Origin of the sequence: Streptomyces sp. Alt3 (assembly GCF_030719215.1) — a bacterium.
In the GTDB taxonomy this organism is placed as follows: Bacteria; Actinomycetota; Actinomycetes; order Streptomycetales; family Streptomycetaceae; genus Streptomyces; species Streptomyces glycanivorans.
The window spans coordinates 7,606,134-7,721,476 of the sequence record NZ_CP120983.1 but is presented as its reverse complement, the minus strand read 5'-3'; the positions used below and the strand labels follow the sequence as shown (position 1 = coordinate 7,721,476).

Here is a 115,343-nt window from a genome sequence, read left to right as displayed (position 1 = left end):
GGGGTCGGTGAAGTACGAGAAGGTGTTGTTGCCGGGTCCGTGCCGGCCGGGGCCCCACTGCGGGGTGATGCCGTGGTGGCGCAGGCGCCCGAGGCCCCGCATGAAGTGGTCGACCGAGGTCATCTCGTACGCCACGTGGTTCAGCGAGGTCCACTCCGCCTGGTTGAAGGCGATGCAGTGGTGGTCGCTGTTGCACCGGAGAAACGCCATCTGATGCTCGGACCAGTCGGAGACACGGAGGCCGAGCACGTCGCAGTAGAAGGCGACCGCCGCGTCGATGTCGGTGGTGTTGAGCACGGCGTGCGTCACCCCGACAGGCACGGCGCCGCCCCTGCCCCGCGGTACGACCGCGTCGACCTGGGCGCTGATCTCGATGAGGCGGCCCTCGGGGTCGGTGAACCTCAGTCCGTAGCCGCCGCCCGCCTGGTCCAGCGGGCCGGGCCCGGTGACGGGCACGAGGGAGCGCGCTTCGAGGCGCCGCGCCGCCTGGTCGACCTCGGCGGGCGTGGCGACGGCGAAGGCGATCCTGCCGAGGCCGACCCGGTCCCGCTCCGTCAGGCGCAGGACGTGGTGCTCGTCGCTCGTGCCCCGGAGCCAGCGGGATCCGGTGTCGGACTCGACGGTCTCCAGGCCCCAGACGTCCTCGTAGAAGTCGGCGGCCTCGGTGAAGGCGGGGGTGTGCAGTTCGACGTAGCGCAGCGAGCGGAGCCGGGCGATCGGACCGGGCGGCGGTTGGTGCATGGGATTCCCTCCAGGACGGGCAGGTGTGCCGGGTCAGTTGGCCCACGGGAGCGGGTGGTCCGAGACGCCCCAGTACAGGGACTTCTGGCGCTGGTAGGCGCGGATCGCGTCGCGGCCCTTCTCCGTGCCGAGGCCGCTGTCCTTCCACCCGCTGAACGGGGTGGAGGCGCTGAACTGCTTGTAGGTGTTGATCCAGACGGTTCCGGCCTCGATCCGGCGCGCCAGGGCGCCGGCGGCTCGCAGGTCGCGGGTCCAGATCCCGCAGGCCAGGCCGTAGACGGAGTCGTTGGCCTGGCGGACCAGATCGTCCTCGTCGTCGTAGGGCAGGGCGACCAGGACCGGGCCGAAGATCTCCTCCTGGCAGGTGCGCGAGGTGTTCGGGAGCCCGTCGAGAACGGTGGGCAGGTAGTACGCCCCGTCCTCGTACGGTTCGCCCTCGGGCGCCGATCCGCCGCAGAGCACCCGCGCACCTTCGGCCCTGGCGAGGTCGACGTAGGCGGCGACGGAGTCCCGGTGGCGGTGGTGCACCAGAGGGCCGACCTGGGTGGCCGGGTCGGTGCCGGGGCCGACCCGCAGCTCGCGTACCCGCTCGACGAGTTCGCCGAGGAAGGAGTCGTAGATCTCGCGGGCCACGAAGAGCCGTGAGCCCGCGATGCAGGACTGGCCGCTGGACGAGAAGATCCCGAACAGCACTCCGGAGAGGGCCTGTTCGATGTCCGCGTCGGCACGCACGATCGTCGGCGACTTGCCGCCCAGCTCCAGTGAGGCGGGTATCAGCTTCCGGGCGGCGATCCCGGCGATGGAGCGCCCTGTCGAGGTGCCTCCGGTGAAGCCGATGCGGCCGACGAGCGGGTGGCGCACGATGGCGTCACCCACGACCCGCCCGCTGCCGGGGAGTACGGAGAGCAGGGCGGCAGGCAGCCGGAACTCGTCCAGCGCCCGGGAGATCAGTCGCCCGAGTGCCAGGGACACCAGCGGGGTCCAGGCGGCGGGCTTGAGGATCACCGCGTTCCCCGCGGCGAGCGCGGGTGCGATCTTCTGCGCGTCGCTGGCGACCGGGGAGTTCCACGGGTTGATCGCGCCGACGACACCGATCGGCTCGTGCGTGCTCACGGTGACGTACGGGCCGCGGGACGGGGTCACCGCGTCCTCGGCCGTCTCCAGGACGGCCGCCATGTAGCGGAAGGTGCCCGCGGCGCTGAGCGCGAGCGCCCTGGTCTCGGTGAGGGTCTTGCCGGTGTCGGCGGTCTGGAGGGCGGAGAGCTCGTCGGCCGCCTGCTCGGTGAGCTCACCGATCCGGTGCAGCAGCCGGGCCCGCTCGTGAGCGGGCAGGTCCCGCCAGGCCGGGTCGGCCACGGCCTGCGCGGCGGCCTCGGCCGCCTCGGCGACCTCGCCGGGCGTTGCCGAGTGGACGGTGGCGAGGACACGGCCGTTCGCGGGATCGATCGTGTCGACGGGCTCTCCCGCGCCACGCCGCCACTGGCCCGCGATCAGGATTTCGGTGGGGAACTGCAGCACGGGTGGACCTCCGGGCGGGGCGTGAAAGGGGTGGACTCCGGGTGCGGACAGGCTCGTTGGGCTACCGCCACCGGACTGCCGAAGTGCTAGAAATCTAAGTGCTTAAGCATCTAGACACAAGACCCCAGGGGAAATCGTTGCTCGGAAGTCCTTGAGCACTGCTTCCGTGGCACCGATGATGGCGTTCGGTTCACGCGGGACAAGCTTCCTAAGCTCTTAACTATTGACCGCTTAGGTATGGCCCCCTACTGTCTCCGCAACTCATCTGCCCGCGGAAGGACACCCTCCATGACGACTGTGGCCGGCAAGCCCGCTCTCGGCTCCATCGCCGCGAGACTCGAACGACTGCCGCACTCCCGCTGGCACGTCAAGGTCCGGTTCCTGATCGGCGCCGTCACCTTCTTCGAGGCGTTCGACCAGCTACTTGCCGCATCCGCGCTGCCCGTACTGATGAAGGAATGGCACCTGTCCACCGGGCAGGCCACCTTCGCCGTCACCTCCGCCTCCGTCGGCATGCTGCTCGGCGCTCTCGCCGCCGGCTGGCTGGGGGACCGGATCGGGCGGGTGCGCACCGTCGCACTGGGTGTCGTCGTCACCGGCCTCGCCAGCCTCGCGGTCGCCCTGTCCGGCAGCATCGAGACCTTCTCGCTCTTCCGGTTCCTCCAGGGACTCGGGATCGGCGGGGTCGTTCCGGTGGCGGCCACGTACATCAACGAGATCGCACGGTCCGACAAGCGCGGTCGCTTCGTCCTGCTGTACGAGATGATCTTCCCGGCCGGGCTGGCGGCCGCCACGCTGCTCGCGGTCTGGGTGGTCCCCGCCTTCGGCTGGCGCGCGATGTTCCTCGTGGGGGCCCTGCCGGTGGTGATCGGCGCGATGCTGCCGCGTCACGTCCAGGAGTCCCCACGCTGGCTGCTGTCCCGTGGGCGTACGGCCGAGGCCGAGGCCGCCATCGCCCGCATCGAGGCGGAGGTCGCCCGCGCGACGTCCGAGGAGCTACCCGCCCCGGCACCGTCCGCCGATGCGCCGAACGAACCCAAGGGCTCCCTGGGGGACCTGTTCCGGGGGCGCTACCTGCGGCGCACGGCCGTCCTGTCGGGGCTGTGGTTCGTGGCGTACTACGTGAACCACGGCATCTCCACCTGGCTGCCTTCGCTCTACACGAAGGAGTTCGGCCTGGATCTGACCACAGCGCTCGTCTACACCCTGCTGAGCAATGTCACCGGCCTGCTGGGCACCTTCGTCGTGGCCATGCTGATCGACCGGATCGGCCGCAGGCCTGCCCTGATCGGCGCGTTCGTCGGCACCGTGCTCTCGCTCGCCGTCCTGGCTCTCGCGGGTGCGACATCGGGCGGCCAGGTCGCCCTGTTCGCCTCCTGTACGACCTTCTTCCTGTACGCCATCAACGCGGGCCTCTACCTCTACTCCCCCGAGCTCTACCCCACGTCCAACCGGGCCAGGGGTGCGGCGTTCGGCGGCCTGTGGAACCGGTGCGGGGTCATCCTGGGCCCGGTGGCCGTGGGCGCCGTCATCGGGGCGGGCGGCGGGCTGGCCCTGGTCTTCGCGCAGCTCGCGGTGGTGGGCGCGGTGGGAGCCGTGATCGCCTGGTTCGCCGTGGAGACCAAGGGCCGGACGCTGGAGGAACTCAACGCCTGACCAAACCCGTACGGGGCCGGGGGCCTGCTGGTGCGGCAGCCCACCGGCCGCCTCGCAGCGCTGTCGCGGGCCCTGTCCCGGTGAGGGCGGCGGTCCCACAGCCGACCACCCCATCGCCTCAGCGGTAAGATTCTCAGTGCCGTGAGAAGCCGGGGGGACGCCGGCCGAAGCCGTACAAGGGGATGAGATGGCAGCATCGAGGCGCGGGGACCAGGACGCCGTGGCGAAGGTGGTCGAGGACTGGGCACGTGAACGTCCGGAACTGGACACGAGCCCGCTCGAGGTCCTCGCCCGCCTCCACCGCTCCTTCCTCCGCTACAGCACCGGACTCACCGAATCCATCGAGCGGCACGGCCTGTCCGTGGCCGGCTTCGACGTCCTGACCGCGCTGCGCAGGTCCGGCGCGCCCTACCGGCTCACGGCCGGACAGCTCGCCGACTCCGGGCTGGTGTCGTCGGCGGGGGTGACACTGCGGATCGACCGCCTGGAGAAGGACGGCCTCATCGTCCGCGAACGGGACACCCAGGACCGCCGGGTCGTCTACTCCCGCCTGACCGAGAAGGGCCTCGCGACGGTGGACACGGCCTTCGCCGAGCACCTGGACAACGAGAACCGGATGCTCGGAGGCCTGTCCCCCTCCGAGCGCCGGCAGCTGGCGAGGCTGCTCCGCAAGCTGGAGATCTCGATCCTCGACGCCGACGAGGATCGGGGTGTCGCCGGGCGGTAGGCGGCCCGCACGGGACCTCCGGGGCCGTCCGCCTTCCGGACCCTTCCGCCCCTCAGGCGTTCGCCGGGCCCGTCGACACCGGTGCCGGCACCGAGCCGTGCCCCCTCCCCGGCTTCGCACGCGGACGAAGTCGCGTGGCGCGGGACCGTGCTCCGATGCGAGGGAGACGCCGCCGAGCATCGCCGGTGCCAGCTCGTACACCCCCTCCTCTGCCTCCTCCTCAGGGCACAATCAGGCGACTTTCTATCCACAAAGTGACAATTCGACCTGGTCGAAACCGCCAAGGACACCGATCACTTGATCAAAAGTCGGGTGCGGTTAACATATGAGCACCGCCTAGCTCGAAAGATGGACTTGTGACTGCCACCGAGGACTCGTTCACCAATTGGAAGACCCGCGAGGAGATCGCGGAGTCGATGATCCCGGTCATCGGAAAACTGCACCGGGAGCGGGACGTCACGATCCTGCTCCACAGCCGCTCGCTGGTGAACAAGTCGGTGGTCAGCATCCTCAAGACCCACCGGTTCGCACGGCAGATAGCCGGCGCGGAGCTCTCGGTCACCGAGACGCTGCCGTTCCTGCACGCGCTCACCGCGCTCGACCTCGGCCCCTCTCAGATCGATCTCGGCATCCTCGCCGCGGCGTACCGGAGCGACGACCGCGGCCTGTCGGTGGACGACTTCACCGCCGAGGCCGTGGCCGGCGCGACGGGCGAGAACAAGACGGAGCGCCGCGAGGCGCGAGACGTGGTCCTCTACGGCTTCGGCCGCATCGGCCGCCTCCTGGCCCGACTGCTCATCGAGAAGACCGGCTCCGGCAACGGCCTGCGCCTGCGCGCCATCGTGGTGCGCCAGGGCGCCGGGCAGGACATCGTGAAGCGTGCCTCCCTGCTGCGCCGCGACTCCATCCACGGCCAGTTCCAGGGCACCATCACCGTCGACGAGGCGAACAGCAGGATCATCGCCAACGGCAACGAGATCCAGGTGATCTACTCAGACGACCCGACGACCGTGGACTACACGGCGCACGGGATCAAGAACGCCATCCTCATCGACAACACGGGGCGCTGGCGCGACCGCGAGGGCCTGTCCAGGCACCTCCGCCCCGGCATCTCGAAGGTCGTCCTGACCGCCCCGGGCAAGGGCGACGTCCCCAACATCGTGCACGGCGTCAACCAGGACATGATCAAGCCGGACGAGCAGATCATCTCCTGCGCCTCGTGCACCACCAATGCGATCGTCCCGCCGCTCAAGGCGATGGCGGACGAGTACGGCGTGCTGCGCGGCCACGTGGAGACCGTCCACTCGTTCACCAACGACCAGAACCTGCTGGACAATTACCACAACTCCGACCGTCGCGGCCGGTCGGCGCCGCTCAACATGGTCATCACCGAGACGGGTGCCGCGTCCGCCGTCACCAAGGCGCTGCCCGACCTCGACGCGAAGATCACGGGCAGCTCGATCCGCGTCCCCGTTCCGGACGTCTCGATCGCGATCCTGAACCTGCAGCTGGCACGAGGCACCAGCCGGGAGGAGGTCCTGGAATACCTCCGCAACGTGTCGCTGACCTCGCCCCTCAGGCGCCAGATCGACTTCATCACCGCGCCCGACGCGGTGTCGAGCGACTTCATCGGCTCCCGTCACGCGTCGATCGTCGACGCGGGCGCCACCAAGGTCGAGGGCGACAACGCGATCCTCTACCTCTGGTACGACAACGAGTTCGGCTACTCCTCGCAGGTCATCCGGGTGGTGCAGCACGTCTCGGGAGTCGAGTACCCGACCTACCCGGCCCCGGCGGCCTGACCGCTCCGGCAGGCGGCTCCCCCACGCGGGTAGCCGCCTGCCCCACGGCCGGCCTGTCACCTGCGCAGGGCGGCCGTCAGCACAGGCAGCGCGCGTCGCAACTCCCTGTACCCGTACGTACCGCTGTGTCCGCCCGGATAGAAGTGGGTGGTGACGGGTGCGCCGAGAGACCTGAGCCGGTCCGCGAGCATCCGCGTCTCCTCCCCGCAGACGGCCTCGGTGACGGACACGACACCTTCGTCGGCGAGCGCCACCCACTTCTCGGTGCCGGGGATGTGGGGGTCGGGCTCGTCCCCGTCGAGCGGGCCGGGCCTACCGTCGCCCGAGGCCAGGTGGACCGGCGTGCGACGCAGCCCCGCGGCGTGGTGGTACGGATCCCAGTCGAGCCAGGTCTGCCACCGGGTCCACGGGTCACCGAAGACGGCGTAGCCGTCCACACCGACGTACTCCGCCCCGGAGAGCCACATCTCCGGGTGCCGCACCGGGTGTACCGGTGCCCCGAACGCGGCTACGGCACCGAACAGTCCAGGCACCCGGGCCGCCATGCCCAGAGCTCCGAATCCTCCCTGGGACTCCCCCGCGACGGCTCGGTTCGGCCCCGCCCCGTAGTCCCGCTCCACCAGGGGCATCACCTCACGCAGGAAGTACGTGCGCACCCGTGGCGTGCCCTCCTCGCCGTGGTTCCACCAGTCGGTCCAGAACCCGAAGAGCGGCATGCCCGGCATCACCACCAGTACGTCGCGCAGTTCGGGGAGCTCCTGCACCTTGAAGAGGTTCGTCCACGTCGTGTGGTCCCCGTCACCTCCGGCCAGGAGATAGAGGGTCGGCCACCGGTCACCGGGCTTTCGCCGGTCCCAGCCGCGCGGGGTCAGCAGGGCGACGGTGCTCCGGCCACCGAGAGCGGGGGAGTCGATGGTGAGCTCGACCAGCCGTTCGTCCCGACGCCGTTCGGCGAGGACCTTCCCCTCGGCTCCGGCGGGGGCGGCGGCGCCGAGCAGCGTGCCGGCGCCCAGCAGGGCCCCGGTCGCCAGGACGGTGCGGCGAGTGTGAGTGTGCGACATGTCTGAGTCTTCGGCCGACCGGCCCTTCCCCTTGAACCCTCCCGCTCGACGCCGGACTCAGGCCGGGTCCGGCTCCTCGACGACCGGAAGCGGCTGTTCGGCCCAGATGGTCTTGCCCGTACCGGTGTAGCGGGTGCCCCAGCGCTCGGTGAGGCTCGCCACGAGCAGGAGACCGCGTCCGCCTTCGTCGAGCATCCGGGCGCGGCGCAGATGCGGGGCGGTGCTGCTGCCGTCGAACACCTCGCAGATGAGCGCGGTGTCCCGGATGAGGCGGAGCCGGATGGGATCGCCGCCGTAGCGGATGGCGTTGGTGACCAGCTCGCTGACGACGAGTTCAGTGGTGAACACCGCGTCGTCCAGGCCCCAGGCCGCGAGTTGGGCGGCAGCACGCCTACGGGCGTCCGAGACGACGGCCGGGTCGGAGGGAAGGTCCCACGAGGCGTAGTGGTCGGCGTCGAGACGCCGGGTACGGGCCAGCAGCAACGCGACGTCGTCGTTCGGGTGCTCGGTGACCAGTGACTCCATGACGGTGTCACAAGCCTCTTCGATGGATCGGGCGGGACGGCCGAGCAGATCGCGCAGCTCGGCGAGCGCCTGGGCGGTGTCCCTGCCGGCCGTCTCGATCAGGCCGTCCGTGTACAGGGCGATCCGACTGTTCTCGGGAAGCTCGAACTCGGCCGACTCGAAGGGGAGTCCGCCCACTCCGAGGGGTGGCCCGGGAGGAAGCCGCAGCAGTTCGGCGGAGCCGCCGGGACGGGTGACTACCGGCTCGGGGTGGCCGGCCCGCGCCATCGTGCAGTGTCCGGTGGCCGGGTCGTACACGGCGTACAGGCAGGTCGCGCCCGCGACCTGGCCGCCCTCGGGTCCGTCCGCGGGCTGTTCGCGGTCGAGGGCGAGCGCCAGGTCGTCCAGCTGGGTGAGCAACTCGTCGGGTGCCAGGTCGACATCGGCGAGCGTCCGTACGGCGGTGCGGAGCCGGCCCATGGTGGCCGCGGCGTGCAGGCCGTGGCCGACGACGTCACCGACCACCAGCGCGACCCGCGCGCCGGACAGCGGGATGACGTCGAACCAGTCCCCGCCGATCCCCGCGCCGTCGGCGTTCGGGAGGTAGCGTGCGGTGACCTCGACGGCCCGCTGGCGGGCGGCCCTGCGCGGCAGCAGGCTGCGTTGCAGTGCGAGTGCCGTGGCCCTCTCGCGTGTGTAGCGCCGGGCGTTGTCCACGCAGACGGCTGCGCGTGACACGAGCTCGGCCGCGAGCTGCAGATCCGCCGCACTGAACGCCCCCGGTGTGCGGTGCCGGCAGAACAGTGTGGTGCCGAGGATGATGCCGCGCGCCTTGAGCGGGACCACCATCACCGAATGGATCCTGTGGTCACGCATGCTCTGCGACCGTGCGGGTTCGATCGTGGTCCAGCGGCGCAGCGCCGCGTCGTCGAGAACCATGCGCGTAGGCTCCCCCTTGATCAGTGTGCGGCCCACCACGGAGTCGGGCTCGTAGGCGTGGGTGTCACCGACCGCGACGACCGACTCGGGGCACCCTTCGAGGACGGAGCACTGGGCGGCCCGGTGGAAATTGATCGAGTCGCGGTGCAGCACCGAACGCGCCTCGTCGCCCGCCACCACCTCGGACAACAGGTCGACGGTGACGAAGTCCGCGAAGTCCTCGACGGCGAGCTCGGCCAGTTCCTCGGCGGTACGGCCCACGTCGAGGGTGCTGCCGATCCGCATGCCGGCCTTGTTCAGCAAGGCCAGACGACGGCGTGCCCGGACCTGCTCGGTGGTGTCGAGTATCACGACGGACACCCCCTGGACCTCACCGGCGGCATCACGTACGGGCGACATGGCCGCCTGCCAGATGTGCTCGCTCCCCTTCATCGTGAGCTGCGTCTCGTACGGCTCCGCCTGGCCCGTCCTCAGCACCCGTTCGATGGCTTCGACGAGCCCCTTCCCGCCCTCCAGGTACAGTCCGGGCTCGATCTCACCTGGCAGCAGCCCCAGCAGCGACGCCACGGGTCTGTCCACCGACTCCCCCGCCGCCCGGTTGGCCAGGGCGAGGACCATGTCCCGGCCGAAGTAGGCCACCGGCACCGGCAGCTGGTCGAGAATCCTGGAGCGTTCCTCGTCCGAGGGCACGGAGACGAGCGGCCGGTCACCCGCAGTCACCGGCGTGGGCTCGCCGCTGTCCGGAGGCGGGCCCGCTCGGCCCGTCCCGTCCCTGCTCATGGGCCCATCACCGGTCCTCCCCGCCTTAGCAGGTCACCCTGGACACATATGCGACCTTGGCTCAAGAATGCCCTTGTACGTCCAGCCTCTCAACCGAGCCCCCTCCCACTCACAGCCGATCGGCTCGGTCATCGGCGACGGCGAGCGGGCCGCCCGGGCGAAAGGCCAGCCGCGCGAACCGCTCGCCCATGCGGCGGTGTGTGGCCGCGTCGGGGTGCAGGGCGTCGGGGAGCGGCAGCTCGACGGAGTCCGCCTCGCCGTAGAGCTCGCGGCCGTCGAGGTAGTGCAGGTTCGGGTCGTCCGCGGCCCTCTGCGCGACGATGCGGGCGAGTTCGTCCCGGATGGTGCTCAGGGTGAGCTTTCCGGCAGCGGTCTCGGCAGGGTCCCCCGCGGCGCTGAAGCTCAGCCTTCCCTCGCTCAGGGCGCGGTGGTCCGGAGCACTGGGGCCGGGCGTGGTCTCGTGGATGGGACACAGGATGGGCGAGACGACCAGCAGCGGTGTGGTCGGGTGGCCCTCGCGAACGGTGTCGAGGAAGCCGTGGACGGCCGGGGTGAAGGCGCGTAGGCGCATCACGTCGGTGTTGACCAGGTTGATGCCTGCCTTGACGCTGATCAGGTCGGCGGGCGCGTCGCGCAGGGTGCGGGCGGTGAACGGGTCGAGCAGGGCACTGCCCGCGAAGCCCAGGTTGACCAGCTCCACCCCGCCGAGCGCGGCGGCGAGCGCGGGCCAGGTGGCGGTGGGGCCGGCGGCGTCGGAGCCGTGACTGATCGAACTGCCGTGGTGCAGCCACACCGCACGGTCCGGGGCGGTGACCGGCTCCACCGGAGCGTCGGTGCGCAGGGCGACCAGCTCGGTGGTCTCGTTGTGCGGCAGCCAGATCTCGACGTCCTTCACCTCGGCGGACAGACCGCTGAAGCGGACGGTGCCCACCGGGCCCGGTCGGGATTCGGCGGTTCCGGCGGCCATGTCGATCATGAGGGTGTTGCCCCCGCTCACGCCGGTCCGGCCCGCGAGGCGGCCGTCCACCAGCAGGTCGTAGACCCCGTCCGGCCTGGGCGGTGCTCCCACGTACACCCGCTTGGTGGGCAGGGTGTCCAGCTCCACGAGGGTGGCGCGGGTGCGCAGGACGATCCGTACGCCGGAGGGCTGGGCCTCCGCCATGGCCAACTGGCCGTCGGTGTTCTGGGCGCGGGCACGGGCCGGCAGCCGGTGCGGCAGCAGCCCGTGTGCGGTGCGCTCCAGTTCGAGCGCACCACGCAGAAGCTCCTCGGTTATGGGGGTACTTGTCAGCTGGGGTCGGGTGCTCATGGTCAGCCGCCTGTCCGGGTGAACGTATCGGATTCGATGGTGAGGGGCCGCGCCCCGGGTCAGGGAGCGGGCCAGTTCCGCAGCAGGGCGTCGAGGGCGTCCAGGACCCGGGCCCAGGTCTCCTGCGTGCCGGGGGAACTGTGGTCGAAGCTTCCGCCGGACTCGAGGCTGATGTAGCCGTGGAAGACGCTGCCCAGCAGGCGGACCGCGTGTGTCCGGTCCGGCTCCGTCAAGTCGTAGCCCCGCAGGATCGCCCGTGTCATCTGCGCGTGTCTGGGGCCCGCGCCGGCGGCGGCCGCGTCCGCGTCCAGCCTGAGCTGGGCCGCCGCGTAACGCCCCGGGTGTTCCCTGGCGTAGTCGCGGTAGGCGTTGGCGAACGCCTCCAGCGCGTCCTTGCCCGCCCGCCCGGCCAGGGCCGACGCGACACGGTCGGCCATCTCCTCCAGGGCCAGCAACGCGATCCTCGTCCTGAGGTCCTGGGAGTTCTTCAGATGCGAGTAGAGGCTCGCGTCCTTGACGCCGAACTGCCGGGCCAGCGCCGCGACGGTCACCTTGTCGAAGCCGACCTCGTCGGCCAGCTCCGCCCCTGCCCGCGTCAGGCGTTCCGCCGTGAGACCTGCCCTTGCCATGACCACCCCTTTCGACAGAGTCGATTATGCATTTACCTAGGAGCATTAGGCAAATTATTGATCCACCTAAGTTTCACGTCCTCCGCCAGGGACGTGAGGGACCTGTATGGACACGGCCCGTCGCCGTCAGGAGCCGGGTCGGGGGTCCGGCCGGCCGGGGGCGGCCGCCAACCTCTCCATGGCGTCCGGACACAACCTGGCCGGCCCCCCGCTCGTGGCGGGCGGCAGCGGATCGTCCCGGCCGCCGGTGCGCCGGGAAGCCCTCGCCGACTTCCGCAGCCGGGACGTCGGGGAGGAGGGCAGGACCGAAAGCCCTGAATCAGCCGTCCCTCTCCGCAGAAGCGGCCTGCCGCACCAGGCGGAAAGGGGAAGGGACGGCACCGTCCCACCCCTTTTCCGCAGCCTGGCGTACGAACCGCGTCAAGAAAATCGACGCACCCGTATGGAGCCCGTCAACGGCGCGCATCGCACGGCCGGACCTGCGGTTCACTTCTGTTCGGCCGCCCCGGCCGATTCCACTCCATTCACTTCACACAGGAGCTCACGATGGCCGACCTGGCCTTCGTCGCCACCACGGTCGCGGTATTCGCACTGGTGGCTCTCATCGCGAGGGGGGTGACGAAGCTGTGACCGCCGAGAACATATCCGGCCTGGTCGTGGCCGTCTCCCTCCTGGTCTACCTCGTCCTCGCGCTTGTGTACCCGGAGAGGTTCTGAAGCTAGACATGAGCCCCGTAACAGCTGGTGCGCTCCAATTGCTCGCACTGATATCCGCGCTCGCCCTGGCGTACCGCCCGCTCGGCGAACACATGGCCCGGGTCTACTCCTCGGAAAAGCATTACAGGCCGGAGAAATGGATTTACCGCGCCATCGGAGCCAATCCCTCGGCATCGATGCGCTGGCCCGCCTATCTGCGCGCCGTACTCGCGTTCTCCGGAGTGAGTGTCCTTTTCCTCTACGCCCTCCAGCGCCTCCAGGGAATCCTTCCGGGTTCGCTCGGCTTCGTGTCGATCGATCCGGACCAGGCGTTCAACACCGCGGCATCCTTCGTCGCGAACACCAACTGGCAGTCGTACTACGGCGAACAGGCCATGGGACACGTCGTCCAGACGGGCGGCCTGGCGGTGCAGAACTTCGTCTCGGCCGCGGTCGGCATGGCCGTGGCGGTGGCCCTCGTACGCGGGTTCTCACGCTCCCGCACCGGGGAACTCGGCAATTTCTGGGCGGATCTGGTGCGCGGCACCGTGCGCATCCTGCTGCCGATCTCCGTGGTCGGCGCGGTCGTGCTGGTGGCGTGCGGTGTGATCCAGAACTTCTCCGGCATCCACGAGGTAGGGCAGTTCACGGGTGGCGCCCAGCAGTGGAACGGCGGAGCGGTCGCCTCGCAGGAGGTCATCAAGGAACTGGGGACGAACGGCGGGGGCTACTTCAACGCCAACTCCGCCCATCCCTTCGAGAATCCGACCCCCTTCTCCAACCTCTTCGAGATCTTCCTGATACTCCTGATCCCGTTCGCCCTGACCCGCACCTTCGGCCGCATGACCGGGAACCTCCGCCAGGGCTACGCGCTCCTCGCCACGATGGCCACCATCTGGATCGGTTTCACCGCTCTGATGATGTGGACCGAGTTCGCCCACCACGGCCCGGCCCTGGAACTGGCCGGCGGGGCGATGGAGGGCAAGGAGACCCGCTTCGGCATAGGCGGGTCCTCGATCTTCGCCGTGGCCACCACCCTCACGTCGACCGGTGCGGTCAACTCCTTCCACTCCTCGTACACGGGCTTCGGCGGTGGCATCACCATGCTGGGCATGCAGCTGGGCGAGATCGCGCCCGGCGGTGTCGGTTCCGGCCTCTACGGCATGCTGATCATGGCGGTCATCGCGGTGTTCATCGCCGGTCTCATGGTCGGCCGCACACCCGAGTACCTCGGCAGGAAGATCGGCACCCGCCAGATCAAGCTCGCCGCGTGCTACATCCTGGTCACCCCGGCACTGGTCCTCTGCTTCACCGCGGTGGCGCTGGCACTGCCGACCCCGGCCGATTCCATGACCAACAGCGGTGCGCACGGTTTCTCCGAGATCCTCTACGCCTACACCTCCGGGGCGAACAACAACGGCTCCGCCTTCGCCGGGCTCAACGCCGACACCCAGTGGTTCAACACCACCATCGGCATCGCGATGCTGCTCGGCCGGTTCCTGCCGATCGTGTTCGTCCTGGCACTGGCCGGCTCGCTCGCGGAGCAACGGCCCGTCCCCGACACGGCGGGCACCCTGCGGACCGACAAGCCCCTCTTCGCCGGCCTGCTGGCCGGCACGATCCTCATCATCACCGGTCTGACCTACTTCCCGGCCCTGGCACTGGGTCCGCTCGCCGAAGGGCTCGCCTCATGAGCACCCCAACCCCCACCCGTGCCCCGCACGAGGACCTGTCCGGCGCCGGGACCGCCACCTCCGGCCGCGTCGGCGGGGGCCTCTTCGACCCGAAGCAGTTGCTCAGGTCCTTCCCGGACGCGGTGCGGAAGCTCGATCCGCGCGTGATGGTCAAGTCCCCGGTCATGTTCGTGGTGCTGGTCGGCTCGGTGGTCACCACCCTGCTGGCCCTCCAGGACCCCGGTGACTGGTTCGGCTGGGCCATCACGGCCTGGCTGTGGCTGACCACCGTGTTCGCCAATCTCGCCGAGGCGGTCGCAGAGGGCCGCGGCAAGGCCCAGGCCGACACCCTGCGCAAGGCGAAGACGGACACCGTCGCCCGCCGTCTGGAGGGCCGCGACGAGAGAGAGGTGGCCGGCACGGAACTGCGCGTCGGTGACCTGGTCGTCTGCGAGGCGGGCGACGTCATCCCCGGCGACGGTGACGTCGTCGAGGGCGTCGCGTCCGTCGACGAATCGGCCATCACCGGCGAATCCGCCCCGGTGATAAGGGAGTCCGGCGGCGACCGCAGTGCGGTGACGGGCGGCACGAAGGTGCTCTCCGACCGGATCGTCGTCAGGATCACCACCGAACCGGGCAAGACCTTCATCGACCGGATGATCGCCCTGGTCGAGGGCGCCGCCAGGCAGAAGACCCCCAACGAGATCGCGCTCAACATCCTTCTCGCCTCGCTGACCATCGTGTTCCTCCTCGCCGTCGTGACGCTCCAGCCGTTCGCGGTCCACGCCGGTGCCAGGCAGTCCCTGATCGTGCTCACCGCGCTGCTGGTGTGCCTGATCCCGACGACCATCGGCGCCCTCCTCTCCGCGATCGGGATCGCGGGCATGGACCGGCTCGTCCAGCGCAACGTCCTCGCCATGTCGGGACGCGCGGTGGAGGCGGCGGGTGACGTCTCGACGCTGCTGCTCGACAAGACCGGCACGATCACGCTGGGGAACCGGCAGGCCGCGGTGTTCGTGCCGGTGGAGGGTGTGACGGAGGAGGAACTGGCGGACGCGGCGCAGTTGTCGTCGCTGGCCGACGAGACCCCGGAGGGCCGCTCGGTCATGGTGCTCGCGAAGGAGCGGTACGGCCTTCGTGAACGCCACCGGGGCGAGCTCGCCCGGGCCACCTGGGTCGCCTTCACGGCTCAGACCCGCATGTCGGGTGTGGACGTGGACGGCCTCAAGGCCCGCAAGGGCGCGGCCGGTTCGGTCGTCGCCTGGGTGCGGGAGCGGGGCGGCCGAGTCGGCGACGAGGCCGGCCTCCTCGCCGACCGGATCTCGGAGGCAGGCGGCACACCACTCCTGGTCGCCGTGGAGGACGCGGAGGGTGCCCGGGTCCTGGGCGTGATCCACCTCAAGGACGTCGTCAAGGGCGGCATGCGGGAGCGGTTCGACGAACTGCGCCGCATGGGCATCAGGACCGTCATGATCACGGGCGACAACCCCCTGACCGCCAAGGCGATCGCCGAGGAGGCGGGCGTCGACGACTTCCTGGCCGAGGCCACCCCCGAGGACAAGATGGCCCTCATCAAGCGGGAGCAGGCGGGCGGCAAGCTCGTCGCGATGACGGGCGACGGCACCAACGACGCCCCCGCGCTCGCGCAGGCGGACGTCGGCGTGGCGATGAACACCGGCACCTCGGCCGCCAAGGAGGCCGGGAACATGGTGGACCTGGACTCCGACCCGACCAAGCTCATCGAGATCGTCGAGATCGGCAAGCAGCTGCTCATCACCCGGGGAGCCCTGACCACCTTCTCCATCGCCAACGACGTCGCGAAGTACTTCGCGATCATCCCGGCCATGTTCGCCGTGGTGTACCCGGGCCTGGACAAGCTGAACGTGATGGGTCTCGCGTCGCCGGAATCCGCGATCCTGTCCGCCGTCGTCTTCAACGCCCTGATCATCGTCGCTCTGGTGCCGCTCGCCCTCAAGGGGGTCCGGTACCGGCCGACCAGCGCGGACACGATGCTCCGCCGGAATCTCGGGATCTACGGACTCGGCGGCCTGGTCGCCCCGTTCATCGGGATCAAGGCCATCGATCTTCTCATCTCCCTCATTCCCGGGCTCTCCTGAACCAGAAACGGCTGATCAGCCATGAACACCTCTCTCAAGAACACCGCCCGGCTGCTCGGGGCGGGGCTGCGTGCCCTGCTCGTCCTGAGTGTCGTCTGCGGAGTCCTCTACCCGCTCGCGGTCACGGGTGTCGCCCAGGCGTTCTTCAGCGGCGGCGCCAACGGCTCCGAGGTCGGTGACGGAAACGGGCACACCGTCGGGTCGTCCCTGATCGGGCAGAGGTACGACCTGCCGAAGCGGGACCCCGACGACCCGGACGAGACGGCGAAGCCGGACCTCAGGTGGTTCCAGCCCCGCCCCTCGAACGGCCTGGGCGGCAACAGCGTCAACACCGGGTACTCACTGATCCTCTCCGGCGCCACCAACCGCGCGGCTGACAACGCCGACCTGGTCACATGGGTGACGGAGGCGAAGGCAGCAGTCGTGGCCGACAACTCCACCCCGGCGCACCGGGTGCTGGCCGAGGACGTGCCGGCCGACGCGGTGACTTCCTCCGGCTCGGGTCTCGACCCGGACATCTCCCCGGAGTACGCGAAGCTCCAGATCCACCGGGTCGCCGAGCGGAACGGCCTCCCCGTCCCGCAGGTCGCGAGACTCGTGGCCGAGCACACCGAGGGACGCACCCTCGGCTTCATGGGCGAGCCCCGGGTCAACGTCCTTGAGCTCAACATCGCGCTCAAGGAGGTGAGCGGCGGCTGACGCGGCGCCATCCGCGCCGGGCGGGCTGCGGCGGTTCCCTGCGGAACCGCCGCAGCCCGCCGCCGTCGTGGCGGTCGGCGCCTCTCCGACCGACCGCGCCACACCCTCCGAAAAAGTTTCGAAACTTTCGAAGAGAATGAGCGGAGAAGCTGAACCAACCCTCACCGAAAAGCGCGTTCGCGATTCTCATAACCTGAGCACAACGGTCGCGAACAGCGACTATGACGCGATCCTGCACCCTCATCAAGAAGCGACCGTTTCGTACTTCCTGCCGAAACCATTGACACCCAACGGGGTCGGTTCAACACTGTTGGCCGTCGACAGACCTCGGTCAATGTCGATCCGGGTCCACCCCGACCCGGCACCCCGACCGGTCGCCGAGCACGACGACCGGCCACGTCCGGCCGGGAGAGCGACACCGACGCACGGTCGTCTTCACCGGTTCACGCACCACCTGTCACGCAGGGCGTCCCGCGCTGCCCGGATCCCCCACCCGGCCTGATGAGGACGAGGAGGAGAACACGCACATGAACGACGCACCCGCACGACCGACGAGCCGCACACACGGCCGGTTCGGACGGTCCGTCCGCAATTTCCTGGCCATGGCGATGGCCGCTGTGGCCGTGCTGGCCCTGCCCGGCACGGCCACAGCCGACACCGTCGTCAACTCCAACCGCACCGGCACCGACAACGGCTACTACTACTCCTTCTGGACGGACAGCCCCGGCACCGTCTCGATGAACCTGAAGTCCGGTGGCGCCTACAGCACTTCGTGGAGCAACACCGGCAACTTCGTCGCAGGCAAGGGCTGGAGCACCGGCGGGCGCAGGAGCGTCACGTACTCGGGCACCTTCAACCCCTCCGGCAACGCGTACCTGACCCTCTACGGGTGGTCGACGAACCCGCTGGTCGAGTACTACATCGTCGACAACTGGGGCACCTACCGCCCGACGGGAACGTTCAAGGGCACCGTCACCAGCGACGGTGGTACGTACGACATCTACGAGACGACCCGGGTCGACGCACCGTCCATCGAGGGCACGCGCACGTTCAAGCAGTTCTGGAGCGTCCGCCAGTCGAAGAGGACCGGTGGGACCATCACCACCGGCAACCACTTCGACGCATGGGCCCGGCAGGGAATGAACCTGGGCACCTTCAACTACATGATCATGGCCACCGAGGGCTACCGGAGCAGTGGAAGCTCCGACATCACCGTGGGCGGCACGTCCGGCGGTGGTGGAGGCGGAGGCGGAGGCTGCACCGCCACGGTGACCGCCGGCCAGAAGTGGAGCGACCGCTACAACCTCGACGTCACCGTCGCAGGCTCAGCCAACTGGACCGTCACCATGAACATCCCCACCCCCGCCAAGGTCCTCTCCACCTGGAACACCACCGCCGCCTACCCCAACGCACAGACGCTCACCGCCAAACCCAACGGCAACGGCAACACCTGGGGCACCACCATCCAGGCCAACGGCAACTGGACCTGGCCCACCGTCACCTGCACCACCGGCTGACCACCGGACGAGCACTGGGCAGGCTGCGGCACATCTCGCCGGTGCGGCGGCGACAGAGCACCCGTCGCCGCCGCACGCCCGGAGCACCCGTCACCGCCTCGCACCCAGGGCACACGTCACCACGCACGCCCAGATCTCCCCACCCCATCGGCCCGGGACGACAAGGACTCACCCCCATGCGCATGCGAACACGCCTCTCCTTACGGCACGTGGTCACGGCACTGGCCGTCACCGCGACGGCCGCGACCGCCGCGGTCGCCGTCGACACCGCGCCCTCCCACGCCGCGACGGCCGCCGCCTGCACCGGATACGTCGGGCTGACCTTCGACGACGGCCCGTCGAGCAGCACCCCCGCACTGCTCAACGTGCTGAAGCAGAACGGACTGCGGGCCACTATGTTCAACCAGGGCCAGTACGCCGCCTCCAACCCGGCCCAGGTCCGGGCACAGGTCGACGCCGGCATGTGGGTCGCCAACCACAGCTACACCCACCCGCATCTGACCCAGCAGACCCAGGCACAGGTCGAGTCGGAGATCTCCCGCACCCAGCAGGCCATCGCCGCCGGCGGCGGAGGCACGCCGACCCTGTTCCGGCCACCGTACGGTGAGTCCAACGCGACGGTGCAGGCTGCCGCGGCCAAGTACGGCCTGACGCAGATCATCTGGGACGTCGACTCGCAGGACTGGAACAACGCGAGCACGGACGCGATCGTGCAGGCCAACGCCCGGCTCACCGACGGTCAGATCATCCTCATGCACGACTGGCCGGCCAACACGCTCGCAGCCGTCCCGCGCATCGCGCAGGGCCTGGCGAGCCGAGGGCTGTGCGCCGGCATGATCTCCCCGCGGACCGGCCGCGCCGTGGCTCCCGACGGGGGTGGCAACGGCGGTGGGGGCAACGGCTGCACCGCCACGGTGACCGCCGGCCAGAAGTGGAGCGACCGCTACAACCTCGACGTCACCGTCGCAGGCTCAGCCAACTGGACCGTCACCATGAACATCCCCACCCCCGCCAAGGTCCTCTCCACCTGGAACACCACCGCCGCCTACCCCAACGCACAGACGCTCACCGCCAAACCCAACGGCAACGGTGGCAACACCTGGGGCACCACCATCCAGGCCAACGGCAACTGGACCTGGCCCACCGTCACCTGCACCACCGGCTGACCACCGGACGAGCGGACGGTCCGTGGGGGCGGTGGCCCTGCCTGTCGCCCCCGCGGACCGGTATCGCGAGATCCCGGCGCGCCACAACCCGGCACGTAGGTGACATCCGCGGGCGAAGTCCCCCACCTGGTCGGCGGAGTCGACCACCACCCGCCGCCTCCGCCACCCGCGTTCCCTATTCTGTTGGCAAGCCGATCAACCGCTGTCGCACACCCAGGAGTTCGCCATGTCCCGACCGGAGAACGATGCCTCCGACCTGCGCATCGACACCAGCAGACCCCATCCCGCCCGGATGTACGACTGGTTCCTCGGCGGCAAGGACAACTATCCGGTCGACGAGGCCATGGGCCGGCAGATGCTCGCCGTGGAGCCCGGGGTCCCGGTCATGGCCAAGGTGAACCGCGCCTTCATGCACCGAGCCACCCGATGGCTGACCGGCCAGGGGATCCGGCAGTTCCTCGACATCGGCACGGGAATCCCCACCGAACCGAACCTCCACCAGGTGGCCCAGCAGGCTGCTCCCACGACGCGGGTCGTGTACTGCGACAACGACCCCATCGTCCTGGCACACGCGGAGGCCCTGCTGAAGGGCACCGAGGAGGGTGCCATCGACTACGTACAGGCGGACGCCCGCAACGTGGACGCCATCCTCCAGCACGCGGGCAAGACGCTGGACTTCGCTCAGCCCGTCGCGCTCTCGTTGATCTCGCTGCTGCACTTCGTGAGCGACGAGGACGGTGCCTACGAGCTGGTGGACCGGCTGACCGAGGTGCTCGCGCCGGGCAGTCACGTGGTGATCTCCCATCTCACCGCGGACTTCCACCCGGCGGCGGCTCGCAAGGTGGACGAGATGTACAAGGCGAACACCCTCACCCTGGCACCCCGCACCCGCGACCAGTTCGCCCGGTTCTTCGACGGACTCGACATCGCGGAACCCGGCATCGTGGCGGCCGAGGCATGGCATCCCGAGCTCGGCGAGCCGGTGGCGGGGCAGGACGACATCATCAGCGCCGGCTACGTGGCGGTCGGCCGGAAGCCGTAGTCCGCCCCTGGAGTGTGCCGACGGCGCTCGGGCCGTCCCGGGGTGACTGCCCGGGACGGCCGTCGGGACGCTGTCGAGTACGTCGGCGCCGCCGCCTGACCACGGTCGGGTTCGGCCCCTGCGTCACCTGGTGGCGAGCCCCGCGGGCGGATCTCAGGTCTTGACGGCCCCCGCGATCCGCTCGGCAGCCTGCGCGGGCGTGAGGTGGGTGGTGTCGACGACCTCGGCCTCGCTGTGCAGCCATGTGCGAGCCGCCTCGGCATAGGGCTCGAGGTAGGTGAGACGGAAGGTGGAGGGACCGAGAACCGTGTCCCCCTCGATGCGCCCACGGAGAGTGTCCTGATCGGCGTGGAGGACGAAGTGCCGTACCGGGATCGAGTGCCGGGCAAGGCCCGAGCTGATCTCGCGCCAGTACTCCTCGACCAGGACGGTCATGGGCATCACCAGAGTGCCACCGGTGTATTCGAGCACGTGGCGGGCGGTCTCGACCACCAGCGGCCGCCAGGGTGCCCAGTCCTGGAAGTTGCCCGTCCAGGGCAGCCCCGGCTTGATGTCCATGAGTGTCTCGCCAACCTTTTCGGCGTCGAACACCCGGGAATCCGGAATCAGTCGCTGCACGAGTGCGCTGGTGGTGGTCTTGCCTGCGCCGTGGGTACCGTTGAGCCATACGATCATAGGACTCGACGCTAGCGCCGCACTGGGCCGGAGGTACCTCAACCGCCAAGATCGACGGTCACGGTGCTCGACGAATCGCACCGGTCGCGCCGATGGCAACAAGCATGGAACGAGGCTTGTGATGGAGCGCTGGGCAGGCCTTGCACCTGCATTTCCCCGCAGGAAGCGGGGCGTCTTTCCTTGGACGACCAACGCACAGGCAACCGCACCGCCGAAACGATCCGTGCCCTCAAGATCGACTATAGCGCAGGCTCGCCGGATCCCACACCCGCCACGGGCTTTCGCGTGTCGGCCGCACCGCAGCACCTGCCGTGGTGGCTGCCGTTGAACTCACCGCGACAGGTCGTCACCGTCCTGACCGGATGCCCAGGAAATCAGCTCGGCAGTACGCAGCGGCACGAGGCACAGTGACCCCATGGATGAACGAGGCCTGGACCGCGACGGAACGATCGCACGCGAAGGCGCGCTGGAGCGGGTGCCGGCAGCATTCGACCCCGTTGTCGATGCGGCCCGCCACCATGTCACCGCGACGTTCGGCAGTACGCGCCTGCACAGCGCCTACCTGTACGGCAGCATCCCCCGTGGCACCGCCACCCCTGGAGTCTCCGACCTCGACCTCCAGCTCGCCCTCCACGACGAACCCACCGAAGCCGATCGCGCCGACGCCGAGGCGGTCGAGGCCGAACTGGACCGTGTGTTCCCGCAGATCGACGGCGTCGGAATCCTCCTGACCAGCGCACGGCGCCTGCTCAGCCACGCCGAACGGCACGACGGCGGATTCTTCATCGCTTGCCTCTGCACACCGTTGCTGGGCCCGGACCTCGCCGCACAGTTGCCCCGTTACCGTCCCACGAGCCTGCTCGCACGGGAGACCAACGGTGACCTCACCCGTGTACTGCCGCGCTGGCGCGCCGGAGCGGCCGGAGTCACCACGGACGCTGATCGCCGGATCCTCAGCCGTGTCGTCGGCCGGCGCACGGTCCGCACAGGATTCACCCTGATCATGCCCCGGTGGGGCGGCTGGACCAGTGACCTCGGCAAGTCCACCGAACTCTTCGGCGGCTACTACCCCGAGCGCGCCGAGCAGATGCGTGTCGCCTCAGCTGTCGGTCGTGCGCCCTCTCCCGATCGGGCGGCGCTCAGGATGCTCATCGACGACCTGGGCCCCTGGCTCGCGGCAGAGTACACAGCCGTGCACGGTGAGAAGGCGCGCCTCACGGCCGCGCTCACTTCGACAACGTGAGGATCTCGGCTCCGTCGTCGGTGATGGCGATCGTGTGCTCGCTGTGGGCCGTCCGGCAGCCTGTCGCACTCCGGAGCGTCCACCCGTCGGCGTCGGTGACGAGTTGAGCGGTGTCCGCCATGACCCACGGCTCCAGCGCCAGCAGCAGTCCAGGACGCAGTTTGTATCCGCGGCCAGGACGTCCGGTGTTCGCGACGTGCGGGTCCTGGTGCATCGTCGACCCGATGCCATGACCTCCGAACTCGGTGTTGATCGGGTACCCCGCCTCGCCGAGAACCGTGCCGATGGCATGGGAGATGTCGCCGATTCGGGCCCCGGGCCCAGCGACTGCGATTCCCGCGGCCAGCGCGCGTTCGGTCGCGTCGATCATCGCGACGTCCTCCGGGGGCCCTGCGTTGCCCACGACGAAGCTGATGGCGGCGTCGGCGGCGACGCCGCCTTTGGAGACGGCGAGGTCGAGAGTCAGCAGATCGCCGTCGGCGAGCGTGTAGTCGTGCGGCAGTCCGTGGAGCACGGCGTCGTTGACGGCCGTGCAGATGTAGTGGCCGAACGGACCACGCCCGAATGACGGCGCGTAGTCCACGTAGCAGGAGGACGCTCCCGCGTCGAGGATCATCTTCTCGGCCCAGCGGTCGATGTCCAGGAGGTTCGTACCGACCACACTCCGGGTCCTCAGCGTCCGCAGGATGTCACCGACCAGGGCGCCAGTGGTTTTCGCCCGCGCCAGCATGGTGGGGTTGAGGATCTCGATCACGTGGTGCCCTTCTCATGCAACCAATAACTATACCGTGATTACTATACCGGTATTTTAATTGAAGGCATGCGCAGGGTGCCGCTCGCTCGGCAGAGACCCTTGCCGGCTCAGGCGCGGGCCGGGAGCATCACCGACAGCCCCACACCCCGGCCGGACACCTCGGGCGAAGCGGACCCTCCACCACTCAAGGGCCTCTGCCCAGGAGTGGCCCGACAGCAAAGGCGCCCCCGCTCCCCCGGCGGGGCACCTTCGCCACCGCCACGACGGTCGGCCGGCCGCCGTCTCCTCCGCCCGCGCCCCGCTTGTGAGCCTGCGCGGCTGCCCACATGCGAGGCTCCGGAGATCCCCATGGACAGCCGACGCGCGGGAACCTCCCGGTCCGCCATGATCACCACGGACCGAGCGATCCCCCGCACCGGAGATTCGAGCTCAGCCCCTGTCACGCACCAGCTCTCGAGGAGCGTCCACCAGAGTCCGCCCGGCGGCGGGTGCGCGCGAGGCGAGGCCGTTGGCGTAACTGGAATTGACGCGGCTTCGTTCAGTCGCGTTCGGAACCGCGTTCTTGCATGTGATGCCCGCGCTCGACCCTGACATCAGCTGACTGCACGGACCGGGCTTGGTGTCGGGCAGACCCAGGCTGTGCCCGATCTCGTGGGCGGCGATGCGGGTCTTGTCATGCCCCTCGGACACCGCCTGGCTGCCGAGCTCCACCCGTACCTGGCCGCCCGGGCGCACCGGGCCCAATGTCGCCTGGGGCCAGCCGCTGGTGGCGACGATCTGGATCTCGGCCCGGGTGCCAGGTGCGGCTTCGACCAGCTTGACGTTGCCGACGTTCTGGTTCCACGAGGCGACCCCGGCGGCGATCGCCGCCTCCCATCCGACCGCTCGACTGTCGTCGTAGCGGAGCGTCACGACCGCTGCGGCGCTCACCGCCGTGGTGGGCTCCGGTACGGGCGCGGCGTGCGCCGCCGTTGCTGTGGCCAGGGCGATCGCGGCGGCGGTGCCGGCTGCCTTCAGCCATAAGGAGTGCGGCATCGGTGTCCCTTCGCTGATGGGGAACTCGGTTCCGCTCGGAGCCGAGAGTCGGAAGAAATCGCATCGGCCTGCCGGCCGGTCGCGGATACTCCCCGGACCTCAGCACTATGCCCAGATCCCCGCACTTACCATGCCCCTGTCATAACGAAGGGCCGGAAAGAGGCGCTGGACAGGCATGTCCGCGCTTCCGTGGAGCTTCAGCGCCTTCCGGTCTCGCTCACAGCCACGGCTGAAGCAAATACCGCGCCTCCCGGTAGCACCGTCCGGAGCTCGGCACCGGACGGCGCCCTCCACGGACAGGACAGCCTCCTCGCCGTTCGCTGCGTCGCGACGTTCCCGCGGCACAGCGGTGTACGGCAAGGATGGCGCGACCTCCCGCCCGGAACGCAACTCGGCGTCACCTGGTCGGGATTCGCGGAGCGCAGATCCCATCCGCAAAGCAACAGTCCCGGTCGCGGAGCGACGGCCCGCACCATGGGTGGCCGCCGCAACCGGGTTCGAAGCTCGGCTGAAAGGCACGCCTTCGAGACGTCGGAGTACTCGTTGAACCGGATGAGGCCGCCACGACAGCCACGAAGGAGCACGGTGACACGCACCGCCCCCCACCGCGCTGCCCCGTGGGGGCGAAGAGCACGGCAGCGAAGGACACCGTCTCGCACGCGGAGCGCGAACTGTGCGGAGGACCGCCGCGACACGACGAGTCCTACGTCCGTCACACAGGCCCGTCGGCCAGGGCACGGAAGGGACCGAGTCCGTCCGGAGAGCCGGCTGTGCGCCGGGCGTCACCTCACGCGGCCGTACAACTCACGACAGAAGAGGATCCGTGAACCGAGACGTACTGCCCGCTCCCCGAGCGGGAACGCCGACAGCAGCCGCGCGGCCGAGGGCCCGCGTGGCCTGTCCCGCAGATGCCGAAGGCATCATCGCCCTGAGGGCCGAACTCACTTCTTCCGAGCCCCTCGACGCGGAGTGGACCGCCTTGTGCAGCAGTCAACTCGCCCGTCGGCTGGCCCCGGGAGGAGATGCCCGTGCCTATGTCGCAGAGACTCCGGACGGCTCGCTCGTCTCGTGCGCACTCGGTCTGATCCACCCTCTGCTGCCCGCACCGGCCTACCCGAAGGGTCTGGCAGCCCGGGTGCACGCTGTCGCCACACATCCGAGGTACCGGCACCGCGGGCTGGCCAGGGAACTGCTGTCCGCCCTTCTGGACCACCTTCAGGCGGACGGAGCGACGTTGTTCGAACTGCGTGCAGCCGCGGACGCAATGCCGCTGTACCGGGAGCTCGGGTTCGCCGCCGACCCGGCATCGATGCGGATGACGCGGCTGCACAGGGCTGGTCGACGTATCGAGGAGCCGGCCGGGCCCGTGCTGCTCCCGGTCGAGGAGTACGCGTCGACCGTGCCCAAGTCGACGGGGTCCGCATTCATCTTCTTCACCGACCGGCACGACAGGCCGTTGCAGTTGCGGGCCACCTACTCCCAGGTGCATCCCTGGCAGTTCCCGGGCGGCACGACGGATCACGGCGAACGGCCGTGGCAGACGGCGCAGCGCGAATGCCACGAGGAGACCGGCCTCGTGGTGGAGGGCCCGCCCCGCCTGCTCGCGTCGGTCTTCGGGCTTCCAGGGGGCGAATGGCCGTTCAGCACGACGGGATGCGTCTTCGACGGCGGCAGGCTCACCGACGAGCAGATCCGGTCCATCGTTCTGGACCCGGACGAGCATGACGCGGTGCGGGTTCTCCCGTTGGAGGAGTGGGAGCCATTGCTGCCGCCACAGGACTTCGCTCGTCTGGACGCAGTCATGACGGCCCGGCTGACCGGCACGGCGGCGTACTTCGATTCCTGGGGCTGGGGGAAGTGATCGCCCGTATGCGGGCGGACTTCACCGGACGGGCCTCGGACAGCCGGGTCGCGGTGGCCTCGCCCACCGCTCGGGTACCCACAAGTCCTCCACGGCCGACGCGACTCGCACCCTCGGACGTGGAAGACGCCGTGCGGGCGTCGACAGACCGGGCCCACCGGCAGCGAGCCCGAGGGCCGTCCCCGATCAGGTGTGGGGCCGGAGCCGGTGATCGAGTGCGGCACCGACGTCGGGGCAGTTCTCACGGATGGTGTCGAGGAAGGCGCGCAGCACCGGGGAGTTGTCGCGGGCCCCGAAGGAGAGGACGAGATCGGGCAGGGGCGTGCGGGGGGTCACTTCGCAGAACCACGTCCCCGGACGTGGGACCCCTCTCATGCGGGACGGCCCCAGGCCGACGCCCACGCCGGAGGCGGCGAGACCGATGATCGTGTGTACGTCCCTCGCGACGGCCGCGCCGCCGAGAGCGGATGAGTCCGCGCCCAGCAACGTGCGCAGTCCGGCGACGACGGCGGGCTCGTCCTCGCCGGCCGATACGATCAGCAGCTGTCGCCGCAACTGACCGACGCTCACCGACGGTCGGCCCGCGTACGGGTGCACCGTGCTCATCACGGCGATCACGTGGTCGCGCCCGATCGGGACGGACACGAGATGCTCGGCCCCGGCACCCCGTGGCGGGCCGAGGGTGATGGCCACGTCCAGCTCCCCCGCGACGAGGGCCGTGCTGCTGCGACCGGTCGCCATCTCGTGCAGTTCCAGCCTCACGTCGGGCCGGTCACGGCCGAACCGGCTCAGGACGCCGGGCAGCGGGTCGAGCAGCGCCGAGGCGACGAAGCCGAGGCGGAGCCGCCCCGTCTCTCCGCGCGCGGCCCTCCCCGCGTCGACCGCGGCCGCCGCGATCTCGTCGAGGGCCCGGCGTGCCCGCGCGAGAAACGCCTCGCCGGCGGCGGTCGGGAACACCCCCTGCCGTGTGCGGTCGAACAGCCGGGCCCCGACCTCACGCTCCAGGTCGGCGATCTGTTTGGACAGCGGGGGCTGCGCGATACCCAGCTCGCCGGCCGCCCGGCCGAAGTGTCCGTGCTCGGCGAGAGCAACCGCGTACCGCAGGTGTCGCGCTTCCATGACCCGCCTTCCAGCCCATCGCCTCACGGGCTTCCGGTAATACCTCAAAGATATCGCCATGCCACTTGCCAGATCTATGAATGGATGGCGCTGCGGTTCATGTCTGGAATGGAGCCATGAAGAATGATTTTCCGACCGACACCGTCCTCGTTTTCGTGCACGGCGCCTGGCACGGCTCCGGACAGTGGGCTGCCACGCAGCGCGCGCTGGCCGGACCGGGTGTCGCGAGTGTGGCTGTCGACCTGCCGGGGCACGGTTTCGACGCGCCCCTGCCCACCGGCTACCTGCTGCCCGGCCAGCCCGGACTGCTGACCGAGAAGTCACGGCTCGCCGCCGTGACGATGGACGACTGCGCCGAGGCGGTACTGAGCGTCCTGCGCCGGGTGCGCCACCATCGAACTGTCGTGCTCGTCGCGCACAGCGCGGGCGGCGGTCCCGCGTCCCTGGCCGCGGAGCGGGCGCCCGAACTGGTGGACCGGATCGTCTACCTGTCCGCGTTCGTCCCGGGCGGGCGGCCGAGGTTCCTCGACTACCTGGGCTCGCCCGAGAACGCCACCGCTCTGGGCCGGAACCTGAACCTCGGCGACCCCGAGGCCCTGGGCGCCGTACGGATCAATCCGCTCTCGGCGGATCCCGCCTACCTCGAGGAACTGCGGGAAACGCACTACCACGACACACCCCTGGACCGCTTCGACCGGTGGCGGTCCGCGCTGAGCCCCGATCTGCCCCTGTCGATCCCGACGACTCCGGTCACCCTGACCGCGGGACGGTGGGGCCGGATTCCGCGAACCTTCCTGCGCTGCGCCGAGGACCGGGCGCTGGCACCGGCCGCACAGGACCTGATGATCGCGGAGGCCGACCGCGCCTTCCCCCGTGACCCGTTCACCGTACGTACCCTGCCCGGCAGCCACAGCCCGTTCGCCGCCCGGCCGGGCGAGCTCGCCGCGGCCCTCGCCTCATGAGGCGACGCCACGCGCCGGACCGCACGGTCCGGTGACCGGTTCCCCGTCCCCCGGCGGGGGCAGCTCGCGGCCGGGGGCGGGGGACGGCTCGCGGCCTGAAGCAGGGGACGGCTGGTGCTGCCCGTCGTGCTGAGCGTGACATTCGTGCGGTTGCTCGACGTCACCGCCGCGCAGATCGCCGCCCAGGGGATCCGGGCCGACCCGGGTGCCGGCTCCGCTACCGTGCGGCTGATCATGGCCAGGTTCACCCTGGCCCACGCCTGCCTGCTCATCACGACTGCGCGCCTCGGCGACCGGTGCCGCGGGCCGGTCCCGGTCGCTGCTGATCCGTCGCCGGACGATCGTGCGGACGGACCCCGAACGCATTGTCACTGGGTACCCCTAGAGTCTCTCTCACTCGTCACGGTGTGTCGCCGTCGACGGGTCTCATCAACGTGCCGCCGGACGGGCGGCGTCCGGGACTACGGGGAGAACAGCGCATGGGGTGGGTACCGGCGGGCGACTACGAAGTCGCCCTGGAGGCGGGCAAAGTGGTGTGCCGCAACGGGAAGGGCCGGCGGCTGAAGTCCGTCCCGGCCAAACTGAAGGATGATCCGGCGGTCGTCGGCCTCCGGCAGTTGACCGAATGGCTGGAACGACACGAACGCCGGTGCATGACCGATGTCGAGCAGTGGATGGTGCGTTCGCTGCCCGTGCCCACCGCTGTTCTCGCCCGGGTCTGGCCCGATCCGGCGTGGCAGGCGGCCCTGCGGGACGTGGTGGTCACCGGCGCGGACGGCGGAGTCGCCGGGTTCCTGCGCGATGTCGACCCCTCGCGCGGTCTCGGCCTCGTCGACCTGGACGGCGACACGGTCCGCATCACCCCGGACGTCGTCAGAGTGCCTCACCCCGTCCTCCTCGACGACCTCGACGAGCTGAGGGAGTTCGCGGTCGAACTGGGGGTGCGCCAGAACGTGGAGCAGCTGTTCCGCGAGGTGTGGCGCCGGCCGCAGGGCCTCGCCCCGGACGCCACCTCCGTCGACACCTATGCCGGCGGAGTGTTCAAGGAACTGCGTTTCCTGCACGGCCGCGTCACCCAGCTCGGCTACCGGTCGCGCGGCGGGTACGCGGTCTGCCCGGTGGTCGAGGACGGTGCCACCGCCGAAGCCCGCATCTGGATAGGCGAGCACGACGGATACGACGAGTACGGCACGGAGACCGGCCCCCTGGGCTGGACCGACCCCGCGGGGCGCGCTTTGACGGCCGCCGAGGTAGGACCTGTCACCTGGTCCGAAGGCATGCGCATGGCAGCGGCGCTCTACGCCGGTCGCGACGTGGAGGACGAGGAGCAAGCAGCATGAACACCACGACGAAGACAACCGCGGTCCGAACAGCCACGAAAACGGCAACAACGACAAAGACGGACACCGACGTGAACACGACTGAAGCGGGCACGGTGCCCCTCCCCTCCCAGGCCCGTGGCGAAAGCACCTCCACCCCCGCCGCCGCCGAGGCACGCGTGGCAGCCCTGCTGGACGCGGGCGCGGTCCTTCCCGCCGGTACCACCGTCCGGGAGGACGCCGACGCGCTGACCGCCCGCACCTACACGCACACCGCCCTCGGCGACCGCCCCGTGGTCCGGCTCGTGCCCGGCACGCTCGGCGAAGCCGAGGACCTGGCCCTGGAGTTCCTCGGGCTGGCGCGGACCGACGAGACGCCCGTCGTGGGCCAGGTGCGCCGCGAAACGCTGGGCTTCCCGGCCTGGGCCCTGGTCAACGACCCGGCCAACGGGCACCACGCCCTGGCCCTGGTCAAGGACATCGAGCGGCTGGGGCGGCAGGCCCGGAGCCGCGCCGGAGCGGCCAAGGAGGGCTTCGACGCGCTCGGCACCCGGCTCGGCCGGGCCGTCCCCCACTTCCTCCCCACGTACTACGAGCAGGTGGCACGCCTCTTCCTCCAGGCGGAGAACACCAGCTACGCCGCCTCCTTCTTCGGCAAGGCCCGCGAGGCCGAACGGGTGCACGGGCTGGTCGTGGACGAGGACCGGCAGCGGGCCGTCTTCCTGGAGTTCGCCTTCGCCGGCGCGCTGACCGTCAAGGCGCTGCGGCAGTATGTGCGCGACCTGGTGGCCAGGCTCGCGCCGGCGGACGCCTGGGCACAGTTCCGTCGTCTGCTGGTCGAGCGCTGCGCCGCCGGTATGCCACCGTACGCGGCGCTGCCGCAGGACGTCCGCGCGCTGGTCAAGGCAGCCGGGCTGAAGCGCGAGACCGCCGAACGCGAGCTGGTGGCCGATCTGATCGTTTCCCCGGGAATCGTTCGCGCCCCCGCCTCGTTCTGGACGGCCTACCGCTCCGCGCTCGTCGCCCTGGCCCGGCGGGAGGCTGGTGTACGCGCCCGGCTCCTCGGCTTCTTCCCGGAGACCTTCGGCGAGAGCGGCCGGGTCACCGACGCCGAACACGACTGGCTCGTACTGCTGGCCGATTCCGGTGCCGAAGAACTGCTGACCGCGCTCCCGGAAGCCTCCGGTTCCGCAGCCCTCAGCGACCTGTCGGTCTCCCCGGCGGACTGGCTCGGTCGTTGGGAGGCGCACCGCCGACGCAACCGGGCCACCTCCGGCCGCAGCCTGCAGACCCTTGCCCTGGCCGCCCGGATGGCGAACCGGCTGCGCGCCGACGGCCGTCCCGTCGAGCTGTTCCAGGGCCGCTGGCAGCGCACCGCCGATCTGGACCTCCTCGACCTCTGCCTGGCCTACGGCGTCCCCGTCGCCGAGCCGGACGACCAGGCCACGGGCACCGCGCACGCTCCCGGCGTCCCGCTCGGCTCCTGGCTGACCGACACCGCGCCCGGAGCGCGGGATCTCGTCGCGGTCGCCGAACGGCCGGTGTTCCGCGCCCTGCTGAGCCGGACCGTCGGAGGCCTCGGTGGCGGACGGGGCCAGCATCCGGGCGACACCGTCATGGCGAAACTGGCGGCGCATCCGGTGCTGTCCGGAATCGTGCGGGAGTGGCTCACCGCATGCGCCGAGGAGTACACGGCCGCGCGGGGGCTTCCCGGGCTGAGGGTCGCCCTCAACAAGCTCTCGGCGTTCCGTTCCGTGGCCGCGGAGGTCGCCCCGGAGGCGGTGCGGCTCCTCGACGCCCACGACGTCGTCCCGCTGCTCGCCTCGACCCTGCGCACGGGCGTCCTCGACGAACTGGGCTGGCCCGCGCTGGACGAGACGTACGCCGAGCTGGCCACGGAGGCGCCCACCACGCGTCAGCGGAGCCACCGGGCGGAGGGCGTCGGTGTCACCGGGGCCTGGCCCGCACTGATCCTGAACACCTGGGAACGCGCCGTCGTCGTCGGTCCCGAAGGCGTTCTGCTGCGGCACACCCTGCGGCTGCCCTCCACCGCCGACCGCTGGCGGCATCCCGCCTTCCGTTACACCGACGGCGAGTTGCTCGTCATCTGGTGGGAGGACGGCAAGCAGCGCGGCTACTGGTCGCACCGACCCGCCGAGGTGATCACCGTCGCCGGCGAGCAGATCCCCCGCTGGGGTTCCTCCGGCCCCTCGGACGACGTCTGCGTGCCACTGCCCGGCGGCGGCCGAGCCACCGGTGGCAAGGCCCTGCACGCGGGTGACACCTCCATCCCGCCGCAGCGCGCCGTCCTCTCCGACGGCACCGGTCACTGGCGGGACGGCCACCAGGGCACCCGGCGGGTCTGGCTGGAGTACGACCCCGTCAGCGGCACGCACGGCCGCGCCTCGCTGCCGGCCTTCCTCCAGTCCGGGGTGCGGGACGGCACCCGGCTGCTCACCGAACACTGCCAGGTGCTGCCGCTCCAGCCCGGCCTGGAGAACACACCGTTCGGCACGGACGGCACGGTCCTCGGCCGCTGGGTCCGCCGCACGGTGGCCGAACCGGGTATGCCCGCCCCCGCGGACGGGCACCGGATCGTCGCGGGCACCCCCGACGGTCACACGGTCACCCTGTCGGCCCCGCTGCCCGGCGGATCCCCCGTGCCGCTCGGCGCCCTCACCCTTCCCGGCGGATCACGCCCCGTCATGGCCCTTGCCGGGCGGTCGGTCCAGGCACACCCCGTCGATTCCGAGGGCACCGGCGGAAGCCTCTGGTCCGTCATCACCGGCTCGACGGGGAGCAACCTCGCCGCGGGCACCCCCTACGTCCCTCCGGTCGCCTACTGGCATGCCATGCGCCCCAGGGACGAGCAGGGCTCCGCCGCCCTGCGGAACCTGGCGGACTCCCGGGCGGAAGAACTGTTCAAGGAGGTCGCCACCGCGGTCGTCCGGCAGCTGGAAGCCTCCCGTGCCGTGCAGGACTACACCGGGCCCACGTCGCGTGAGGTGAGCCTGGAAGCCGTCGCCCGGGTGCTGCCCGAGGTGTCCGACGCGCGGCTCCTCGCGGGCGTCACCGCGCTCGTCCGGGACGCGGTGGACAAGGCCGCCTCGGCCGCCCGTTACCTGGAACCGCCTAAGCCCGCCGCGCCCCGGAGCACCACGCGAGTCCAGGACATGTTCTCCGACCGCTCGCCCGATCACGGCGACGACACGACTCTTCTGCAGGCCACCGGCTGGGGTTCCGAGCGCATGTCCGGCGGCTGGTGGGGAGCGGCAGGCCGGTGGACCGCGATCCGGCAGGTCCTCGCCGTCAATCACGTCCTCGGCGGGGAGCCGGCTTTCGGCCCGCCCGTGCCGTCCAAGGTCCCCTTCACTCCCGTGGACGGCTGGCAGCGTGACGAGTGCGCCGTCCCCGGCCAGTCCCTGGACTGGACCTCCCTGCTCGACAAACTCCCCGAACTGGCCTACCGGGCAGCCTCGGCGACGACCTCGCCCGAGCACCGCGCAGGTCTCGTGGTCCTGCTCGACACGCTCGCCGAGGGCCCGCTGGCGGATCCGGCGGGCACGGTCCGGCAGGTGGAACTCGTCGAGCCGTACGCCGGAACGCCCGGGCAGGGGCGCCCCGAGGCCGTGCACCGGCTCGGCCAGGTGCTGCGCAAGGGCGCCCGCACCGTCGTGGTCCTCGCCGAGCGCGGCCGTAACGGCCGGAACGACGCGGCACGCTGGCTGGCCCTGGACCACGACCCCACCGGCGTCTTCGGTCCCGTGGCCGGCTTCACACTGGACCACGAGCACGTCCACCGGCAGGGCATCGACCGCACCCGGCTCACCCGGCTCACCGCCCTCGTACGGGAGCGGGGCGCGGCACCCTGGCGTCCCGAGGCAGCCGAGGCCTTCCACACGGCCACCGGGATCGGTCCCCTCCAGTCCGCGGCCCTGGTGTCGGCCGCCGTCGACGAGCCGGGCACCGAGGCGCTCGGGCTGCTCGGAGCGAAGACCCGTGCCTTCGAGGCGGCCCAGGCCAGGCTGAACGCCCTGCCCCGTGCCGACCGCCACGCCCTGGTCCGGGCGCTGCTGCCCGGCGACCCGGCCGAGCTGTGGGTCACGGGCCCGGACGTCCCGGCCGCCGCCGAGGTCTGGCAGTCACGTCTCGCCTCCCTCGTCCGCGTCCCCGAGGAACTGGACCTCGACCTGTCGGACACCACCCCCGGCGCCGTCGACCTGGTCCTCAACGCGTGCTCCCGGACGTGGCTGGGCCAGGGTTCCCCGGTCGAGGACGGTTCCGGCCGGCCCGGCCTGCGCCGGGTGAGTGCGCACGGCTCGCTCTCCTCCGCCCTGACCGCCCTGCGGACCCTCGCCTACACGTTGCCGTACGGACACCCCCTGCGTGCGCACCTGCCCGTCGGGCTCGCGGCCCTGCGCCGCACCCTCGCCGATCCGGACCTGGTGCTGGACCTCGGGCTGGACTGGACCGAGGCGGGCGGATCGATCGGTTCCGTGGTCCGGGCCGCCCACCAGCTTCCCGAGTCCGGCGGGGCGGGGCCCGACGGCCTGGTCCGGGCCGGTGCGGCGCTGCTCCTCGCAGCCGGCCACGGCAGCCACGAGAAGCTCCTGATCCGGCCTGCCCGTCTGGAAGGTCCCCAGGACCCGGCGTTCGGCCTGGTCGAGGGCACCGTCGCGCAGTACCGGGTGGGTGAACTCCGTGCTCTGCGCGCCCTGCTGGGCGAGGAGGTCGACGCCCTGGTGTCGGCGGGCGCCCCCGACGGCACGCCGCACCACCCTGCCCAGGACCCGACGCGCGCGGTGCCGGATCTGGTGGCCGAGGCCGCCGCGGCCCTCGGGCTGAGCGCCGACGCCGCCTCCCTGTACCTGATGCTGCTCGCCCTGCCCGACCCGACGGACCGCAACTGCGCCCGCTGGACCGAGTGGAAGCCCGCACGGATCAAGAAGGCACGGGCGGAGCTCGCCGCCACCGACCTCGTGGTGGAGGCCAGGCGCTCCCGCGCCGGGCGCACCCTGTTCCTCCCCTGCGGCTGGCTCGAACGCGGTGCGCCCGGTCTGCCGCTCGAGACCTGGAAGGAACGGCTGTACCTCGTGGCGGGGTCCTCCCGGACCCTGCCGGACCTCCCCGTACCCGAACTGTTCGCTACGGCTTGGGCACGGGCCAGGGGCGGCGACGCCCCCGCCTTCGAAGAACTGCAAACCCGCGCACCCCGGAAGGGCCGCCGCCGATGACGAGCGACACCACGACCGCCGAGACCACCCGCACGGGCGGGGTCCCTGACGGGGCGGCTCCCCCTGCCGGTGTCTCCGGCCGGGAGAACCGCCAGGTCACCCCGCCGGAGGAGCAGTACGCCACCGAGCTGGCCTTCCTCGCCGCACACGACTCGGGGCCCCGCCCGCCCGGCTGGCAGCTCACCCCTCGCGCCGTCGTCACCTTCGTGATGGGCAGCGCGGGCGAGGCACTCGGCCTGCCGAAGTCCGCGCAGCCCGGCGCCGGGCTGCCGCGGCGCCTGGTGATCGAGCAGAAGTTCGTCGGCGAACGAGCCCTGGTCGAACGCTGCGTGGTCACCCTGGCCGGCGAGCGCGGACTGCTGCTGGTCGGCGAACCCGGCACCGCCAAGTCCATGCTCTCCGAACTGCTGTCGGCGGCCGTCTGCGGGACCAGTGGGCTCACCGTGCAGGGCACCGCGGGCACCACCGAGGACCAGCTCAAGTACGGCTGGAACTACGCGCTGCTGCTCGCCCAGGGCCCCACCGAGCAGGCCCTGGTGCCCTCCCCGGTGCTCACCGCCATGACCCGGGGCGCCGTCGCCCGCGTCGAGGAGGTCACCCGTTGCCTTCCCGAGGTCCAGGACGCACTGGTGTCGCTGCTGTCCGAACGGCGGATCGCGGTGCCCGAACTGGCGGGGAGCGAGGGCGCCCAGGTGCACGCGGCTCCCGGATTCACCCTCATCGCCACCGCCAACCTGCGGGACAAGGGCGTCTCGGAGATGTCGGCCGCGCTGAAACGGCGCTTCAACTTCGAGACGGTGGGCCCGATCGGGGACGTGGACGCGGAGACCGCGCTCGTCCGGCGCCAGTCGCGTGCGGCCGTCGAACGGGCGGGTGCCGCCTATCAGGTGGACGACGCGGTTCTCGAAGCGCTCGTCACCGCCTTCCGGGACCTGCGCGACGGCCGCTCGGCGGAAGGCTGGGAGGTGGAGCGCCCCTCGACGGTGATGAGCACCGCGGAGGCGGTGTCCGTCGCGGGAGCCCTGGGCCTGGCCACCGCCTACTTCCCCGGCGACCGCGACGTGCTCTCCCTCCTGCCCGGTCATCTGCTCGGCGTCGTACGCAAGGACGACCCCGCCGACGCGGCACGGCTGCTGGGGTACTGGGACGGTCCGGTGCGCAGGCGCGCGGAGCAGGGGTCGGCCACCTGGCGTGCCCTGTGGGAGCTTCGCGCGGTACTGGAGAGCTGACGGATGAGCCAGTCGACCACCCGCGGCACGTGGGCCGCCGCCGAGCCGTCGCCCAGCGCTGGCGCGTCACCCGGCACCGGGGTTCCACCCGCCGGGGCTCCCCGGGGCCCTGCGGCCGGGCCCACGTCTCCGGAGGAAGCGGTCGCCGCCCTCGCGGCGACCGGCCCCGGGCTGCCGTTCCTGATCGGGGTGCGCCACCACGCGCCTTCGCTCGCGGCCGCCCTGCCGGCGCTCCTGGACGCGGCGGCCCCCGACGTCCTCCTCGTCGAGCTGCCGGCCGAGTTCCAGCCCTGGCTGGGCTGGCTCGCCCACGAGGAGACCGAGGCTCCGGTGGCGCTGGCCGCCGTGCCCGCCGACGGGACCGGGGCGGCCGGCGAACGAGGTCCCGCCTTCTACCCGTTCGCGGACTTCTCGCCCGAACTGGTCGCCCTGCGCTGGGCGGCACGGAACGGCGTCCCGGCCGTGGCCTGCGATCTGCCGCTGGCCGACCGGACCTGGGCCCGGGGCGGACAGGACACCCCGGGCCCCGGCTCCGCACCTCAGCGGGGCGAGGGCCACGGGTTGTCCGCCGCCCTCCGGTCCCGGCTGACCGGCCGCGACGGCGACGACCTGTGGGACCGGCTGGTGGAGGCACCGGCGCCCGGTTCGGCACCGGAGGCACTCCGCCGCGCCGCCCTCCTCACCGGTTGGGCGCTGCGGTACGAGGCCGAGACGACGGACGGCGTGGACGGCCGGGACCTGGCGCGCGAGGACTGTATGCGCGGACATGTCGCCGAGGCCCTGGCGAGCGGGCTGCGACCCGCCGTGGTGGTGGGGGCCTTCCACACCCCGGCGCTGCTGCCGTCCGCCCCCGGGGCCGCCGGGTCAGCCGTCCCACGGGCGCAGGCCACGTCCGCCGTCCCTCGGGAGCCGGATGCGGACGGGCCCGCGGCGGGCGCCGCCTCGGCGGTGGCGTGCACGGTCTCCCTGATCCCGTACACGTACCCGCTCCTCGACTCACGGTCCGGGTACCCGGCGGGCATCAGGGACCCCGAGTGGCAGCAGAGCGTTCTGGAGGCCGCCGGTTCCCCGCCCGCGCTGCACGAGACGCTGATCCGGACCGCGGTCCGTGTCTGTACGGCACTGCGCGAACAGGGCCATCCCTACGGCCCGGCGGACGCCCGGGAGGTCGTCCGGGTAGCAGGGGACCTGTCGCGCCTGCGCGGACTGCCCGCACCCGGTCGTGGCGAGTTCCTGGAGGCCGTGCAGACGGTGCTCGGGCGCGGCGAGACCTACGGCACCGGCCGAGCCGTCGCCCAGGCCCTCGAGCGCGTACTCGTCGGAGCCCGCACCGGACGGCCCGCACCCGCCGCTCCGCGCAGCGGCCTGGGTCCGGCCGTGGAAGCCGAGACAGCGGCGCTCTCGCTCCCCGGCCCGGAGGACGCCCATGAGAGGACGCCACGTGATCTCCGGCTCGATCCGGCCCGTTCCGTCCTCGACGGACGGCGCGAACTGCTCCTGCGCAGGCTGACGGTGTGCGGCATCCCCTACGCGCGGGAACAGGCGGTGACGGGAGCCGCGGGTTCGGAAGGACTGACGACCCGTTGGCAGGTGGGGTGGACCCCGGCGACGGCCGCGATGCTCACCGCGGCCGGGGCCCGCGGCGTCACCCCGGCCCAGGCGGCCGAGGGGGTGCTGCGGCAGCGGCACGCGGCCGAGCGCGCGGAGGGCGGTCCTACGGCCGCCCAGGTCGTGATGGGCCTCACCGAGGCAACCGGGTGCGGGCTCCCTTCCTTGGCGGACGAACGGCTCACGGAACTGACGGCCGTGCTCCCCTCCAGTGCCACCCTTCCCGAAATCCTCACCGGGCTCGACCTCCTGGACCGCATCGACGCCGGCCACCTGTCGGGTCCGTCCACCACCGACGCTCCGTCAGCTTCCGGGGCTCCGCCAGTTCCCGGGACCCCGCCGGCTTCCGGCACCGCGGAGGACACCGCCGCCCCTGACTCCCCCGCGGTCTCCGCCCGTGCCGACCGCATCGCGCACGCGGCGGAACTGCTGACCTCGGCGGCGGTCCGTCAGGTCGACGGCCTCACCGGATCCGAGGAGCCCGAGGACGCTCGCGCCCTGCTCGAACTGTCCCAGCGCGCGGACCGGTTGGGGGGCATCCGGCTCACCGACGCCCTCGTCCGGCTGACCGCCGACGGCACCCCGCTGATCGCCGCGGCTGCCGGGGCCGTCCGGGTGCTGACGGGCCACGAGGAGGCCGAGTCCTTCGGAGTGCGTATCGCCTCCTGGGTGGACGGCGCTGTCGACAGCACATCCCGGGCCACGCTCACCGCCCGTCTCATCGGCGTCCTGACAGCGGCGGGCCCGCTCCTGACCGTCGGATCCGGCACCCTGGATCCCCTGCTGCGCCGTGTCGTCGAGCTGGACGACACCGCTTTCCTGACACGGCTGCCCGCCCTGCGCGGCGGCTTCGACACCCTCAGCCCGGCAGCACGTGACCGGCTGCTGGACACCGTCGAGGAGAGGCTCGGCGAACGGGTGGACGGCCTCGACGCCGACGACCCGGCCGCCCTGGCGGCCCGGACGGCCGCCGACCTCGCGGCCCGCGAACTCCTCACCGGTCTCGGCCTGCCTGTCCCGTCCCCCGCGCACGACGACCGGTTCCCGCCGCAGCCGGACCAACTCGCCGCGCCGCCGCCACCGGCCACCCCGGTATCCCTCACCAGCACGCCCTCCGCCCCCGTACCCGCGCAGGCCGGCGCCACCGGACCGGCCCCGCACGGGCCCTCGCGCCCACCGACCGGTGGCGGCTCGTACTCGGCCGACGGCCCGACCGACTGCCGTCCGCCGCCGCCCGCCTGGCGACCGCACTGGACGAGCTGTACGGGCAAGGACGCGGCGAGGGGTCACGTGGCGGCATGCCCGGTCAGGGCGGTGGCCGACGTGGAGGCCGGGAGGCGTCGTTTCCCGGTGTCCGCGAGTGGTCCGAGGAACTGGCCGCGCTGTTCGGCCCGGGCGTCCGCGAGGAGGTCCTGGCAGCCGCTGCCGCGACCGGCCGACCGGACGTCCTCGCCGAGATCGACCCGGCCGCCGCCACCCCTTCCGTGGAACTGCTCCGTACGGTCCTGCGCCACGCGGGCGGCCTGCCCGAGGCGCGCCTGGCGGCACTCCGGCCCCTGGTGCGCCGTCTGGTCGACGAACTGACCCGGCAGCTCGCCACCCGGCTGCGGCCCGCCCTCACCGGCACCATGCTGGCCAGGCCCACACACCGTCCGGGCGGCCGGCTGGACCTGGCGCGCACGCTGCGCGCCAATCTGGCCACCGCCCGCCGGACGGCGGACGGAACGGTCCAGGTGATTCCCGAGAGGCCGGTGTTCCGCAGCCGGGCCCGCCGGTCCGCCGACTGGCGCCTGATCCTGGTCACCGACGTCTCCGGTTCGATGGAGGCGTCCACGATCTGGTCCGCGCTGACCGCTTCCGTGCTGGCAGGTGTGCCGACCCTGAGCACCCACTTCCTCGCCTTCTCCACGGAGGTCGTCGACCTCACCGGCCATGTGCACGATCCCCTCTCGCTCCTGCTAGAGGTGAGCGTGGGCGGCGGCACACACATCGCTGCCGGGATGCGGCACGCGCGCAGCATGGTCACAGTGCCCACCCGGACCCTCGTCGTCGTCATCAGCGACTTCGAGGAGGGCGCCCCGCTCGGCGGACTGCTGGCCGAGGTGCGGGCGCTGGTGGCCACCGGAGCCCACGTCCTCGGGTGCGCGAGCCTCGACGACGCGGGCCGGCCCCGCTACTCGACGGGCGTCGCCGGCCAGCTCGTGGCCGCCGGTATGCCCGTGGCGGCACTCAGCCCACTCGAACTGGCCCGCTGGATAGGGGAGAAGACCGCATGACCACCGCCCAGTTGCCTCCTGTCGCACCGGAGGTCACGGCCACCCTGGTGGAAGACCTCTCGCCCCGGCTGCGCAAGCGGCTGGACGCCGCGGTCACCAAGCTCGGCTCCCGCCCGGCGCACCGCGACGGGGACACGGTGACGATCGCGGTCGACGAGGAGACCGATCTGCGCCTGCACGCCCCGGGCGGCGTGGTGACGACGGCGGACGCCATCACGTGTGGCTGTCTCCTTGCGCCGGCCTGCGTCCACCGCGCGGCCGCCGCCTGTGCCGCCCCCACGGCGGACCCGGCCCCGGAGCCCGCAGGGCAACCGGACCCGCCTGTGGCCGGATCCGCGTCGCAGACCGACGACACCGTGTCCGCGCCCGACGTGGCGAGCCCGGCCCAGCGTGCCGCGGCCGACGCCGTGTGGTCGGCAGCTGCGGCCGTGCTGGAGGCCGGTGTCGACGGGGCCGGCGCGGTCGCCCAGGCAGCGCTCCTGCGCACCGCGCACACCGCCCGGCTCCAGCACCTGCCACGCGTCGCGGGCGCCGCTCTGTCCGTCGTCACGCTGCTGCGCGCGGCCCGGGCCGGGGACCCGTCCTACCGAACAGCGGGCCTCGTCACGGCCTTGGCCGAACTCCTTGGGACCGCGCGCCGGGTGGAAACCGCGTCCGGTGCGGAGCTGGCCGCCGTCCGGGGTCGGTCACGCAGGCCGTACAGCCCGGACGGCTCGCTGCGTCTGTACGGCCTGTTCTCCGAACCCGTGGTCAGCGACTCGGGGCACGGCGGCGTCCGTACCTGGGTCGCCGGACCCGACGGCCGGCTCCTCACGGTCGGCGACGTCGCCCCCGGCGGTGTCGGACGCGCCCTGGGTGTGGCCGACCGGGCCGTGCGCCTCGGGGAGAGCGCGCTCACCCACCGGGAGCTGGGCCGGGCGGGGCTGGCGGTCTCGGGGGCGACGGTCTCACCGGACGGCAGACTGGGTGCGGGGAAGGGTGTCAGGGCTGTCACCGCCGGGGGAGCGGCATGGACGGAGCCGCCGCTCGCCGCCCTGTGGGAGGTGCCACCGTCTCAACAGGCCGCACGGGCTCTGCGGTCCACTTCCCGCTACGCGGACCCGGATACCGGCGGCAGCGACCTGCTCTTCCTGGACGTCGAACTTCGCGGCCCCGTGCGGGAGCCGGGCGGCGCCTGTCTGCTCGCGTTGTGCGACGGCGGGATCGCCGTCCGGCTCACGGTCGCCGACGACGACCCCGCGCTGGCTCACCGGGACAACCTGATGCTTCTGGCCACGGCACCGGGGACACGGCTGCGGATCATCGGCCGTCTGGTACCCGCGCTCCACCCCAGGCTCGCTCTCCTCGCCTGCTCGCACCCCACCGGTGAGGGCACGATCGACCTGGGCTTCGACCGTCTTCGCCGCGCCGACCTTCCGGTCCCGGACGCCCACGTGCAACCCTTCCCGCCGGAGCCCGGCGACTCCGGTGCCCACTCGCCCCTGCACCTTCTGGAGCGACGCGTCGAACAGACGGTCCCGGCGGGCCGCGCCGCTCTCGGCATGCTCGGCGACGTCTCGGGCGAAGCCCGCCGCCTCCGCCGTGCGGGCCTCCCCACAGCCGCCGGCCTTCTCACTGCCCTGTGCGCCTCGGCGGCCCGACGCGAACGCGACCACTTCGGCCGTCTTCTCCCCGCCGACGCCGACGGCTTCGCATCCCACTGGCTCTCCGCGGCCCGTTACACATCCGCCGTGTCCGAGTCCCTGTGCGCGGCCGCCTGGGAACCGACGTGAAAGGTCCCGGCCGCCCGGTGGGAACCACCGCCCTCGCCTGATCCGGCGGCCCGGACGTAGAGGTCCGGGGCGGGCGGGTGGCCGCGGGGCGGGCCCGCAGCCACGTGGGCCCGCCCCCTGTCCATGGCATGACCGGTCCGGCCACAGGGCCGGGAAGGACCCCCGCCCCGCGACTGCGACCGCGACTGCGACTCAGCCGGCCGTGCCGTCGAGCAGCCGGCTGTACCGCAACCGCAGTGCCCTCTCCGTGCCGGCCGCCAGGGTGACCAGGGTCAGCGCGACGTTGCACCAGGCCGGTGGACGGACCGGCGCAGTGAAGGTCCCGACACGCTCGGCCACCACCGGTACCCCGGTGATCTGTTCGGCGAGCTGCGCGGCCAGCACGACCAGGGCGACGACGAGTACGGTCAGCGAGACGGTGCCGATCCCGCGGCTCAACGCCGGATGCACGCGGTCGAACCGGGCGCGGCGTCCCTCGGCGGAGGCGCCGTCCGGGACGAGCAACTGTTCGGTGCCGTCGGCGGTGACGTAGTGGCAACGCCGCAGTCCGAAGTTGCTCAGCCGCACCTCCACTGTGCCGCCGGGAACCGGGAAGGCGGCGGGGAGCCGCGACCGGACGTGGTGCCTGCCGTCGAGATACAGGTCGGCCTTGGCTTCCGCGGACGTCTGGTCCTGACCACGCTTGACGTCCACGGCGTAGACCGCCTGCCCGCCGCCGTCATCGGGCAGGCGGAGGTAGAACAGGGAGCGGTAGGGCAGCTGCCACCAGCGGAACCGCTTGAGCGGTCGTCCGTCCCCCGGGGTGATCCGCCGCGCTGCCCGGCGGTCGCGCATCTCCTCGAACATGTTCCAGCGCCTCCCGCACTCGGCGTCTCGTTCAGTTGGCCGGTTGCGCCGCGCAGGCGAGATCCTGTGGGGGGCGTTCCCCGGTGGTGAGGAACGTGGTCGCCGCGTCGGCGGCGCACGTGTTGCTGCCGTACGGGTAGACGCCGTGGCCGCCCTGGTCGGCCGTCACCATCGTGGCCCGCTCGCCGAAGGCTCGCCGCAGTGCGCGGGCGCCGGCCAGCGGCGTGCCCGGGTCGCGCTCGTTCTGCACCATCAGCACGTTCGACGGACCCCGGCCGGTGATGCGCACCGGCGGTTCGGTCCGCTCCCGCGGCCAGAACGCGCAGGGGTTGACGCTCGCCGTGGAGCCGCCCAGCATCGGGTACTTCAGCCGGTCGACGGCGACGTTTCGCTGGTACTCCCGTATCGTCCCCGGCCAGCGCGAGTCACCGCACACCACGGCGAAACGTGAGGCCAGAAGGTTCTCCGTGGCCCCGGTCACCTCCGGGAGCGGCAGCGGCGCGCCCGTGTCGAGCGCCTGCCAGAACTCGGCGAGCCGAGGCATGGAGCCGTCGGCGTAGAGCTGTTCGAAGGTGTACCCGCGGAACCCGGTCCCGTCGACGTCCTGGACCGGCTCCGTGTCCAGGCGCTGCACGAGCTCGTGGAACAGGTCGGTGACCTGCTGCGGCGTGGTGCCCAGGCCGTACTCGGGATGCCCGGCGGCGAACTCGGCGAAGTCGGGGAAGCGGTCCTCCATCCCCCGGGCGAAGAGACGCATGGCCGTGACGTCGTAACCGCCGGGGCCCAGGTTGCTGTCGAGCACGATCCGGTCGCCGCGCCGCGGGAACATCGTCGCGTGGACCGCGCCGAGGTAACTCCCGTAGGAAGCGCCGAGGTACGACAGCTTCGCCTCGCCGAGTGCCGCCCGGATGCGGTCCATGTCGCGCGCGGTGTCGGCGGTGGTGGTGTGCGGCAGCATCCAGGCCGTCCGCGAGCTGGTGCACTGCTCGGCGATCTTCCGGGCGTACCCGGCCTCCCGTGCGACGTCGGCAGCGGTGTACGCGTACGGCGGGAAGTTGCCACGCCGCTGTTGATCCTCGGTCAGGTCGCAGGTCAGCGGCGTACTGCGGCCGACGCCGCGGGGGTCGAAGCCGATGACGTCGTAGGAGTCGAGCACCTCCTGCGGCAGCCCCGATGCGGCGAGGACGGCCGGGTAGGTCAGGCCCGGGCCTCCCGGGCCGCCGGGGTTGGTCAGCAGGACGCCGCGCCGCTGCGACGGCTTCTCGCTCGCCAGCCGGGAAACGGCGATCTCGATCTGCCGGCCGTCCGGATCACGGTGGTCCAGCGGGACTTCGAGCGTCGAGCACTCCAGGCGGGGCGCGGAGGCCCCATCGGGGCACGGACCCCACCGCAGGGCACCCGGCGTCGGCGTCGGTGTCGTGGCCGACGCGGCCGGCGGCAGCGCGGTCACCGCCAACGCGGCGGCGGTCAGAGCGAGGGACAGGCTTCTGCGCATGAGGTTTCCTCCTGTGGGGGCTTCACCGGCACACGGACGAGTCTGTTCGTCGGACCCGGGAGCCACATCGGCCCGGCGGACCGAACCGGCCCCGACCGCGGGAGGGGTTCCGGTTGGACCTGGGTCCAATGCGTATCGGTCCTCGGTCTGATCCGCCGCTCGCTCGATGTGGCGACAATGGTCCGGTGAACATGGACGTTGTGCCTCGGCTCGGGGTGTGGCAGCAGGCCTGGCGGCTGACGGCGGCCGTGGCCTTGAGCCTGCCGGTCTGGCTCTCGACCCTCGCGCTGATGCGGAACCAGCCCGGCGGCCCGGGTTCCTGGATCCTCGTCGGTGATCCGCTGGTGGCCCTGGGCTGCCTGACGGTTCTCCTGTGGCGGCGGCGGTGGCCCCTCACGGTCGCTCTGACCGTCGCGGTCGTCTCGACCGTGTCGGCGCTCGCCAGCGGCGCCGCGCTGCTGGCGCTGTGCTCGGTCTCCACCCGCCGCCGCCCGGTGGAGATCGGGTCGGTCGTCCTGGCCTACGTGATCGCGTCACAGCTCGCCATCGGGATGTACCCGGTGCAGAGTTCGGCCGAGGCGTACTGGTGGGTCCAGATCGCGGTGCCGACGCTCACCGCGGGGATCGCGGTGGCAGCCGGCATGGCGGTCGGGGCGCGGAGGGTCGAGGTGCGGTCCCTGAGGGAGCGGGCGGAGAGCGCGGAGCGGGAGCAGAGCGCGCGGGCGGCGCAGGCACGGGCACTGGAGCGCAACCGGATCGCCCGCGAGATGCACGACGTCCTCGCGCACCGCATCTCCCTGGTCGCCATGCAGGCCGGGGTGCTCGACCACCGCGGTGACCTCTCGGCCGACGAGAACCGCGTCCTGGTGCGAGGTATCGCCGAGGGCTCCCACCAGGCACTGGAAGAGCTGCGGGAGGTCCTCGGCGTGCTTCGCGCCGACCCCGGCAGCCCGGAACCGCCGCAGCCCTCCCTCGACCGCGTCCCCGACCTGGTCGCCGACGCCCGCACCTCGGGTCTCGACGTCAGGCTCACCGACGACGTGACCGGAACCCCGCCCGACGGCGTCGGACGGACCTGCTACCGGATCGTCCAGGAAGCGCTGACCAACGCCGCCAAGCACGCCCCCGGCGCCGCCGTCCGGGTCACCCTCGACGGCGCCGCCGGCGGCACCCTCGGCATCGGAGTCCGCAACGGACCGGCCCCCCGGCGCACCGCACTGCCACCGGCCTCCGGCTTCGGCCTGCTGGGCCTCGGCGAACGGATCACCCTCGCCGGCGGCCGGCTCGACCACCGCCCCACGCCCGAGGGCGGGTACGTTCTCACCGCACGACTGCCCTGGCCCGACGGCCCCGCCCACAGCCACGAAATGAGCGTATGAGTGGAAAGCCGACACGATCGCGTACGTGTCGTCATCGTCGACGACGAACAGCTGGTGCGCATGGCCCTGCGGCTCGTCATCGACGGCGAACCGGACCTGACCGTCGTGGCGGAGGCGGCCGACGGGAACGCCGCGCTCGCCGTGGTGGACGAACAGCGGCCCGATGTGGTGCTGATGGACGTGCGCATGCCCGGCCGGGACGGTCTGGACACGACGCGGGAGATGCTCGCCCGGCCGGCGCCGCCCCGGGTCCTGATGCTGACCACCTTCGACTCCAACGACCTGGTACTCGGGGCGCTGCGCGCCGGAGCGCTCGGCTTCGTCCTCAAGGACACCCCGCCTTCCCGCATCCTGGACGCGGTGCGGACCGTCGCGGACGGCAACCCGGTGCTGTCACCTGCGGCCACGGCACGGGTGATCGCCGCTGCCACCGGCCCGGACTCCTCGCACGCCCGTAGCCGCTCCCGCGAGGCCGCGCGCGAGCAGCTGTCCGTGCTGACCGAACGGGAGCGGGAGACCGCCCGGGCCATCGCGGACGGACTGGGCAACCCGCAGATCGCCGAGCGGCTGCGCATCACCGTCGCGACGGTCAAGGCCCACACCGGGAGCCTGTTCGCCAAGCTGGCGGTCGCGAACCGGGTCCAGATCGCGCTCCTGGTCCGCGACGCGGAGGACTGAGCGGGGCACTACTGGATACTCACCGCCCGGTGGCTCACCGACGCCCGCCGAACTCCCAGTCGTGGACCTCGATGCCGGCGTACCGGTCCGGGGTCAGGACGGCGCGTGCCGTATCCGGGTCCGGGGCACCGAGCAGCGCCGCCGTACCCACCCAGGTGCCGCCGTCGTCGGACAGCAGTGGCCCGTACGCGATCAGCTCGTCCTGGCCGGGCGGCGGGGTGAGGTCTGCGGCCGGACCCTCGCCGAGGCCGATCACCAGGTACCGGTTGCCACCACCACGGCCACCGGGAAAGTCCCACATGGTGCGCCCCAGTACGTTGCGCCACCGGCGCAGCAGCACGTCCCGGTACGCACCGGCCTGGTAGTTGGGCTCGTCGAAGGCGAAGGCACGGGCGGCGGCGGGATCGGGCAGACCGACGATGTGCACGCTTCCGGTGGGCGTCTCGCCGTCGTCGGCGAAGGTCGGACCGCGAGCGATCAGCTCCTTCGCGTACCGGTCCATGTAGGACCAGTGCGCCTCCAGCAACTCCTCGCGCAACGCGAGAGAGCCCGGCCGGTCACGGTGGTAGCAGAAGTACTCCATGCCCGCAGACCCTCCCCCACCAAGGGGCACCGTTTCAACTGGCTTTCGGCACCGAGGATCCTGGCAGCCGTGGATCGGAGGGCAACCTTTCCCGTGAGTTGCTGGTCATGTCCGTGCCACCCGTGTACCGGGTGGGCATGGTCAGCTCCGCCTCAGGACATCCCTGAGGCGATGGAACATGGGGGAAGCGCCTTCATGCATCACCGCACCACCATGGCGGGCTTCGCCGGGGCCCTCGCCCTGTCCGCGGTCACTGTCCCGGCGTCCGCCCGGGCGGACGACTTCTCGGGCGACATCAGGATCACGAAGGTGGTCGTCAACGGAGGGAAGGACATCGTCCTGGGGACCACGGCCGTGAAGACGTTCACCATCGCGGTGACCGCCACGGACGACTCGGGCATCGAGGTCGGGAAGACCGCCCCGGTCATGTGGCACACGCCCCTCCCGAACGGCGACGCCTACGGTCTCGTGATGCCCCACGACACCGCGGGCAAGTGCGTGCGCCAGAGCTTCACCACGACCACGTGCACCTACACGCTGAAGATCGATCCGCGCATCCACCCCCAGGACAACACCACCGCCGGGACCTGGACCGTGCGTGCCCTCGCCCTGGCGAACGACGGTGACTACATCACCAGGGATTCGGCCGCCAGGGCGAAGGTCCTGCGCGCCTCCAGGCTGACGGTCGACGCCTCGCCGGAACCGGTGAAGAAGAACAGGACGATCACCGTGACGGGCGCCCTGACCCGCGCCAACTGGGTGACCTACAAGTACGGGGGCTACACCGGGCAGCCGGTGAAACTCCAGTTCAGGAAGAAGGGCACGAGCACCTACAAGACCCTCAGGACCGTCACGACGGACGGCAAGGGCAACCTGAGGACGACGACGAAGGCCACGGCGGACGGCTACTTCCGCTACTCCTTCGCCGGCACTGCCACCACCCCGGCGGCCGCCTCCGCAGGGGACCACGTCGACGTGAAGTGACCCTCGGGAGGGTTACCTGCCTTCCGAGGGCGCAGCAGGCCCGGGCCGAAGACGCCTCGGTCCGGGCCTCGGTGGAACCCGCCATGACTACGGCGACCACGCGCGGTCGTCGCGAGGGCCGGTTGCAGGCCGAACAGGCGGCAGCCGGCCGGGTACGCGGGTGCCGGAGATCAGCCCGGGTGCCCGTCGTCACCTTCGTGCCGGAAGCAGGAGACGACCACGACGAGCGGCCAGAACGACTGCGCGAACGTGAGGACCCGCTCCGCGGCTCCCGCCGTGTCGAGCATGTACAGGGCGAGCAGGAACCAGGCTCCGCCGAGCCACATCAGCGCGGCCGCCGTGACGGAGGGCGCGGGCCGCAGTCCCCATGGTGCCGTCCTTCCGGACCGGGCCGTCGGGCGCGGCCAGGTGTCCCCGGCGGCAGCCACGACGCGCCGCCTCGCGGCCCGGCGTCGCACGGCCAGGACCGGCCACACCGCGAGCAGGCAGAATCCCACGGCCACGACCACACCGTGGGCGAACGACCCGCCGCTGGCCGGTGCCGGGAACAGAGCCAGCAGCATCGCCGAGAGTCCGCCTCCGGCCAGCGCAGCCCGTCCGGACCGCGCGGCGGGGCGCAGCCCGGACGCGGTGACCACGTGGCAGGCTCCCAGTGCGAGCAGCGCCGGCGTCATCACCCAGTACCCGGCGGCGCCGTCGGAGGCGAGGATGCTGATCGTCGCCGACGCGGGGTCGTAGCCGGGGCCCTGGAGCTGCGCCGAGACCGCCCAGCCACCGACGAGGAGGACCGGGGCGCACACCGAGGAGAACAGCACCCACCAGGGGACAGATCGCATCGGTGAACGGTAGAACGCCAGGACCGGTACGGCCCGGTGTACACGCAGACGGGCCGCTGTGTACTCCGCCCCTGAGCGGGTAGACGCCTGATACCGGGTCACATGACGGAGTGTGAACCGCACCGCTGGGCCTGTCGTGCCCTGTGCCCCGGATCCCCCGTACCGGACGTGGATCGACCCTGGAGGAGAACCCTGTGCTGACACCCAGCCCGCAGGACCTGAGAGTGGCTCTGGCTCGTTACGCCGACGCACGGATCGAGGACGCGCGGCGCTCCACGGACGTCACGGCCCGGGCAGTGGAGGACGCCGCCTACACCCTGTGCGTGATGACCGGCACTCAGGCGGTTCCGCAGGCCCTCCACACCGCCGACACCATGCTCGGGGTACGGCCCGCCGTCTCCCCCGCACTCCGCCGGACGGTCGGCGCCCAGCGGGACGACAAGCTCCAGGCAGTCTGACCCGCCGCCGGGCACGGGCGCCGGCCGTAGGGCGCGGCGCCCGGCTTGCCCGCCGTCGGCCTAATCGGCCGGGTACCGGCCCGGCCCCGGGACGCTGGGCGGGTGGACGACACCCGAGCGGGCGACGGGAAGAACGCGGAACGGCTGACGGCCCTGTCCGACGGGATCTTCGCGATCGCCATGACGCTGCTGGTCCTCGATGTCCGCGTGCCGCCGGAACTGACCGCGCAGGGCTTCCGGGACGCCGTCCGCGGTGTACTGCCGGATCTCGGCGCGTACGCTCTCAGCTTCATGATCCTTGCCGCCTTCTGGCGGGACCACCGCCGGATCGTGGAGCTGGTCCCGCGTTTCGAGGGACGGACGCTGAAACTCGCGCTCGTCTGGCTCGGCGCCATCGCGCTCATCCCCTTTCCGACCTCGTTGCTGTCGGAGTACGCCTCCGAGCCCCTGGCGGTCGCCGTCTACGCGGGCGCCGTATGCCTCACCAACGTGCTCGAACTGGCGGTGCTGCGGACAGGGCTGCGGGGGAGGTGGCCGTCCGATCCCGCCACGGAGAGAACCGCCCGCTTCGTGGCGACCGATCTGGGGAACACGGCCCTGGTCTTCGGCGCCACCGTCCCGCTCGCCTACGCGCTCTCACCGGTGGCCGCCATGTGGTCCTGGCTTGCGCTCCTCCCGCTCAAGGTGGCGCTCGGCTCACGCTACCGCCGGGCGCAGCCCTCCTGACGCGGGGCCGGCGGCGGCCGGGTGGCACCGACATCCGTCGGTGCCACCCGGCCCGGTGTCATCCCTGGCCGGCAGTCAGCGATTCGTAGTACGCGCCGAGCTGCCGCAGATAGAAGAGGTCCCCGGTGTCCTGATCACGCTCGAAGCGCGGGGCGTCCTTGATCTGGTCCTTGGTGCACCCGACCTTGATCACCCGTTCGGCGTCGTCGACGCCGGTCACCATGCCCGCGGGCACGACGACGCTTCTCCCGAACTTCCAGACACCCGCGTCGATCACCAGGTGGTCGAATCCCGGTACCGGCGAGAGCCTGATCACGGTGCCCACGCTTCCGTCCGGTGCTTCCACGTCGTATCCGATGACGCCGTCACCCAGTGCGCCGTCCGTCTGTGCCGGACCCGCCCAGACCGTTTCCATGGTCACCTCCTCCTCCTGGCAGCCGGCCACTTCCGGCCGCCGGACCTTCCATATGCCCCCGCGAGCGCAGGCGATGCGGGCCGGCCCGGCCTGATACCCGGTCGGAGTCACAAAGCCATCTCGTACGCCCCCGAAAGTGCCTCGACACGGTCCCAGACGCGCGCCGAGCGGGCCTCGTCCACGACGGGCCGGCGCACCGCGGCGATGGCCCAGTCCTGCTGCTCCCCGCTGGCGGAGTCCTTGCCGTGCAGTTCGACGGCGTTCGCGGAGAAGTCGCGGACGAGCACGGAGAAGAGCTCGTCGAGCACGTCCTCGTCCAGGCCGGTCAGCCGGGCCTGTTCCAGGATCAGCTGTCCGTGGACGACCAGGGCGAAGAGCTGTCCGACGGACAGCAGGAAGTCGAGGTCCCGGCTCTGCCGCTCGTCGGGGGCGATGCGGGCCACGAAGTCGCACAGCGCGTCGGCCTGTTCCCGGAAGCGGGCGACGTTGGGGACCGCGGCGTACGCGTCGTAGGCCGGGCGCCAGTCGTGGAAGCGCACGGAACCGAGGCCGCGAGCCGGTCCCTGACGGAAGAGGAACGCGTCGTCGGCGGCGTCCAGCCGTGTGCCCACGGGCTCGTAGCCGGCGGGGTCCAGCAGGTGGTTGCGCATGAACTTCAGGATCAGGGCGAGGTTGACGTGGACCGTGCCCTCCAGCTTCGGCAGGCTGCGGATCTCCACGGCGGCCTGGGCGAAGTAGGTGTCCTTCTCGAAGCCCCTGGCCGCGATGACGTCCCACATCAGGTCGATGACCTTCTCGCCCTCCGTGGTCACCTTCATCTTCGTCATCGGGTTGAACAGCAGGTACCGGCGGTCCTCGGGCCCCGCCGAGCGGAAGTAGTCGACGGCGCGGTCGCTGAACAGCTTCATGCCGACGAGCCGGACGTAGGCGTCGGCGAGCTCCCGGCGCACGTGCGGGAAGGCGGTCACGGGGCGGCCGTAGAGGATGCGGTTGTGCGCGTGGGTGACGGCCTCGTACATCGCGTGCTCGCAGATGCCGATCGAGGCGGTGCAGAGGTTGAACTTGCCCACGTTGACGGTGTTGAGGGCGGCGTCGAAGGCGGCGCGGCCCGTGTGCAGGACGTCGTCGGGGCCGACCGGGTAGCCGTCGAGGCGGAACTCGCTGACGTACTTGGACGAGTCGACGACGTTCTTCACCAGGTGGTAGGCCGGGTGGCGGCTGTCCGCCGCGAAGAAGACGTAGCCGTCCGGGCCTTCGACGTCCGTCCGGCGCCCGAAGACGGAGACGAGCCCCGCGGCGTTGCCGTTGCCTATGTAGTACTTGGAGCCGGTTGCCAGGAAGCCGCCGCCGCCGTCCGGTGCCAGGAGCATGTCGGTGGAGTAGATGTCGGCTCCGTGCGCCTTCTCCGACAGGCCGAAGGCGAACACCTCGCCCTGGGAGAGGAGTTCGGCGGCGTGGTCGCGGGCGGCGGCGTTGTCGCTCTGCCAGACCGGGCCGAGACCGAGGATGGTCACCTGCCAGGCGTACCAGTAGTCGAGTCCGTAGAACCCGAAGATCTCGTTGAGCGCGGCGATGCGGGCGGTGTCCCAGCGCCCGTCCTCACGGTCCGTGGCGGAGGCGGGGGTGAGGAAGGTGGCGAAGAGGCCTTCCTTCGCGGAGAACTCGAGGAAATCGCCCAGCCAGGCGCGGGACCGGTAGTCCTCGATGATCCGGCGCTTGCCGCGGCTCTCGAACCAGTCGATGGTGGCACGCAGCAGCCTGCGGGTCCCGGGGTCGAAGTGCGCCGGGTCGTAGGCACGCGGGTTGAAGAGCAGCGGGTCGGCCATGGCGGTACGCCTTCCAGGGGTGTACGGGCGGGAGGGTGCGGGGTCGGGTCAGCCGCGCGGCACGGCCGCGCCGAGCCCGCGGAGGGTGGCGAGTACGTCGTCGAGCCAGGCGACGGTCATGCGTTCGTAAGCGATGCCGCCACGCAGCACGACGTGCTGGAGCTCCTGGCCGGCGTTGAGCGGTGCCGGGGCGTCCGGGCCGGTGAAGTCGCGCAGTTCCCCGGCGAGGTAGTGCGCGAGCCGGTCGGCGTGCACCCGGTGGTGACGCTCGACCTCGTCGAGCAGTGCGGCCGGGTCGTCGAAGGCCGCACCCCGGATCTTCACGGCGAGGTCGTGGCGGAGGCTCTCCGGTTCGATCGGTTCGTGCAGCCAGCCGGAGAGGGCTGCCCGGCCGGGGCCGGCGACGGAGTACTCCTTCTTGTCGGGCCGGCGCTCCTGCGGGACGTCGCGGACGTCCAGCAGGCCGTCGCCCTCCATGCGCTTGAGGACGCGATAGATCTGCTGGTGGGTGGCGGTCCAGAAGTATCCGATGGACCGCTCGAACCGCCGGGCCAGCTCATAGCCGGAGCCCGGCTGCTCCAGCAGGGAGACGAGGATCGCGTGTTCGAGCGCCATGCCCCGATCGTTCTATGCAACTGGTTGCATAGCAAGCGGCGGCGGCCGGGTGAGACGCTCCTCACCCGGCCGCCGTCGTCGCGGCGCCCCTCACCCGGCCGCCGTCGTGGCACTCCTCAGCTCTCACCCCACGGCGAGTCGTACTTCCGCGCGAGCGTGCCCGCCTCCTCCGGTGTCAGGAGCCGCGGCGACCGCTCCCCCAGCGCCAGGAGCAGGGCGGACACCTCCTCCAGCTCCACCGCCGCGTCGACGGCGCGGGCCATCGTGGCGCCGGCGAGGACGGGCCCGTGGTTCTGGAGGAGTGCCGCGCGGAGCGGGAAGGGCAGCCGGGCCAGGACCTCCGCCTGGTCCGCGTCGCCGGGCGGGGCGTAAGGGACGAGGGGGGTCTGCCCGACCCGCATCACGAAGTACGGGGTCAGCGGCGGCAGCGCGCTCCTGGCCGACCACGGGGGGAGACAGGACACCGCGGTGGCGTTCCGGGCGTGCAGGTGCACGACGGCGCGGGTGGCGGCGTCCCGCCGGTAGAAGGCGCTGTGCAGGGGGAACTCCTTCGACGGACGCGGCCCGTCGAGGTGGGTGCCGTCGAGACCGAGCACGCTGAGCCCGTCGGGGTCCACCTCGGCGAGGTCGGCGCCGGTGGGAGTGATGAGCATGCGGTCGTCGATCCGGACACTCAGGTTTCCGGAGGAACCCGGGCTGAGCCCCAGGGCCGCCAGCCTGGCGCCCGCCGCGGCGAGTTCGGTGCGGGGGTCGCTCATGCCAGCGCGCTCCAGGCTTCCGTGAAGATGGCGGTGTCGCCGAAGTTGCCCGACTTCAGGGCGAGGTCCACGGTGTGCTCCTGGCCGTGGGCCCGGCCATCGGCGCGGGCCCACGTGACGCCGGGGGCGATGGGCGCGCCGATGGACAGGGTGCGGACCCCGAGGGCCGTGACGACGGCGCCGGAGGTCTCGCCGCCGGCGACGAGGACGCGCCGTGCGCCCGCGGCGACCAGGGCGGTGGCGCAGGCGGCGAGGGCGCGCTCGACGAGTTCCGAGGCGGCGGGGCCGTCGTCGGGCGCCGCCTGTTCGAGGTCACCGAGGTCGTCGACGGAATGGATGAGGGGTGGCGTGCCCGGCTCCTCCTCCCAGGACCTGCGTACGAAGTCGACGAGCGCGGCGACCTCGCCCGTGAAGTCGGCGCGCAGGGCGGCGATGTCGAGCTTGCGGTTCGGCAGGCGGGTGCGCGCGTGGGCGACCTGGGCCCTGGTCGCCGACGAGGCGCTGCCGGAGAGGACGACGCCGGGGTCGCCCGGGCGGGACGCGGGCGTGGCACGGGCGGCTTCGGGGTGCGGGCCGGTGAGCCCCAGGGCGAGGCCCGCCGCGCCGGTGACGAGGGCGAGGTGGGTGGTGGCCGCGCAGACGGTCACCAGGTCCTCGTCGCTCACGGCGTCCACGACGACCAGCGAGTCGGCGAGCTCCGGGGCGTCGAGAGCGGCGCGCAGTGCGTCGGCGCCCTGCCGCACGGTGTCGAGGCCGACGAGGCGGACCTGGTGGCGGGTCTGCGGGGTGAGCAGCCGGCCGACGTGGGAGTCGCGCATCGGCGTGAGCGGGTGGTGCCGCATGGGACTCTCGTCGAGGAGTTCGTCGTGGACGAAGAGACGGCCCTTGTAGACGGTGCGGCCGGTGGCGGGGAACGAGGGGACGACCACCGTGCGGCGTTCGTCCAGCTCCGCGAGGAGGGCGTCGGCGACCGGCCCGATGTTGCCGACGGGAGTGGAGTCGAAGGTGGAGCAGTACTTGAAGTAGAACCGCTCGCAGCCGGCCAGGCGCAGGGCGCGCAGGGCAGCCAGTGACGTACCGACGGCCTCGTCCACCGGTGCGGTGCGCGACTTGAGGGCCACCACGACCGCGTCGGCGTCACGCACGGCCGCTCCCCCCGGGCCGTCGGTGAGGGACTCCGGGCCCACCGTCACCACGGTCCGGTGGCCCCGGGCGACGAGCATGGTGGCGAGATCGGTTGCTCCGGTGAAGTCGTCGGCGATGGCCCCGAGGGTCGGCATCGGACCTCCTTGCGTCGGTGTGCGGTGCCGGGTGAAGTTCCCCGGCTACTGAGTTCCTGCGTGTTCGTGTGTGAAAAAATGTTAACAGACTTTACGCAGACGATATCTGCTGGTACATCTTGTTAACACGCTCCCGTGTGGTGCTCGTGCCGTTGCCGAGACCGCGTCAGTCGGAGCCGTTGAACCGAGCCGTGCGCCCGTCTAGGAGAACCAATGAATCTGCATCACCTGTTCGCCGGAACCGGCGACCGGACCGTGCGCTACGCACTGTCCGGAGCCGGCGGCGGCTTCGCCCGGACCCTGCTGGCGCAGACCCCGCGCATCGGACGTCTGGCCCCTGCCGTCCTGTGCGACCGTGACGTGGAGCGGCTGCGCGACATGCTCGTCGAGCTCGGGTACCCGGCGGACCGCCTGGCCGTCTGCGCGGACGCCGACGAGGTCGCGCGCGCCGCGGAGCAGGGGTCGGTCGCCCTGGTGGCGGACGGCGCGCTGCTGCCCGCGGCCCCCTGGGACATCCTGGTGGAGGCGACCGGAAGCCCTGCCGACGGCTACGCGATGGCTCGCGAGGCCCTGACCGGCGGACGTCACGTCGCCATGGTCAGCAAGGAGGTCGACTCCGTCGCCGGCCTGCACCTCGCGGACCTGGCCCGCGACAACGGCGTCGTCTACACCACGGCCGACGGCGACCAGCCCGCGAACCTCATCGCGCTCGTGACCTGGGCGGAACTACTGGGCCTGGACATCGTGGCGATCGGCAAGTCCAGCGAGTACGACCTCGTGTTCGACCCCGCCACCGGCTCCGTCACCCAGCTCGACACCACGGTCCCGGCCCCCGAACTGGCCGGGCTGCTCGGCCTCGGCTCCGACGTACGCGCCACGCTCGCCGCCCGTGCGGCCGCGGTGACCGCCCTGCCGACCGGCGCCACCGCCGACTACTGCGAGATGGCGGTGGTCGCGACCGGCACCGGCTTCCGGCCGGACGTCGAGCGCCTGCACTACCCGGTCGCCCGGATCGCCGAGCTGGCCGACGTCTACTCCCTGCGCGAGGACGGCGGTGTGCTGCACCGCACCGGCGCCGTCGACGTGTTCAGCGCGCTGCGGCTGCCGGACGAGGCCTCGTTCGCCGGGGGCGTCTTCGTCGTCGTGCGGACCGGTGACCCGGTCACCTGGGAGACGCTGCGCGGCAAGGGCCACGTGGTCAGCCGGGACGGGCGCTACGCGGCGATCTACCTGCCGTACCACCTCATGGGAGTCGAGACGCCGGTCTCGCTGCTGTCCGCGGTGCTCCACGGCAGGCCCTCCGGCGGCACCGACCCGCGGGCCCACGCCATGCTCGCCGGACGGGCCAAGCGCGATCTGCCCGCCGGCACCGTGCTGGACATGGGCGGCCACCACCACGACGTCACCGGCGTCCAGGCCGTCCTGCTGCGCGACGAGGACGCTCCCGCCGACGCGGCTCCGCTGTACCTGGCCGCGCACGCGACGCTCGGACGCGACGTCAGGGCCGGCGCCCTGATCACGCTCGACGACCTCGCCGACCCGGAGACGGACCTCCTGCACGCCTGGACCTCCGGTCGTGCCTCGCGCGCCACCGGCGCCCCCGTCCCCCACGCGAGCCGATGATGAGCAGCGACCTCCAGAACCTCCTGCTGGGCGCCGCCGCGGTCGTCGTCCTGATCCTGCTGATCACCAAGGCCAAGCTCCATCCGTTCATGGCGCTGGCGCTGTCCGCCCTCGGTCTGGGTCTCGCCGCGGGCCTGGGCCCGGGCGACACCGTCGAGCACTTCCAGGACGGCTTCGGCGACGCGCTGAAGAGCACCGGTCCCACCATCGGGCTGGGCACCATACTCGGCGGCATCCTGCTGGGCTCCGGCGGAGCCGACCGGATCGCCACCGTGTTCATCGGGGCCCGCCCGGTCAAGTGGATCCCCACAGCCATCACGGCAGCGGCCCTGCTCATCGGGATGCCGCATCTCTTCGACGTCAGCTTCGTGATGCTCGTACCGCTGGTGTACGCCGTCGCCAAGCGCACCGGCACGCACCTGTTGTACGTCGGACTGCCGCTGGCCGCCGGCCTGTACATCTCGCACGGCCTGCTCCCGCCGCACCCCTCCCCCACCCTCGCCGTCTCGGCGTACGGGGCGAACACCGGCCTGACCATCCTCTACGGTCTGATCATCGGCATCCCGATCGCCGTGATCAGCGGACCGCTGCTGACGAAGTTCGCCTCACGATGGTTCGGTCCGGCCCCGGACCTGGACAAGGGCCCCATCCCCGAGTCGAGCCCCGAGCCGGAGAACCGCAAGCGGCCGGCCTCCTTCACCCTCGCCCTGATCACGGTGCTGCTGCCGCCCGTCCTGATGCTGATCGGGACCGTCGGCACCGCGAACACCGCGGAGGGCTCCCTGCCCTACGCGATCTTCGAGGCGTGCGACTCCTCGGTCATGTCGCTGCTCGCCGCGGTGATCTTCGCCTTCTTCGCCCTGGGCCTTCGCTCCGGCTTCGGCCTGGGCCAGCTCCAGAAGATGGCGGGCAAGGGCCTCGGCCCGGTCGGCGGGATCGTGCTGATCCTGGGCGCCGGCGGCGGCCTGAAGGCGATGCTCACCGCCACCGGCATCGACAAGCTGATCTCCGACTACGCGGTGGACTGGTCGATCCCCCCGCTGCTCCTCGCCTGGCTGGTGGCCGCGCTGCTGCGCATCTGCCTCGGCTCCGCGACGGTGGCCACCGCCGCCGCCACCGGAATCGTGGCTCCCCTGATCGGTGCCTACCCGGGCCTGTCCCCGGAACTGCTGGTGCTGGCGACGGCGTCGGGCGCGGTGATGCTCTCGCACGTCAACGACTCCGGATTCTGGCTGTTCAAGGAGTACTACCAGCTCTCGGTCGCCCAGACGTTCCGCACCTGGACGCTGATGCTGTCCCTGCAGTCGCTGCTCAGCCTCGGCGGAGTGCTCCTGCTGAGCACGTTCGTCGGGTCCTGAACGCCGTGCCCTGTTGGGACGGTCCGGGCCTGGACGGCACAATCGAGCAGCGGCCGCGGTGGCCGCGCGAGGAAAGGTAAGAAGCAGTGGCCGACGAAGAGCAGTTGCCCCTGATCCCCGATCAACGGCGCGAGCTCCTGTTGAAGCACCTGCGGCGCGACGGGGTACTCAGCGTGCAGCAGATCACCCAGCTCTTCGGCGTCTCCCACATGACCGTCCGCCGCGACATCGCCGAACTGGAACGCCGGGGGCTCGTGTTCTCCGTTCCCGGCGGGGCACGGATCGCCAGTCACCTCCAGAGCGAACCCAGCTTCCAGACCAAGTCGCTGATAGAGCAGCCGGAGAAGGAGGCCATGGCCGGTGTCGCCGCCGGGCTGGTCCAGGAGGGCATGACTGTCTACCTCGACGCGGGCACGACGCTGCTGGCCATGGTGCCGCTGCTGGCACGCCACGAGTCGCTGACGGTCGTCACGAACGACTTCACGACCGTCGACCGCCTGATGGGCTCGTCGCACCTCGACGTCATACACATCGGCGGCCAGGTGGACCCGTCCAACCGGTCGAGCGTGGGCCGGCTGGCGGCCACGACACTGCGTCAGCTCGCGCTCGACATCGCCTTCATCAGCACCAGTTCCTGGGATCTGCTGCGCGGGGTGACCACCCCGTCGGCCGCGAAGGTGGAGGTCAAGCAGGCGGCGATGGAGTGCACGGGGTCGAGCGTGCTGGTCGCGGGCTCGTCGAAGTACGGGACGTTCGGCAAGTTCCGGGTGGCTCCGCTCGGCGCGTTCGACACCATCGTCACCGACGACGCCCTCGCGGAGGCCGCCGCCGAGGGGCTGCGCGCCGGAGGCGCGGACCTGCGGCTGGCAGCGGTCTGACTCCGTCGGCTCCGTCCCCGCTCCCCGCCCGGGGAGCGGGGACGGAGCCGTCTTCAGATGACGTCGGCCGGCGTCCCGGTGAGGCGCGCCGATTCGTCCCACAGTGTCCGGGCCGTGTCCATGTCCTGGGCGCGGGCGGACATGTGCGCGGGTCCGGGGCCTCCCCTCGTGCCGCCGAGCAGCCGGGGGCCGTAGTAGCTTCCGCCGAGCGCCGTGGGCAGGGTGGCCGCGTACAGCGTGGGCAGGGCGCCGGCCGATGCCGGCTGTGTGTAGACGCGCGTGGCCCGTTCCAGCTTCGCGGCCCAGGTGCGCCCGGCCAGCCGCGGCCCCGCCTGCCCGAGCTCCGTCGCGGACAGGCCCGGGTGGGCGGCCAGCGCGAGCAACGGCCTGCCGGCCTCGTCGGCCCGGCGCTGGAGTTCCGCGGTGAACAGCAGGTTGGCGAGCTTGGACTGGGCGTAGGCACGCCACTTGTCGTATCCCCGCTCGGCACCGAGGTTGCCGAAGTCGATGCGGCCGATGCGGTGTGCCAGCGACGACACCGTCACGACCCTCGACATGCCGCCCGTCCCCAGGAGGGGCAGCAGGTGATGGGTGAGAGCGAAGTGGCCGAGGTGGTTGGTCCCGAACTGCATCTCGAACCCGTCGGCGGTACGCAGCAGGGGCAGGGCCATCACTCCCGCGTTGTTGACCAGGAGATCGAGGCTGCCGTCGGTCTCCTTCGCGATGTGCCCGGCCGCCTCGGCCACGGACGACAGGTCGGCCAGGTCGAGCCCGACGAGCCTGGTGTCCGATCCGGGCGCGGCACGGCGGACGGCCTCCAGTGCCCGCGCGCCACGCCCGGGATCACGGCAGGCGAGGATCGTCCTGGCCCCGGACCGGGCAAGGACGAGCGCGGTCACGGCGCCGATCCCGCTGTTCGCCCCGGTGACCACCGCGGTGGTGCCGGAGAGGTCGGGCATGTCGTCGAGCGTCCATGAGTGCATACGTCCCGCCTCCCCCGCGAGCGCGCCCGCACACGTGTTTCAGCCACCGTCTCCCCGAGGCGTCCGGGCTGGCACGAGCCCGTCCGGCCGCGGGCGGGCGGCGGTGCCTCAGCTCTTCCTGACGAGCAGCCCCGCCGCGACGAGCCCCGCCAGGCCCACGTCCGTGTCGGTGTACTCGCCGCCGAGCAGGTGGTCCACGTACGCGTCCTGCGCGAGGGTGAACGGTTCCACGAACTCCTCCGCGTCGGGCGTGGGTTCGGCCACCTTGCGGCAGCCCCTGGCCACCACCGCGTACCGTTCGTGGGTCGCGTAGGACGCCAGATAGGTCTTCAGGACGACCTCGAGCGTCCCCGCCCGGTACCCGGTCTCCTCCAGGAGTTCTCTCGCCGCCGCGTGCAGCACGTCCTCGCCGGGCTCGATCATGCCGCCGGGCAGCTCCGCCAGCACCTTGCCGGGGCCGGGGCGGTACTGACGCACGAGGATGCCCCGGCCCTCCTCGGTGAACGCCACGAGGGCCACCGTCGGCGAACCCCGCAGGATGTCCCAGTCCGACTCCTTGCCGTCGGGCTGCAGATAGGTGCGGCACAGAACCGTCAGGTACCCGGCGGCTTCCGGACGCTCGCTCTTCAGCGTCCACGTCATCGCTTCACGACTTTCCGTCACGAACCGGATCATGTCCAGCCGCCGGCGTGACAAACGGGCGGGCACGGGCTCGGGCTCTCTCCGGGCGCACCGTCAGCCCGGGGAGGCGGCCGGGGCGGTCCCCCCGTCCAGCGGGACGGTTCCGGACCCGCTGGGGGCACGGTGGAGGGCCAGCATGGCCTGGTCGTCCTTGGGCCTTCCACCGACGTGACGGCGGACGTCGTGGATCAGCATGTCCAGGATCTGGCCCGGCGAGAGACGGCCGCCCCGCGCACGCCTGACGAACACGAGCGGCAGGCGGGCGACCGGGTCGTAGAAGCGTCCGGTGGCGTCGCGTGACTCGGTGATGCCGTCGGTGTAGCAGAGGAGGGTGGAGCCGGCGGGGAAGGGGAAGCTGTCGACCGGGGAGGTCCAGGAACCCAGGTCGCTCATACCCAGCGGTGGCGCCTCCTCGGAAGCCTCGAGGAGTGTGGCCCGGCCCTGCGCGTCCATGAGGACCGGAGGCGGATGGCCACGGTTGACCAGACGCACGGTCTCCAGATCCTCGGAGAACTCCGCGATCAGAGCCGTCGTGAAGCCCTCCTGCTGCTGCTGGCCGCCACGCCGGCCGCCCTCACGCAGAAGGGCGCGTTCCAGCCGGGCCACCAGCTGTGGAAGGTCCTCGGACTCGTCGGCCGCGTACCGGAAGGCGCCGAGGTCGGCGCTGACGGCGCTGACCGCCCCGAGGCCCTTACCCCGTACGTCACCGACCATGACCCGGATCCCGTACGGGGTGCTCTGCACCACGTACAGGTCTCCGCCGATCAGGGCCTCGCTCTCGGCGGGCACGTACCGCGCCTCGATGTGCAGGTCCCCCAGGCGGGACGGGGGCCTCGGCAGTACGGCCCGCTGGGCGACGGCCGCGACGTGTCGCGCGCGCCGGGCGCTGTCGTCCTGTCGGCGCAGGGTGCGGTGGATCAGTACGGCGAGTGCGGTGACGGCCGCCAGGGTGAGCTGGTTGGCCACGCCCGCGCGCCAGCCGAAGGTGCCGTCGACCCGTGCGAGGAAGGCATGGACGATCATCGAGGTGAGGCCGACGCCGATGATCCCGCGGACGCCGAGGAGCGGCGCGGCGGCGACGGGAGCCGCCATCAGGAGCGGCGCGGATGTCACGTCGTGCGGGGTGACCAGGTCGACCACCACGGCCAGCACGATGAGGCCTACGGGGATCCACCGGGTTCTCAGCAGTTGCGACACCCCACCACGCTGCCCGCAAGCGCGGCCCTCCGCATCCCCGGGCCACCGCCGTCCGGCGCACATGGCGCGGCTCCTGACGGGCACGAGCCTCATGTGGTCGCGTGACGGGGCGTTCGTACGGCCCGTGTGATGATCCTCGGCTCGGCACGCCACCCTGCGGAACAATCGCATGCATCACACATGGAAGTGCTCGTACGGAGCAGCCGGTCCTCGTCCCGGGGGAACTCATGCGCCTTCAGAAGACATACGCAGTCGTCGCCACCACCGCGACGGCAGCCCTGGCCCTCACCGCCTGCAGCGGCGACGACGGCACCGGAACCGGAGCGGCGGCGAGGTCCGCGCCTGCGTCCGCCTCCTCCGCGTCCGTGTATGCGTCGCCGGGGGCTCCCTCCGCCACCGATGGCTCCGGCGGTCCGAGCGCTTCCACCGGGTCCGGGGAAGCCGCGGAAGGGTCCGGCGGAGGGGACCCGCAGGCCTCGGCCTCCGCGGCTTCACCCTCCGCCAGGGCGCCGTACGGCGACATCTGCCGGACCGCGAACCTCTCCTTCAGCAGTTCGGGCGGGATGGCGGAGGGCGAGGTGCTGATCAACCTGAGGAACACCGGATCCTCGTCCTGCTCGATGCACGGGTTCCCCGGCCTCGACCTCGAGGGCGAGGACGGGACCGTGAGCGCCGGGCGCAGCAGCGGCCGGACGATCCCGACGGTCGCACTGGCCCCCGGGGAGGGCACCAACTTCGCCCTGCACTTCCCGCCGGACACCGGTGGTGGCTCGGGTGTCACCTTCACCTCGGCGATGGTGACACCGCCGGACGAGACCCACTCGCACCGCTTGTCCCTCTCCGTCAGCGTCCCCGCGGGCACCGGCTCCGGTCCCCGCATCACGGTGGATCCGGTCGGCTCCGGCAAGTAGCGATGACACATCCTCAGGACCGGCTCACGGACGGCTGCTAGGGTCGGTCCGGACCTTGATCCCTCGAAGAGGAGACCGGACATGGTGGGAGACGACGACATCTCCGGGTGACACCCGGATGTGTGATCGGCCGGCGGCGGGTGCGACAGCACCTCTTGCCGTCAGGCCACTGTGTCGTTCCCCTTCACCGTGCCCGCCCAGGGCGGACGTCCGTCCGCCCGCATGTCACGCGAGGTCGTACCCGTGTCCGACGTACCCACAGCCCTGCTCGCACGCGACATCGTCCGGTCCTTCGGTACCGGCCGGGTCGTCGACGGCTTCTCCCTGACCGCGTCCCCCGGCCACCGCATCGGGCTGATCGGGGAGAACGGGGTCGGCAAGTCGACGGTGCTCCGGCTTCTCGCCGGCGCCGACGAACCGGACTCGGGCAGCATCACCCGGCCCGCCGATCTCGGTCACCTGCACCAGGAAATGCCCTTCGACGCGGCGTCCACGATCGCCGACGTGCTGGACGAGGCGCTGAGCGAGGTCCGGGAAGGGCTCGCCGAGCTCGAACGGCTCTCCGCGCGGCTGGCACATACCGAGGAGGGCTCCCCCGGGCACACCGCGCTGCTCGACGCCTACGGCCGACTGCTCGAGCACGCCCAGGACCAGGAGGCCTGGGACGCCGACCGCCGGGCCGGGATGGTGCTTGAGGGGCTGGGCCTCGGCGGGATCCCGCAGGACCGCACGCTCGGCTCCCTGTCCGGCGGTCAGCGCGGACGGCTGGCCCTGGCCTCCCTGCTGGTCCGGCGGCCCTCGGCGCTGCTGCTGGACGAACCGACCAACCACCTCGACGACACCGCTGCCGCGTTCCTGGAGGAGCAGGTGTGCGGCCTGCCCGGGGCGATCGTCCTGGCGAGCCACGACCGGGCGTTCCTCGACGCGGTGTGCACGGACCTGATCGACCTCGACCCGGCGGCGGAAGGGCCGGTGCGGTACGGCGGCGACTACACCGCGTACCAGGCCGAGAAGCGTGCCGAACGTGAGCGCTGGGAACGCCGCTACGCCGAGGAGCAGGAGGAGCTGGAGGCCTTGCGCCGGTCGATCGGCACGACCACGCACCGGGTCGCTCCGGACCGCGGGCCCCGGGACAACGAGAAGATGGGCTACGGCCTCCGCGCAGGCCGCGTGCAGAGCCAGATCTCACGTCGGGTGCGCAACGCCTCCCGCAGGCTGGACGAACTGGACCGGCACCGGATCGCCGAACCGCCCCGGCCGCTGCGCTTCCGTCGCACGGCGCTCACCGGGCCGACCGCGGACGGGACCCTCGTCTCCCTGCGCGACGTGCGGGTGCCGGGGCGCCTCACCCTCGACCGCCTCGACGTGTCGGCGACCGAGCGTCTGCTCGTGACGGGTGACAACGGGGCGGGGAAGTCGACCCTGCTGGCCGTGCTCGCCGGCCACCTCGCACCTGACGGCGGCGTACGGCGCAAGGGCGGCCTCTCGGTGGGGCTGCTGACCCAGGACACCGTGTTCGAACGGCCGGACCGCACCGTCCGGGACACCTACGCGCAGACGCTCGGCAGCGAGCGCGCGGAGGCCGTGCCGCTGAGTTCTCTGGGTCTGGTGAGCGAGGCGGACCTGGGCCGGCCGGTCGGTCATCTGTCCGTCGGCCAGCGCCGCCGCCTCGCGCTGGCCCTCCTGGTGGCTCACCCGCCCGAGCTGCTGCTGCTCGACGAGCCCACGAACCATCTGTCCCCGCGGCTCTGCGACGAGCTGGAGGCCGCGATGGGTGCGGGGCCCGGAGCGATCGTCGTGGCAGGTCACGACCGCTGGCTGCGGAGATGCTGGCAGGGGCGTGAGCTACGCCTGTGACCATGACCCGCGGGTGATTCCGGAAAGGGTCCATCGACGGACGCATCCTGGACAGTCCGTCCGCATGGCGAGACGGGTTTGCGGAGGCCCGTGCTTGCGGCGTCTGATCGCGCCTGTGCAAACCGAACAGATAACCCCTGATCAACCGGCCTCCGACGACAAGGCGGCGCGGCGCGCCGTCACGGTGTTCCCTGTCCTCGTACTCGTGGCGGGCGTCGCCGGTCTTGTCACTCCCGGCACGTTCGACGGCTGGACGGAATCGGTTCCGTATCTGCTGGGGATCGTCATGTTCTGCATGGGCCTGACGATGACCCCGCTCGACTTCAGGGGTGTGGCGAAACGCCCGTGGGCCGTCGCCATCGGCCTGGTCGCGCACTACGTGATCATGCCGGGACTCGGCTGGGCCATCGCCCATCTGCTCGGGCTGCCGCCCCAGCTGGCGGCCGGTCTCATCCTGGTCGGCTGTGCGCCGAGCGGCACGGCGTCGAACGTCGTGACGTTCCTGGCCCGCGGTGACGTGGCACTGTCGGTCTCGGTGGCCACCGTCTCGACGCTCGTGGCTCCTCTGGTGACGCCGCCGCTCACGCTGCTGCTGGCGGGCGCCTACCTGCCGGTGGACGCGGGATCGATGATCACGGACATCCTCAAGACCGTCCTGCTTCCGGTCCTCGGCGGTCTGGTCGTGCGGCTCGTCGCGGGCAAGCTGGTCGACCGGGTGCTGGGTCTCATGCCCTGGCTGTCGTCGGTGGCCGTCGCCGCGATCGTCTGCGCGGTCGTGGCGGGCAGCGCCGGCGCGATCAAGTCGGCCGCCATGACCGTGCTGGTCGCCGTCGTGCTGCACAACGGCCTCGGACTCGCGCTCGGATACGGCGCGGGCAAGATCTCGGGGCTCGGCCGGCCCGCCAGCCGCGCCATGGCCTTCGAGGTCGGTATGCAGAACTCCGGGCTCGCCGCCTCACTGGCAACCGCGCACTTCAGCCCGCTGGCGGCGCTGCCGGCCGCGGTGTTCTCCGTGTGGCACAACATCTCGGGTGCCCTGGTGGCCGCCTGGATGTCCCACCGGTCCCGGCGGGAGGAGCCGGCGCTCCCGGCAGCCGGCCCCGCGCCGAAGGCGGCGATCGGCGAGGAGCCCTGACGGGCGGACCTCTTCGGCGGAAGCCCTCCCTCCCACCCGCCACCGCGGGCCGGAGGGAGGGCTTCCGCGTGTGCGGCTCTCGGCGTGGCCGTTTCCGCCACGTCGGTGAGCCGGGTGGAAGAGTGCGGGAAAGTACGACACAAGGTGTCCTCTTTCAGGTCGAGCATGGTGTCCGAGACCGGCACCGACGAGGGGCGTCGGCCACCACGTGCGCACGGACAAGGGAACTCGATGGAACTCACGCCCGAAACATCGGCACCGGACCTACGCGGAAGGATCGCACTGGTGGCGGGGGCCACACGGGGAGCCGGGCGCGGCATCGCCGTCCAACTGGGCACCGCGGGTGCCACGGTCTACGTCACCGGCCGTACGACCAGGCAGCGGCGATCGGAGTACGACCGGGCCGAGACGATCGAGGAGACGGCCGAGCTGGTGACGGCGGCGGGCGGAACCGGCATCGCGGTGCCGACCGACCACCTGGTGCCGGAGCAGGTCCGCGCCCTGGCCGAGCGCATCGACACGGAACAGGGGCGGCTCGACGTTCTGGTCAACGACGTCTGGGGCGGCGAGCGGCTCTTCGCGTTCGACAAGCCGGTGTGGGAGCACGATCTCGACGACGGACTGCGGCTCCTCCGGCTGGGCGTGGAGACCCACGCGATCACCAGCCACTTCGTACTCCCGCTGCTGGTGCGCCGGCCGGGCGGGCTCGTGGTCGAGATGACCGACGGGACGTCCGCGTACAACAGCACGCACTACCGCAACTCGTACTTCTACGACCTGGTCAAGAACAGCGTGCTCCGCACGGCGTTCGTGCTCGCACACGAGCTGGAACCGCACGGCGGGACGGCGGTGGCGCTCACCCCGGGCTGGATGCGGTCGGAGATGATGCTCGACGCGTTCGGCGTCACCGAGGACAACTGGCGCGACGCGCAGGCCGCGGTGCCGCACTTCTGCATCTCGGAGAGCCCGGCGTACGTCGGCCGCGCGGTCGCGGCGCTGGCCGCCGACGCCGATGTCGCACGCCGGAACGGCCAGTCGCTCTCCAGCGGTCAGCTCGCCCAGGAGTACGGCTTCACCGACCTGGACGGCTCGCGCCCCGACTGCTGGCGCTACTTGGTCGAGGTCGAAGGCGCGGGCAAGCCCGCGGACCCCGCCGGGTACCGGTGACGGCACCCCTCGCGGGCCGGGGCGCCGGACCACGGACGTGGCTCGGCGCCCCGGTCGCTCAGGCGGGGTCGGCGGCCGTGCTCTCGATCAGGCTCCTGGGCCGCAGGTCCGTCCAGTTCCGCTCCACGTGGTCGAGGCAGGCCTGGCGCGTGTCCTCCTGGTGGGTGACCGTCCAGCCGGCGGGCACCTCGGCGAAGGCGGGCCACAGCGAGTGCTGCCCCTCGTCGTTGACGAGCACCAGATAGGTGCCGTTCTCGTCCTCGAAGGGATTGCTCACCGGTACTCCTCGACTTAGGTAAGGCTATCTTGACTTCGCTTGGTCACCATACCCGGGCCGCACCTCGTTGACGTATCGAACGCCGCAACTTTCCCTGCGTCAGCTGCCCCCGGAGGCGGGACGGGCGGCGCTCCGTCCCCCGGGGCTCCGCGTCGGTGTCCCTCCCGCTGACTACTCCGGCCGTCCCGCGTGGCACTCAGGTAGGACCCGGGGACCAACAAAGAGGTGGATTCGTGGAACCCCCGCTCGCCCCTACCGTCTTGATCAAGGGCGGCTGCCGGCAGGCGCCGCCCCGGACGGTGTCGAAGACAGGCGAGACAGTGAGCGGGTGGCGCGGGTGGATCAGCGGAAACGGCCGACGGACAAGGCGTTCGCTCCCGAGTATCAGGGAGCGCTCGGCTCGTTGTCGGTGAACTCCTCCCTCACCGACGTACTGGCGAAGGGAATCGAGGAACTGCGGGCGGCCGAGCGTGCCGGTGAACGGCGGGAGATGGCGCGCTGCGGGCTCGCCGTGGCGGAGGCGTGCCGGCGGCTGGGGCGTGTGGCGGAGGCCGATGCCGCCTGGAAGTCGAGCTACCGCGCGGCACGTTCGGTCGACGACGTCGGGGCGATGGCCTGGGCGCTGTGGAGCGGCGGGACACTCGCCCGCCAGCGGGGCTCGCTGGCCCTGGCGTACCGACTGCTCCGGCTCGCGGCCGACATGGGCGAACGCGGGGGCGACGTGGTGGTGCGCGGCTACTCGCTCGCCGGTCTCGCGGAGACCGGTCGCATCCAGGGTGACTACCAGGCGGTCGGCGAACTGCACGAGCAGTTGCTCGCCGAGGCCCGCAGGCGCGGCGAGGCGCGGCACACGGTGTGGGCGCTGGAAGGCATAGCCCAGATGCACCGCAACACCGGCTCGTACGACAGGGCGCTCGCCCTCTTCGAGGAGGCGGCCGGGACTGCGGGCCGGGCCGACGACAGGCGGGGCCGTGCCTGGGCGCTGCGCGGAATCGCGGACGTGGTGTCGGTGCGCGACGGTGATGTGGAGCGTGCGCTGTCGCTGCTCACGGAGGCGGAATTGCTCTGTCGTGAGATGAAGTTGTCCAGTGCTCTGGCGTACAACCACAAGATGCGCGGCAATGTGCACTACCGGGCCGGGCAGTACGTGCAGGCCCGTGACAACTACGCGCAGGCACTCGCGGAGTTCCAGGAGATGAACGAACCGAGGGGAACCGCGCTGTCACGGCTGGGGCTCGCCAAGGCCTCGGCGCGTCTCGGGCGCAATCCGGCGGAGACCGCCGTGGAACTGGCCGGACTTCGCCGGGAACTGGACCGAATAGGTCTGCGGCACGCGCGGGACATGGTCGACAAGGCGACGGCCGAGCTGGGGGTGGGCCCGCTGCCCGACGTAGGGAACCACGTGGAGCGGGCAGTGACGCGATGACCCCTCCGACGACCGTCCGCACCGGCACTCCGACCACCGGTTCCGCGGCCTCCGGGGCCTCCGGGGCCTCCGGGGCCTCCGGTAAGGTGACGCCCGCCGGCGCCGGGTCGCAGGAGATCACGGACGGCGCCCACCGCACACTCGCCCGCTGCCGTGACCTGGTGCGCCCTTCCCTGGCCGCCGCGATAGGGCGGCTCCACCCGTGGCAGGGCGAGATGGCCGCGTTCTCCCTGGGCTGGTGCGAAGTCGGCGGTGCGCCCTCCGACGGTTCACGCGAGGGCAAGGGCGTGCGCCAGGCCCTCGCCGTACTGTGCGCCGAGGCCGCAGGTGCTCCCACGGACAGCGCGGTGGCCGCGGCGGTGGCAGTCGAACTGGTCCACACCTTCTCGCTGCTGCACGACGACATCATGGACGGGGACGGGACCCGGCGGCAGCGGGAGACCGTGTGGAAGGCGTACGGCACCGGTCCCGCGGTGCTCGCGGGCGACGCGCTCCTCGCCCTCGCCGTGCAGATCCTCGCCGAGGAACCGGGCCCGCTCACGGCCGTGGCCGTGGGCCGCCTGTCCGAGACGCTGAGCGGCCTCGCACGCGGCCAGGCGGAGGACCTCCTCCTCGCGTCCCGTCCCTGGACGGGCCCCGGCGCGGTGCGGACCGATGAGTACCGTGCCATGGCGGAGCTCAAGACAGGCACGCTGCTGGGCTGCGCGGCGGCGCTCGGCGGACTCCTGGGCGGGGCTCCCGTACCCGTCGTGGCGGCGCTGGACCGGGCCGGGCGCCACCTGGGAGTGGCCTTCCAGGCCGTCGACGACCTGCTGGGCGTCTGGGGGGACCCGGCGGTCACGGGCAAACCCGTGCACGGCGACCTGCGGGAGCGCAAGAAGACCTACCCCGTGCTCGCCGCCCTCGGTCGTGACGGTCTCCGCTCCGCGGAGCTCGCCGAGCTTCTGAACTCCCCGGTGCCCCTGGACGACGCCGGCGCCCGGCGCGCGGCCGCACTCGTCGAGGCGTGCGGGGGCCGCGACGCCACCCTGGAGGAAGCCCGTCACCATCTGGATGCCGCCCGCGCCTTCCTGCGGAGCGTCCCCCTCGCCCCGCGCGCGGCGCGCGAGATCGAGGTGCTGCTCGGGTTCCTGCTCCACCGAAGGATGTGAGCGTTCCTGACGCCCGCTGCCTCCCGGGGCCCGCGTCGTCGCGCAGTGACGGGACGAGGGGCGGGTCACCGGCGGCCGGTGTGTGTCACCCGAGGAGAGCGGCGACGGTGATGAGGGCCGGGATCGAACCGAGGGTGGACAGCAGTATGGACTCCCGGGCGAGTTGTTCGGCGACGCGGTACTGGGAGGCGTAGGTGTAGAGGTTCTGCGCGGCAGGCAGCGCCGAGGTCACGACGACGTCGAGGAGCGCCGCGCCGTGCAGGTGGAAGACGCCGGCGCCGATGCCCCAGGCGACGAGGGGCTGGAAGGCCGTCTTGAGGACGGCGGACAGGACGATCGCGGGGCGGTTGTCCCCGCGGGCGGGTATGCCGCTGCCGCGCAGCGAGATCCCGAAGGCCAGCAGGACGGCCGGGACGGACATGTTGCCGATGAGGGTGAGAGGTTCGAGTGCCGGTGGCGGGACGGTCCACCCGGTGGCGGCGACGGCCACGCCCGTGAGCGAGCCGACAGCCATCGGGTTCCGGAGAGGGGTGGTGAGGCGCTGCAGGAGGGAGCGGGGCTCGCCGGGCAGGCTCAGGTCGAGCACGGTCAGGGCGAGGGGGGTGACGACCATCTGCTGGAACAGCAGGACGGGGGCGACGAGCGAGGCGTCTCCCAGCACGTAGACGGCGATCGGGATCCCGAGGTTGCCCGCGTTGACGTAGCTGGAGCACAGGGCGCCGATGGTGAGCTGTCCCGTGCCCCAGCCGCGCAGGAGTCCCACGGTGACGAAGACGGCGGCCGCAGCGGCCGTGGCGGCCGCCGTGACCAGGAGCCGCTGGGAGAAGATGACCGACAGGTCGGCCTGCGCCAGGGTCGTGAAGAGCAGTGCGGGTGTCGCCACGTTGAAGGCGAGCCGGGTCAGAACCGTTCTGCCGTCCTCGCCCAGGTGCCCGCGCCGTCCGAGTACGTAGCCGACACCTATGACGACGGCGATCACCGCGAATCCGGTGAGAACTCCCTGCATGGGCTTCCTTGCTGAGGCGCCCGGTCACTGATGTGTCGACGGGCCTTGGTGCTCCAGCCCGACTTCTTCATCAGTGCTGGTCAACGGCTTGGGTACGGCGGCTTGGGTATGGGGAGTGTAGCGGGACGGGACATGTGTACGAAGGTGCGGGGTCGGCGGGTGCGGCGCCTCCGGTCCGCGGTGCGAACCGGTCCGGCTCAGCCGTTGATCTCGCAGATGGTGGCCCCGGAGGTGAGGGAGGCGCCCACTTCGGCGGACAGGCCCCTGATGGTTCCGGCGCGGTGGGCGTTGAGGGGCTGTTCCATCTTCATGGCCTCGAGGACGACGACGAGGTCGCCCTCCTCGACCTCCTGCCCCTCCTCGACGGCGATCTTGACGATCGTGCCCTGCATCGGGGAGGTGAGGCTGTCACCGGAGGCTGCGGAGGTGGACCTCTTCGCAGCCCGGCGTCGCGGCCTGGCGCCGGCGGCGAGTCCGGTGCGGGCAAGGGACATGCCGAGACTGCTGGGCAGGGAGATCTCCAGGCGTCTGCCGCCGACCTCGACGACGACGGTCTCGCGGCCGGTCTCCTCGTCGGTGTCCTGGTCCGCGGGGACCGTGAAGAGCTTGATCTCGTTGACGAACTCCGTCTCGATCCACCGGGTGTGGACCCGGAACGGGTCGGCGGTGAACGCCGGGTCGGCCACGACCGCGCGGTGGAAGGGGATCGCGGTGGCCATGCCCTCGACGGTGAACTCGCCCAGCGCACGCGCCGCGCGCTGCAGCGCCTGCTCACGCGTCGCGCCGGTCACCACGAGCTTGGCGAGCAGCGAGTCCCAGGCGGGGCCGATGACGCTGCCGGTCTCGACGCCGGCGTCGAGGCGGACGCCGGGGCCGGTGGGCGGGGCGAACAGGGTGACGGTGCCGGGGGCGGGCAGGAAGCCGCGGCCCGGGTCCTCGCCGTTGATGCGGAACTCGAAGGAGTGCCCGCGCACCGCGGGGTCGCCGTAGCCGAGCTCCTCGCCGTCGGCGATGCGGAACATCTCGCGGACGAGGTCGAGGCCGGTGACCTCCTCGGTGACCGGGTGCTCGACCTGGAGGCGGGTGTTGACCTCGAGGAAGGAGATCGTGCCGTCCACACCGACGAGGAACTCGACGGTGCCGGCGCCGACGTCGCCGGCCTCCTTCAGGATCGCCTTGGAAGCCGCGTACAGCTGCGCGTTCTGTTCCTTGGACAGGAACGGCGCGGGGGCTTCCTCGACGAGCTTCTGGTGGCGGCGCTGGAGCGAGCAGTCACGGGTGGAGACGACGACGACGTTGCCGTGCGTGTCGGCCAGGCACTGGGTCTCCACGTGCCGCGGCTTGTCGAGGTAGCGCTCCACGAAGCACTCGCCCCGGCCGAACGCCGCGACGGCCTCACGGACCGCGGAGTCGTACAGCTCCGGGATCTCCTCCAGCGTGCGGGCGACCTTCAGACCGCGCCCGCCACCACCGAAGGCCGCCTTGATCGCGATCGGCAGACCGTTCTTCTGCGCGAACTCCACGACCTCCGCCGAACCCGACACCGGATCCGGTGTGCCGGCCACCAGCGGCGCACCCGCACGCTGGGCGATGTGACGCGCGGCGACCTTGTCACCCAGATCCCGGATCGCCTGCGGCGGCGGGCCGATCCACGTCAGACCCGCGTCCAGCACGGCCTGCGCGAACTCCGCGTTCTCCGAGAGGAAGCCGTAGCCCGGGTGGACCGCGTCCGCCCCGGAGTCCTTGGCGGCCTGGAGCACCTTGGCCATGTCCAGATAACTGGCGGCCGGGGTGTCACCGCCCAGAGCGAACGCCTCGTCGGCCGCGCGCACATGCAGAGCATCCCGGTCCGGATCGGCGTAGACGGCCACGCTCGCGATTCCGGCATCCCGGCAAGCCCGAGCAACACGGACAGCGATTTCGCCACGGTTGGCGATGAGCACCTTGCGCACGATGAGCCCTTTCGTGTCGCCCGGCGGCGCGTCAGCTCGGCCGGAACATCAGCAGTGACATCTGTCCTGCGCTGGGCTCGCTGACGCTCAGGAAGCCGGCCTCGGCCGCGAGCCGGTTCCATTCGTCCCGCTCCCGCTCACGTCCGCCGCCGAGCACCGTCATCATCTCGATGTCGGAGAGTTTCCCGAAGTCGGGCGTCCCGGGCTCGGCCAGGACATGGTTGACGATCATCAGACGGGCCTCGAGATCGGATCCCATGGCTTCCCGCACCTTCGCGAGCAGGCGCCTGACGTCCTCGTCGCCCCAGTTCTGCAGAGAGCGCTTGATGATGTAGGCGTCGAACCCTTCCGGAACCTTCTCGAAGAAGTCGGTCGCCATCGCGGTGGCACGGTCGGACACCCCGCGTCGCTCGAACTCCTCTCCGGCCCCGGACAGCGCCAGAGGGTGATCGCAGACCGCTCCGAGGCACTCCGGATTCCGGCGCAGGACCTCGGCGAGGAAACTCCCGCGTCCGCCGCCGACGTCGGCTATCTTCCGGTACTTCGAGAAATCGACGTCACGGAACAGCTCGAAGGTCTCGGGACTGTCGTTCTGCACCATTGCCCGGTCGAAGACGTCCGAACTCTCGGGGTGGTCACGCAGGTATTCGTAGAACGGCTTCCCGAAACTGCTGGCGAAGGCCGACTCCCCGGTCAGTACCGTGTGCTGCACGTTCTCGTAGGGACGCCACATCATCGGGTCGGTCGTGAAGAGGAAGACGTCCCGCATGCTGTCCGCCCCATCGGCGCGAAGCCCGTCGGCCGCGGGGGCCAGGGAGAAGCGCCCGGAGGTGTCCTCGCGGAGCACCCCCGCTGTCGCCGCCGCGCGTAACACGCGGTACAGGCGCGAGGGGTCGGCGTCGATCGAAGCGGCGAGTTCGTCGGCCGTCCTCGCGCCCTCTGCCAGCCGGTCGGGGATCCGAAGCTGCACCAGCGCGCGTATCGACCCCATCGCCCATTTCACGGCCGCCAGATGGAGCACCAGCTCGCGTGTTCCCCGCCACGCCGGGCGGGGCAACAGGAAATCCTCTGAACTGCCCATGTCTTCTACCTCGCTTCGCCTCGGACCACCAGCACGGTCGACATCGGACTCCGGAACAGTCGGTCAGAGCGAGATCACGTGACCACCGTCGACGCGGACCACCGTTCCGCTGATGTAGTCCGCGAGCGGGCCGGCGAGATAGGCCACCGCCCCGGCGACCTCCTCCGGAGTGCCGTAACGGCCGATGTCGTTGGGGATCCACTCCTCTGCCGCCTTCGACTCGATCTCCGGCAACTCGTCTCCCCAGCCGCGGGTGGGCGCCACTTCGAGCAGCCAGTCCCGGACGTACTCCACCATGATGGCCCCGGGAGAGACCACGTTCGAGGTCACACCGGTTCCCTTGAGATCCCGCGCGAGCGAGACGGCCAGGTTGTGCCGCGCCGCGAGAGCGGCACAGTACTGGGGCTGCATGGCCATGGGCTGCATCGACAGTCCACCGCCTATCTGGATCACGCGTCCCCAGCCCCGTCGGCGCATGGCGGGAACGAATTCCCTGATCATGCGCACGGCCGAAATCACATTGACCTCGTACGACTTCGCCCACAGATCGGGGGTCGCCATGTCCCAGGGGACCAGATCGGTGGAGCCGGCGTTGTTGACCAGGATGTCGACGTCCCCGCCCGCCGCTACCGCTCGGGCCACGTCGGCGGCGCCCGCGTCGGTCGAAAGGTCTCCGATCGCGACATCGACCCGTCGTCCGTGTGCGCGCACCTTCTGTGCCATCGCCTCCGTACGTTCACGGTCCCGGCCGTGAACGACGACATCCGCTCCCTCGGCCGCCAGCAGGTCCGCGACAGCCGCTCCGATGCCGGAACTCGAACCGGTCACCAGGGCGCGTCTGCCCGTCATTCTCAAGTCCACGGAGCACCTCGGTCCATTCGTCGCCGTCTGCCGTTCGCTTGGTGAGACGCGCTCATCGCATCGCCTCGATGACCTTGGAGAAGGCCATCATCTCCGGCTCCAGCACACTGAAATACGTGATGCCGAACCGCTTTCGCCGGGCCCTGAGCTGTTCCGCGCATTCCTCGGGCGTACCCATCAGCAGGGAGGGCAGCTCGGACAGCTCGTCGGGCTCGAGGTCGAGGGTGTTCTGCCATACGTCGGAGACGGCCGCGGTGTCGGTACCGGGCAGCAGCACCCGGTGGATGGGAATGTTCAGTTCGACGTCCTGGACGCGTTCGCCGAGCAGATCGTGGACCAGCCGGACCCGGTCCGTGATCTCCGCGAGGTTGCCGAGCCGCAGGCCTTCGCCGTCACGCACCCGCGCCGTGCCGGTGAAGGCGATGATGTCCGCCTCACGGGCCGCCAGCTGAAGAACACGGTCACCTCGGCCGGCGATCATGATCCGGGGTGCCGGCTCCCGCCCGGCGTCCGCACCGCTGTCCTTCAGCTTCAGGACCGTCTCCTCGAGATGCGCCACCCGTTCGGCCGCACCGGTCCACGGCAGGCCGGCCGCGTCGAACTGCTTCCGGTCGTACCCGGCACCGAGGCCGACCTCGACCCGTCCTCCGGAGTACCGGTGAATGGTCTCGATGTCACGGGCCAGCACGGCCGGCTGATAGAAGGTCGTATTGAGGACCAGCGTCCCGAGGCGCACCCGCTCGGTCGCCTCCGCAGCGAGAACGAGCGTAGGGAGCGGCGCGGGCATGTAGAGGTGGTCGGAGACGGAGACGGTGTCGTATCCGAGCTCCTCCGCCAGCCGCACCTTCTCCACCCACTCCTTACGGCTGCGGGGTGAGAAGATGCCTACACCGAACCGGAAAGGCCGGTCATTGACGTCAGTCACAGGTCTCCACCTCGGGTACTACTGGGCGTAGCCCTTGCCATGGGGAATCACCCAGAACGGATTCAGCTCGATCCTGGCGAACAGCCAGCGGCGGTCCACGCGGATGTATTCGTCCAGGAACTTCCCGGCCACCATGAAGCTCTGCTCCTTGAAGACGACCCGCTCCTCGAAGTCGCAGACCCCGGTTGCCCGGCTCCCCGATATCTCCACCTCATGCCCGTGCACGAACTGTTTGACCAGTACGCCGGAGGTCATGGCGTCCTTCTCGATGCGTGCGGGAAGGCCGGCGAAGTACTCACTGATCGCGGTCCTGCCGTCGGCTCGGCCCAGATCCCCGTAGTCGAGGTAGGCATCGGTGCTGAAGAGCTCACCGACCCGCTCCCACTCGTTGTCATTGATCAGGCGCGGCAGCCTGTTCCGCAGGGCGTTCAGCTCGCGCACGCTCTCGAGCAGGTCGACCCGTTCGGCGAGTTCCTTGAGCTGTGCGGTGAGATCTGATTCCTCGTGCATAGGTCGCGCAGCCCCTTCGAATGAGAACACCGGGAGAGCCGGGGGCAGAAGATCCTCTTCACCGGCAGCACGATGCTGGCAGGACCGTCCGAATGCGACAAGGGTTGATCCCGGAACCTACGGGTGACCCGTAAGAATGCCTACGGGCCCGTGTTACCGCATCCGGCAGATTTGGCCAGTGCGGGGCGGCCCGGGCCGGCTCACGAGCATGTTCGTACGCAGGAACTGATCAGGCAGGACGTGCCCGGCCCGCGGTCTTTGCGACGCGGCCGATGACAGGATCGAATCGGCCACTCTCACTTGTGCCACCAGGTGGATCTTGGTCTGTGCCACCGCCCTGTTTTACAGTGGACGCGAAAACGTGTGCGGTTTTTCCTGCTGCGCCGGACAGCGCCGTCCGGCCGCGGCCAACTGCCCGCTTTCACTGCCGGGTCAATGTTTCTCATTCGTTTCCGTCCGGTATCCCTCTCGGCCCGTACGCGACGCCGCACTTCGGACGGCCGGCGCCCCGGTTCCCGGATGCGCGAGAAAGACGCTTCAGTCACCCGACAGCCGGCCGACAGCGGCCGATTGCGCCGGCCGCCGCATGAGAGCGCTCTACCACGTGAGGGAGATCCTCTTGCTTCCGCCCGAGAACAAGTTCGCGACCCGCAACTCCGTGAAACCGAGCACAAGACAGGGGTCCGGGGCGGTGCGCGTCGCCAAGGTGCCTCGGCCGCGCCGGCCTGCCCGGCTCCCGGAGGACGACGGGCCGCTCCCGAAACGGCGAGCCGCCACCACCTATATACCGGCGCTCACCCTTCTCGACAAGAGTGAGCGCTCTCCCTCCGACGAACTGAGCGCGGTACTGCGAAACATCGAGTTGGCGAACCTCGGGACGAATCGTGCGACGGTGGCCACGGAGACGGACTGGATCCTCGGCACGGACACGCTGCGTACCGAGGCGCATTCCACCTGGCTGGCGGTTCTGACACTTCTCTACACCGGCGATCTGGCCTCCGCCCGCGCACAGTGCGAGCGGCTGGCCGGCGATCCGCTCTGGGCACGTTCGGACCGTCATCGGGATCTCCTCACACTGCTGCTCGCCCGCACCCGTCTGCTGTCCGGTGACGCGTTCCGGGCTTCGAACATGCTCGGAGCGCTCCTCGCCCGCCGGGTCACGAGGTCGCTGACCTGTCTCGCCGTCGCCTGGCTGGTGGAAGCTCTGGTCCAGATCGGCGAGCTCGAGAACGCTCACGGGGTACTGCTCGAGAACGGGCTGGCCGATCGTCTCGACGTCGACCAGCCGGACCGCATGCACATCCTGGCCGCACGTGGCGCCCTCCATACGGGCATGGGCCAGTTCCAGCGGGCCATCGACGACTACATGGACTGCGGACGGGTTCTGAGGGCCCTCAATGTCTCCAACCCCGCGGTCATTCCCTGGCGTTCGAAGGCCACGCTAGCCGCGTTGCCGGCCCGCCGGTACGACCTGGCGCTCGCGCTGTCCGAGGACGAGCTCATCGCGGCGAGGAGGTGGGGTTCACCACGGAGCATCGGAACGGCCCTGCACGCGGTGGCGGTGTCACGCGGGGACGAGACCTCGGTCCCGCTGCTCGACGAGGCGGTCAGACTGCTCGACGTGGCCGGTGCCCGGGCCGAGTTGACGCACGCCCTCTACGACCTGGGCATGCTGCTCCTGCGGCGGAAGGACGTGCCGGGGGGACGGGTCCGGCTGGAGGCCGCCGACGCGGTCGCGCGCAATTGCCGCAATGCCTTCTGGTCGGAGCGCGCCAGGTCGGCCCTGGCGCTCCAGAGCAGCTGCGACGAGGCCTGCCTGCTCACCCGGCAACAGGACAGGATCGCCCAGCTCGCCCGCGCCGGATACAGCAACAGGCAGATAGCGGAAACGCTCTTCCTGACGGTCCGCACGGTCGAGTTCCACCTGTCGAGCGTCTACAGGAAACTCGGTATATCCGGCAGACGGCAACTGGTCACGGCGATGAACACCAGCGTTTCATAGACGTTTCACAGAGGGCTCGGTCCATTCCTTTACGGACCACCTCGGGCGATTCCGTTCCGAACGCCGCTCACCCCACCGGGGTAAGCGGCGTTTCCATTTGCCGGCGGAATCAGGAAACCTGTGGCTCGACCGTAGGTTCCGCAATGCTGCGGGTGCACCGTAGGTTGTCACGTCTCCCCTTGTTTCGCGTCGGTCCAGGATGTCAGAGTCTGACTGCCGGGCGATCGACTGCGCAATCACAAGATCGGGGAGGCAATTCATGCTTCAGCAGAACACGACGAAGCGCATCGGTTACTGGCTTCTTCACCTTCACCAGTTGTTCGACGAATCCACCGCCCGCGCACTGTCGGTGGTCGATCTGAACCGGCGTAAGTGGCAGGTGCTGCACGCCGTCAGTATCAAGGTGGACACCGTCGCCGGCATCGACGACGCATTCGCTCCGTTCCTGGCCGCCGATCGCGCCGACTCGTACCGGCCGGTCGTCGACGAATTCAAGGCCTGCGGATGGGTCACCGAGAACGACGGGGCCATCACTCTCACCGAATCCGGCGCGGCGGTGCACGACCGGGCCGAATCGCTGATCAATGCCCACGCGGCCGAACAACTCGACGGTATCTCCGAGGCCGAGTTCCTCGCGGCCAACGACGTGCTGGCGCGGATCGCCGCCAATGTCGAAAAGCAGGAGAAGCAGTAGGTTCCGCCGAAGCTGACGCCGTCTCACCGTGGAGAATTCTTATGGACGCTTCAGTCATCGTCGTCGGTGCGGGGCCCGCCGGGCTCATGCTGGCCGGAGAACTGCGCCTGGCGGGCATCGATGTCATCGTGCTGGAGCGGCTGCCCGAACGTTCCGGGGAGTCGCGCGGCATCGGGTTCACCATCCGCACCATGGAGGTGTTCGAACAGCGGGGCCTGCTGCCCCGTTTCGGAGAGATCCGGACCAGCGAGGACGGACACTTCGGCGGCGTGCCGCTCGATCTCGGCGTGCTCGGTTCCGCCCATGGGGCGGCGCGGACCGTCCCCCAGTCGACGACCGAGTCCGTGCTGGAGAGCTGGGCCCGGGAGCTGGGAGCCGACATCCGGCGCGGCCAGGAGTTCACCGGCTTCGCGGAGGACGCCGACGGCGTGTCCGTCACCCTCCGGGGGGCCGACCGGGCGCTGCGGGCCCGGTATCTGGTCGGCTGCGACGGCGGGCACAGCCGGGTCCGCAAGATCGCGGGCTTCGATTTCCCCGGCACCGAGGCCACCACCGAGCTGTTCCTCGCCGATGTCCGGGGAGTCGAACTGGAACCTCGGATGTCGGGCCGGCAGACCGCCGGGGGCATGGTGATGGTGGCTCGGTTCCCCGACGGCCTCCACCGGATCATCGTCGGGGAACGCGGGACGCCGCCGCGGAAGCGGACCGGGCCGCCCGACTTCACCGAGGTCTCCGACGTCTGGAAGCGCCTCACCGGCGTCGACATCTCCACGGCGGAGCCGGTGTGGATCAGCGCGTTCACCGACGCCGCCCGCCAGGTCACCGAGTACCGGCGCGGCCGGGTCCTGCTGGCCGGTGACGCCGCGCACGTCCACCTTCCGGCCGGCGGGCAGGGCATGAACACCAGCATCCAGGACTCGGTGAACCTGGGCTGGAAACTCGCCGCCGTGGTCCGCGGTACGCACTCCGAGGCGCTGCTCGACAGCTACCACCACGAGCGGTACGAGGTCGGCCGCAGACTGCTGGTGAACACCCGGGCGCAGAGCACGCTCATCCTGGGCGGTGACGAGGTGAATCCGCTGCGGGAGGTGCTCGGCGAGCTGCTCGACCAGCCCGAGGTCGTGCGCCATCTGGCCGCCAAGGTCAGCGGCCTGGACATCCGGTACGACGTCGGAGGCGGCTCCGCCCCGCTGCTCGGGGCGCGCATGCCGCAGCTCGATCTGGAGTACGGGAACAGGCGCACGACCAGCTGGGAACTTCTGCGGCCGGCCCGGGGCGTGCTCCTCGATCTCACCGACAACGCCACCCTCCGAAGGCGGGCGCGGCCGTGGACCGACCGGGTCGACGTGGTCACGGCGACGCTCCGCGACACTCCGTCCGGCGGCCCGACGACAGGGATCTCGGCCGCCCTGCTGCGCCCCGACGGGCATGTCGCCTGGACCGCCCCCGGCAGCCACGCCGACCTGCCGATGGCACTGAACCGCTGGTTCGGGCCCGGCCGATGACGCCGACGACGGCCACGGCCCGACCACTCCGACGACTTCGACGACGGGAAGAGAAGACATGCACAGCACACTGATCGTGGCCAGGATGGCCTCCGGGTCGGCCGACGACGTCGCGGAACTCTTCGGCGCCTTCGACCGCACCGAGATGCCGGCGCGCATGGGGACCCGGCGCCGCCAGCTCTTCGCCTACCGCGGCCTCTACTTCCATCTGCAGGACTTCGACGAGGACAACGGCGCGGGTCTGATCGAGGAGGCGAAGACCGACCCCCGGTTCATCGGGATCAGTGAGGACCTCAAGCCGCACATCGACGCCTACGACCCCACGACCTGGCGTTCGCCCGCGGACGCCATGGCCCGTCGCTTCTATCACTGGACGGCGTCATGAGCGGCACGGGCGAACGCCGGGTGGTGATCACCGGCATCGGGGTGACCGCTCCCGGCGGGCAGGGCGCCAAGGCGTTCTGGAAGCTGCTGACCGACGGCAGGACCGCCACGCGCCGTATCTCCTTCTTCGACCCGTCGCCGTTCCGCTCGCAGGTCGCGGCGGAGGTCGACTTCGACGCCGAGCTGTCCGGGCTGACTCCGCAGGAGATCCGGCGGATGGACCGGGCCGCCCAGTTCGCCGTGGTCACGGCGCGCGAGGCGGTCGCCGACAGCGGGCTGGAGTTCGGGACGCTGGCTCCGCACCGGACCGGGGTGACGATCGGCAGCGCGGTGGGGGCGACCACCGGCCTGGACCAGGAGTACCGCACCGTCAGCGACGGCGGCCGGCTGGAGCTGGTCGATCACGCCTACGCGGTGCCGCATCTCTACAACTACCTGGTGCCCAGTTCGTTCGCGACCGAGGTCGCCTGGGCCGTGGGTGCCGAGGGGCCCGCCACCGTCGTGTCGACCGGCTGCACGTCAGGTCTGGACGCGGTGGGCTACGCGGCGGACGTGATCCGGGAGGGCACGGCCGATGTGATGATCGCGGGAGCGGCCGACGCTCCCATCTCCCCCATCACCGTGGCGTGCTTCGACGCGATCAAGGCCACGACTCCCCGCAACGACGATCCGGCGCACGCCTCGCGGCCGTTCGACGCGAGCCGCAACGGCTTCGTGATGGGTGAGGGCGCGGCGGTGTTCGTACTGGAGGAGTGGGAGAGCGCCCGTGCGCGCGGCGCGAAGATCTACGCCGAGGTGGCGGGGTTCGCGACCCGCTCGAACGCCTTCCACATGACGGGGCTGCGCCCCGACGGCAAGGAGATGGCGGAGGCCATCCGCGTCGCACTCCAGGAGGCCCGGCTCAACGCGGAGGACATCGACTACGTCAACGCGCACGGCTCCGGCACCAAGCAGAACGACCGGCACGAGACCGCCGCGTTCAAGCGCAGCCTCGGGGACCACGCCCACCGGACACCGGTCAGCTCCATCAAGTCGATGGTCGGGCACTCGCTCGGGGCCATCGGGTCGATCGAGATCGCCGCCTCGGTACTGGCCATGTCGCACGACGTGGTCCCGCCGACCGCCAATCTGCACACCCCGGATCCGGAGTGCGATCTGGACTACGTACCGCTGACCGCCCGCGACTGGAAGACCGACGCGGTGCTCTCGGTGGGCAGTGGGTTCGGCGGATTCCAGAGCGCGGTGGTGCTGGCGAACCCGGATCGGAGGGCCCGGTGACCTTCGAGGCCGCGAAATCGACCCGCACATGGGTGACCGGGCTCGGCGTGGCCGCGCCCACGGGGCTGGGTGTCGACGCCTACTGGTCGGCCACGCTCGCCGGCCACGGCGCCATCGGCAGGGTGACCCGCTTCGACCCCTCGCCCTATCCGTCCCGGCTGGCGGGTGAGATCAAGGGGTTCGCCGCGGAGGAGCACCTGCCCAGCCGGCTGCTCCCACAGACCGACAGGATGACGCGCATCGCCCTGGTCAGCGCCGACTGGGCGTTCACGGACGCGGGTGTCGTTCCGGAGGAACTGCCCGACTACGACGTCGGGGTCATCACGGCGAGCCATTCCGGTGGCTTCGAGTTCGGCCAGAACGAACTCAGGGCGCTGTGGAGCAAGGGCGGCAAGTACGTCAGCGCGTACCAGTCCTTCGCCTGGTTCTACGCGGTCAACAGCGGCCAGATCTCCATCCGCAACGGGTTGCGGGGACCGAGCAGCGTCGTGGTCAGCGATCAGGCAGGCGGGCTCGACGCGGTCGCGCAGGCCCGCAGGCAGATCCGCAAGGGCACGCCGATGGTGATCTCCGGCGCGGTCGACGCCTCGATCTGCCCGTGGGGGTGGGTCGCCCAGCTGACCAGCGGCCGGCTGAGCGTCAGCGACGACCCGGAACGGGCATATCTGCCCTTCGACGACCGGGCCGGCGGTCATGTCCCGGGCGAGGGCGGCGCTTTGCTGGTGCTGGAGAACGCCGAGCACGCTCTGGAACGCGGCGCTCCGCACGTGTACGGGGAGATCGCGGGCCACGCCTCCACGGTCGATCCGCGGCCCGGCAGCGACCGGACGCCGACGTTGCAGAACGCGATCGAACTGGCTCTGGCGGACGCGGGTCTCGGACCCGGGGACATCGGGGTGGTCTTCGCGGACGCCGCCGCGGTCCCGGATCTCGACCGGGTCGAGGCGGAGGCGATCACCAAGGTGTTCGGACCGCACGGGGTTCCGGTGACCGCGCCGAAGACGACGACCGGAAGGCTCTACTCCGGCGCCGCGCCGCTGGACCTCGCCGCGGCGTTCCTGTCGCTGCGGGACGGGGTCGTCCCGCCGACCACGGGCTCCACGCTGTCGAGCAGGTACGAGATCGACCTGGTGACCGGTGCGCCGCGTCCGGCGGCGCTCCGCTCCGCCCTGGTGCTGGCACGCGGCCAGGGCGGGTTCAACTCCGCCATGGTGCTGCGGGCCGTGGACCGCTCTCAACTCTGACGAAGGGGACGAAGGATCCGACATGTCTGACGCGGAGAACAGCACGGAGATCAGCACGGAGTTCACGCTCGAGAAACTGCTCCCCATCCTTCTGGAGGGTGCTGGCGCGGACGATCGGGTCGACCTCGGTGGAGACATCCTCGACGCCGAGTTCACCGCTCTCGGTTACGAGTCGCTCGCGATGCTGGAGACCGCCGGCCGGATCGAGCGGGAGTACGAGATCAGCCTGGACGAGACGGCGCTGGCCGAGGCGGTCACGCCCCGGGCCCTGATCGAACTCGTCAACACCCATCTGCCCGCAGCACGGACCGCCTGACCGGAGGGACGAGGATCATCATGACGCAGAACGCGCCCAGGACCGCGCTGATCACAGGTGCGACCAGTGGGATCGGCCTCGCCGCCGCCCGCCTTCTCGCCGAGCAGGGACACCGGGTGTTCCTCTGCGCCCGCGACGAGAAGGCCGTCGCCGAGACGGTCAAGAGCCTTCAGGGTGAGGGGCTCGATGTGGACGGCACCACCGCGGACGTACGTTCCAAGGAGGATGTCGCGGAGCTGGTACGGGCGGCGGTGGCCCGGTTCGGGACGATCGACGTGCTGGTCAACAACGCGGGCCGCAGCGGTGGCGGGGTGACCGCCGACATCGCGGACGACCTGTGGTCGGACGTCATCGCGACCAATCTCACCAGTGTGTTCCTGGTGACCCGCGAGGTGCTCAACGCCGGGGGGATGGGGGCGAAGGACCGCGGCCGGATCATCAACATCGCCTCCACCGCCGGCAAGCAGGGTGTGGTGCTCGGAGCGCCGTACTCGGCGTCCAAGCACGGCGTCGTGGGCTTCACCAAAGCGCTGGGCAACGAACTGGCTCCGACCGGCGTCACGGTCAACGCCGTGTGCCCCGGTTATGTGGAGACCCCGATGGCCCAGCGGGTCCGGCAGGGCTACGCGGCGGCGTACGACACGACCGAGGACGCGATCCTGCAGAAGTTCCAGGCCAAGATCCCCCTCGGCCGGTACTCGACGCCGGAGGAAGTGGCCGGCCTGGTCGGTTATCTCGCCTCGGACACTGCGGGCTCGATCACCGCACAGGCACTGAACGTCTGCGGCGGACTCGGCAACTTCTGACGTCGTCCGCCCCACCACCATCACCGGATTCGCTGGAAGGAAACGTCTGTGCCCGAGCAAGCCGGCCGCGAGGTCGAACATGAGATAACCGTCCTGGCGGCCCCCCACGAGGTCTACCGCCTGCTCGCGGAGGTCGAGAACTGGCCGAGGCTGTTCCCGCCGTCGGTGTACGTCGAGTACCTGGAGCGCGACGGGAACGAGGAGCGGATACGGATCTGGGCGACTGCCAACGGCGAGGCGAAGAACTGGTCGTCGCGTCGGGTGCTCGACCCGGAAGGACTGCGCATCACCTTCCGGCAGGAGGTCTCCGCGCCCCCGGTGGCGGAGATGAGCGGCACCTGGATCATGGAGCCGCTCGGCGAGCACGGGACCCGGCTGCGTCTGCTGCACGAGTACCGGGCGATCGACGACGATCCGGAAGGGCTGGCCTGGATCGACGAGGCCGTGGACCGTAACAGCCGCGCCGAGCTCCCGGCGCTCAAGGCCGGACTCGAGGAGGCGACCACGGCCGAGGAGCTGACGCTGTCGTTCGTGGACTCCGTGCAGGTCCACGGATCGCCGAAGGACCTCTACGACTTCGTCAACGAGGCCCAACTGTGGACCGAACGGCTCCCGCACGTCAAGGAGGTGAAGCTGACCGAGGACACTCCGGGTCTCCAGGTGCTGCGGATGGACACCGTCGCCAAGAACGGCTCCACCCACACCACGGAATCGGTCCGGGTGTGCTTCCCGCACCACCGGATCTCGTACAAACAGACCACGTTGCCCGCCCTGATGACGCTCCACACCGGCTACTGGCTGTTCGACGAGGGGGCCGACGGCGTCGCGACCGCGAGTTCTCAGCACACGGTGGTGATCAACGCCGAGAACATCGCCACGATCCTCGGTCCCGACGCGGGCATCCCGGAGGCGAGGGAGTTCATCCGCGAGGCGCTCGGCACCAACAGCCGGGCGACCCTGGGCCATGCCAAGGAGTACGCGGAAGCGCGGCGCTGACCGATGTCCGTGACCGTCGACGCGGACGTGGTGCCCGACACCGACGCGGTTCCCGACACCGATGTGGTGGTCGTCGGTGCCGGGCCGGTCGGACTGCTGCTCGCCGGGGACCTGCGGGCCCAGGGCGTGCGGGCCGACGTGCTGGAGCAACTGGCCGAGCCGATGACCGAGTCGCGGGCGTCCACACTGCACGCCCGCACGATGGAGGTGTTCGCCGACCGCGGCCTCCTCGGCCGCCTCGGCGAGCTCCCGGACGGCGGACCGGGGCATTTCGGCGGCATCCGGCTCGACCTGACCGCGGCTGACCCACGCCACCCGTACGCCGGCCAGTGGAAGTGCCCGCAGACCCGGCTCGAGGCGGTCCTCCAGGAACGGGCCGTCGAGCTGGGAGTGCGGGTACGGCGCGGGCGGAGGCTGGTCGGCCTGGAGGACCGGGGCGGTCATGTGAAGGTCGAGACCGTCACGGCCGACGGCGGGCGGGAGCGGCTGACCGCCCGCTTCGTGGCCGGCTGCGACGGCTGGCGGTCCACCGTACGCCGGCTCGCGGGGTTCGGCTTCGCCGGACACGACGCGACCCGGGAGATGCTGCGGGCCGACGTCGCCGGGATCGACATCCCGGACCGGCGGTTCGAACGGCTGGAGAACGGACTCGCCACCGCGTACCGGTGGCCGGACGGCAGTACCCGGGTCATGGTGCACGTCTTCGGGTCCACACCCCGACGGCGTCACGGCCCACCCGGCTTCGCCGAGATCGCCGACGCCTGGGCGGAGGTGACGGGCGAACGGATCGGCCACGGGCAACCGCTGTGGCTGAACGTCTTCGACAACACCCTGCGCCAGGCGTCCCGGTACCGCCGGGGCCGGGTGTTCCTCGCCGGCGACGCCGCCCACGCGCAGATGCCGGTCGGCGGACAGGCGCTCAACCTCGGTCTGCAGGACGCGGCCGAACTAGGTGAGCGGCTCGCCGGACACCTCACCGGTCAGGCCGGCGACGAACTGCTCGACGGCTACCACACCACGCGCCATCCCGTCGGGGCGCGCACGCTCACCAACATCCAGGCGCAGTCCTTCCTGCTGCTCGGCGGGCACGAGGTGGACGCGCTCCGGGAGACCTTCGCCGAGCTGATGGAGTTCGACGGCGTCCGCACCCGGCTGGCCCGCGTGATCAGCGGCCTGGGCACCGCGCGTGCCCAGGCCGCCCCACAGCCCGCCACTGCTTCAGCTTCCACCACGACACCGAGGGACAGGAGTGCCAGGATGGACAGGCTCGCGGAGAAGACCGCGCTGGTGACCGGTTCGAGCAGGGGAATCGGCCGGGCCACCGCGCTGCGGATGGCCGGGGAAGGCGCACTGGTCGCCGTGCACTACGCCTCCGACGAGAACGCCGCCCGGGAGACGGTGCGGCTGATCGAGCAGGACGGCGGCCGCGCCTTCACCGTGCAGGCGCGACTGGGGGTTCCCGGCGACGTGCACGAGCTGTTCCTCGGCCTGGAACGCGGGCTCAAGGAACGTACCGGCGGGACGACGCTCGACATCGTGGTCAACAACGCGGGCGAGCAGACCGCCGCCGGGGTGGCCCCGGAGGACATCACCCCCGAGCACTTCGACCGGCTCTTCGCGGTCAACGCGAAGGCACCGTTCTTCATCGTGCAGCGCGCGCTGGCCCTGCTGCCCGACGGCGGCCGGATCATCAACATCTCGTCCGGGCTGACCAGGGTCGCAAATCCCGAGCAGACCGCCTACGCGATGACCAAGGGCGCCATCGAGCAGATCTCTCTGCACTTCGCGCGCCACCTCGCCCCGCGCCGGATCACTGTCAACAGCGTGGCGCCCGGCATCACCGACAACGGCAGCCCGGTCTTCGACATCCCCGAGGCCGTGGAGCAGATGGCACAGCTCTCGGCGTTCAAGCGGGTCGGCGAGGCGGTGGACGTGGCGGACGTCGTGACGTTCCTGGCCACCGACGAGGCCCGCTGGATCACCGGCGCGTTCATCGACGCGAGCGGCGGCACGCTCCTGGGCTAGCCCCCTGGAGACCACCCGAGAGGACACAGGAGGAACGATGACGACGGTTCAAGGACCGCCGAGCATCGCCGACCGGCTCGGCGAGCTCGAACAGCTGAAGGAACTTGCCAGGCTCGGGGCCGATCCCGCGGCCACCGAGCGTCAGCATGCCAAGGGCAAGCTGACAGCGTACGAGCGCATCGACCTCCTCCTGGACCCGGGAAGTTTCACGGAGGTCGAGCCGCTGCGGCGGCACCGCGCGACGGGCTTCGGACTGGAGGCGAAGCGGCCGCACACGGACGGGGTCGTCACCGGCTGGGGCACCGTGGAGGGCCGGACCGTGTTCGTCTACGCACACGACTTCCGGATCTTCGGCGGTGCCCTCGGCGAAGCCCACGCGCAGAAGATCCAGAAGATCATGGACATGGCCATGGCGGCGGGGTGCCCTCTGGTCTCGCTCAACGACGGTGCGGGCGCGCGCATCCAGGAGGGCGTGTCGGCCCTGGCCGGCTACGGCGGGATCTTCCGGCGCAACACGCGGGCCTCCGGGGTCATCCCGCAGATCAGCGTGATGCTGGGTCCGTGCGCGGGCGGCGCGGCCTACTCCCCCGCTCTCACCGACTTCGTCTTCGCGGTCCGCGGGATCTCGCAGATGTTCATCACGGGCCCGGACGTGGTCCGTACGGTGACGGGGGAAGAGGTCTCGCACGACGGGCTCGGCGGCGCCGACGTCCACGGCTCCGTCTCCGGGGTCGCGCACTTCGTCCACGACGACGAGGAGAGCTGCCTCGCCGAGGTCCGCGAGCTGCTGGCCATGCTGCCGTCCAACAACCGCGAGCTGCCACCCGCCGAGCCCGGTGGGGACGACGCGTACCGCCGGGTGGACCGGCTGCTCGACCTGGTGCCGCTCGACGGCAACCGGTCGTACGACATGCGCGAGGTGATCGCGGAGATCGTGGACGACCAGGACTTCCTGGAGGTGCACGCCCGGTGGGGGCCCAACCTGGTCTGCGCACTCGTCCGGCTCGACGGCCAGGTGACCGGGGTGGTGGCGAGCCAGCCCGCCGCGCTGGCCGGCGTGCTCGACATCGACGCGAGTGAGAAGGGGGCCAGGTTCGTCCAGTTCTGCGACGCCTTCAACATCCCGCTGCTGACACTGGTCGACGTACCCGGTTTCCTCCCCGGCGTGGGTCAGGAGCACGAGGGCATCATCCGGCGCGGCGCGAAACTCCTGTACGCCTACTGCAACGCGACGGTCCCGCGGGTCTCGCTGGTCCTGCGCAAGGCCTACGGCGGGGCGTACATCGTGATGGACTCCCGCTCGATCGGTACGGACCTGGCACTGGCCTGGCCCACCAACGAGATCGCGGTGATGGGCGCGGAGGCGGCCGCCGACGTGGTCTTCCGGCGGGAGATCACCGCCTCGAAGGACCCGGGGGCCACGCGCGAGCAGAAGATCAAGGAGTACCGGCGGGAGCTGGTGCACCCCTACTACGCGGCGGAGCGCGGGCTCGTCGACGATGTGATCGACCCCGGCAGCACCCGCGCCGTCCTGGTCCGGGCGTTCGCGATGCTCCAGCGCAAGGACGCCGATCTGCCCCGCCGCAAACACGGCAACCCGCCCCAGTGAGCACCGAGCCGACGCCCGCACACTAACGGGCCCTGCTGCGGATCGAGAAGGGCGGACCGGACCTCCTGGAGATCGGTGCGGTCACCGCGGTGCTGCTGCGGCGCCTCGGCGCCGGGGCGTCACCGGAGCCCGGCGTGCGGACGACGGCCAGGGCCCGGTGGCGCCGCCCCGAGCGATCACGGGACTACCCGGGCCCGAGGACCTGGCAGGACGACACCCGCCGAGCACCCCACCACTGAACGGAGACCGGAACATGGATGTCGGAATTCTCTTCGACCTGCGCAACCCGGACGCCTGGCACCGTCCCTGGGCCGACCACTACGCGCGCTCGCTGGAGTTCTGCGAGGAGGCGGACCGGCGTGGGGCCGCGGGTGTCTGGTTCACCGAGCACCATCTCTTCGAGGACGGCTACCTGCCGTCACCGCTGACCTTCGCCGCCGCGGCCGCCGCCCGTACCCGTCGGGTCCGTATCGGCACGGCCGTGGTGCTGCCCAATCTGCACAAGCCCGCCCAGCTCGCGGAGGACGCCGCGGTCGTCGACCTGATCAGCGGCGGCCGGCTGGAACTCGGCATGGGCGCAGGGTACCGGGTGCCCGAGTACCGGCTGTTCGACGCCGAGTTCGACGGGCGGTTCTCCCGGATCGAGCGCAACATCCGGGAGATCCGCAGGCTTTGGGAGGAGAGGGGCGTGACCCCTGGCCCGATCCAGCGTCCGGTGCCGCTGTGGGGCGGGTTCTACGGTCCGCGCGGGGCCAGGATCGCGGGCCGGCTCGGCATCGGTCATCTGCACATCTCGCACGAGCTCTTCGACGTCTACCGCGCCGGGCTGGCCGAGGGCGGCCATGATCCGGAGAGCGCCCGGGTGTCCGACCTGCTGCCGGTGATCCTGGCCGACGACCCCGAGGCTGCCTGGCCCCGGGTAGCGCCCCACCTGGCGCACCAGATGAACACCTACCGGCAGGGATCGGTGGAGGGCACCGGGCACGCGAGTCCGCCGATGCTGACGGCGGACCAGTTCCCCGACCGTCCGGGCGAGGACGGCTCCTGGGCCACGCTGGAGATACTCACCCCGGAGGACGCCGCCGTCCGTATCCACGAGCGGACGAAGGGGCTTCCGGTGAAGCACCTCATCTTCTGGTCGAGCATCGCGGGGATGCCGGACGACCTGGTGGCGAGGAACATCGAGCTGATAAGCGAACGGCTGCCTGTGCTGCTGGCGGAGCTGTCGGGCACCGCCGCGGAACCGTCCGGCACCGGCCCCGTCCTGCCCGGCACCCCGCAGGACGGTTCGCCCCGGTGAGTGAGCCGCTCGCCGCCCCTGCCCGGACCGAACGCGGCAGGTCGCTGCTGCTGATGGTGCTCTCGGGGAACATGGTCCTCGACGCCATCGAGGTCTCGGTGGTCCTCGTGGCCCTGCCGGCGATCAGGGCCGACCTCGGGCTGACGCCCTGGTCGGTGCAGTGGCTCATGAGCGGCTTCGCCCTCGGTTTCGCCGCGATGCTGATGTCGGCACCGGCGATCTCCGCCCGGTGGGGGCTGCGCAACGTCTATCTGGCGGCGATGCCCGTCTTCGCGGCGGCCTCCGTCATCGGCGGTCTGAGCGACAGCCTGGCGCTGCTCATCGCCTCCCGGGTGGTCAAGGGTGCCTGCGCGGCGCTGACGGCCCCGGCAGGTCTGGCACTGATCACCGCCACCTTCCCGGACGGGCCGCGGCAACGCAGAGCGCTGTCGGTCTACTCGCTGTTCGGCGCGGCCGGGTTCACCGTCGGGCTGTTGCTCGCGGGGGTGCTGGTCGTCGACAGCTGGCGCTGGACGTTCCTCTTCCCCGCACCGGTGGCCCTGGTGCTGCTGGTGTGCGGACTGCGGGTGATCCCCGACTCCGTGCGGCATGCACGGCCAAGGGTCACCGCGGCGGTCCTGCGCAACGGCCCGCTGATGCGTGCGACCCTGGGCGCTGCCACTCTGAACGGGACCTTCATCGGGCTCCTTCTGCTCTTCACCCTGGGGACGAGCGGCGGGTTCGGCTGGGAGCCCTGGCAGATCTCGCTCGCGCTGCTCCCCGCCTGTCTGCCGCTGGCGCTCTCGGTCCGGTTCGCGGGGCGCGTCGTCGGGCGGTTCGGCGCACCGAGGCTGATCGCCGCCGGGTCTCTGTCCGCGTTCGCGGGCGTCGCCCTGCTCCTGCTGCTCCCGGAACCGGACTCGTACGCGGCCGGCCCGCTGCCTGCGCTGCTGCTGGTCGGGATCGCGCTTCAACTGTCCTTCGCCGCCCTGAACATGCAGGCGGCGCAGAGCGTCGGTCCGGCGCTGCGGGCCGCGTCGATGCCGGTCTACCAGGCCGGGGTCCAGATCGGCAGCGCCCTCGTGCTGCCACTGGTCGGCGCCCTGCTCACGGTGAACGGCACCGGCCGTCCCACGCTCCTGGCGCTGTCGCTGGTCGGAGCGCTGGGCGTCGCTGTCGCGGTCGCCGGACCGCGTGCCCTCCCACCCGAAGAAAGGACCGTGTGATGACCGAACACCCCGAGCACGCCGAACAGCCCCTGAGACTGGCGGTCATCGTGGGCAGTGTCCGCGACGGACGGTTCGGGCCGACCGCCGCCCGGTGGTTCGCCGAGCAGGCCGCCGCACACCCCGGTCTCTCCGTCGAGCTCATCGACCTCCTCTCCTACCCGCTGCCGCTCGTGATGCCGGAGCCAGGCAGCACGCCGCCTCCCGAGGCCGCGCGGACACGCGACGCGCTGGCGGCCCTCCTCACGTCCGCGGACGCGTTCGTCGTGGTCACGCCGGAGTACAACCACACGGTCCCGGCCGCTCTCAAGAACACGATCGACTGGTTCTTCGACGATGGGCCGCGAAGCCCGTCGCCTTCGTTTCGTACGGCGGAATGGGCGGCGGGCTGCGGGCCGTGGAGCATCTGCGGAACGTCTTCGCCGAGTTGCACGCGGTGACCGTGCGGGAGTCGCTGAGCTTCCACAACGCGTGGGACCGGTTCGAGGGAGACCGTCCCCGCGACGCCGAAGAGGCCGAGGGCGCCGCGAAGACCATGCTGGACCGCCTCGTCTGGTGGGGCACGGCGTTGCGTACGGCACGCGCGGTGCGCCCCTTCGAACGCTGAACCGATTGAACCAGCGGGTTCAGAAAAGCTATAGTCCTGGTCAGGCTGGAACAACTGATTGGTTCAGAGGATTTGACGTGCCGACGAGTGCCGGGTCATGACCACATCACGCAGCCGGATCGACGATCGGCACCGCCCGCACCGGGCGTCGGCCGGCGCACTCGCGCGGCCCATGGTCGCCGGCCGACTGCGCGGCACCGATCCCGCCCGGGCGGCACGCTGACCGATGGGGACCCGCTCCCTCGACGACGCCGGGGCGCCGGACGTGGCCCACGCCGCCGTACGCACGTTCCTGCCGGCCATGACACCTTCCCGACAGCGGACCAAGGACATTGACATGACGAAGACGTACGTGATCCAGGGCGGCACCGACGGGATCGGGGCGGCCGTCGCCCGAGCCCTGTTCTTACGCGGAGACCACGCCGTGATTCTCGGCACGAACCCGGAGAAGGCCGCCCCCCTGCTCCGGGAGGCGGCGGGCGCTCCGGGCAGTGCGGACTTCGTCCGGGCGGATCTGAGCCTGGTGTCGAACACCCGGCAGACCGTCAGCGATCTGCTCGAGGCATACCCGAGGATCGACGGCCTCGTCCTGTGCGCGCGCTTCTTCCGCACGTACCGGTCGGTGACCTCCGAGGGCTTCGAGGACAATTTCGCACTCTTCTACCTGAGCCGCGCCCTGCTCAGCTACGGGCTCCTCCCCTCGTTCGACAAGTCCGACGGCGCGGTCATCATCAATGCCGCCGGGCCCGGCCATGACACGCCGATCGACTGGGACGATCTGCAGAGCGCCCGGAACTACGACGGCGTACGGGCGATGTTCATGACCGGGCGGCTCAACGATCTCCACGGCGTCACCTTCGCCGAGCGCCACGCCGACCGGGCCAGCTACGTACTGTTCCACCCGGGTACGACGTCGACGGGTTTCGTCGGCGAGTTCGACCGGCCGACGGCTGCCTACATCGAGCAGCAGAAGCTGCTGTCGAAACCCGCCACCGATGTCGTTCCCCCGATCCTCCGGCTCCTCGACGACCCGCCCGAGGAGCCGCTCAGCGCGTTCAACATGTACAACGAGTTGAGCATCCGGAGCCCCCTCTTCTCGCCGGCATCGGCGGCTCGCCTCGAGGACATCACCGCGCAACTGCTGGACGACGTCGCGAAATAGCGGCTTACCGACAGGACGGCCAGGCCCGGCCCCGCGGCGAACACGGGGCCGGGTTTTCCCCTCAGAGGAACCGTGCCGCGATCTTCGAAGCGGCGACACGCACCGTGACCAGCTCCGGAAGCCTGGCGTACATCTCCGGGTTGTGTTCGGCGTACCTCTTGTCGGTGTATTTGACGGCCAGTTCGTCCATGCGCTCCATGCTCCCCTCGCTCTCGAACCGCGCGGTGCCACTGATCACCGCGTAGTCGTGGGGCGCGTCGGGCGGGTTGACCGTCACGCTCAGGCGCGGATCACGCCGCAGATTGCGCACCTTGACCTTGTCGACACCGGTCACGAAGAAGAGCTCCTCCTCGTCCCTCCCGACCCAGACCACCGACTGGTGCGGGCTCCCGTCGGGCTGGAGGGTGGCCACGGTGACGAAGATCCTGGAATCGAGGACCTGCTTCAGTTGATCGGGCATGGACATGAGGACCGGGCTCACGCAGGACTCCTGGGACGAGGAAGGGCGCGACTTCCAGGCGCGCCGAGTACTCCCAGCATCATGCCTTTTCGGCACTTGTACCAGGATTCCCGACAAGACCCTACGATAGGGTGATTCATCGCATTAAGTCACTCCACGAGAGCCGCTCCAGGTGACCGACGGGACGGTGGACGCGGTGCGCGCGTCCGTCGTTCGCACCCGGTGTGCGCACCGAGTGCACCCAGCCTCCGCGAGCGCGGGCGGCGGCCCCGGTCACCTGCCCCGTGACCCCTCCGTGCTCTCACGCAGCACCAGTTGGTGGGAGACCACGCGGTCCTGGGGCGACTGGACGCCGGAGGTCCCGGCGCCGGACGCCTCCGGGCCCTGCGCGGCTTCCTCGATGCGCCGGTGCAGAAGCTCGACGGCGACCCTGGCGACCGCCGCCTTGTCGGGTGCCACGGTGCTCAGCGTCGGCACGCTGAAGCGGCCCCCTTCCACATCGTCGAAGCCGATCACCGCCACGTCCTCGGGGACGCGGAGGCCTGATTCGTACAGGGAGCGCAACGCGCCGAGGGCCAGCTGGTCGTTGAGGCACAGCAGTGCGTCGGGTCGCTCCCCGGCGCGCAGGGCCGCGGCCACCGCCCGGGCGCCGTCGGGCATCCTGAAGTCGTCCACGGGCAGCAGTGCCTCCGGGCGATGGCTGATTCCCGCCTCGGCCAGCGCTGCCAGGTATCCACGGGTACGCGCCTCCGCGGTCCCCAGGCCCGGCACCTCGACGCCACCGACCGCGAGGATGTTCCGCCGCCCGATGCCGATGAGGTGCTCAGTGGCCTCGCGCGCCGCCTTCTCGTTGTCGATGGCCACATGGTCGGCGCCCTCCTCCAGCAGCTCCCCGAGCAGCACGGTCGGGGGTGCCCCAGGCCGGTCACTGACATCGTCCGCCGTGAGGGCGAGCGGGCTGAGGATGATCCCGTCGACGAAGTCCGAGCCGAACCCGGCCAGAGCGGCCAGCTCGTGCTCGCGGTCCGCCCCGCTCTGGTGGATGAGCACGGTGAGCGAGAGCCGCTCCGCCTCACGGATGACGTGGCGGGCGAGCTCGGCGAAGTACGGCACGTCCAGCTCGGGCACCACGAGGGCGATGATGCCCGTCCGGCCCTTTCGCAGGTGGCGCCCGGCCAGGTTCACCCGGTAGCCGAGATGGTCGATGGCCTCGCGGACGACGCGCCGGGTCCGGTCGGAGACATGGACGTAGTCGTTGATCACGTTGGACACCGTCTTCTCCGACACCCCCGCGTGCCGTGCGACGTCCTTGATTCTGGGCCGTGCCACGCCCACCTCCCTGGCCTCGAGCGATGCAGAGTCTATGTCCCGGTGCGACCGCGGTGGACGGAGGCTCCCGGCCGGGTTCCGGCCCGGCCCTCCGGCTAGCGTCCAGCAGTACTGCCCGAACTCTTTACAGCGAATGTACATCGATGTAAAAAAAGGTGGCCGCACTGTTTCAGCCAGCGCGGCTCACCCACCTGCCGTGTGCGGTGGACCTGCCCGTGCCGGCGGTCCACCGCCGATCCGGCATGAGCGTCCGGCCGTCGAAAGGTCCGCGATGAGTTCTTCGTCCCATCCCCGTGAGGTGCCGGCCGTGCCCGGCCCCGGTCCGGCTCCCGGCATCGGGCGCCGCCGACTGCTGCGTTACGGCGCGGCAGGTGCGAGCGCGTTGCTCGCCACGGGTTCCCTGACCGGCTGCTCCTCGCGGGCCTCCGCATCCGACGCCTCGGCACTGAACGTGTGGGACCTGTTCCAGGGCGGTGACGGCATGCTGATGGACGACATGATCCGGGCCGTCTCCAAGGGGTCCGACGGCTTCGAGGTCGATCGCACGATCCTGGACTGGGGGCCGTCGTACTACACGAAACTCGCCATGTCGGCCGCCGGCGGTCGGGCCTCCGACGTGGCGGTCCTGCACCTGTCACGGCTCGCCGGGTACGCCCCGGGCGGGCTGCTGGACCCGTTCGACCTCGATCTCCTCGCCGAGTTCGGCGTCACCGAGAAACACTTCACGCCGGCCGTCTGGGCGCGCACGAAACACGAGGGCGTCGTCTACGCCATCCCCCTGGACGTCCACCCGTTCATCGTGTTCTACAACCGGGACGCGGCGGAGCAGGCAGGCCTTCTCGACCCGAAGGGCGAGCTCGCCCCGATGGGTTCGCCGAAGGCCATGCTGGAGGCGGGCAAGGCGCTGGCGGAGGTGACGGGCAAGTCCGGCATCCTCTTCGGCCACGTCACCGACACGGCCCAGAACTGGCGGCAGTTCGCCGCGCTCTACGCGCAGACCGGCGCCGCCTTCACCCTGCCGGACGGCGGGCCCGCCGAGATCGACACCGACGCGGCCGTACAGGTCGTGTCGTTCATGCAGCAGCTCTTCGACGGCCGGACGAATCCCAACAACCTCGACTACAACAGCGCCCTGGCCGGGTTCCTGGGAGGCCGCGGCGGCATGGCCATGCTGGGCGAGTGGGAGCTGCCCACGCTCCGGAAGTCCGGTATCCCGCTCGGGGCCGCGCCCTTCCCCCAGGTGTTCGGCGAACCCGCCGTCTACACCGACTCCCACAGCTACGTCCTGCCGCACCAGGCCAACCCCGACCCGGCCCGCCGCAGGCAGGCGCACCGCTACGTCGCGGAGATCCTCAAGCAGAGCCTGACCTGGGCGAGTGCCGGGCACATCCCGGCCTACCAGCCGGTGCTCGCCGAACCGGCGTACGCGAAGCTCGACCCCCAGTCCTCCTACGCCGACGCCGGGAAGGTTGCGGTGCTCGACCCGCCGAACTGGTTCGCCGGCGCCGCCTCGAACTTCCAGAACCGCATGTGCCAGCCACTCCAGTCGGCACTGCTGGGCAACACCTCCGCCGAGAAGGCGGTACGGCAGATGGTCCGCGAGGCGAACACGCTGCTGCGGCAGCCCAATCCGGTGGCCTGACCGAGCAGAAGGAGTAACCGACATGACCACCACCACGCCCATCGGGGCCCCCGCCCCGACCGGCGAACCGCCCCTCGCCGCGTCCCCCGGGCGCAGGACCGGCCGCCGGGGACCGGGCCCGCTCTTCGTCCTGCCCTTCGCGGTCCCCTTCGTCCTCTTCCTCGTGTGGCCCGTGCTCCAGGGCATCTGGATGAGCTTCACCGACAGTTCACTCGCGCTGCGCGACACGTCCTTCGTCGGTCTGGACAACTACGCCGAGGCCTTCGGCGACCCCGACGTGTGGAGCAGCCTCGGCAACACCGTCTTCTTCACCGCGGCCTCCAGCGTCCCCCTTGTGCTCATCGCACTCGCCATGGCGCTCCTGGTGCACAGCGGGCTCGCCGGGCAGTGGGCGTGGCGCCTGTCGTTCTTCGTGCCCTACCTGCTGCCGGTTACGGTGGTGACCCTCATCTGGACCTGGCTCTACCAGCCGGACGTCGGCCTCGGCAACGAACTGCTCGGCGCGCTCGGCCTCGAACCCGTCGGCTGGCTGTCCGACGAGTCCGTCGCGATGTGGTCGGTCGCGGCCCTCACGGTGTGGTGGACGGTCGGCTTCAACTTCCTGCTCTACCTCGCCGCCCTGCAGTCCCTGCCCACGGTCTTCGACGAGGCCGCGGCACTCGACGGCGCGGGGGCCTGGCGGCGTATGTGGTCGGTGACCCTCCCGCAACTGCGGAGGACCACCGTCCTGGTCGCCATGCTCCAGATCCTCGCGTCGCTGAAGGTGTTCGACCAGATCTACATCCTCACCAAGGGCGGCCCGAACGGTTCGACCCGTCCGATCCTCGAGTACGTCTACGACGTCGGGTTCACCGGATACCGGCTGGGCTACGCCTCCGCCGTGTCCTACGTCTTCTTCGCGATCGTCATCCTCGTCTCGCTCGCGCAGCTCCGCCTCTTCCGCCAGGAGGACTGACCGATGTCCACCACCGCAAGCCCCGTGCGGGCCCGCCGCCTCCCGCCCCGGGAACGTGCCGGCTCCCCCATGCTCCTCGGCCACGGCCGGCTGCCGCGCGTCCTGGCCGGCACCGCGCTCGTCGTGCTGGCGGGCGTCTGGCTGCTGCCGCTCGTCTGGGCGGTGGCCACCTCCCTCCAGAGCGAGCAGGACGTCGCCGAGCCGGGCCTGTCCCCCTTCAAGGGCGCCTTCACCCTGGACGCCTACCAGCAGATACTCGAACGCGGGAACGTCACCGTCTGGGCGGCCAACAGCTTCCTCGTGGCCGGGCTGGTCACCCTGATCACCGTCGCGATATCCACGCTGGCGGCCTACGGCTTCTCGCGGGGCGCCTTCCGTGGCCGTCGCGTCCTGCTCACCGTCACCGTCGCCGCGGTCATGGTCCCGCCGCAGCTCCTCGTCGTGCCGCTGTTCGAGCAGATGCTGATGTTCAACCTGGTCGACACCTACGCGGCGGTGATCCTGCCCCAAGTGGTGGCGCCCATGATGGTGTTCATCCTCAAGAGGTTCTTCGACAGCGTCCCCCGGGAGCTGGAGGACGCCGCCCGGCTCGACGGCGCGTCCGAGCTCAGGGTCTTCCTGTCCGTCGTGCTGCCGCTGTCCCGGCCGATCGTGGCAGCCGTGTCGATCTTCGTGTTCATCGGCGCCTGGAACAACTTCATGTGGCCGTTCATCGTCACCAACGACCCCGGTCTGATGACACTCCCCGTCGGGCTCGCCACCGTCAAGGACGCCTTCGGCATCCAGTACGCCCAGGCCATGGCCTCGGCTCTGCTGGCGGCGCTGCCGCTGGTCGTGGTGTTCCTCCTCTTCCAGCGCCGCATCGTGAGCTCGGTGGCCACCACCGGCCTCGGCGGCGCCTGACCCGTACCTCTTCCGTCCCTCCGTACCACCCGGGGCCGGCGCCCGACGCCGTCCCTACGACTGACTGGAGCATGTGTGCCCACTCACTCCGTACCCCGCCCGGAGTACCCGCGACCGCAGTTCGTCCGTCGCGACTGGCTCAACCTGAACGGCCTCTGGCAGTTCGAGACCGACCGGGGGGACAGCGGTCTCGAACGCGGTCTCCTCACCCGTGACCTGGAACGGCAGATCCTCGTCCCCTTCCCGCCCGAGTCCGAGCTGTCCGGCATCGGCGACACCGACTTCCTCGAAGCCGTCTGGTACCGGCGCGTCCTCACCCTGTCGGCCGACTGGGCCGGGCGCCGGGTCCTACTGCACTTCGGGGCGGTCGACCACGACACGACGGTCTGGGCGAACGGCACCGAGGTGGCGCGCCACCGCGGCGGCTTCACGCCGTTCACCGCCGACCTCGGCGACATCGCGGGCTCCGGGCAGGACGTCGTCGTCACCGTCCGGGCCCGTGATCCCCGTTCGGGTCCGCAGGCCCGGGGCAAGCAGGCGATCAAGTACGCCAACCACGACTGCAACTACACCCGGGTCACCGGCATCTGGCAGACCGTCTGGCTGGAGCCCGTGCACGAGGCGCACCTGAGGCGCCCCCGGATCACCCCGGATCTGGCCGGCTCCGCCTTCCACCTGGAGCTCCCGATGTCCGGGAACCGTCCGGGCCAGGTGGTGCGCGCGGTACTGAGCGACGACGAGGGAGAGGTGTGCAGGGCCGAGGCACGCGCCGACCTGGACCTCGCGCCCCGTCTCCACCTCCCGGTCCCGGCGGACAGGAGGCGGGAGTGGGGTCCGGACGACCCGCACCTGTACGACCTGCGGCTCGAACTCGTCGACGAGCGCGGGGAGGTGCTCGACACGGTGGACAGCTACGCCGGGCTGCGCGCCGTCGGTCTGCGGGGCAAGGCGGTCACCCTCAACGGGCGCCCGGTCTTCCAGCGTCTCGTCCTCGACCAGGGCTGGTACCCGGACGGGCTGATGACCGCGCCCACCGACGAGGCGCTGGTCCGTGACATCGAGCTCGCCATGGAAGCCGGTTTCAACGGCGCCCGGCTCCACCAGAAGGTCTTCGAGGAGCGCTTCCTGTACCACGCGGACCGCCTCGGCTACCTGGTGTGGGGCGAGTTCGGGGACTGGGGCTGCGAGACGGGCGGTTCGTCGGGCGACAACCAGCAGCCGGACGCCTCCTTCGTCAGCCAGTGGCTCGAAGCCGTGGAACGCGACTACTCGCACCCCTCGATCGTCGGCTGGTGCCCGCTCAACGAGACGTACCAGAAGCTGCACGACCGCATCACCGTGCTCGACGACGTCACACGGGCGATGTTCCTGGCCACCAAGGCCTTCGACGCCACGCGTCCCGTGATCGACGCGTCCGGCTACGCCCACCGGGTCGCGGAGACGGACATCTACGACTCCCACAGCTACGAGCAGGACCCGGAGGCCTTCCGCCGGCAGATGGCCGGGCTGGCCGAGGACGAACCGTTCGTCAACAGCTACGAGAACGGGGCCGCCTACTCGCAGCCCTACCGGGGACAGCCGTACTTCGTGAGCGAGTTCGGCGGGATCTGGTGGGACCCGGAGGCCGCCGCCGCGCAGTCCGGTGAGGACCGGACCCTCTCCTGGGGCTACGGCGAGCGGGTGCGGAACGAGGAGGAGTTCCACGCGCGCTTCGAGGGCCTCACCGGCGTACTGCTCCAGGACCCCGCCATGTTCGGCTACTGCTACACGCAGCTGACGGACGTCTTCCAGGAGCAGAACGGCGTCTACCGCTTCGACCGCGGCACCAAACTCGACGTGGAACGCGTCCGGGCAGCCCAGACGCGCCCCGCGGCGATCGAGGAGCAGGACGGTCGCTGACGAAGGATGACGTAGGCCGTCCCGGGCTTCCCGGGGCGGCTTTCGTCACATGTGCCCCTGACCTGCCCCTTCCTGCGGTACGGCCACCACGGCTCGCGACTGTGTCGCACCTTCTGGAGATGCGACCTTTGACAGCCTAAGTAGACCGGTCGTATAGTCCTGCACATCGGAACGCGGCACACACCGGTGCCGCCGACCCCGACTAGACGACCGGTCTATTCACAGATAGGGTGGAACGCATGCCAGTCACCCAGGGGGACACCCGTCGCAGCATTCTCGACACGGCTCAGCGGATCATGTCCCGCAAGGGATTCGCCGCAGTGGGGATCAACGAGGTCCTCTCCGAGGCCGGAGTCCCCAAGGGGTCCTTCTATCACTACTTCAACTCCAAGGACGCCTTCGGCGAGGCGATGATGCGGTCATACTTCGGCGACTACCTCGCGGACATGGACCGCATCCTCGGTGAGCCGGGCACGACCTCGGCGCAGCGGCTGATGAACTACTGGCAGAACTGGCGCGAGACGCAGAGCGTCGACGAGTGCCAGGGCAAGTGCCTGGCCGTCAAGCTCGGCGCGGAGGTCTCCGACCTGTCGGAGTCGATGCGGCTCGCACTCAAGGAAGGCACCACCGCCATCGTCGACCGCCTGGAGCAGGCGATCACCGCCGGCCTGGAGGACGGCTCGCTCGCGGTCGACGACGACGCCCGCACCACCGCGCAGGTCCTGTACGACATGTGGCTCGGCGCAAGCGTCATGGCCAAGATCCACCGCGACATCACCCCCCTGGCCACCACCACGACGGTCACCCGCCGGCTCCTGCACCTTTAGCAGCCTCTGCCGCCTGGGCACCACTCACCGCACCGCGCCCTCGCGCGGCACGATCGCCACTCATAGACGACCGGTCTACTCATCCGGGACGGCCGGTACACCACTCGAAGGAGCAGTAATCATGAAGGTCCTCATCGTCCTCACCTCCCACGACGAGCTCGGCGACACCGGCAGGAAGACCGGATTCTGGCTGGAGGAGCTTGCCGCCCCGTACTACCGCTTCAAGGACGCCGGCATCGACCTCGTGCTCGCGTCTCCCCAGGGCGGCCGGCCCCCGCTGGACCCCAAGAGCAACGAGCCGGCCAACCGGACCGACGAGACCCGCCGTTTCGAAGCCGACCCCGAGGCCACGGCCGCTCTCGCCCACACCGTCCGCCTCGACTCCGTGGCCGTCGACGACTTCGACACAGTCTTCTACCCCGGCGGCCACGGCCCCCTGTGGGACCTGGCCGAGGACACCACCTCCGTCCGCCTGATCGAGACCACCCTGCGCGCCGGCAAGCCGCTCGCTCTGGTCTGCCACGCCCCCGGTGTCCTGCGGCACGCGGTGAACGCGGACGGCACACCACTGGTGAGGGGCAAGAAGGTCACCGGGTTCACCAACAGCGAGGAAGAGGGAGTCCAGCTCACCGAGGTGGTCCCCTTCCTGGTCGAGGACGAACTCGTCCGGCTCGGCGGCGACTACTCCAAGGGCGACGACTGGGCGCCGTACGTCCTGCGGGACGGCCTTCTGATCACGGGGCAGAACCCCGCATCCTCCGGTCCGGCCGCCGACGCACTCATCGAACTCGTCACCAGGACCACCGGGACCGACACGACCGGCGCGTGAGCGTCCACGTCGTGATGCCGCGCGAGCGGCTCGACGCCCCCGCCGGGCTGGAGGCGCCTGCACGGCCCCGGCCCGGAACAGCCCTTGGGTTCCGGAACTCGGGGCGGTCATCCTGTCGACGCAGCGTGCGGACACAGGGCCGATCGACTGCCGGGCACCGCCCCGCGGGCAGTGCGCGCGGGGCGGCCGACGGGTCAGTGATCCGTGCCGGAGGCCCAGAGGGCTGATGTGCCGTCGAGGATCGTGATGTTTCCGTCGCTCTGGAGCTTCAGCACCGCGTTCTCGTGCCCGCTCGTCAGGCTGGCCCACACGGCCTGGTCATTCGCGTCGTAGACGACGAGGTTGCCGTCGGGCTGGAAGTCGACGCGCGCGCCGGTTCCCTTGGTCTCGGTGTCCCAGCGTGCCTGGTTCGTCTCGTCGTAGGCGACGAGGTTGCCGTCCCGCTGGAGGGTGAGCCAGACCCGCGCCGCCGCGACCTCCTCACCGGGCCGCAGGCTCATCGGCGGGGTGATGGTCCTTTCCATCGGCAACGTCTCCTCTCTGCCGTCCGAGGCCATGTCCGCCGAGCGGTCCGGGTTGTCGTCGGGCTCGGCCCTCTCTCCCGACGGCATCGAAGTCGCTGCGCCCTCGGCCTTCGCCCCGTCGGCACCCTCCACGCTCTGCCAGGGCTGAAGGACGGCCAGGGCCCCGGCCACCATGCACACGACCGCGACCGCGGTCGTGGCCACAACGGCCGGGCGCCGCCACGCACGGTGACTCCTGGCTCCGCCGAGCGGCAGGGCGGGGGCCGGAAGGATGTGAGCCGGCACGACCTCCGTCGGTGTCTGCACGGGGGTCGTGGCTGTCGGAACTGCGGACGCCGGCACGTCGGGGCCCACCGCGGAGGCGTCAAGTGCCGTAGGCACGGGGGCCAGGGCTGTGACGCCCGCCGTCATGTCAGGGGTGGCGATCCTCTGATAGGCCGGATCGTTAGCCAGGGAGATGTGTGACTGACACAGTTCCACGATCTCCCCGGGTACCGGTCGCCGGGCCGGGTCACGATCGGTGCATGCCGCGATGATCCTGGCCAGTCCGGCGTCGACCGCGTCCAGGTCGATGTCGCCGTGGACGGTGCGGTAGGCGACCGCCGGGAAGGCGCCGTCGCCGTACGGAGGGCGGCCGGTCGCGGCGAAGGCAAGAGTGGCGCCCAGCGCGAACACGTCCGCGGCGACCCCGACTTCTTCCCCTTGCAGGGCCTCGGGAGCCGTGAAGCCGGGGCTGCCGGCGGTGTGACCGACCTGGGTGAGCGCGGCCTGCCCGGCCTCCCGGGCGATGCCGAAATCGATGAGCTGCGGGCCCACCGGCGACAGGATGATGTTCTGCGGCTTGACGTCCCGGTGCAGGACACCGCGAACGTGGATGTCCGACAGCCCCTCGGCCAGCGCGGCCATGATGCCGAGGCAGAGCCGCGCGGGCAGCGCGCCGGATGCGTGCACCGCGGAGTCCAGGGTCCGGCCGGGCACGTACTCGGTGGCGAACCAGTAGGGCGGGGACTCCAGGCCTGAGTCGATCAGTGAAGCGGTGTAGGCGCTGCGCACGGTGTGCAAGGTGCCCACCTCGCGCCGGAACCGCTCCAGAGCCTGTTCCTCGTACTGGAACCGGTCACCGATGACCTTGACCGCGACTGGCCGGCCACCAGGGGTACTGCCGAGGTAGACGGTACCCATACCTCCTGCGCCGAGACGGCCGGTGAGACGGTAGCGACCGATCCTGACCGGATCGGAGTCGGTAAGGGAATGCACGGCGGGGAATTCCTCCTGGGATGACCTACCCGCCCGCACGGCTGGTCCGCGCCCTCATGGGGCCGGTGGCTCTCCCGGGCAAGGATGCGGCATGCGCCGCATTGTGCCCTCCGAAGAGCCTTGCCGCCACAGGCAGTTGATCACCTGAGCATACGTCAGATTTATGACGGCCCGGCAGTGGTGTGTGTGGGACTCCAGCCGTACGGATGCAGGCCGTCGCGGACGAGGTCCGCGAAGCGGCGCCCGCGACGACCAGCAGGACTCTCCGCGCGCCGGCACCGACGTCCAGGGTTCCCTCCACGCGGACCGGGCGGCGGAGGCGGTCCGTGGTGCAGGGGTCAGCGGGCGAGGGAGACGGCGAAGGGCTGGAAGCCGTGCCGGCGCAGGATGTGGGGCACGACCAGGATCATGGCCTCGGTGGCGCGGGCTGTGCCGATGCCACCGAGGTCCTCGATCCAGCCGGGCCGCCAGCCCAGGTCGCCGAGCAGGCCGGTGACGGTCTTCTTCGCGTCGTCGTCGTCGCCCGAGACATAGACGGTCGGTGGGGTGGCCAGGGTCTCGGGCGCGGTCATGACCATGAAGAGCATGGTGTTGAGCGTCTTGACCACCCGTGTGTCGGGGAGCGCGGCCTGGAGCTTCTCGGCGAGGCTGCTGCCGGGGTGGCACAGGTCGCCGGGCAGACCGTCATCGCCGTCACGGGTGGCGTTGGAGACGTCGATGAGGATCTTTCCCGAGAGTTCGGTGCGCAGGCCGGTGAGCCGGTCCAGGGAACTGCCGCCGGGCGTCGCGTTGATCACGATGTCCGTGGTGCGGGCGGTGGTGCGCTGGTCGGCGAAGGTGATCCGTGGGGCGGCGAGGGCCTCGGTGCCTTCCGGGTTCCGGGCACCGAGGGTGACGTGGTGCCCGGCTGCGGCGAGCTTGCCGGCCAGGTTGGTCCCGACCCGGCCGTTGCCCAGGATGCCGATGTTCGTCATGAGGTGATGCTCCTTGCGGTTTCGGGTGGGAACAGCGGGGCGTCCGGTCAGGCGATGGGTGACAGGACCGTGAGCGCGGCGGCGTGGACGCCGGGGGCGGAGGCCAGGAAGTCGCGGCTGCCCGTGTGCCAGGGTTCGCCCGCCAGATCGGTGACGGTGCCCCCGGCCTCGGAGACCAGCAGCGCACCGGCGACCAGGCCGGAGCGGACGTCGGAGAACTGCCAGAACGCGTCCGTGCGTCCGGCGGCGACATGGATGAGCTGCATGGTGGCCGGCACGGAGACACGCACGACCAGGCCACTGATGAGCATGGTGGTGACGGAGTCGCCGATCCGCCGGAAGGTGCGCGCGTCCTCGCCGGGCTTGGCCTGACCGGTGCCGACGAGTGCGGCGCCCAGGTCGGTCTTGGCCGACACCTTCAGGGGCCGGTCGTCGAGGCGGGCACCGAAGCCGGCGACCGCGGTGTAGGTGTCGCCGGTCAACGGCAGGTGGACGACGGTGAGAACCGGCTGGTTGTCGCGGACCAGGGTGGCGGTGACGGCCCAGTCCTCCATGCCGTGGACGTGGTTGATGTTGCCCTCGGCGGGGTCGACGACCCACCACTCGCCGGGCGGGAGCGTACCGCCGGCCAGTTCGTCCTCGGCCCACCGGGATCCGTCCCTGGCCCGCAGCAGCGGTTCTCGCAGCACGTCCAGTACGGCGTCGTCGTTGGCGTGGATCTCATCGACGACCTCGTTCAGACTCACGCCGCGGGCGTGCGAGGTGTAGCGGTCGCGCAGCGTGGTGCCTGCGGTCCTCACCGCGGCCGTCACATCGGGCAGGAGCGCGGCGTCGGCGGGAAGAGGCATGGCTGAGCTCATCACGGGGTCCCTGGGATAGGTGGAAGCGGGGAGATCTCCTTGCCCCGCCCTTCGAAAGTAGGCCGCTCCACGATTACCGGCAAGTGCATGCTTGTCACTTGTAGAGTTACTTTCATGCAACTGGATCTGAACCTGCTCACAGCCCTGGACGCCCTTCTGGAAGAGGGCAGTGTCGCCGGTGCCGCGGCCCGCCTCCACGTCACCGCACCGGCGATGAGCCGCTCCCTGGGCCGCATCCGCAAGGCGACCGGTGACCAGATCCTGGTCCGCACCGGCCGCAGCATGGTCCCCACCAGCCGCGCGCTGGCCATGCGTGCCGACGTCCACGCGCTGGTGCAGCAGGCCCACCACCTTCTGTCCGCGCAGCAAGAGCTCGATCTGACAGCTCTGGACCGGGTGTTCACCGTGCGCTGGCACGACGCCCTGACCGCGGCCTGCGGCACCGCCCTGACGACGGCCGTCCACCGGCAGGCACCCGGCGTCCGACTGCGTCTCTCGGCCGAACCCGGTTCCGACGACGCCGAGTTGCGCCGAGGCGAGGTCGACCTCGAATCCAGCTCCAGTCGGCCGACACTCCCCGACATCCGCCACCGCCATGTCGGCACGGACCGGCTGGTCGTCGCCGTCCGGGCAGGCCACCCACTCGCCGAGGGGCTGTTGAACCCAGAGGATTACGCGGCCGCCGAACACCTCACCATTTCGCGTCGCGGAAGCCTGCACGACCCGATCGACGACGCTCTGGCCACGCACGGCCTCGAGCGCCGCGTCGTCGCCGCCGGGCCCACCGCCGCCTTCGCGCTGCGACTCGCCCGCGAGACCGACCTGGTGGTCACGCTCCCCGACGCGGTCACCCGCGGGACCCGGGACCGACTCGGCCTGCTCACGCTGTCACTGCCACTCCCGGTGCCCGAGGTCTCGTTGTACCTGCTGTGGCACCAGCGCTACGAGGACGACCGCGCCCACATCTGGCTGCGCGACCTGGCCACCGAAACCGTCCAGGCACTGTTCGCACCGACGGACATCTGAAGATCACAGCAGCGGTCCCGGCCCAGGAGGCCGATCCCGCGTCACATCCGGGGCTTCGGCCCCTCCCGTCCTGACACGGGGCACAGCGCAACCACACACGACCGCGAAAGTATGGTGCCCCACCACATGTGCCACTGACATGCGTGTTCCTACCTTGTGCCAGCACGCAGACGTCCCCTCCCCGCCTGGAAGTGGTGCACATGGCATCCGCAGCAACCGCCCCGCCGCCCCCCGGAAACCTCAAGCGCGTCGTCGCCGCGAGCCTCGTCGGGACCACGGTGGAGTGGTACGACTTCTTCCTCTACGGCTCCGCTGCCGCGCTGGTGTTCAACAAGCTGTTCTTCCCCGATTCCGACCCGCTCGTCGGCACCCTGCTGTCCTTCCTCACCTACGCCGTGGGCTTCGCCGCACGCCCCATCGGGGCCCTGGTGTTCGGGCATTACGGCGACCGGCTCGGGCGCAAGAAGCTGCTGGTGCTCAGCCTGCTGATGATGGGAGGCGCGACCTTCGCCATCGGGCTCCTTCCGACGCACGCCACCATCGGTTCGGCCGCGCCCGTCCTGCTCACCGTCCTTCGCCTGGTGCAGGGGTTCGCCCTCGGCGGCGAGTGGGGCGGTGCCGTGCTGCTCGTGTCGGAACACGGCGACGCGAAACGGCGTGGGTTCTGGGCGTCGTGGCCGCAGACGGGCGCGCCCGCAGGGCAGTTGCTCGCCACCGCGGTGCTGTCCGCCCTCACCGCGCTCCTGTCCGAGTCCGCATTCGAGTCATGGGGCTGGCGGATTCCCTTCCTCCTCTCCGGTGTGCTCGTGATCCTCGGGCTGTGGATCCGGCTCTCCGTCGACGAATCGCCCGTCTTCAAGGCGGCACTGGCCCAGGCCGAACAGCGCAAGGCGTCCGCCGCACCGGCCGAGAAGATGCCCCTGGTCGCCGTTCTGCGGCATCACTGGCGCGATGTGCTGATCGCCATGGGCGCCCGGATGGCCGAGAACATCAGCTACTACGTGATCACCGCGTTCATCCTGGTGTACGCGACGACCTCCGCGGAGCTGAGCAAACAGACGGCTCTCAACGCCGTACTCGTCGCGTCCGCCGTGCACTTCGCCGTGATCCCGCTGTGGGGTGCGCTGTCCGACCGCGTGGGGCGCAGGCCCGTCTATCTGGTCGGTGCCATCGGTGTGGCGCTGTGGATGTTCCCGTTCTTCGCGCTGATCGACAGCAGGAGTTTCGGGAGCCTGCTGCTCGCCGTGACGGTCGGGCTCGTCTTCCACGGTGCCATGTACGCACCGCAGGCGGCCTTCTTCGCGGAGATGTTCGCGACGAGGATGCGCTACTCGGGGGCGTCGATCGGCGCCCAGTTCTCGTCGGTCGCCGCGGGCGCCCCGGCGCCCCTCATCGCCACCGCGCTCCTCGCCGACTTCGGCAGTTCGACGCCGATCTCGCTGTACGTCATCGCCGCCTCGCTGCTCACCGTGCTGGCGATCGTCTGCGCGAAGGAGACCAGGAACAGGGACCTCACGGAGATCGAGCCGGGGGCCGGACGGGCGTCGGCGGACAGCACGGCACTGCCCGCCGACGCCCGGAGCATCTGAACCGACGCCGGCGAAGGGCCCGCCTCCACCGCGTTCCGGGGAGCCGGGCCCGTCAGGCCTCCGGCGTGCGCGCGAACCAGGTGGGGCCGTCGGTGAGGGACTGCTTGATGCGGAAGAGCGAGAACTCGCTCAGCGGCGGCAGGGCGTCGACGTCGAACCACGCGACTTCCAGCGACTCGTCGTCGTTCACCCGGGCCTCTCCCCCGACGGCCCGGCAGCGGAAGGTGATGTCGACGTACTGGCAGCGGTCGCCGTTGGCGTACTGCACCGGCTTCAGTGCCTGGGTGAGCACGACCCGCTCCGCGACACAGCGCACCGCCGTCTCCTCGTACACCTCGCGCTCCGCCGTCAGCGCGGGCTCCTCGCCCGGCTCCCCGATGCCGCCGACGACCGACCACTTGCCGGTGTCCGACCGGCGCCCGAGCAGGACCTTTCCCTCGTCGTCGAAGACGACCGCGGTCACTCCCGGCAGCAGGAGCAGCTGGTGGCCGGCGGTGGCGCGGATGTCACGGATGAAGTCTGGAGTACCCATGCCAGGAGCCTACGTGCCGGCCTGGACGTCCCCCGGACCGGCCGCCGCGGTCTTCCGCGCGCTGCGGGCGCGCACCGACCGGGCCGTGGCCCAGCCGAGACCGCCCAGGGCGAGCAGTGCCAGGACGCCCTCCGGCAGGGCCCCCATCCGGGTCGCGGGCGTGAGGGAGGACCGCAGGGGCACCTCGTCGACCAGCGCGTCCGGGGTGAACATCTTCGTCTTCTCGACGATCGTGCCGTCCGGCCGGATCACGGCGCTGACGCCGCTCGTGACGGGCACGACGACGGACCGTCCGTGCTCGACCGCCCTCACCTGGCTCATGGCCAGCTGCTGGTAGGTCATCTCGCTGCGTCCGAAGGTCGCGTTGTTGCTCGGCACGGCGATCAGTTGTCCGCCGTCCTTGACGGTGTCGCGCACGGCGTCGTCGAAGGCGGCCTCGTAGCAGGTGACGAGCCCGACCTTCGTGCCCGCGAGGTCGAACACGCCGACCTTGCGGCCCGGGCCGAAGTCCCGCTGCACCCGGTCGACGTCCTTGCTGAAGACACGTGCGACGGACCGCATCGGCATGTACTCGCCGAACGGCTGGATGTGCCGCTTGTCGTAGGTGTCCACGGGGCCGCTCTTCGGGTCCCACTCGATCAGCGTGTTGCGCAGCGGCCCGGTGTCGGGGGTGAGGACGGCGCCGACGACGGTGGGGGCGCCGATGGCCCGCACGGCCCTGTCGATGGCCTCGCGGGCGTCGGCGTTGCGGTACGGGTCGAGGTCCGAGGAGTTCTCCGGCCACAGGACGAAGTCGGGCTGGGGGACCTTCCCCGCCTTCACGTCCCGGGCGAGCTGCTCGGTCCGGTTCGCGTGGTTGTCCAGGACGGCCCGGCGCTGGGAGTTGAAGTCGAGTCCCAGGCGCGGGACGTTGCCCTGGATCGCGGCCACCGTGGCGGTGCCGTCCTCGGGCGAGTCGTCCACGAGCGGGAGGGCCGCCAGAGCCGCGACGACGGGAGCCGCCACGGTGACGGCCGCGGCCACGACGGCGGAGCGCGGCACGGTGCCCGTGGCGCGGTGGCGGCGGACCTGCCGGACGGCCTCGAGGAGCCCGAAGCCGCACAGCACGACGGCGAACGAGAGCAGCGGGGTCCCGCCGAGTGCGGCGAGCGGGAGGAACGCGCTGTCGGCCTGGCCGAAGGCGATCTTGCCCCAGGGAAAACCGCCGAAGGGTACGCGGGCCCGCAACGCCTCGTCGAGGGTCCAGACGGCAGCTGCCCAGACCGGCCAGTACGGGAGCCGGGAGACGGCGGCTACGCCGACGCAGCCGACGGCGATGAACACCGCTTCGGCGAGCGCGAGCGCGAGCCAGGGAACGGGGCCGACCTCCTCCCCCGTCCAGTGGAGCAGCGGCAGCATGAAGCCGAGGCCCGCGAGGAGACCCAGGCCCAGCGCCGCGCGCGGCCTGCGTGCCGAGAGGACCCAGCCCAGCAGTGCGAAGCCCGGCAGCACCAGCCACCACAGGGGCCGGGGCGGGAAGCTCGTGTAGAGCATGACTCCGGACAGCACGGCCGCGGCCGGCCGGGCGAGCCGTGGCCACAGCGTGCTGCTGCGGGGTGCGGGGGCGGGCGGCGGTTCGACGGTGGTGATGGTGGCGCTCACCTGCCGGAGTCTACGGCGGACCGCTGTGGGCCCGGCAGCCGCTCCGCCCAGCCGGCTCAGGGCGCCGGGGTCTTCCCGGTGGCCGTGAGGTGCAGGCGGTCGCGGATGAAGCGCACGGCTGCCTCGGCGTCGTCCACCGTGACGGTGAAGGTCCTGCCGTCCCCCAGCCGGAGCACCAGCGCCTCCCCGCGGCGCACGACGACGGCCGTGCCCTGTTCGGGCCGCCAGCGGTAGCCCCAGCCGCCCCACTGGCGCGGGGTGACCTTGGGGGCGAACTCCGCGCCCACGACATGGGTGAGCAGGATCCGGCGCCTGGGGAGCCCGGCGTGACCGCAGCGCACCTCGAGGGCGTCCCCGTCGACCTTCACGGCGACATGCACGAACGCGAGGGTCCCGAACAGGATCAGGAGCCCGGCGGCGACACAGCCGATGACGGACATGAGGAGGGGGGCGAACCCGCCGCCCCAGGCCGAGTCGACGGCCAGTTCGATGCCGAGTGCCAGGCACGCCGCCCCCACGGCCGCGAGCAGCCACTGGAAGCGGTTGGTGGCCCGTCCCGTCCAGACCGTGCTCGGGACCTGGCTCGAACCGTGCCGCGCGTTACGGGGATGGTCCGTCATGCCCAGCAGCGTACCCACGTTCCGCGAGGCGGGGACGGGACGCGCGGCCCGGCGAGGTGGCCTCGGACGGTCAGATCGCGGGGCTGACGGCCTTGAGCAGCAGCCCCTCGGCGTAGGCCAGTGCGGGTACGGGGAGTCCGGCGGCGTGTCCGGCGAGGAGAACCGTGAGGGTGCCGGTCGGTTCGGCCGACGGAGCGGGAGCCGCTCCGACACGGCGCAGTGCCTGCGCGGCGACCGCGTCGGCGGAACCGTGCAGGACGAGCGGCGCCCGGCCGGGCCGGTCGCGCTCGACGGCGGCGCGAATGCGTTCGGCCACGAGTTCGTAGTGGGTGCAGCCGAGGACGACGTCCGTGACATCCGCCGGGGTGAGGGCAGCGGCGGCCGCCACCGCCCGGTCGATCGCCTCCTCGTCGGCGTGCTCGACGGCGTCGGCGAGACCCGGGCAGGGCACTTCGGTCACGTCCACGGTCCGCGCGAAGTCGTTGATCAGCCCGCGCTGGTAGGAGCTTCCGGTGGTCGCGGGCGTCGCCCAGATGGCGAAGGGGCCACCGCCCGCGGCGGCCGGCTTGATCGCGGGCACCGTGCCGATGACCGGGAGGCCGGGCTCCAGTTCGGCCCGCAGGGTGGGCAGCGCGTGGACGGAGGCGGTGTTGCAGGCGACGATCAGCGCGTCCGGCCGGTGGGCGGCGGCGGCCTGTGCCACGGCGAGCGCGCGCCGGGTCACGTCCTCGGGGGTACGCGGCCCCCAGGGCATCGAGCCGGGGTCCGAGGACAGCACCAGATCGGCGTCCGGCCGCAGTCGGCGTACCGCGGCCGCTGCCGCGAGCAGGCCGATTCCCGAGTCCATGAGTGCGATCTTCACCCGGTCACCATAGTCGACAGCCCTTGCGGCGCCGCCGGAGTGGGGCACACTTCGACGGATGAGCGCCGTTGCCTGGATCGCCGTGGGTTCGCTGGTCGTGTGGGTGTGGCTGTTGCTGGGCCAGGGGTTCTTCTGGCGGACGGACCAGCGGCTTCCACGGCGCGGGGACCCGGAACGCTGGCCCTCGGTGGCCGTGGTCGTCCCCGCGCGGGACGAGGCGGAGATGCTGCCGGTGAGCCTGCCGTCGCTGCTCGCCCAGGACTATCCGGGGGAGGCGGAGATCTTCCTCGTCGACGACTGCAGCGGCGACGGTACGGGGGAGCTCGCGCGCGCGCTGTCCGCGCGGTGCGGGGGGCTTCCGCTGACGGTGGTGACACCCGGTGAACCGGAGCCGGGGTGGACGGGAAAGCTCTGGGCGCTGCGGCACGGGATGGCTCTGGCCCGGCAGCGGAGGCCCGAGTTCCTGCTGCTGACGGACGCCGACATCGCTCATGCGCCGGACAGCCTGCGGGAACTCGTCGCCGCGGCCGGTCCCGAGGGTGAGGACGGCTTCGACCTGGTCTCGCAGATGGCGAGGCTGCGGGTGACGAGTACCTGGGAGCGGCTGGTCGTGCCCGCCTTCGTCTACTTCTTCGGGCAGCTGTATCCGTTCCGCCGGGTGAACGCGAGGGGGTCGCGGACCGCCGCGGCGGCGGGCGGCTGCGTCCTGCTGCGTGCCGCGGCCGCCGAGCGGGCGCGTGTCCCGGAGTCCATCCGTCAGGCGGTGATCGACGACGTGTCGCTGGCGCGTGCGGTCCGGCGCGGCGGCGGCCGTATCTGGCTGGGGCTCGCCGACCGGGTCGACAGCGTGCGGCCCTATCCGCGGCTGGCCGACCTGTGGGACATGGTCGCGCGGAGTGCGTACGCGCAGCTGCGGCACAGCCCGGTGCTGCTGGCCGGCACCGTCCTCGGTCTGGGTCTGGTCTACGTCGCACCGCCCGTCACGCTGGTCACCGGGCTGCTGACGGGCGATGCGGTGGCAGCGGTGGCGGGCGGGGCGGCCTGGGCGGTGATGGCGGGCACCTACGTGCCCATGCTCGGGTACTACCGGCAGTCGCTGTGGCCGGCGCCGCTGCTGCCCTTCACCGCTGTCCTCTACCTCCTGATGACGGTGGACTCCGCGGTGCGGCACCACAGGGGGCTCGGCGCGGCCTGGAAGGGACGTACGTACGCCCGCCCCGAGGCCGCGCCGGAGCCCTGAGCCCGGCCGCCGGAGCGGCGGCGGGCCCCGGGGATCATTTGCGTCCGGGGGTCCAGTTCATGCCCCAGCCGTAGGCCGCGTCGATGGTCCGCTGGGGGCTCACCCCTCTCTCGGGGACGAGGTAGCGGGCCTCGCGCTGCACGGTGAGGTCCCGCCCGTCACTGGTGATCAGCGCGAGCGCGCACACGGTGGACGGCACGGTGCATTCGTCGAGGGAGAAGTCGATCGCCGCTCCGTTCTGCGGCTGCAGGGTGACCGTGGCGTGGAGATCGGCGAAGCTCCGGGCGCCCTCGTAGATGGTGACGAAGATCAGGACACGGCGGAGCTGGTCCTTGTGGTCGAGGTTGACCGTGAGGTTCTCGCCGGTGGAGACCGCACCGGTGCGGTCGTCCCCGTCGAGGTGGATGTACGGAGGCTGCCGGAGGGAGCCGAAGGCGTTTCCGAGCGCCTGGACGACTCCCTTGCGCCCGTCGGTGAGTTCGTACAGTGCGCAGAGATCCAGATCGAGGTCCGCGTGCACGGCGACCGCTCTGCCGAGCTTCGCGCCCCAGCTCCTGAACTGCTTGCGCACCTCCCAGTTGAGGTTGACGCGCAGCGCTCCCGACGTGCCGCCCTGTTTCGACAGCGACACCGAGGGTGCGTCCTTCGTCAGCGTGACCTTGGTCAGCCTCACGGCCTGCACGACCGGGGGCGCGGGGGCCGCCTGGGGTGCGGCCGGGGGTGCGGGAGGCCGGGGAGCCCGCTGCGGCGGCCGGGGCGGCGACGCCTGCTGGGGCTCGTCGACGGAGATCCCGAAGTCCGTGGCGAGGCCTTCGAGTCCGGTGTCGTACCCCTGTCCCACGGCCCTGAACTTCCAGGCTCCCTGGCGCAGGTAGAGCTCGCCGAGGATGAAGGCGGTCTCGACGGTCGCGTCGGCGGTGTCGAAGCGTGCGATCTCCGAGCCGTTCGCCTGGTCGACGATCCTCACGTAGAGGCCGGTCACCTGTCCGAAGGTGCCGCCGTCCGCCGAGGCCGCGATCACGACGCGGTCGATCGCCGGCTCGATCCGCGCGAAGTCGACCGTGAGGCTGTCCGTGACGGTTCCCCCGGCCGTCCGCTTGCCCTCGTGGCGCACCGCGCCGGATCCGTGCGCCGGCTGGTTGTAGAAGACGAAGTCGGCGTCGCTGCGCACCTTCCCCGACACGAGGAGGAGCGCCGAGGCGTCCACATCGGGTGCCCCGGGTGAGGTGTGCCGGCCCAGTTCGACCCGCACGGCCCGAGCCGGTACCCCGACGTTGGTTCCCTTTTGCATGGTCATGCTCGCCCCCATCACGAGTCCGGCTGCCCGGAGAGTCTCCCGCCAACCTAGTGCCCGGCCCGCCGGTGGGCCCTCGGCCCGACGGGAGCGATACCGGCGATCCGACGGTACTGGACTCCACATTCCGTGCGGAAACCGTAGAATCGCCCGATCCACCACTCTGATGGTCAACTGCTCCGCGGCCGGGTGCACCGGCCGGTTCACCCGGCCCCAGGCGGTGGCGAGAAGTCCGCCACGCGTACGCGCCAAGACTCCGCCAGAGCTGGTCCGTTGACACGAAATTCAGCGAGGTCACCGACTGATTCCCCTTCCTGAGAGACAGTGCATGCGTACGGACGTGGCACCCGGCCTTTCTGGAATTGAATTGGCACGATCATCGGGCGCCGGACGCGCGGCAATGCGGACTGTCGCGGTCATGGCGGGAGCGGCGCCGGCCAGCTGATCACCGGCGGTACGAACGATGCCCCCGCTCCGTGCGCTGCCTGCCCTTACCGGCCGCGCCGTTCGCGAGGCGGCGACGCACCGAGAAGGCGGTGGCCCGTCCCCCGGCACGTGACGGCCTCCATGGCACTCCTGCGGAACTGGACCCTCATCAAGGGGGAAACGCAACCCCATAGACCGTTATCAGACACCGGATCAGCCCTCGACGGATCTCGATGAAAAACCGGAGTCGCATGGGAGGCGGGCTCGGCATGAACATGTCCACTCGCGATACCGTGCAATGTCCTGGCGATGGACGGCGATCCCCTCGGGGCACTCTCAGTGGCAGCCGTTCGGGTTCACCGCCGCACCATACGTCTATACAGCTCATTTTCAGCCGTTCCTGGTAAAGGCCTCACCAACCTCTCCCTCTCGCGGGAAGTCCGCAGCAGCATGGAGTGACCCGGCGCCAGCACGGCGTGGGCTCTTTCCGTCTGCACCGGGAGTGGTCAGTGGACTCCCTGTGTGCTTCCGAGGTCCTGGAGGATCGGTGACTGCTACACCGGGGAGACGTGGCAGCGATCGGTTCACCGATCGGCTCAGGCTGCGGCGTTACGCCTTCCTGGTCGTCATCCTGTTGAGCCTGCTGCTCTCCGTCGGCTTGATCAGCTTCGACCACGAGACGTCAAAGGCCCAGCAGATCGGTGCGCTCGGAACGGGCATCGCCGGGTCCGCCGTGTTCGCGCTCATCATCAGTTGGCTGCTCGACGCCGAGCACGACCGCTTTCTGCAGACCCAGCTCTCTGGCCAGTTGGAGACCCAACAGGAAGCGATCCTTTCGGAGTTCAGGAAACTGAACGCTCGCTATCTCCCCTTGCGGGACTACGCGCCGACCCAAGAATACCGTGGCAATCGCTTCAACTCCGATCTGACCGCTTCCTTGGAGGCGTCAGGGAGCTACACCTTTCGTGGAGCGAGCGCTAAGTATGTGGCCCCCCGGGTCA

The 115,343-nt window shown here is 71.0% G+C and carries 98 protein-coding genes and 1 pseudogene (2 of these 99 cut by a window edge); 60 read left to right on the top strand and 39 right to left on the bottom strand.

Going from position 1 to position 115,343, the window contains the following annotated elements; genetic code table 11:
- Together P8A20_RS34185 and P8A20_RS34180 are read right to left on the bottom strand one after the other, a co-directional pair.
- Nucleotides 1-741, bottom strand: partial view of a VOC family protein gene (locus P8A20_RS34185; protein ID WP_147961281.1) — the 5' portion only. 237 nt of this gene lie to the left of the window's left edge; 741 of the gene's 978 nt are visible here — the first part of the coding sequence; the start codon lies at nt 739-741; its stop codon lies beyond the left edge, outside the window.
- Between the two features lie 33 nt (nt 742-774).
- Nucleotides 775-2,259 (bottom strand): aldehyde dehydrogenase, encoded by a 1,485-nt coding sequence (locus P8A20_RS34180; RefSeq protein WP_147961282.1) that lies wholly within the window; start codon nt 2,257-2,259, stop codon nt 775-777.
- 288 nt (nt 2,260-2,547) lie between these two features.
- On the opposite strand from P8A20_RS34180, the gene P8A20_RS34175 reads away from it, so the two are divergent.
- The 3 genes from P8A20_RS34175 to P8A20_RS34165 all read left to right on the top strand — a co-directional run bounded on the left by P8A20_RS34175 (nt 2,548) and on the right by P8A20_RS34165 (nt 6,444).
- Nucleotides 2,548-3,915, top strand: coding sequence for an MFS transporter (locus P8A20_RS34175; protein WP_147961283.1), 1,368 nt, complete (start codon nt 2,548-2,550; stop codon nt 3,913-3,915).
- Between the two features lie 187 nt (nt 3,916-4,102).
- On the top strand, nt 4,103-4,642 hold the full coding sequence (locus P8A20_RS34170; RefSeq protein ID WP_147961284.1) for a MarR family winged helix-turn-helix transcriptional regulator: 540 nt from the start codon (nt 4,103-4,105) through the stop codon (nt 4,640-4,642).
- 356 nt (nt 4,643-4,998) lie between these two features.
- The gene (locus P8A20_RS34165) at nt 4,999-6,444 is read left to right on the top strand and encodes a glyceraldehyde-3-phosphate dehydrogenase (protein ID WP_147961285.1); all 1,446 of its coding nucleotides are present in this window, start codon (nt 4,999-5,001) and stop codon (nt 6,442-6,444) included.
- 56 nt (nt 6,445-6,500) lie between these two features.
- Here the strand turns inward: P8A20_RS34165 and P8A20_RS34160 are convergent, their stop codons facing one another.
- The 4 genes from P8A20_RS34160 to P8A20_RS34145 form a co-directional block, all read right to left on the bottom strand.
- Entirely contained in the window at nt 6,501-7,505 is a 1,005-nt protein-coding gene (locus P8A20_RS34160; RefSeq protein WP_147961286.1) for an alpha/beta hydrolase, read from the bottom strand.
- 57 nt (nt 7,506-7,562) lie between these two features.
- Complete coding sequence (locus tag P8A20_RS34155) at nt 7,563-9,728, bottom strand: SpoIIE family protein phosphatase (protein ID WP_147961287.1); 2,166 nt, start codon at nt 9,726-9,728, stop codon at nt 7,563-7,565.
- A gap of 109 nt (nt 9,729-9,837) precedes the next feature.
- Nucleotides 9,838-11,037, bottom strand: a complete 1,200-nt coding sequence (locus P8A20_RS34150; RefSeq protein ID WP_147961288.1) for a GDSL-type esterase/lipase family protein — start codon at nt 11,035-11,037, stop codon at nt 9,838-9,840.
- A 59-nt stretch (nt 11,038-11,096) separates the two neighbouring features.
- On the bottom strand, nt 11,097-11,666 hold the full coding sequence (locus P8A20_RS34145; RefSeq protein ID WP_147961289.1) for a TetR/AcrR family transcriptional regulator: 570 nt from the start codon (nt 11,664-11,666) through the stop codon (nt 11,097-11,099).
- A gap of 626 nt (nt 11,667-12,292) precedes the next feature.
- Here P8A20_RS34145 and kdpF point away from each other — a divergent pair.
- The 7 genes from kdpF (at nt 12,293) to P8A20_RS34105 (ending at nt 20,575) form a co-directional block, all read left to right on the top strand.
- Complete coding sequence (kdpF, locus tag P8A20_RS34135) at nt 12,293-12,382, top strand: K(+)-transporting ATPase subunit F (RefSeq protein ID WP_147961290.1); 90 nt, start codon at nt 12,293-12,295, stop codon at nt 12,380-12,382.
- Nucleotides 12,383-12,390: 8 nt separating this feature from the next.
- Nucleotides 12,391-14,055 (top strand): potassium-transporting ATPase subunit KdpA, encoded by a 1,665-nt coding sequence (gene kdpA / locus P8A20_RS34130; RefSeq protein ID WP_306104898.1) that lies wholly within the window; start codon nt 12,391-12,393, stop codon nt 14,053-14,055.
- Nucleotides 14,052-16,151, top strand: coding sequence for a potassium-transporting ATPase subunit KdpB (gene kdpB / locus P8A20_RS34125; protein ID WP_147961292.1), 2,100 nt, complete (start codon nt 14,052-14,054; stop codon nt 16,149-16,151). The genes kdpA and kdpB overlap by 4 nt, the downstream gene beginning before the upstream one ends.
- Before the next feature lie 21 nt (nt 16,152-16,172).
- Nucleotides 16,173-16,850, top strand: coding sequence for a potassium-transporting ATPase subunit C (locus P8A20_RS34120; RefSeq protein ID WP_147961293.1), 678 nt, complete (start codon nt 16,173-16,175; stop codon nt 16,848-16,850).
- Nucleotides 16,851-17,452: 602 nt separating this feature from the next.
- The gene (gene xynA / locus P8A20_RS34115) at nt 17,453-18,367 is read left to right on the top strand and encodes an endo-1,4-beta-xylanase XynA (protein WP_371934445.1); all 915 of its coding nucleotides are present in this window, start codon (nt 17,453-17,455) and stop codon (nt 18,365-18,367) included.
- A gap of 176 nt (nt 18,368-18,543) precedes the next feature.
- Entirely contained in the window at nt 18,544-19,533 is a 990-nt protein-coding gene (locus P8A20_RS34110) for a polysaccharide deacetylase family protein (RefSeq protein WP_306104896.1), read from the top strand.
- A gap of 226 nt (nt 19,534-19,759) precedes the next feature.
- On the top strand, nt 19,760-20,575 hold the full coding sequence (locus tag P8A20_RS34105; RefSeq protein WP_147961296.1) for an SAM-dependent methyltransferase: 816 nt from the start codon (nt 19,760-19,762) through the stop codon (nt 20,573-20,575).
- A 153-nt stretch (nt 20,576-20,728) separates the two neighbouring features.
- Here the strand turns inward: P8A20_RS34105 and P8A20_RS34100 are convergent, their stop codons facing one another.
- Nucleotides 20,729-21,250, bottom strand: coding sequence for a P-loop nucleotide/nucleoside kinase family protein (locus P8A20_RS34100; protein ID WP_306104895.1), 522 nt, complete (start codon nt 21,248-21,250; stop codon nt 20,729-20,731).
- A 415-nt stretch (nt 21,251-21,665) separates the two neighbouring features.
- On the opposite strand from P8A20_RS34100, the gene P8A20_RS34095 reads away from it, so the two are divergent.
- Complete coding sequence (locus P8A20_RS34095) at nt 21,666-22,493, top strand: nucleotidyltransferase domain-containing protein (protein WP_306104894.1); 828 nt, start codon at nt 21,666-21,668, stop codon at nt 22,491-22,493.
- On the opposite strand, the gene map is transcribed toward P8A20_RS34095, so the two are convergent.
- Nucleotides 22,477-23,247, bottom strand: a complete 771-nt coding sequence (map, locus tag P8A20_RS34090; RefSeq protein WP_147961300.1) for a type I methionyl aminopeptidase — start codon at nt 23,245-23,247, stop codon at nt 22,477-22,479. The genes P8A20_RS34095 and map overlap by 17 nt on opposite strands.
- A 429-nt stretch (nt 23,248-23,676) precedes the next feature.
- A complete protein-coding gene (locus P8A20_RS34085; RefSeq protein ID WP_147961301.1) occupies nt 23,677-24,282 on the bottom strand; it encodes a snapalysin family zinc-dependent metalloprotease in 606 nt (201 codons plus the stop codon).
- Nucleotides 24,283-25,105: 823 nt separating this feature from the next.
- On the opposite strand from P8A20_RS34085, the gene P8A20_RS34080 reads away from it, so the two are divergent.
- A complete protein-coding gene (locus tag P8A20_RS34080; protein ID WP_306104893.1) occupies nt 25,106-26,143 on the top strand; it encodes a GNAT family N-acetyltransferase in 1,038 nt (345 codons plus the stop codon).
- A gap of 186 nt (nt 26,144-26,329) precedes the next feature.
- Here P8A20_RS34080 and P8A20_RS34075 read toward each other — a convergent pair whose 3' ends face one another.
- Complete coding sequence (locus P8A20_RS34075) at nt 26,330-27,262, bottom strand: LysR family transcriptional regulator (protein WP_147961303.1); 933 nt, start codon at nt 27,260-27,262, stop codon at nt 26,330-26,332.
- Nucleotides 27,263-27,378: 116 nt separating this feature from the next.
- Between P8A20_RS34075 and P8A20_RS34070 the strand changes: the two genes are divergently transcribed.
- The 7 genes from P8A20_RS34070 to P8A20_RS34045 all read left to right on the top strand — a co-directional run bounded on the left by P8A20_RS34070 (nt 27,379) and on the right by P8A20_RS34045 (nt 41,662).
- On the top strand, nt 27,379-28,224 hold the full coding sequence (locus P8A20_RS34070) for an alpha/beta hydrolase (RefSeq protein ID WP_147961304.1): 846 nt from the start codon (nt 27,379-27,381) through the stop codon (nt 28,222-28,224).
- A gap of 479 nt (nt 28,225-28,703) precedes the next feature.
- Entirely contained in the window at nt 28,704-29,564 is an 861-nt protein-coding gene (locus P8A20_RS34065; RefSeq protein ID WP_147961305.1) for a DUF4132 domain-containing protein, read from the top strand.
- The gene (locus P8A20_RS34060) at nt 29,561-34,777 is read left to right on the top strand and encodes a hypothetical protein (RefSeq protein WP_306104892.1); all 5,217 of its coding nucleotides are present in this window, start codon (nt 29,561-29,563) and stop codon (nt 34,775-34,777) included. The genes P8A20_RS34065 and P8A20_RS34060 overlap by 4 nt, the downstream gene beginning before the upstream one ends.
- Entirely contained in the window at nt 34,774-36,006 is a 1,233-nt protein-coding gene (locus tag P8A20_RS34055) for an ATP-binding protein (protein ID WP_147960993.1), read from the top strand. The genes P8A20_RS34060 and P8A20_RS34055 overlap by 4 nt, the downstream gene beginning before the upstream one ends.
- Nucleotides 36,007-36,009: 3 nt before the next feature.
- The gene (locus tag P8A20_RS34050) at nt 36,010-39,198 is read left to right on the top strand and encodes a DUF5682 family protein (protein ID WP_371934426.1); all 3,189 of its coding nucleotides are present in this window, start codon (nt 36,010-36,012) and stop codon (nt 39,196-39,198) included.
- The gene (locus tag P8A20_RS38835; RefSeq protein ID WP_371934425.1) at nt 39,099-39,890 is read left to right on the top strand and encodes a VWA domain-containing protein; all 792 of its coding nucleotides are present in this window, start codon (nt 39,099-39,101) and stop codon (nt 39,888-39,890) included. Before P8A20_RS34050 ends, P8A20_RS38835 begins: the two co-directional genes overlap by 100 nt.
- The gene (locus P8A20_RS34045; RefSeq protein WP_306104891.1) at nt 39,887-41,662 is read left to right on the top strand and encodes a hypothetical protein; all 1,776 of its coding nucleotides are present in this window, start codon (nt 39,887-39,889) and stop codon (nt 41,660-41,662) included. The genes P8A20_RS38835 and P8A20_RS34045 overlap by 4 nt, the downstream gene beginning before the upstream one ends.
- Nucleotides 41,663-41,854: 192 nt before the next feature.
- Here P8A20_RS34045 and P8A20_RS34040 read toward each other — a convergent pair whose 3' ends face one another.
- Together P8A20_RS34040 and P8A20_RS34035 are read right to left on the bottom strand one after the other, a co-directional pair.
- Nucleotides 41,855-42,508 carry a hypothetical protein gene (locus P8A20_RS34040; RefSeq protein WP_147962822.1) on the bottom strand — a complete coding sequence of 218 codons (654 nt, stop codon included), beginning with the start codon at nt 42,506-42,508 and terminating at the stop codon, nt 41,855-41,857.
- Between the two features lie 31 nt (nt 42,509-42,539).
- Nucleotides 42,540-44,003: an alpha/beta hydrolase gene (locus P8A20_RS34035; protein ID WP_147962823.1), complete on the bottom strand. Its 1,464-nt coding sequence runs from the start codon at nt 44,001-44,003 to the stop codon at nt 42,540-42,542.
- A 191-nt stretch (nt 44,004-44,194) separates the two neighbouring features.
- Here P8A20_RS34035 and P8A20_RS34030 point away from each other — a divergent pair, with 191 nt between their 5' ends.
- Nucleotides 44,195-45,382 (top strand): sensor histidine kinase, encoded by a 1,188-nt coding sequence (locus P8A20_RS34030; protein ID WP_147962824.1) that lies wholly within the window; start codon nt 44,195-44,197, stop codon nt 45,380-45,382.
- Nucleotides 45,383-46,060 carry a response regulator transcription factor gene (locus tag P8A20_RS34025; protein ID WP_147962825.1) on the top strand — a complete coding sequence of 226 codons (678 nt, stop codon included), beginning with the start codon at nt 45,383-45,385 and terminating at the stop codon, nt 46,058-46,060.
- A gap of 34 nt (nt 46,061-46,094) precedes the next feature.
- Here P8A20_RS34025 and P8A20_RS34020 read toward each other — a convergent pair whose 3' ends face one another.
- Nucleotides 46,095-46,643 carry a YciI family protein gene (locus P8A20_RS34020; RefSeq protein WP_147962826.1) on the bottom strand — a complete coding sequence of 183 codons (549 nt, stop codon included), beginning with the start codon at nt 46,641-46,643 and terminating at the stop codon, nt 46,095-46,097.
- A 195-nt stretch (nt 46,644-46,838) separates the two neighbouring features.
- Between P8A20_RS34020 and P8A20_RS34015 the strand changes: the two genes are divergently transcribed.
- Nucleotides 46,839-47,627 carry a DUF5707 domain-containing protein gene (locus tag P8A20_RS34015; RefSeq protein ID WP_147962827.1) on the top strand — a complete coding sequence of 263 codons (789 nt, stop codon included), beginning with the start codon at nt 46,839-46,841 and terminating at the stop codon, nt 47,625-47,627.
- Between the two features lie 170 nt (nt 47,628-47,797).
- On the opposite strand, the gene P8A20_RS34010 is transcribed toward P8A20_RS34015, so the two are convergent.
- Nucleotides 47,798-48,463, bottom strand: coding sequence for a DUF998 domain-containing protein (locus tag P8A20_RS34010; RefSeq protein WP_187282370.1), 666 nt, complete (start codon nt 48,461-48,463; stop codon nt 47,798-47,800).
- A 194-nt stretch (nt 48,464-48,657) separates the two neighbouring features.
- On the opposite strand from P8A20_RS34010, the gene P8A20_RS34005 reads away from it, so the two are divergent.
- Both P8A20_RS34005 and P8A20_RS34000 read left to right on the top strand, forming a co-directional pair.
- Nucleotides 48,658-48,921, top strand: a complete 264-nt coding sequence (locus tag P8A20_RS34005; protein WP_147962828.1) for a DUF5133 domain-containing protein — start codon at nt 48,658-48,660, stop codon at nt 48,919-48,921.
- Between the two features lie 102 nt (nt 48,922-49,023).
- Nucleotides 49,024-49,647, top strand: a complete 624-nt coding sequence (locus tag P8A20_RS34000; RefSeq protein ID WP_147962829.1) for a TMEM175 family protein — start codon at nt 49,024-49,026, stop codon at nt 49,645-49,647.
- 58 nt (nt 49,648-49,705) lie between these two features.
- Here the strand turns inward: P8A20_RS34000 and P8A20_RS33995 are convergent, their stop codons facing one another.
- The 5 genes from P8A20_RS33995 to otnK all read right to left on the bottom strand — a co-directional run bounded on the left by P8A20_RS33995 (nt 49,706) and on the right by otnK (nt 54,541).
- Entirely contained in the window at nt 49,706-50,062 is a 357-nt protein-coding gene (locus P8A20_RS33995; protein ID WP_147962830.1) for a hypothetical protein, read from the bottom strand.
- A gap of 107 nt (nt 50,063-50,169) precedes the next feature.
- Entirely contained in the window at nt 50,170-51,888 is a 1,719-nt protein-coding gene (locus tag P8A20_RS33990) for an acyl-CoA dehydrogenase family protein (protein ID WP_306104890.1), read from the bottom strand.
- 48 nt (nt 51,889-51,936) lie between these two features.
- A complete protein-coding gene (locus P8A20_RS33985) occupies nt 51,937-52,503 on the bottom strand; it encodes a PadR family transcriptional regulator (RefSeq protein WP_306104889.1) in 567 nt (188 codons plus the stop codon).
- Between the two features lie 116 nt (nt 52,504-52,619).
- Nucleotides 52,620-53,261 (bottom strand): class II aldolase/adducin family protein, encoded by a 642-nt coding sequence (locus P8A20_RS33980; RefSeq protein ID WP_147962849.1) that lies wholly within the window; start codon nt 53,259-53,261, stop codon nt 52,620-52,622.
- Nucleotides 53,258-54,541, bottom strand: coding sequence for a 3-oxo-tetronate kinase (otnK, locus tag P8A20_RS33975; protein ID WP_306104888.1), 1,284 nt, complete (start codon nt 54,539-54,541; stop codon nt 53,258-53,260). Before otnK ends, P8A20_RS33980 begins: the two co-directional genes overlap by 4 nt.
- Nucleotides 54,542-54,754: 213 nt before the next feature.
- On the opposite strand from otnK, the gene P8A20_RS33970 reads away from it, so the two are divergent.
- The 3 genes from P8A20_RS33970 (at nt 54,755) to P8A20_RS33960 (ending at nt 58,400) form a co-directional block, all read left to right on the top strand.
- Nucleotides 54,755-56,164 carry a homoserine dehydrogenase gene (locus P8A20_RS33970; RefSeq protein WP_147961839.1) on the top strand — a complete coding sequence of 470 codons (1,410 nt, stop codon included), beginning with the start codon at nt 54,755-54,757 and terminating at the stop codon, nt 56,162-56,164.
- Complete coding sequence (locus P8A20_RS33965; protein ID WP_147961838.1) at nt 56,164-57,522, top strand: GntT/GntP/DsdX family permease; 1,359 nt, start codon at nt 56,164-56,166, stop codon at nt 57,520-57,522. The genes P8A20_RS33970 and P8A20_RS33965 overlap by 1 nt, the downstream gene beginning before the upstream one ends.
- 86 nt (nt 57,523-57,608) lie before the next feature.
- On the top strand, nt 57,609-58,400 hold the full coding sequence (locus P8A20_RS33960) for a DeoR/GlpR family DNA-binding transcription regulator (protein ID WP_147961837.1): 792 nt from the start codon (nt 57,609-57,611) through the stop codon (nt 58,398-58,400).
- 53 nt (nt 58,401-58,453) lie between these two features.
- Here the strand turns inward: P8A20_RS33960 and P8A20_RS33955 are convergent, their stop codons facing one another.
- From P8A20_RS33955 to P8A20_RS33945, 3 genes are all read right to left on the bottom strand, one after another.
- Nucleotides 58,454-59,383 (bottom strand): oxidoreductase, encoded by a 930-nt coding sequence (locus tag P8A20_RS33955; RefSeq protein WP_147961836.1) that lies wholly within the window; start codon nt 59,381-59,383, stop codon nt 58,454-58,456.
- Nucleotides 59,384-59,491: 108 nt separating this feature from the next.
- The gene (locus tag P8A20_RS33950; RefSeq protein WP_306104887.1) at nt 59,492-60,046 is read right to left on the bottom strand and encodes an NUDIX hydrolase; all 555 of its coding nucleotides are present in this window, start codon (nt 60,044-60,046) and stop codon (nt 59,492-59,494) included.
- A gap of 72 nt (nt 60,047-60,118) precedes the next feature.
- The gene (locus P8A20_RS33945) at nt 60,119-61,261 is read right to left on the bottom strand and encodes a PP2C family protein-serine/threonine phosphatase (RefSeq protein WP_147961835.1); all 1,143 of its coding nucleotides are present in this window, start codon (nt 61,259-61,261) and stop codon (nt 60,119-60,121) included.
- Nucleotides 61,262-61,488: 227 nt separating this feature from the next.
- On the opposite strand from P8A20_RS33945, the gene P8A20_RS33940 reads away from it, so the two are divergent.
- The 4 genes from P8A20_RS33940 to P8A20_RS33925 all read left to right on the top strand — a co-directional run bounded on the left by P8A20_RS33940 (nt 61,489) and on the right by P8A20_RS33925 (nt 66,331).
- Nucleotides 61,489-62,172 carry a DUF4232 domain-containing protein gene (locus tag P8A20_RS33940; RefSeq protein ID WP_261988878.1) on the top strand — a complete coding sequence of 228 codons (684 nt, stop codon included), beginning with the start codon at nt 61,489-61,491 and terminating at the stop codon, nt 62,170-62,172.
- A gap of 222 nt (nt 62,173-62,394) precedes the next feature.
- Entirely contained in the window at nt 62,395-64,029 is a 1,635-nt protein-coding gene (locus P8A20_RS33935; protein WP_306104886.1) for an ABC-F family ATP-binding cassette domain-containing protein, read from the top strand.
- Nucleotides 64,030-64,144: 115 nt separating this feature from the next.
- Nucleotides 64,145-65,164: a bile acid:sodium symporter family protein gene (locus P8A20_RS33930; protein ID WP_306104885.1), complete on the top strand. Its 1,020-nt coding sequence runs from the start codon at nt 64,145-64,147 to the stop codon at nt 65,162-65,164.
- 231 nt (nt 65,165-65,395) lie between these two features.
- Complete coding sequence (locus P8A20_RS33925) at nt 65,396-66,331, top strand: SDR family oxidoreductase (protein WP_147961832.1); 936 nt, start codon at nt 65,396-65,398, stop codon at nt 66,329-66,331.
- Between the two features lie 58 nt (nt 66,332-66,389).
- Here P8A20_RS33925 and P8A20_RS33920 read toward each other — a convergent pair whose 3' ends face one another.
- Complete coding sequence (locus P8A20_RS33920; protein WP_147961831.1) at nt 66,390-66,608, bottom strand: MbtH family protein; 219 nt, start codon at nt 66,606-66,608, stop codon at nt 66,390-66,392.
- 337 nt (nt 66,609-66,945) lie between these two features.
- Here P8A20_RS33920 and P8A20_RS33915 point away from each other — a divergent pair, with 337 nt between their 5' ends.
- Together P8A20_RS33915 and P8A20_RS33910 are read left to right on the top strand one after the other, a co-directional pair.
- The gene (locus P8A20_RS33915; RefSeq protein ID WP_261988877.1) at nt 66,946-68,034 is read left to right on the top strand and encodes a tetratricopeptide repeat protein; all 1,089 of its coding nucleotides are present in this window, start codon (nt 66,946-66,948) and stop codon (nt 68,032-68,034) included.
- Nucleotides 68,031-69,185 (top strand): polyprenyl synthetase family protein, encoded by a 1,155-nt coding sequence (locus P8A20_RS33910; RefSeq protein WP_147961829.1) that lies wholly within the window; start codon nt 68,031-68,033, stop codon nt 69,183-69,185. The genes P8A20_RS33915 and P8A20_RS33910 overlap by 4 nt, the downstream gene beginning before the upstream one ends.
- A gap of 85 nt (nt 69,186-69,270) precedes the next feature.
- Here P8A20_RS33910 and P8A20_RS33905 read toward each other — a convergent pair whose 3' ends face one another.
- From P8A20_RS33905 to P8A20_RS33880, 6 genes are all read right to left on the bottom strand, one after another.
- On the bottom strand, nt 69,271-70,191 hold the full coding sequence (locus tag P8A20_RS33905; protein ID WP_306104884.1) for an AEC family transporter: 921 nt from the start codon (nt 70,189-70,191) through the stop codon (nt 69,271-69,273).
- Nucleotides 70,192-70,388: 197 nt separating this feature from the next.
- Nucleotides 70,389-72,143 (bottom strand): acetyl/propionyl/methylcrotonyl-CoA carboxylase subunit alpha, encoded by a 1,755-nt coding sequence (locus P8A20_RS33900; RefSeq protein ID WP_306104883.1) that lies wholly within the window; start codon nt 72,141-72,143, stop codon nt 70,389-70,391.
- A 31-nt stretch (nt 72,144-72,174) separates the two neighbouring features.
- Nucleotides 72,175-73,224, bottom strand: a complete 1,050-nt coding sequence (locus P8A20_RS33895) for a methyltransferase (protein ID WP_147959238.1) — start codon at nt 73,222-73,224, stop codon at nt 72,175-72,177.
- A 63-nt stretch (nt 73,225-73,287) separates the two neighbouring features.
- Nucleotides 73,288-74,073 carry an SDR family NAD(P)-dependent oxidoreductase gene (locus P8A20_RS33890; protein ID WP_261988636.1) on the bottom strand — a complete coding sequence of 262 codons (786 nt, stop codon included), beginning with the start codon at nt 74,071-74,073 and terminating at the stop codon, nt 73,288-73,290.
- A 64-nt stretch (nt 74,074-74,137) separates the two neighbouring features.
- Nucleotides 74,138-75,010, bottom strand: coding sequence for a TIGR03621 family F420-dependent LLM class oxidoreductase (locus tag P8A20_RS33885; protein WP_306104882.1), 873 nt, complete (start codon nt 75,008-75,010; stop codon nt 74,138-74,140).
- An 18-nt stretch (nt 75,011-75,028) separates the two neighbouring features.
- Nucleotides 75,029-75,520 (bottom strand): nuclear transport factor 2 family protein, encoded by a 492-nt coding sequence (locus P8A20_RS33880; protein ID WP_306104881.1) that lies wholly within the window; start codon nt 75,518-75,520, stop codon nt 75,029-75,031.
- Nucleotides 75,521-76,139: 619 nt separating this feature from the next.
- On the opposite strand from P8A20_RS33880, the gene P8A20_RS33875 reads away from it, so the two are divergent.
- From P8A20_RS33875 to P8A20_RS33795, 17 genes and pseudogenes are all read left to right on the top strand, one after another.
- Complete coding sequence (locus P8A20_RS33875; RefSeq protein ID WP_147964248.1) at nt 76,140-77,522, top strand: helix-turn-helix transcriptional regulator; 1,383 nt, start codon at nt 76,140-76,142, stop codon at nt 77,520-77,522.
- 259 nt (nt 77,523-77,781) lie between these two features.
- Nucleotides 77,782-78,216: a winged helix DNA-binding protein gene (locus P8A20_RS33870; protein ID WP_147964247.1), complete on the top strand. Its 435-nt coding sequence runs from the start codon at nt 77,782-77,784 to the stop codon at nt 78,214-78,216.
- Nucleotides 78,217-78,257: 41 nt separating this feature from the next.
- Nucleotides 78,258-79,721, top strand: a complete 1,464-nt coding sequence (locus P8A20_RS33865) for an FAD-dependent monooxygenase (RefSeq protein ID WP_147964246.1) — start codon at nt 78,258-78,260, stop codon at nt 79,719-79,721.
- Nucleotides 79,722-79,779: 58 nt separating this feature from the next.
- Entirely contained in the window at nt 79,780-80,106 is a 327-nt protein-coding gene (locus tag P8A20_RS33860; protein WP_147964245.1) for a TcmI family type II polyketide cyclase, read from the top strand.
- On the top strand, nt 80,103-81,383 hold the full coding sequence (locus P8A20_RS33855; protein WP_147964244.1) for a beta-ketoacyl-[acyl-carrier-protein] synthase family protein: 1,281 nt from the start codon (nt 80,103-80,105) through the stop codon (nt 81,381-81,383). The genes P8A20_RS33860 and P8A20_RS33855 overlap by 4 nt, the downstream gene beginning before the upstream one ends.
- Entirely contained in the window at nt 81,380-82,627 is a 1,248-nt protein-coding gene (locus P8A20_RS33850) for a ketosynthase chain-length factor (RefSeq protein WP_147964243.1), read from the top strand. The genes P8A20_RS33855 and P8A20_RS33850 overlap by 4 nt, the downstream gene beginning before the upstream one ends.
- A 22-nt stretch (nt 82,628-82,649) precedes the next feature.
- The gene (locus tag P8A20_RS33845; protein ID WP_147964242.1) at nt 82,650-82,943 is read left to right on the top strand and encodes an acyl carrier protein; all 294 of its coding nucleotides are present in this window, start codon (nt 82,650-82,652) and stop codon (nt 82,941-82,943) included.
- A gap of 20 nt (nt 82,944-82,963) precedes the next feature.
- Nucleotides 82,964-83,749: a 3-oxoacyl-ACP reductase FabG gene (gene fabG / locus P8A20_RS33840; protein WP_147964241.1), complete on the top strand. Its 786-nt coding sequence runs from the start codon at nt 82,964-82,966 to the stop codon at nt 83,747-83,749.
- A gap of 48 nt (nt 83,750-83,797) precedes the next feature.
- Nucleotides 83,798-84,745 (top strand): aromatase/cyclase, encoded by a 948-nt coding sequence (locus P8A20_RS33835; RefSeq protein ID WP_306104880.1) that lies wholly within the window; start codon nt 83,798-83,800, stop codon nt 84,743-84,745.
- Nucleotides 84,746-84,748: 3 nt separating this feature from the next.
- A complete protein-coding gene (locus tag P8A20_RS33830; protein WP_306104879.1) occupies nt 84,749-86,770 on the top strand; it encodes an SDR family oxidoreductase in 2,022 nt (673 codons plus the stop codon).
- 37 nt (nt 86,771-86,807) lie between these two features.
- A complete protein-coding gene (locus tag P8A20_RS33825) occupies nt 86,808-88,379 on the top strand; it encodes an acyl-CoA carboxylase subunit beta (protein WP_306104878.1) in 1,572 nt (523 codons plus the stop codon).
- A gap of 32 nt (nt 88,380-88,411) precedes the next feature.
- Entirely contained in the window at nt 88,412-88,618 is a 207-nt protein-coding gene (locus tag P8A20_RS33820) for an acyl-CoA carboxylase epsilon subunit (RefSeq protein WP_147962800.1), read from the top strand.
- A gap of 14 nt (nt 88,619-88,632) precedes the next feature.
- Nucleotides 88,633-89,679, top strand: a complete 1,047-nt coding sequence (locus P8A20_RS33815; protein WP_147962704.1) for an LLM class flavin-dependent oxidoreductase — start codon at nt 88,633-88,635, stop codon at nt 89,677-89,679.
- A complete protein-coding gene (locus tag P8A20_RS33810) occupies nt 89,676-90,884 on the top strand; it encodes an MFS transporter (protein WP_261988926.1) in 1,209 nt (402 codons plus the stop codon). The genes P8A20_RS33815 and P8A20_RS33810 overlap by 4 nt, the downstream gene beginning before the upstream one ends.
- Nucleotides 90,884-91,491 (top strand): annotated as a pseudogene (locus P8A20_RS33805) (NADPH-dependent FMN reductase). The gene P8A20_RS33810 and the pseudogene P8A20_RS33805 overlap by 1 nt, the downstream one beginning before the upstream one ends.
- A gap of 97 nt (nt 91,492-91,588) precedes the next feature.
- On the top strand, nt 91,589-91,714 hold the full coding sequence (locus P8A20_RS33800; protein WP_306104877.1) for a hypothetical protein: 126 nt from the start codon (nt 91,589-91,591) through the stop codon (nt 91,712-91,714).
- Nucleotides 91,715-91,828: 114 nt separating this feature from the next.
- Nucleotides 91,829-92,653, top strand: a complete 825-nt coding sequence (locus P8A20_RS33795) for an SDR family NAD(P)-dependent oxidoreductase (protein WP_306104876.1) — start codon at nt 91,829-91,831, stop codon at nt 92,651-92,653.
- Between the two features lie 61 nt (nt 92,654-92,714).
- Here P8A20_RS33795 and P8A20_RS33790 read toward each other — a convergent pair whose 3' ends face one another.
- The gene (locus tag P8A20_RS33790; RefSeq protein ID WP_147962701.1) at nt 92,715-93,134 is read right to left on the bottom strand and encodes a PPOX class F420-dependent oxidoreductase; all 420 of its coding nucleotides are present in this window, start codon (nt 93,132-93,134) and stop codon (nt 92,715-92,717) included.
- Between the two features lie 252 nt (nt 93,135-93,386).
- Nucleotides 93,387-94,442, bottom strand: a complete 1,056-nt coding sequence (locus tag P8A20_RS33785; protein WP_306104875.1) for a LacI family DNA-binding transcriptional regulator — start codon at nt 94,440-94,442, stop codon at nt 93,387-93,389.
- Between the two features lie 271 nt (nt 94,443-94,713).
- Between P8A20_RS33785 and P8A20_RS33780 the strand changes: the two genes are divergently transcribed.
- From P8A20_RS33780 to P8A20_RS33755, 6 genes are all read left to right on the top strand, one after another.
- Nucleotides 94,714-96,084: an extracellular solute-binding protein gene (locus tag P8A20_RS33780; RefSeq protein WP_306104874.1), complete on the top strand. Its 1,371-nt coding sequence runs from the start codon at nt 94,714-94,716 to the stop codon at nt 96,082-96,084.
- Between the two features lie 22 nt (nt 96,085-96,106).
- Nucleotides 96,107-97,039, top strand: a complete 933-nt coding sequence (locus tag P8A20_RS33775; RefSeq protein WP_306104873.1) for a carbohydrate ABC transporter permease — start codon at nt 96,107-96,109, stop codon at nt 97,037-97,039.
- A 3-nt stretch (nt 97,040-97,042) separates the two neighbouring features.
- Nucleotides 97,043-97,942 carry a carbohydrate ABC transporter permease gene (locus P8A20_RS33770; RefSeq protein WP_147962698.1) on the top strand — a complete coding sequence of 300 codons (900 nt, stop codon included), beginning with the start codon at nt 97,043-97,045 and terminating at the stop codon, nt 97,940-97,942.
- A gap of 75 nt (nt 97,943-98,017) precedes the next feature.
- On the top strand, nt 98,018-99,841 hold the full coding sequence (locus tag P8A20_RS33765; protein WP_306104872.1) for a glycoside hydrolase family 2 protein: 1,824 nt from the start codon (nt 98,018-98,020) through the stop codon (nt 99,839-99,841).
- A 239-nt stretch (nt 99,842-100,080) separates the two neighbouring features.
- Nucleotides 100,081-100,668 carry a TetR/AcrR family transcriptional regulator gene (locus P8A20_RS33760; RefSeq protein ID WP_306104871.1) on the top strand — a complete coding sequence of 196 codons (588 nt, stop codon included), beginning with the start codon at nt 100,081-100,083 and terminating at the stop codon, nt 100,666-100,668.
- Between the two features lie 121 nt (nt 100,669-100,789).
- The gene (locus P8A20_RS33755; protein WP_147962695.1) at nt 100,790-101,497 is read left to right on the top strand and encodes a type 1 glutamine amidotransferase domain-containing protein; all 708 of its coding nucleotides are present in this window, start codon (nt 100,790-100,792) and stop codon (nt 101,495-101,497) included.
- A gap of 194 nt (nt 101,498-101,691) precedes the next feature.
- On the opposite strand, the gene P8A20_RS33750 is transcribed toward P8A20_RS33755, so the two are convergent.
- The 3 genes from P8A20_RS33750 to P8A20_RS33740 all read right to left on the bottom strand — a co-directional run bounded on the left by P8A20_RS33750 (nt 101,692) and on the right by P8A20_RS33740 (nt 105,112).
- Entirely contained in the window at nt 101,692-103,278 is a 1,587-nt protein-coding gene (locus P8A20_RS33750) for a protein kinase domain-containing protein (protein ID WP_306104870.1), read from the bottom strand.
- 338 nt (nt 103,279-103,616) lie between these two features.
- Entirely contained in the window at nt 103,617-104,252 is a 636-nt protein-coding gene (locus P8A20_RS33745) for an NADPH-dependent F420 reductase (RefSeq protein ID WP_147962693.1), read from the bottom strand.
- 47 nt (nt 104,253-104,299) lie between these two features.
- Nucleotides 104,300-105,112, bottom strand: a complete 813-nt coding sequence (locus tag P8A20_RS33740; protein ID WP_147962692.1) for an inositol monophosphatase family protein — start codon at nt 105,110-105,112, stop codon at nt 104,300-104,302.
- A 114-nt stretch (nt 105,113-105,226) separates the two neighbouring features.
- On the opposite strand from P8A20_RS33740, the gene P8A20_RS33735 reads away from it, so the two are divergent.
- Entirely contained in the window at nt 105,227-106,138 is a 912-nt protein-coding gene (locus P8A20_RS33735) for a LysR family transcriptional regulator (protein WP_147962691.1), read from the top strand.
- Nucleotides 106,139-106,338: 200 nt separating this feature from the next.
- The gene (locus P8A20_RS33730; protein ID WP_306104869.1) at nt 106,339-107,727 is read left to right on the top strand and encodes an MFS transporter; all 1,389 of its coding nucleotides are present in this window, start codon (nt 106,339-106,341) and stop codon (nt 107,725-107,727) included.
- A 52-nt stretch (nt 107,728-107,779) separates the two neighbouring features.
- Here the strand turns inward: P8A20_RS33730 and P8A20_RS33725 are convergent, their stop codons facing one another.
- The 4 genes from P8A20_RS33725 to P8A20_RS33710 form a co-directional block, all read right to left on the bottom strand.
- Nucleotides 107,780-108,259 (bottom strand): NUDIX hydrolase, encoded by a 480-nt coding sequence (locus tag P8A20_RS33725; RefSeq protein ID WP_147962689.1) that lies wholly within the window; start codon nt 108,257-108,259, stop codon nt 107,780-107,782.
- 9 nt (nt 108,260-108,268) lie between these two features.
- On the bottom strand, nt 108,269-109,900 hold the full coding sequence (gene lnt / locus P8A20_RS33720; RefSeq protein WP_147962688.1) for an apolipoprotein N-acyltransferase: 1,632 nt from the start codon (nt 109,898-109,900) through the stop codon (nt 108,269-108,271).
- Between the two features lie 56 nt (nt 109,901-109,956).
- A complete protein-coding gene (locus P8A20_RS33715) occupies nt 109,957-110,520 on the bottom strand; it encodes a hypothetical protein (protein WP_147962687.1) in 564 nt (187 codons plus the stop codon).
- A gap of 70 nt (nt 110,521-110,590) precedes the next feature.
- Nucleotides 110,591-111,382, bottom strand: coding sequence for a glutamate racemase (locus P8A20_RS33710; RefSeq protein WP_187282349.1), 792 nt, complete (start codon nt 111,380-111,382; stop codon nt 110,591-110,593).
- A gap of 58 nt (nt 111,383-111,440) precedes the next feature.
- Here P8A20_RS33710 and P8A20_RS33705 point away from each other — a divergent pair, with 58 nt between their 5' ends.
- Nucleotides 111,441-112,622: a glycosyltransferase gene (locus P8A20_RS33705; protein WP_147962685.1), complete on the top strand. Its 1,182-nt coding sequence runs from the start codon at nt 111,441-111,443 to the stop codon at nt 112,620-112,622.
- Between the two features lie 34 nt (nt 112,623-112,656).
- Here P8A20_RS33705 and P8A20_RS33700 read toward each other — a convergent pair whose 3' ends face one another.
- Nucleotides 112,657-113,931, bottom strand: coding sequence for a TerD family protein (locus tag P8A20_RS33700; protein ID WP_306104868.1), 1,275 nt, complete (start codon nt 113,929-113,931; stop codon nt 112,657-112,659).
- Between the two features lie 958 nt (nt 113,932-114,889).
- On the opposite strand from P8A20_RS33700, the gene P8A20_RS33695 reads away from it, so the two are divergent.
- Nucleotides 114,890-115,343, top strand: the beginning of a protein-coding gene (locus P8A20_RS33695) for a hypothetical protein (protein WP_147962684.1). The gene runs 551 nt beyond the window's last position; the window shows 454 of its 1,005 coding nt (coding positions 1-454); its start codon is at nt 114,890-114,892; its stop codon lies beyond the right edge, outside the window.

Excerpts from the sequence above, each read along its gene's own strand:
- P8A20_RS34175 (WP_147961283.1), top strand. The coding sequence starts at position 2,548 with ATGACGACTGTGGCCGGCAAGCCCGCTCTCGGCTCCATCGCCGCGAGA.
- P8A20_RS34170 (WP_147961284.1), top strand. The coding sequence starts at position 4,103 with ATGGCAGCATCGAGGCGCGGGGACCAGGACGCCGTGGCGAAGGTGGTC.
- P8A20_RS34160 (WP_147961286.1), bottom strand. The coding sequence starts at position 7,505 with ATGTCGCACACTCACACTCGCCGCACCGTCCTGGCGACCGGGGCCCTG.
- P8A20_RS34155 (WP_147961287.1), bottom strand. The coding sequence starts at position 9,728 with ATGAGCAGGGACGGGACGGGCCGAGCGGGCCCGCCTCCGGACAGCGGC.
- P8A20_RS34150 (WP_147961288.1), bottom strand. The coding sequence starts at position 11,037 with ATGAGCACCCGACCCCAGCTGACAAGTACCCCCATAACCGAGGAGCTT.
- P8A20_RS34145 (WP_147961289.1), bottom strand. The coding sequence starts at position 11,666 with ATGGCAAGGGCAGGTCTCACGGCGGAACGCCTGACGCGGGCAGGGGCG.
- kdpA (WP_306104898.1), top strand. The coding sequence starts at position 12,391 with ATGAGCCCCGTAACAGCTGGTGCGCTCCAATTGCTCGCACTGATATCC.
- kdpB (WP_147961292.1), top strand. The coding sequence starts at position 14,052 with ATGAGCACCCCAACCCCCACCCGTGCCCCGCACGAGGACCTGTCCGGC.
- P8A20_RS34120 (WP_147961293.1), top strand. The coding sequence starts at position 16,173 with ATGAACACCTCTCTCAAGAACACCGCCCGGCTGCTCGGGGCGGGGCTG.
- xynA (WP_371934445.1), top strand. The coding sequence starts at position 17,453 with ATGGCGATGGCCGCTGTGGCCGTGCTGGCCCTGCCCGGCACGGCCACA.
- P8A20_RS34110 (WP_306104896.1), top strand. The coding sequence starts at position 18,544 with ATGCGCATGCGAACACGCCTCTCCTTACGGCACGTGGTCACGGCACTG.
- P8A20_RS34105 (WP_147961296.1), top strand. The coding sequence starts at position 19,760 with ATGTCCCGACCGGAGAACGATGCCTCCGACCTGCGCATCGACACCAGC.
- P8A20_RS34100 (WP_306104895.1), bottom strand. The coding sequence starts at position 21,250 with ATGATCGTATGGCTCAACGGTACCCACGGCGCAGGCAAGACCACCACC.
- P8A20_RS34095 (WP_306104894.1), top strand. The coding sequence starts at position 21,666 with ATGGATGAACGAGGCCTGGACCGCGACGGAACGATCGCACGCGAAGGC.
- P8A20_RS34085 (WP_147961301.1), bottom strand. The coding sequence starts at position 24,282 with ATGCCGCACTCCTTATGGCTGAAGGCAGCCGGCACCGCCGCCGCGATC.
- P8A20_RS34075 (WP_147961303.1), bottom strand. The coding sequence starts at position 27,262 with ATGGAAGCGCGACACCTGCGGTACGCGGTTGCTCTCGCCGAGCACGGA.
- P8A20_RS34070 (WP_147961304.1), top strand. The coding sequence starts at position 27,379 with ATGAAGAATGATTTTCCGACCGACACCGTCCTCGTTTTCGTGCACGGC.
- P8A20_RS34065 (WP_147961305.1), top strand. The coding sequence starts at position 28,704 with ATGGGGTGGGTACCGGCGGGCGACTACGAAGTCGCCCTGGAGGCGGGC.
- P8A20_RS34060 (WP_306104892.1), top strand. The coding sequence starts at position 29,561 with ATGAACACCACGACGAAGACAACCGCGGTCCGAACAGCCACGAAAACG.
- P8A20_RS34055 (WP_147960993.1), top strand. The coding sequence starts at position 34,774 with ATGACGAGCGACACCACGACCGCCGAGACCACCCGCACGGGCGGGGTC.
- P8A20_RS34050 (WP_371934426.1), top strand. The coding sequence starts at position 36,010 with ATGAGCCAGTCGACCACCCGCGGCACGTGGGCCGCCGCCGAGCCGTCG.
- P8A20_RS34045 (WP_306104891.1), top strand. The coding sequence starts at position 39,887 with ATGACCACCGCCCAGTTGCCTCCTGTCGCACCGGAGGTCACGGCCACC.
- P8A20_RS34040 (WP_147962822.1), bottom strand. The coding sequence starts at position 42,508 with ATGTTCGAGGAGATGCGCGACCGCCGGGCAGCGCGGCGGATCACCCCG.
- P8A20_RS34035 (WP_147962823.1), bottom strand. The coding sequence starts at position 44,003 with ATGCGCAGAAGCCTGTCCCTCGCTCTGACCGCCGCCGCGTTGGCGGTG.
- P8A20_RS34030 (WP_147962824.1), top strand. The coding sequence starts at position 44,195 with ATGGACGTTGTGCCTCGGCTCGGGGTGTGGCAGCAGGCCTGGCGGCTG.
- P8A20_RS34020 (WP_147962826.1), bottom strand. The coding sequence starts at position 46,643 with ATGGAGTACTTCTGCTACCACCGTGACCGGCCGGGCTCTCTCGCGTTG.
- P8A20_RS34015 (WP_147962827.1), top strand. The coding sequence starts at position 46,839 with ATGCATCACCGCACCACCATGGCGGGCTTCGCCGGGGCCCTCGCCCTG.
- P8A20_RS34010 (WP_187282370.1), bottom strand. The coding sequence starts at position 48,463 with ATGCGATCTGTCCCCTGGTGGGTGCTGTTCTCCTCGGTGTGCGCCCCG.
- P8A20_RS33995 (WP_147962830.1), bottom strand. The coding sequence starts at position 50,062 with ATGGAAACGGTCTGGGCGGGTCCGGCACAGACGGACGGCGCACTGGGT.
- P8A20_RS33990 (WP_306104890.1), bottom strand. The coding sequence starts at position 51,888 with ATGGCCGACCCGCTGCTCTTCAACCCGCGTGCCTACGACCCGGCGCAC.
- P8A20_RS33985 (WP_306104889.1), bottom strand. The coding sequence starts at position 52,503 with ATGGCGCTCGAACACGCGATCCTCGTCTCCCTGCTGGAGCAGCCGGGC.
- P8A20_RS33980 (WP_147962849.1), bottom strand. The coding sequence starts at position 53,261 with ATGAGCGACCCCCGCACCGAACTCGCCGCGGCGGGCGCCAGGCTGGCG.
- otnK (WP_306104888.1), bottom strand. The coding sequence starts at position 54,541 with ATGCCGACCCTCGGGGCCATCGCCGACGACTTCACCGGAGCAACCGAT.
- P8A20_RS33970 (WP_147961839.1), top strand. The coding sequence starts at position 54,755 with ATGAATCTGCATCACCTGTTCGCCGGAACCGGCGACCGGACCGTGCGC.
- P8A20_RS33965 (WP_147961838.1), top strand. The coding sequence starts at position 56,164 with ATGAGCAGCGACCTCCAGAACCTCCTGCTGGGCGCCGCCGCGGTCGTC.
- P8A20_RS33955 (WP_147961836.1), bottom strand. The coding sequence starts at position 59,383 with ATGCACTCATGGACGCTCGACGACATGCCCGACCTCTCCGGCACCACC.
- P8A20_RS33940 (WP_261988878.1), top strand. The coding sequence starts at position 61,489 with ATGCGCCTTCAGAAGACATACGCAGTCGTCGCCACCACCGCGACGGCA.
- P8A20_RS33935 (WP_306104886.1), top strand. The coding sequence starts at position 62,395 with ATGTCACGCGAGGTCGTACCCGTGTCCGACGTACCCACAGCCCTGCTC.
- P8A20_RS33925 (WP_147961832.1), top strand. The coding sequence starts at position 65,396 with ATGGAACTCACGCCCGAAACATCGGCACCGGACCTACGCGGAAGGATC.
- P8A20_RS33910 (WP_147961829.1), top strand. The coding sequence starts at position 68,031 with ATGACCCCTCCGACGACCGTCCGCACCGGCACTCCGACCACCGGTTCC.
- P8A20_RS33905 (WP_306104884.1), bottom strand. The coding sequence starts at position 70,191 with ATGCAGGGAGTTCTCACCGGATTCGCGGTGATCGCCGTCGTCATAGGT.
- P8A20_RS33895 (WP_147959238.1), bottom strand. The coding sequence starts at position 73,224 with ATGGGCAGTTCAGAGGATTTCCTGTTGCCCCGCCCGGCGTGGCGGGGA.
- P8A20_RS33890 (WP_261988636.1), bottom strand. The coding sequence starts at position 74,073 with ATGACGGGCAGACGCGCCCTGGTGACCGGTTCGAGTTCCGGCATCGGA.
- P8A20_RS33880 (WP_306104881.1), bottom strand. The coding sequence starts at position 75,520 with ATGCACGAGGAATCAGATCTCACCGCACAGCTCAAGGAACTCGCCGAA.
- P8A20_RS33870 (WP_147964247.1), top strand. The coding sequence starts at position 77,782 with ATGCTTCAGCAGAACACGACGAAGCGCATCGGTTACTGGCTTCTTCAC.
- P8A20_RS33865 (WP_147964246.1), top strand. The coding sequence starts at position 78,258 with ATGGACGCTTCAGTCATCGTCGTCGGTGCGGGGCCCGCCGGGCTCATG.
- P8A20_RS33860 (WP_147964245.1), top strand. The coding sequence starts at position 79,780 with ATGCACAGCACACTGATCGTGGCCAGGATGGCCTCCGGGTCGGCCGAC.
- P8A20_RS33855 (WP_147964244.1), top strand. The coding sequence starts at position 80,103 with ATGAGCGGCACGGGCGAACGCCGGGTGGTGATCACCGGCATCGGGGTG.
- P8A20_RS33845 (WP_147964242.1), top strand. The coding sequence starts at position 82,650 with ATGTCTGACGCGGAGAACAGCACGGAGATCAGCACGGAGTTCACGCTC.
- fabG (WP_147964241.1), top strand. The coding sequence starts at position 82,964 with ATGACGCAGAACGCGCCCAGGACCGCGCTGATCACAGGTGCGACCAGT.
- P8A20_RS33830 (WP_306104879.1), top strand. The coding sequence starts at position 84,749 with ATGTCCGTGACCGTCGACGCGGACGTGGTGCCCGACACCGACGCGGTT.
- P8A20_RS33825 (WP_306104878.1), top strand. The coding sequence starts at position 86,808 with ATGACGACGGTTCAAGGACCGCCGAGCATCGCCGACCGGCTCGGCGAG.
- P8A20_RS33815 (WP_147962704.1), top strand. The coding sequence starts at position 88,633 with ATGGATGTCGGAATTCTCTTCGACCTGCGCAACCCGGACGCCTGGCAC.
- P8A20_RS33800 (WP_306104877.1), top strand. The coding sequence starts at position 91,589 with ATGACCACATCACGCAGCCGGATCGACGATCGGCACCGCCCGCACCGG.
- P8A20_RS33795 (WP_306104876.1), top strand. The coding sequence starts at position 91,829 with ATGACGAAGACGTACGTGATCCAGGGCGGCACCGACGGGATCGGGGCG.
- P8A20_RS33780 (WP_306104874.1), top strand. The coding sequence starts at position 94,714 with ATGAGTTCTTCGTCCCATCCCCGTGAGGTGCCGGCCGTGCCCGGCCCC.
- P8A20_RS33775 (WP_306104873.1), top strand. The coding sequence starts at position 96,107 with ATGACCACCACCACGCCCATCGGGGCCCCCGCCCCGACCGGCGAACCG.
- P8A20_RS33770 (WP_147962698.1), top strand. The coding sequence starts at position 97,043 with ATGTCCACCACCGCAAGCCCCGTGCGGGCCCGCCGCCTCCCGCCCCGG.
- P8A20_RS33760 (WP_306104871.1), top strand. The coding sequence starts at position 100,081 with ATGCCAGTCACCCAGGGGGACACCCGTCGCAGCATTCTCGACACGGCT.
- P8A20_RS33755 (WP_147962695.1), top strand. The coding sequence starts at position 100,790 with ATGAAGGTCCTCATCGTCCTCACCTCCCACGACGAGCTCGGCGACACC.
- P8A20_RS33745 (WP_147962693.1), bottom strand. The coding sequence starts at position 104,252 with ATGACGAACATCGGCATCCTGGGCAACGGCCGGGTCGGGACCAACCTG.
- P8A20_RS33740 (WP_147962692.1), bottom strand. The coding sequence starts at position 105,112 with ATGAGCTCAGCCATGCCTCTTCCCGCCGACGCCGCGCTCCTGCCCGAT.
- P8A20_RS33735 (WP_147962691.1), top strand. The coding sequence starts at position 105,227 with ATGCAACTGGATCTGAACCTGCTCACAGCCCTGGACGCCCTTCTGGAA.
- P8A20_RS33730 (WP_306104869.1), top strand. The coding sequence starts at position 106,339 with ATGGCATCCGCAGCAACCGCCCCGCCGCCCCCCGGAAACCTCAAGCGC.
- P8A20_RS33725 (WP_147962689.1), bottom strand. The coding sequence starts at position 108,259 with ATGGGTACTCCAGACTTCATCCGTGACATCCGCGCCACCGCCGGCCAC.
- P8A20_RS33715 (WP_147962687.1), bottom strand. The coding sequence starts at position 110,520 with ATGACGGACCATCCCCGTAACGCGCGGCACGGTTCGAGCCAGGTCCCG.
- P8A20_RS33705 (WP_147962685.1), top strand. The coding sequence starts at position 111,441 with ATGAGCGCCGTTGCCTGGATCGCCGTGGGTTCGCTGGTCGTGTGGGTG.
- P8A20_RS33700 (WP_306104868.1), bottom strand. The coding sequence starts at position 113,931 with ATGGGGGCGAGCATGACCATGCAAAAGGGAACCAACGTCGGGGTACCG.